General features: G+C 46.4%; 101 protein-coding genes, 1 other RNA gene and 1 pseudogene (1 of these 103 running past the window's edge). 8 read left to right on the top strand and 95 right to left on the bottom strand.

The features are described 5' to 3' along the window. Position 1: 1 nt before the first annotated feature. The 8 genes from carB to lspA all read right to left on the bottom strand — a co-directional run bounded on the left by carB (position 2) and on the right by lspA (position 10,717). Positions 2–3,229: a carbamoyl-phosphate synthase large subunit gene (gene carB, locus H509_RS0110230; protein WP_028545000.1), complete on the bottom strand. Its 3,228-nt coding sequence runs from the start codon at positions 3,227–3,229 to the stop codon at positions 2–4. A 1-nt stretch (position 3,230) separates the two neighbouring features. After that, complete coding sequence (locus H509_RS0110225) at positions 3,231–4,361, bottom strand: carbamoyl phosphate synthase small subunit (RefSeq protein WP_028544999.1); 1,131 nt, start codon at positions 4,359–4,361, stop codon at positions 3,231–3,233. 86 nt (positions 4,362–4,447) lie between these two features. After that, a complete protein-coding gene (locus H509_RS0110220) occupies positions 4,448–5,728 on the bottom strand; it encodes a dihydroorotase (protein ID WP_028544998.1) in 1,281 nt (426 codons plus the stop codon). Between the two features lie 69 nt (positions 5,729–5,797). Further along, complete coding sequence (locus tag H509_RS0110215) at positions 5,798–6,709, bottom strand: aspartate carbamoyltransferase catalytic subunit (protein ID WP_028544997.1); 912 nt, start codon at positions 6,707–6,709, stop codon at positions 5,798–5,800. 5 nt (positions 6,710–6,714) lie between these two features. Beyond that, positions 6,715–7,251, bottom strand: coding sequence for a bifunctional pyr operon transcriptional regulator/uracil phosphoribosyltransferase PyrR (pyrR, locus tag H509_RS0110210; RefSeq protein ID WP_036697187.1), 537 nt, complete (start codon positions 7,249–7,251; stop codon positions 6,715–6,717). A 502-nt stretch (positions 7,252–7,753) separates the two neighbouring features. Then, positions 7,754–9,007, bottom strand: a complete 1,254-nt coding sequence (locus H509_RS0110205) for an LL-diaminopimelate aminotransferase (RefSeq protein WP_028544995.1) — start codon at positions 9,005–9,007, stop codon at positions 7,754–7,756. Between the two features lie 241 nt (positions 9,008–9,248). Further along, positions 9,249–10,211 carry an RluA family pseudouridine synthase gene (locus H509_RS0110200; protein WP_028544994.1) on the bottom strand — a complete coding sequence of 321 codons (963 nt, stop codon included), beginning with the start codon at positions 10,209–10,211 and terminating at the stop codon, positions 9,249–9,251. Beyond that, positions 10,208–10,717, bottom strand: a complete 510-nt coding sequence (gene lspA, locus H509_RS0110195) for a signal peptidase II (RefSeq protein WP_028544993.1) — start codon at positions 10,715–10,717, stop codon at positions 10,208–10,210. The genes H509_RS0110200 and lspA overlap by 4 nt, the downstream gene beginning before the upstream one ends. A 178-nt stretch (positions 10,718–10,895) precedes the next feature. On the opposite strand from lspA, the gene H509_RS0110190 reads away from it, so the two are divergent. Next, positions 10,896–11,651, top strand: a complete 756-nt coding sequence (locus tag H509_RS0110190) for a TraR/DksA C4-type zinc finger protein (RefSeq protein ID WP_028544992.1) — start codon at positions 10,896–10,898, stop codon at positions 11,649–11,651. Here H509_RS0110190 and H509_RS0110185 read toward each other — a convergent pair. The 35 genes and pseudogenes from H509_RS0110185 to H509_RS0110005 form a co-directional block, all read right to left on the bottom strand. Continuing rightward, positions 11,648–11,992 (bottom strand): DUF5665 domain-containing protein, encoded by a 345-nt coding sequence (locus H509_RS0110185; RefSeq protein ID WP_051287106.1) that lies wholly within the window; start codon positions 11,990–11,992, stop codon positions 11,648–11,650. The two genes, H509_RS0110190 and H509_RS0110185, sit on opposite strands and share 4 nt — an antisense overlap. Positions 11,993–12,272: 280 nt before the next feature. Beyond that, complete coding sequence (gene ileS / locus H509_RS0110180) at positions 12,273–15,365, bottom strand: isoleucine--tRNA ligase (protein ID WP_028544990.1); 3,093 nt, start codon at positions 15,363–15,365, stop codon at positions 12,273–12,275. A gap of 440 nt (positions 15,366–15,805) precedes the next feature. Beyond that, entirely contained in the window at positions 15,806–16,288 is a 483-nt protein-coding gene (locus H509_RS0110170) for a DivIVA domain-containing protein (RefSeq protein WP_028544989.1), read from the bottom strand. A gap of 121 nt (positions 16,289–16,409) precedes the next feature. Then, the gene (locus H509_RS0110165; protein WP_028544988.1) at positions 16,410–17,195 is read right to left on the bottom strand and encodes a YlmH family RNA-binding protein; all 786 of its coding nucleotides are present in this window, start codon (positions 17,193–17,195) and stop codon (positions 16,410–16,412) included. A gap of 19 nt (positions 17,196–17,214) precedes the next feature. After that, entirely contained in the window at positions 17,215–17,484 is a 270-nt protein-coding gene (locus H509_RS0110160) for a YggT family protein (RefSeq protein ID WP_028544987.1), read from the bottom strand. Positions 17,485–17,500: 16 nt separating this feature from the next. Beyond that, the gene (locus tag H509_RS0110155; protein WP_028544986.1) at positions 17,501–17,959 is read right to left on the bottom strand and encodes a cell division protein SepF; all 459 of its coding nucleotides are present in this window, start codon (positions 17,957–17,959) and stop codon (positions 17,501–17,503) included. A 1-nt stretch (position 17,960) separates the two neighbouring features. Beyond that, positions 17,961–18,644 carry a YggS family pyridoxal phosphate-dependent enzyme gene (locus H509_RS0110150; RefSeq protein WP_028544985.1) on the bottom strand — a complete coding sequence of 228 codons (684 nt, stop codon included), beginning with the start codon at positions 18,642–18,644 and terminating at the stop codon, positions 17,961–17,963. Continuing rightward, positions 18,641–19,501, bottom strand: a complete 861-nt coding sequence (gene pgeF, locus H509_RS0110145; RefSeq protein ID WP_036696893.1) for a peptidoglycan editing factor PgeF — start codon at positions 19,499–19,501, stop codon at positions 18,641–18,643. The genes H509_RS0110150 and pgeF overlap by 4 nt, the downstream gene beginning before the upstream one ends. Positions 19,502–19,561: 60 nt before the next feature. Continuing rightward, positions 19,562–19,855 carry a YlmC/YmxH family sporulation protein gene (locus tag H509_RS0110140; protein ID WP_028544983.1) on the bottom strand — a complete coding sequence of 98 codons (294 nt, stop codon included), beginning with the start codon at positions 19,853–19,855 and terminating at the stop codon, positions 19,562–19,564. Between the two features lie 261 nt (positions 19,856–20,116). After that, entirely contained in the window at positions 20,117–20,899 is a 783-nt protein-coding gene (sigG, locus tag H509_RS0110135) for an RNA polymerase sporulation sigma factor SigG (protein ID WP_028544982.1), read from the bottom strand. A gap of 71 nt (positions 20,900–20,970) precedes the next feature. Continuing rightward, positions 20,971–21,285 carry a hypothetical protein gene (locus tag H509_RS24895; RefSeq protein WP_036696892.1) on the bottom strand — a complete coding sequence of 105 codons (315 nt, stop codon included), beginning with the start codon at positions 21,283–21,285 and terminating at the stop codon, positions 20,971–20,973. Positions 21,286–22,211: 926 nt separating this feature from the next. Next, on the bottom strand, positions 22,212–22,934 hold the full coding sequence (gene sigE / locus H509_RS0110120; protein WP_028544981.1) for an RNA polymerase sporulation sigma factor SigE: 723 nt from the start codon (positions 22,932–22,934) through the stop codon (positions 22,212–22,214). 67 nt (positions 22,935–23,001) lie between these two features. Beyond that, positions 23,002–23,985: a sigma-E processing peptidase SpoIIGA gene (locus H509_RS0110115; protein WP_028544980.1), complete on the bottom strand. Its 984-nt coding sequence runs from the start codon at positions 23,983–23,985 to the stop codon at positions 23,002–23,004. 232 nt (positions 23,986–24,217) lie between these two features. After that, a complete protein-coding gene (gene ftsZ / locus H509_RS0110110; RefSeq protein ID WP_028544979.1) occupies positions 24,218–25,348 on the bottom strand; it encodes a cell division protein FtsZ in 1,131 nt (376 codons plus the stop codon). A gap of 66 nt (positions 25,349–25,414) precedes the next feature. Further along, complete coding sequence (ftsA, locus tag H509_RS0110105; protein WP_028544978.1) at positions 25,415–26,659, bottom strand: cell division protein FtsA; 1,245 nt, start codon at positions 26,657–26,659, stop codon at positions 25,415–25,417. A gap of 239 nt (positions 26,660–26,898) precedes the next feature. After that, positions 26,899–27,684, bottom strand: a complete 786-nt coding sequence (locus H509_RS0110100; RefSeq protein WP_245596022.1) for a cell division protein FtsQ/DivIB — start codon at positions 27,682–27,684, stop codon at positions 26,899–26,901. Between the two features lie 63 nt (positions 27,685–27,747). Further along, on the bottom strand, positions 27,748–29,031 hold the full coding sequence (gene murA / locus H509_RS0110095; protein WP_028544976.1) for a UDP-N-acetylglucosamine 1-carboxyvinyltransferase: 1,284 nt from the start codon (positions 29,029–29,031) through the stop codon (positions 27,748–27,750). 16 nt (positions 29,032–29,047) lie between these two features. Continuing rightward, a pseudogene (locus H509_RS0110090) lies at positions 29,048–29,437 on the bottom strand (UDP-N-acetylmuramate dehydrogenase); the annotation flags it as partial. Between the two features lie 212 nt (positions 29,438–29,649). Continuing rightward, a complete protein-coding gene (gene murG / locus H509_RS0110085) occupies positions 29,650–30,756 on the bottom strand; it encodes an undecaprenyldiphospho-muramoylpentapeptide beta-N-acetylglucosaminyltransferase (protein WP_028544974.1) in 1,107 nt (368 codons plus the stop codon). A 5-nt stretch (positions 30,757–30,761) separates the two neighbouring features. Then, on the bottom strand, positions 30,762–31,859 hold the full coding sequence (gene spoVE / locus H509_RS0110080) for a stage V sporulation protein E (protein WP_028544973.1): 1,098 nt from the start codon (positions 31,857–31,859) through the stop codon (positions 30,762–30,764). A gap of 42 nt (positions 31,860–31,901) precedes the next feature. Then, positions 31,902–33,332, bottom strand: coding sequence for a UDP-N-acetylmuramoyl-L-alanine--D-glutamate ligase (murD, locus tag H509_RS0110075; RefSeq protein ID WP_028544972.1), 1,431 nt, complete (start codon positions 33,330–33,332; stop codon positions 31,902–31,904). A 4-nt stretch (positions 33,333–33,336) separates the two neighbouring features. Next, positions 33,337–34,299, bottom strand: coding sequence for a phospho-N-acetylmuramoyl-pentapeptide-transferase (gene mraY, locus H509_RS0110070; protein ID WP_028544971.1), 963 nt, complete (start codon positions 34,297–34,299; stop codon positions 33,337–33,339). A gap of 29 nt (positions 34,300–34,328) precedes the next feature. Then, positions 34,329–35,732, bottom strand: a complete 1,404-nt coding sequence (locus H509_RS0110065; protein WP_028544970.1) for a UDP-N-acetylmuramoyl-tripeptide--D-alanyl-D-alanine ligase — start codon at positions 35,730–35,732, stop codon at positions 34,329–34,331. After that, complete coding sequence (locus H509_RS0110060; RefSeq protein WP_028544969.1) at positions 35,729–37,216, bottom strand: UDP-N-acetylmuramoyl-L-alanyl-D-glutamate--2,6-diaminopimelate ligase; 1,488 nt, start codon at positions 37,214–37,216, stop codon at positions 35,729–35,731. The genes H509_RS0110065 and H509_RS0110060 overlap by 4 nt, the downstream gene beginning before the upstream one ends. Before the next feature lie 12 nt (positions 37,217–37,228). Next, complete coding sequence (locus H509_RS0110055) at positions 37,229–39,157, bottom strand: stage V sporulation protein D (RefSeq protein WP_028544968.1); 1,929 nt, start codon at positions 39,155–39,157, stop codon at positions 37,229–37,231. Positions 39,158–39,274: 117 nt separating this feature from the next. Continuing rightward, on the bottom strand, positions 39,275–41,497 hold the full coding sequence (locus H509_RS24890) for a penicillin-binding transpeptidase domain-containing protein (RefSeq protein ID WP_051286944.1): 2,223 nt from the start codon (positions 41,495–41,497) through the stop codon (positions 39,275–39,277). Between the two features lie 12 nt (positions 41,498–41,509). Beyond that, positions 41,510–41,899 carry a cell division protein FtsL gene (ftsL, locus tag H509_RS0110045; protein ID WP_028544967.1) on the bottom strand — a complete coding sequence of 130 codons (390 nt, stop codon included), beginning with the start codon at positions 41,897–41,899 and terminating at the stop codon, positions 41,510–41,512. Further along, positions 41,899–42,867: a 16S rRNA (cytosine(1402)-N(4))-methyltransferase RsmH gene (gene rsmH / locus H509_RS0110040; RefSeq protein WP_028544966.1), complete on the bottom strand. Its 969-nt coding sequence runs from the start codon at positions 42,865–42,867 to the stop codon at positions 41,899–41,901. Before rsmH ends, ftsL begins: the two co-directional genes overlap by 1 nt. Positions 42,868–42,980: 113 nt before the next feature. After that, positions 42,981–43,412 carry a division/cell wall cluster transcriptional repressor MraZ gene (mraZ, locus tag H509_RS0110035; protein WP_028544965.1) on the bottom strand — a complete coding sequence of 144 codons (432 nt, stop codon included), beginning with the start codon at positions 43,410–43,412 and terminating at the stop codon, positions 42,981–42,983. A gap of 153 nt (positions 43,413–43,565) precedes the next feature. Continuing rightward, positions 43,566–44,711 carry a DUF4349 domain-containing protein gene (locus H509_RS24885; protein WP_051286941.1) on the bottom strand — a complete coding sequence of 382 codons (1,146 nt, stop codon included), beginning with the start codon at positions 44,709–44,711 and terminating at the stop codon, positions 43,566–43,568. Positions 44,712–44,890: 179 nt separating this feature from the next. Continuing rightward, positions 44,891–46,159 carry an adenosylhomocysteinase gene (locus H509_RS0110025; protein ID WP_028544964.1) on the bottom strand — a complete coding sequence of 423 codons (1,269 nt, stop codon included), beginning with the start codon at positions 46,157–46,159 and terminating at the stop codon, positions 44,891–44,893. A 78-nt stretch (positions 46,160–46,237) separates the two neighbouring features. Beyond that, a complete protein-coding gene (gene bshC, locus H509_RS0110020) occupies positions 46,238–47,869 on the bottom strand; it encodes a bacillithiol biosynthesis cysteine-adding enzyme BshC (RefSeq protein ID WP_245596021.1) in 1,632 nt (543 codons plus the stop codon). A gap of 126 nt (positions 47,870–47,995) precedes the next feature. Next, positions 47,996–48,382, bottom strand: a complete 387-nt coding sequence (locus H509_RS0110015) for a DUF3397 family protein (protein WP_028544962.1) — start codon at positions 48,380–48,382, stop codon at positions 47,996–47,998. 47 nt (positions 48,383–48,429) lie between these two features. Continuing rightward, positions 48,430–49,392 carry a ketopantoate reductase family protein gene (locus H509_RS0110010; RefSeq protein ID WP_028544961.1) on the bottom strand — a complete coding sequence of 321 codons (963 nt, stop codon included), beginning with the start codon at positions 49,390–49,392 and terminating at the stop codon, positions 48,430–48,432. Between the two features lie 119 nt (positions 49,393–49,511). Further along, positions 49,512–50,153: an RsfA family transcriptional regulator gene (locus H509_RS0110005; protein ID WP_028544960.1), complete on the bottom strand. Its 642-nt coding sequence runs from the start codon at positions 50,151–50,153 to the stop codon at positions 49,512–49,514. A gap of 285 nt (positions 50,154–50,438) precedes the next feature. Here H509_RS0110005 and H509_RS0110000 point away from each other — a divergent pair, with 285 nt between their 5' ends. After that, entirely contained in the window at positions 50,439–50,675 is a 237-nt protein-coding gene (locus H509_RS0110000) for a DUF2626 domain-containing protein (RefSeq protein WP_028544959.1), read from the top strand. 88 nt (positions 50,676–50,763) lie between these two features. Here H509_RS0110000 and H509_RS0109995 read toward each other — a convergent pair whose 3' ends face one another. Continuing rightward, complete coding sequence (locus H509_RS0109995) at positions 50,764–51,894, bottom strand: class I SAM-dependent methyltransferase (protein ID WP_051286939.1); 1,131 nt, start codon at positions 51,892–51,894, stop codon at positions 50,764–50,766. Positions 51,895–51,986: 92 nt separating this feature from the next. Between H509_RS0109995 and H509_RS0109990 the strand changes: the two genes are divergently transcribed. Then, entirely contained in the window at positions 51,987–53,102 is a 1,116-nt protein-coding gene (locus H509_RS0109990) for a hypothetical protein (protein WP_028544957.1), read from the top strand. Between the two features lie 52 nt (positions 53,103–53,154). Here H509_RS0109990 and H509_RS0109985 read toward each other — a convergent pair whose 3' ends face one another. Next, complete coding sequence (locus H509_RS0109985; RefSeq protein WP_028544956.1) at positions 53,155–54,627, bottom strand: extracellular solute-binding protein; 1,473 nt, start codon at positions 54,625–54,627, stop codon at positions 53,155–53,157. Between the two features lie 254 nt (positions 54,628–54,881). After that, a complete protein-coding gene (locus H509_RS0109980; protein ID WP_028544955.1) occupies positions 54,882–56,216 on the bottom strand; it encodes a PhoH family protein in 1,335 nt (444 codons plus the stop codon). 153 nt (positions 56,217–56,369) lie between these two features. Between H509_RS0109980 and H509_RS24880 the strand changes: the two genes are divergently transcribed. Next, complete coding sequence (locus H509_RS24880; protein ID WP_051286937.1) at positions 56,370–56,966, top strand: YhcN/YlaJ family sporulation lipoprotein; 597 nt, start codon at positions 56,370–56,372, stop codon at positions 56,964–56,966. 53 nt (positions 56,967–57,019) lie between these two features. On the opposite strand, the gene H509_RS24875 is transcribed toward H509_RS24880, so the two are convergent. The 12 genes from H509_RS24875 to H509_RS0109915 all read right to left on the bottom strand — a co-directional run bounded on the left by H509_RS24875 (position 57,020) and on the right by H509_RS0109915 (position 66,968). Then, a complete protein-coding gene (locus H509_RS24875) occupies positions 57,020–57,271 on the bottom strand; it encodes a PNPOx family protein (protein WP_051286935.1) in 252 nt (83 codons plus the stop codon). 130 nt (positions 57,272–57,401) lie between these two features. After that, a complete protein-coding gene (locus tag H509_RS24870) occupies positions 57,402–58,538 on the bottom strand; it encodes an LCP family protein (protein ID WP_084159148.1) in 1,137 nt (378 codons plus the stop codon). A gap of 12 nt (positions 58,539–58,550) precedes the next feature. Continuing rightward, complete coding sequence (locus H509_RS0109960; protein WP_028544954.1) at positions 58,551–58,826, bottom strand: hypothetical protein; 276 nt, start codon at positions 58,824–58,826, stop codon at positions 58,551–58,553. Between the two features lie 30 nt (positions 58,827–58,856). Continuing rightward, positions 58,857–59,141, bottom strand: a complete 285-nt coding sequence (locus H509_RS0109955; protein WP_028544953.1) for a YlaH-like family protein — start codon at positions 59,139–59,141, stop codon at positions 58,857–58,859. Between the two features lie 177 nt (positions 59,142–59,318). Beyond that, positions 59,319–61,154, bottom strand: a complete 1,836-nt coding sequence (typA, locus tag H509_RS0109950) for a translational GTPase TypA (protein ID WP_028544952.1) — start codon at positions 61,152–61,154, stop codon at positions 59,319–59,321. Positions 61,155–61,219: 65 nt separating this feature from the next. Beyond that, complete coding sequence (locus tag H509_RS0109945) at positions 61,220–61,714, bottom strand: hypothetical protein (protein ID WP_028544951.1); 495 nt, start codon at positions 61,712–61,714, stop codon at positions 61,220–61,222. A 222-nt stretch (positions 61,715–61,936) separates the two neighbouring features. Continuing rightward, positions 61,937–62,608, bottom strand: a complete 672-nt coding sequence (locus H509_RS0109940) for a TerC family protein (protein ID WP_028544950.1) — start codon at positions 62,606–62,608, stop codon at positions 61,937–61,939. Positions 62,609–62,683: 75 nt separating this feature from the next. Further along, positions 62,684–64,039 (bottom strand): tRNA uracil 4-sulfurtransferase ThiI, encoded by a 1,356-nt coding sequence (thiI, locus tag H509_RS24865; RefSeq protein WP_084159147.1) that lies wholly within the window; start codon positions 64,037–64,039, stop codon positions 62,684–62,686. Positions 64,040–64,051: 12 nt separating this feature from the next. Beyond that, a complete protein-coding gene (locus H509_RS0109930) occupies positions 64,052–65,227 on the bottom strand; it encodes a cysteine desulfurase family protein (protein WP_028544949.1) in 1,176 nt (391 codons plus the stop codon). Positions 65,228–65,711: 484 nt separating this feature from the next. Then, positions 65,712–66,056: a hypothetical protein gene (locus H509_RS26745; protein WP_051286933.1), complete on the bottom strand. Its 345-nt coding sequence runs from the start codon at positions 66,054–66,056 to the stop codon at positions 65,712–65,714. A 39-nt stretch (positions 66,057–66,095) separates the two neighbouring features. Beyond that, positions 66,096–66,317, bottom strand: a complete 222-nt coding sequence (locus H509_RS0109920) for a DUF1540 domain-containing protein (RefSeq protein WP_028544948.1) — start codon at positions 66,315–66,317, stop codon at positions 66,096–66,098. A 150-nt stretch (positions 66,318–66,467) separates the two neighbouring features. Then, positions 66,468–66,968, bottom strand: a complete 501-nt coding sequence (locus H509_RS0109915; RefSeq protein ID WP_028544947.1) for a YpuI family protein — start codon at positions 66,966–66,968, stop codon at positions 66,468–66,470. Positions 66,969–67,190: 222 nt separating this feature from the next. Between H509_RS0109915 and H509_RS0109910 the strand changes: the two genes are divergently transcribed. After that, positions 67,191–69,125 (top strand): S8 family peptidase, encoded by a 1,935-nt coding sequence (locus H509_RS0109910; RefSeq protein WP_028544946.1) that lies wholly within the window; start codon positions 67,191–67,193, stop codon positions 69,123–69,125. 170 nt (positions 69,126–69,295) lie between these two features. On the opposite strand, the gene rnpB is transcribed toward H509_RS0109910, so the two are convergent. The 24 genes from rnpB to H509_RS0109795 all read right to left on the bottom strand — a co-directional run bounded on the left by rnpB (position 69,296) and on the right by H509_RS0109795 (position 92,043). After that, positions 69,296–69,698: RNase P RNA component class A (gene rnpB / locus H509_RS26815), an RNA gene on the bottom strand. A 54-nt stretch (positions 69,699–69,752) separates the two neighbouring features. Further along, a complete protein-coding gene (locus H509_RS0109905) occupies positions 69,753–70,868 on the bottom strand; it encodes a Nif3-like dinuclear metal center hexameric protein (RefSeq protein WP_028544945.1) in 1,116 nt (371 codons plus the stop codon). Continuing rightward, entirely contained in the window at positions 70,844–71,614 is a 771-nt protein-coding gene (locus H509_RS0109900) for a tRNA (adenine(22)-N(1))-methyltransferase (RefSeq protein ID WP_028544944.1), read from the bottom strand. Before H509_RS0109900 ends, H509_RS0109905 begins: the two co-directional genes overlap by 25 nt. Positions 71,615–71,971: 357 nt before the next feature. After that, positions 71,972–73,099, bottom strand: a complete 1,128-nt coding sequence (rpoD, locus tag H509_RS0109895; protein ID WP_028544943.1) for an RNA polymerase sigma factor RpoD — start codon at positions 73,097–73,099, stop codon at positions 71,972–71,974. A 35-nt stretch (positions 73,100–73,134) separates the two neighbouring features. Further along, entirely contained in the window at positions 73,135–74,964 is a 1,830-nt protein-coding gene (gene dnaG, locus H509_RS0109890; protein WP_028544942.1) for a DNA primase, read from the bottom strand. A gap of 46 nt (positions 74,965–75,010) precedes the next feature. Then, a complete protein-coding gene (locus H509_RS0109885) occupies positions 75,011–75,493 on the bottom strand; it encodes a YaiI/YqxD family protein (protein ID WP_028544941.1) in 483 nt (160 codons plus the stop codon). A 296-nt stretch (positions 75,494–75,789) separates the two neighbouring features. Next, positions 75,790–77,856: a glycine--tRNA ligase subunit beta gene (gene glyS, locus H509_RS0109880; RefSeq protein WP_028544940.1), complete on the bottom strand. Its 2,067-nt coding sequence runs from the start codon at positions 77,854–77,856 to the stop codon at positions 75,790–75,792. Continuing rightward, positions 77,849–78,736 carry a glycine--tRNA ligase subunit alpha gene (gene glyQ / locus H509_RS0109875; protein WP_028544939.1) on the bottom strand — a complete coding sequence of 296 codons (888 nt, stop codon included), beginning with the start codon at positions 78,734–78,736 and terminating at the stop codon, positions 77,849–77,851. Before glyQ ends, glyS begins: the two co-directional genes overlap by 8 nt. A gap of 402 nt (positions 78,737–79,138) precedes the next feature. Continuing rightward, positions 79,139–79,933: a DNA repair protein RecO gene (recO, locus tag H509_RS0109870; protein ID WP_028544938.1), complete on the bottom strand. Its 795-nt coding sequence runs from the start codon at positions 79,931–79,933 to the stop codon at positions 79,139–79,141. A 29-nt stretch (positions 79,934–79,962) separates the two neighbouring features. Next, positions 79,963–80,100: a YqzL family protein gene (locus H509_RS27190; protein ID WP_084159146.1), complete on the bottom strand. Its 138-nt coding sequence runs from the start codon at positions 80,098–80,100 to the stop codon at positions 79,963–79,965. Between the two features lie 116 nt (positions 80,101–80,216). Then, the gene (era, locus tag H509_RS0109860; protein ID WP_028544937.1) at positions 80,217–81,122 is read right to left on the bottom strand and encodes a GTPase Era; all 906 of its coding nucleotides are present in this window, start codon (positions 81,120–81,122) and stop codon (positions 80,217–80,219) included. A 129-nt stretch (positions 81,123–81,251) separates the two neighbouring features. Next, entirely contained in the window at positions 81,252–81,686 is a 435-nt protein-coding gene (gene cdd, locus H509_RS0109855; RefSeq protein WP_028544936.1) for a cytidine deaminase, read from the bottom strand. A gap of 15 nt (positions 81,687–81,701) precedes the next feature. Next, a complete protein-coding gene (locus H509_RS0109850; protein WP_036696887.1) occupies positions 81,702–82,076 on the bottom strand; it encodes a diacylglycerol kinase family protein in 375 nt (124 codons plus the stop codon). Then, a complete protein-coding gene (ybeY, locus tag H509_RS0109845; RefSeq protein ID WP_028544934.1) occupies positions 82,076–82,573 on the bottom strand; it encodes an rRNA maturation RNase YbeY in 498 nt (165 codons plus the stop codon). Before ybeY ends, H509_RS0109850 begins: the two co-directional genes overlap by 1 nt. A gap of 1 nt (position 82,574) precedes the next feature. After that, complete coding sequence (locus H509_RS24855; protein ID WP_084159145.1) at positions 82,575–84,989, bottom strand: HD family phosphohydrolase; 2,415 nt, start codon at positions 84,987–84,989, stop codon at positions 82,575–82,577. 15 nt (positions 84,990–85,004) lie between these two features. Beyond that, positions 85,005–86,003: a PhoH family protein gene (locus H509_RS0109835; protein ID WP_211234323.1), complete on the bottom strand. Its 999-nt coding sequence runs from the start codon at positions 86,001–86,003 to the stop codon at positions 85,005–85,007. Positions 86,004–86,007: 4 nt separating this feature from the next. Then, the gene (gene yqfD / locus H509_RS0109830; protein WP_028544932.1) at positions 86,008–87,189 is read right to left on the bottom strand and encodes a sporulation protein YqfD; all 1,182 of its coding nucleotides are present in this window, start codon (positions 87,187–87,189) and stop codon (positions 86,008–86,010) included. Between the two features lie 2 nt (positions 87,190–87,191). Continuing rightward, positions 87,192–87,482, bottom strand: coding sequence for a sporulation protein YqfC (yqfC, locus tag H509_RS0109825; RefSeq protein ID WP_028544931.1), 291 nt, complete (start codon positions 87,480–87,482; stop codon positions 87,192–87,194). A gap of 253 nt (positions 87,483–87,735) precedes the next feature. Continuing rightward, on the bottom strand, positions 87,736–88,215 hold the full coding sequence (locus H509_RS0109820) for a hypothetical protein (protein WP_028544930.1): 480 nt from the start codon (positions 88,213–88,215) through the stop codon (positions 87,736–87,738). Between the two features lie 10 nt (positions 88,216–88,225). Continuing rightward, entirely contained in the window at positions 88,226–89,212 is a 987-nt protein-coding gene (gene floA, locus H509_RS0109815; protein ID WP_028544929.1) for a flotillin-like protein FloA, read from the bottom strand. A gap of 88 nt (positions 89,213–89,300) precedes the next feature. Further along, positions 89,301–90,698, bottom strand: a complete 1,398-nt coding sequence (locus H509_RS0109810; RefSeq protein ID WP_028544928.1) for an NfeD family protein — start codon at positions 90,696–90,698, stop codon at positions 89,301–89,303. Positions 90,699–90,879: 181 nt separating this feature from the next. Continuing rightward, a complete protein-coding gene (locus tag H509_RS0109805) occupies positions 90,880–91,323 on the bottom strand; it encodes a GatB/YqeY domain-containing protein (protein ID WP_028544927.1) in 444 nt (147 codons plus the stop codon). Between the two features lie 15 nt (positions 91,324–91,338). Continuing rightward, a complete protein-coding gene (gene rpsU, locus H509_RS0109800; protein WP_005547957.1) occupies positions 91,339–91,512 on the bottom strand; it encodes a 30S ribosomal protein S21 in 174 nt (57 codons plus the stop codon). A gap of 180 nt (positions 91,513–91,692) precedes the next feature. Beyond that, positions 91,693–92,043 carry a histidine triad nucleotide-binding protein gene (locus H509_RS0109795; RefSeq protein ID WP_028544926.1) on the bottom strand — a complete coding sequence of 117 codons (351 nt, stop codon included), beginning with the start codon at positions 92,041–92,043 and terminating at the stop codon, positions 91,693–91,695. 253 nt (positions 92,044–92,296) lie between these two features. Here H509_RS0109795 and H509_RS28565 point away from each other — a divergent pair, with 253 nt between their 5' ends. Beyond that, complete coding sequence (locus tag H509_RS28565) at positions 92,297–93,049, top strand: molybdenum cofactor biosynthesis protein (protein ID WP_028544925.1); 753 nt, start codon at positions 92,297–92,299, stop codon at positions 93,047–93,049. 60 nt (positions 93,050–93,109) lie between these two features. On the opposite strand, the gene H509_RS0109785 is transcribed toward H509_RS28565, so the two are convergent. Together H509_RS0109785 and H509_RS26740 are read right to left on the bottom strand one after the other, a co-directional pair. Then, positions 93,110–93,577, bottom strand: coding sequence for a hypothetical protein (locus H509_RS0109785; protein ID WP_028544924.1), 468 nt, complete (start codon positions 93,575–93,577; stop codon positions 93,110–93,112). A 351-nt stretch (positions 93,578–93,928) separates the two neighbouring features. Beyond that, positions 93,929–94,642 carry a hypothetical protein gene (locus H509_RS26740; protein ID WP_051286931.1) on the bottom strand — a complete coding sequence of 238 codons (714 nt, stop codon included), beginning with the start codon at positions 94,640–94,642 and terminating at the stop codon, positions 93,929–93,931. An 80-nt stretch (positions 94,643–94,722) separates the two neighbouring features. Here H509_RS26740 and H509_RS27615 point away from each other — a divergent pair, with 80 nt between their 5' ends. After that, positions 94,723–94,866: a hypothetical protein gene (locus tag H509_RS27615; protein ID WP_157277607.1), complete on the top strand. Its 144-nt coding sequence runs from the start codon at positions 94,723–94,725 to the stop codon at positions 94,864–94,866. A gap of 158 nt (positions 94,867–95,024) precedes the next feature. Here the strand turns inward: H509_RS27615 and H509_RS0109770 are convergent, their stop codons facing one another. The 5 genes from H509_RS0109770 to H509_RS0109750 form a co-directional block, all read right to left on the bottom strand. Then, positions 95,025–98,624, bottom strand: coding sequence for an AAA family ATPase (locus H509_RS0109770; protein ID WP_028544923.1), 3,600 nt, complete (start codon positions 98,622–98,624; stop codon positions 95,025–95,027). Continuing rightward, positions 98,621–99,823 (bottom strand): exonuclease SbcCD subunit D, encoded by a 1,203-nt coding sequence (locus H509_RS0109765; RefSeq protein ID WP_028544922.1) that lies wholly within the window; start codon positions 99,821–99,823, stop codon positions 98,621–98,623. The genes H509_RS0109770 and H509_RS0109765 overlap by 4 nt, the downstream gene beginning before the upstream one ends. A gap of 32 nt (positions 99,824–99,855) precedes the next feature. Beyond that, a complete protein-coding gene (addA, locus tag H509_RS0109760) occupies positions 99,856–104,040 on the bottom strand; it encodes a helicase-exonuclease AddAB subunit AddA (RefSeq protein ID WP_084159144.1) in 4,185 nt (1,394 codons plus the stop codon). Next, positions 104,033–107,566: a helicase-exonuclease AddAB subunit AddB gene (gene addB / locus H509_RS0109755; protein ID WP_028544920.1), complete on the bottom strand. Its 3,534-nt coding sequence runs from the start codon at positions 107,564–107,566 to the stop codon at positions 104,033–104,035. The genes addA and addB overlap by 8 nt, the downstream gene beginning before the upstream one ends. A 393-nt stretch (positions 107,567–107,959) precedes the next feature. Continuing rightward, on the bottom strand, positions 107,960–109,348 hold the full coding sequence (locus tag H509_RS0109750) for a class I SAM-dependent rRNA methyltransferase (RefSeq protein WP_036696886.1): 1,389 nt from the start codon (positions 109,346–109,348) through the stop codon (positions 107,960–107,962). Between the two features lie 173 nt (positions 109,349–109,521). Between H509_RS0109750 and H509_RS0109745 the strand changes: the two genes are divergently transcribed. Next, a complete protein-coding gene (locus H509_RS0109745) occupies positions 109,522–110,484 on the top strand; it encodes a Na/Pi cotransporter family protein (protein WP_028544918.1) in 963 nt (320 codons plus the stop codon). An 84-nt stretch (positions 110,485–110,568) separates the two neighbouring features. Here the strand turns inward: H509_RS0109745 and H509_RS0109740 are convergent, their stop codons facing one another. The 6 genes from H509_RS0109740 to H509_RS0109715 form a co-directional block, all read right to left on the bottom strand. Next, entirely contained in the window at positions 110,569–110,994 is a 426-nt protein-coding gene (locus tag H509_RS0109740) for an NUDIX hydrolase (protein ID WP_028544917.1), read from the bottom strand. A 192-nt stretch (positions 110,995–111,186) separates the two neighbouring features. Beyond that, positions 111,187–112,533 carry a tRNA (N(6)-L-threonylcarbamoyladenosine(37)-C(2))-methylthiotransferase MtaB gene (gene mtaB / locus H509_RS0109735; protein WP_028544916.1) on the bottom strand — a complete coding sequence of 449 codons (1,347 nt, stop codon included), beginning with the start codon at positions 112,531–112,533 and terminating at the stop codon, positions 111,187–111,189. A gap of 2 nt (positions 112,534–112,535) precedes the next feature. Next, a complete protein-coding gene (locus H509_RS0109730) occupies positions 112,536–113,303 on the bottom strand; it encodes a 16S rRNA (uracil(1498)-N(3))-methyltransferase (protein WP_028544915.1) in 768 nt (255 codons plus the stop codon). A 106-nt stretch (positions 113,304–113,409) separates the two neighbouring features. Next, the gene (locus tag H509_RS0109725; protein WP_028544914.1) at positions 113,410–114,093 is read right to left on the bottom strand and encodes a site-2 protease family protein; all 684 of its coding nucleotides are present in this window, start codon (positions 114,091–114,093) and stop codon (positions 113,410–113,412) included. 17 nt (positions 114,094–114,110) lie between these two features. Next, a complete protein-coding gene (prmA, locus tag H509_RS0109720) occupies positions 114,111–115,088 on the bottom strand; it encodes a 50S ribosomal protein L11 methyltransferase (protein WP_028544913.1) in 978 nt (325 codons plus the stop codon). Positions 115,089–115,240: 152 nt separating this feature from the next. Then, positions 115,241–115,343, bottom strand: partial view of a hypothetical protein gene (locus tag H509_RS0109715; RefSeq protein ID WP_157277604.1) — the final stretch only. Its footprint extends 125 nt past the window's final position; only the last 103 of its 228 coding nucleotides appear in the window; its start codon lies beyond the right edge, outside the window; the stop codon is at positions 115,241–115,243.

The raw sequence follows: 115,343 nt of genomic DNA, 5'->3' as shown, positions 1-115,343 counted from the left end.
TTTATCTATTTTGCGATTGAATCGTTGGCATAGGGCGTGAAGAGAAATTGATTTGCTCCAACATGCCAAGCAGGGCACCTACCGTGTCCAGTGAAGTCATACAAACGATGCCATTTTCCACTGCCTCACGGCGAATCCGGAAACCATCACGTTCAGGCGTCTTGCCTTTAGTCAGCGTATTTACTACGAAGTGAGCTTCACCGTTACGAATCAAGTCCAATATGTTAGGAGAACCTTCTGTCAACTTTTTCACATGTGTAACATTTAAGCCTGCCTCTTCAAGTGCTACAGCTGTGCCTCCGGTTGCAATAATTTTGTAGCCTAGATTAACGAATCCGCGCATCAATTCGATAGCTTCTTCCTTATCTTTGTCAGCTACCGTACAGATGATCGAGCCTGTTGTTGGAATTTTCATACCTGAACCTACAAGCCCTTTGTACAAAGCCTTGGCATACTGCACGTCACGTCCCATTACCTCGCCCGTCGATTTCATCTCTGGTCCAAGTGTCGGCTCGACACGACGCAGCTTCGCAAAGGAGAACACCGGAACTTTGACAGATACATACTCATCTTCAGGCCACAATCCTTCTTGATAGCCGAGATCATTTAGCTTGCTGCCGAGAATGAGCTTCGTTGCAATATTTGCCATCGGGATGTTCGTTACTTTACTTAGGAAAGGTACTGTTCGGGATGAACGCGGGTTCACCTCGATGACATACACCTCATCTTTATAGATAACAAACTGGATGTTTACAAGACCTATTGTTTTTAATTCTTTAGCGATACGGATCGTAATTTCCACGACCTTTTGTTGTAATTCCGGTTTAAGATGCTGCGGTGGATATACCGCAATCGAGTCACCCGAGTGAACACCTGCACGCTCAACATGCTCCATAATGCCCGGAATCAGCACAGTATCTCCATCACAGATCGCATCAACTTCAACTTCTTTGCCAAGCATATAACGGTCAATCAACACCGGATGATCTGGATTGATTTTGACAGCATGCTCCATGTAGCTTAAAAGCTCGTTATCAGAGTATACAATTTCCATAGCACGACCACCTAGTACATAGGAAGGACGGACAAGCACTGGGTAACCTAGTCCTTGTGCTGTACCAACCGCTTCATCTACTGATGTGACGGTGCTTCCTTTAGGCTGTGCAATGTTGAGACGGGACAGCAGCGCTTCAAAACGTTTCCGATCTTCTGCTTCATCAATGCTCTCAAGGCTTGTTCCCAGAATACGAACACCTTCCTTGGACAGTGGTTCCGCCAAGTTGATCGCTGTCTGACCACCAAACTGTACGATCACACCAATCGGCTTCTCTTGCTCGATTACGTTCATCACATCTTCGAAGAACAAAGGCTCGAAGTAGAGACGATCTGACGTATTAAAGTCTGTTGATACCGTTTCAGGGTTATTATTAATAATTACCGCTTCATAGCCTGCGCTTTGAATTGCCCATACCGCATGTACTGTCGAGTAATCAAATTCTATACCTTGACCGATACGGATTGGACCAGAGCCTAATACGATTACTTTTTCTTTCTTAGAAGGAGTAACCTCATTCTCCGTTTCGTAGGTAGAGTAATAATATGGCGTCGTTGCTTCAAACTCAGCCGCACAAGTATCAACCATTTTATATACAGGAACCAAGCCTTGATCTTTGCGCAGCTTCCGTACTTCTGCTTCCTTAGTCAAGTAGCCCCCAGGGAACGCCTGACTGCGAATTTCTGCGATGGCACGGTCTGTAAAGCCCATTCGTTTTGCTTCATATAATGTTTCATTTGATAGCGTTTCTTCTGCACAAATACGATCCTCGAAGCGAATCATTCGCTCCAGCTTATCCAAGAACCACCAGTCAATGTTAGTTAGGCTTTGAATCTCTTGCAAGGTATACCCTCTGCGATAGGCTTCCGCAATCAAGAACATCCGCTCATCGTCTGGCGCTTTCAGACGTGCATCAAGTGTTTCTTTATCAAGCTCATCCGTCCCTTTTAGGTACAAACGGTGAACACCAATCTCAAGAGAGCGAATCGCTTTATGCATCGACTCCTCAAATGTACGACCGATCGCCATCACTTCGCCGGTCGCTTTCATCTGTGTACCTAGCTTGCGGTTTGCTTGCGTAAACTTGTCAAACGGCCAGCGTGGAATTTTCGATACGATGTAGTCCAGTGTCGGTTCAAAGCAAGCGTATGTTTGACCTGTCACTGGGTTAACGATCTCGTCCAGCGTATATCCGACCGCAATCTTAGCAGCCATTTTGGCAATCGGGTAGCCCGTTGCTTTTGATGCCAGCGCTGAAGATCGACTTACACGAGGATTCACCTCGATAACATAGTACTGGTAACTAAATGGATCGAGAGCAAACTGTACGTTACATCCACCCTCTATATTTAAGGCGCGAATTATTTTGAGCGACGCGGAGCGCAGCATCTGGTATTCACGATCAGACAACGTCTGGCTTGGCGCGACAACAATACTGTCGCCAGTATGAACACCTACCGGATCAAAGTTCTCCATATTACATACCACGATGCAGTTATCGTTCGCATCACGCATAACCTCATACTCGACTTCTTTCATACCCGCGATGCTCTTCTCGATCAAGCATTGACCGATCGGGCTATAGCGAATACCAGATGCTACGATATCACGTAGTTGCACCTCATCATCACAAATGCCGCCGCCCGTGCCGCCAAGCGTATAAGCTGGGCGAACGATAATGGGGTAACCGATCTCATTTGCGAAATCAACCGCTTCTTGAACCGAAGTCACGATAACACTTTCTGGCACAGGCTGTTCCAATTCACGCATGAGCTCACGGAAAAGATCACGGTCCTCAGCACGTTCAATTGCTTCAAGCTGCGTACCGAGCAAACGAACATTTTCTTGCTCCAACACACCTGCACGAGCAAGCTCTACCGCCATGTTAAGCCCGGTTTGCCCACCTAGTGTCGGAAGCAATCCATCAGGACGTTCTTGACGAATAATTTGAGTTACATATTCCAGCGTAATAGGTTCGATATATACTTTATCTGCCATGTTCGTATCTGTCATAATGGTGGCAGGATTGCTGTTAATAAGGACAACTTCCAAGCCCTCTTCTTTCAGAGCTTGACATGCTTGAGTTCCTGCGTAGTCAAATTCCGCAGCTTGCCCAATGACGATTGGACCGGAACCGATAACGAGAATTTTTTTGAGTTCTGTATTTTTAGGCATGTTATTGTTCCCCTTTCAGCTGAGCTGCCAATTCCGCCTGACGCGGAACTTTAGGCAAATTACGTTTGTGTTCGTGGATCATCTCGATGAATTGGTCGAATAAGTAACTGCTATCATGCGGTCCAGGTGCTGCTTCTGGGTGATATTGAACCGTAAAAGCTGGATACTTTTTATGCTTCAGACCTTCGATCGTTTTGTCATTGTTGTTGATATGTGTAACTTCAAGCTCTGTTCCTGCGATGGAGTCCTCAACAACTGTATAACCATGATTCTGGGAAGTGATATAACAACGACCCGTTGCAAGCTCCTTGACGGGATGATTGCCGCCGCGATGGCCGAACTTCAAACGTCCAGTGTCAGCACCGCACGCCAGTGCAAACAATTGATGCCCGAGGCAAATACCGAAGATCGGAATTTCGCCAATTAACTCCTGGAGCATTTTCACCGCATGCGGAACATCTTTCGGATCCCCAGGGCCATTAGAAAGCTGAATGCCGTCAGGACGAAGGCGACGAATCTCATCTGCTGTTGTGTGATGCGGCACCACCACCACGTCACAGCCACGCTGCGTTAATTCGCGCAAAATGCCGCTCTTTGCGCCAAAGTCTACGAGTACAATACGTTCACCATTACCAGGACTAGAGAAAAGTTGTTTAGTAGATGTACGTGCAACTTGGTCTCTAACAATTGGCGTTGCGCCAAGCATCTCTTGCAGTTCTTCCACCGACTTGCTGCCAGTCGCCAGTATCCCTTTCATCGTGCCAAAGTGGCGCAATTTACGAGTAAGCATCCGTGTATCTATACCGCTAATACCAGGAATTCCGTATTCTTTCAGCAAGCGATCTACTGAATATTCAGCGCGCCAGTTGCTAGGAATCTCTTCGTGGCGACGAACGACGAACCCATGCACATAAGGTCGAATCGCTTCGAAATCGTCACGCGTAATACCGTAGTTGCCGATCAAAGGATAGGTCATCGTTACGATTTGGCCACAATATGACGGATCGGACAATACTTCCTGGTAACCAGTAATACCTGTGTTAAATACGACTTCTCCTACTGTTTCACGATCTGCCCCGAATGCCGTACCTGTGAACAGAGTGCCATCTTCCAACAACAATTTTGCTTGCATATACGTCTCTCCTCGCTCTCTCTGGCCTATGTGACTCGTATAAGCCGCATCAATTTCTATCTATATCTGTTTCCTAATACTTTCGTTTACTTGTTATCCGCCCAGACGATTTGACCATCAACAATGGTCATCACGGTCCAACCTTTTAATTTCCAGCCTGAAAATGGTGTGTTACGTCCCTTGCTAAGGAACTGGGCAGGATCAACCTCGCGCTCTGTATCGAGATCGATGACTGCAAGATCGGCTGGTGCTCCCTCTTCCAATTTGCCCGTGTTTAAGCTGAACACTCGTGCCGGATCAGACGTCATTCTTTTGATGAGCAACTGTAGCGGCCAAGCACCTGTCGCCACAAACTTGGTGTACATGAGCGGGAACGCTGTCTCCAAACCGACAATCCCAAACGGTGCTAGCTCCATGCCCTTTGCCTTCTCTTCTTCGCTATGTGGAGCATGATCCGTAACCAAAATGTCAATCGTACCATCTTGGATTGCCTCGATACACGCTTGTACATCACGCGGCGATCGGAGCGGCGGATTCATCTTCCAGTTTGCATCCATAGAAGGGATATCTTCATCTGAGAGAAGCAGATGGTGCGGGCATACTTCCGCTGTTACACGCACACCGACTTGCTTTGCTTGACGAATCAAGCGAATGGATTGTTCTGTACTGACGTGGCACACATGATAATGTACACCCGTAGCTTCAGCAAGCAGTACGTCGCGCCCAACATGAATGGCCTCGGATTCATTCGGAATCCCCTTCAATCCATGCTTGCGGGCAAATTCACCATCCGTAACCGCAGCACCTTTAACGAGAGATTCATCCTCGCAGTGTGCGATTACCGGCATGTCAAGCTTTTTGGCGCGAGCCATTGCATCCTTCATCATCTGGGCTGTCTGCACGCCTACACCGTCATCCGTAAATCCGACGACGCCCGCTTCTTTTAAAGCTTCAAAGTCCGTCAGTTCTCGTCCTAGCTCATTTTTCGTAATCGCACCGTAAGGGAGTACTTTAACGATTCCTTCATGCGCTGCTTTATCCAGCACATACTTTACGGTTTCTGGTGTATCTATAATAGGTCGTGTATTAGGCATACATGCAATTGTTGTATATCCACCTCTTGCCGCCGATCGAGTACCTGTCGCAATCGTTTCTTTATGTTCAAAGCCTGGCTCGCGCAGATGTACGTGCATATCGATAAACCCAGCCGTGACAAACTTTCCATCCACGTCAACCGTCTCGATTTCCCCCGGAATGATTTCCTCTGTAGTTGTTACGCGGCGAATAACACCCTCTTCAACCCAGATATGTGCGCGTACCAGGTCACCTTGCTCGTTCAGAATGCTGGCATTTGTTAGTATATACATCAAATCGTTCTCCTCTCAGCCTGTTCTGCCTTATCGTTAACCTAACCTTATGTCTGAGTTATCTTTACATTAGCTCAATGCACGTTCAACAACAGCCATCCGAATAGGTACACCGTTGCTCATTTGGTCAAAAATCCGTGCCTGCTTGCATTCAACTACCGCATCATCAATCTCAACGTTACGATTAACTGGGGCAGGATGCATTATAATTGCATGCTCTTGCAGTTGGCTTGCTCGCTCAATTGTCATACCATAAGCGGAACGATACTCTTCTGGTGTCGAGAACATGTTGTGTTCATGACGCTCGAGCTGTACGCGCAGCATCATAACCACATCTGACTTGAGCGCTTCATCCATCGTGATGTAGTTAACATCCAATTCATCTGCTCTCATATTGGCTGGTGCACAAAAATGAACCTCAGCCCCAAATTTGCGCAGCGCCCAAAGATTGGATCTAGCCACTCGGCTATGCACTACATCCCCCACAACTGCTACTCTTAATCCTTTTAGCTCACCGAATTGTTTTTTCATGGTGTACATATCAAGTAGAGCTTGCGTTGGATGCTCATTGTTGCCGTCTCCAGCGTTAATTAAAGGCATTTTGACTTGTGCCGCCAATTGCTCGAGCACTCCTGCTGGCTTCAGGCGAATAACACCTGCGTCCATTCCCATCGATTCTAAGGTGCGAACTGTATCATAGACAGATTCACCCTTCTCTACGCTTGATGCTGCTGCCGTGAAGTTGATTACTTCGGCCCCTAGCCGCTTTTGCGCGACTTCAAAGGAGCATCGCGTTCGTGTGCTATTCTCGAAAAACATGTTAGCTATAAATTTATGTTGAAGCTTATCGCTTACTTTTACAGTTTGAGCTTCCCAATAGGCCGCGCGATCCAAAATGGACTCTATTTCACTTCGGTCCATATCTTTTAGTCCTAACAAACTGCGATCCTTTAAGGAACGTTCCATGTGTACTGCTACCATCGACCTTACCCCCTGTTGTGCGCGATTTTAACCTCGTCGATGCCATCAATTTCTTTTAACGCTACTTGTATTTCTTCTGATTTAGAAGTAGGTACATTCTTTCCTACATAGTCTGGTCGAATCGGCAGCTCGCGATGCCCTCGATCGGCCAGTACAGCAAGTTGAATCATTTCCGGTCGGCCGTGATCCATAATGGCGTCCATAGCAGCGCGTATCGTTCTGCCTGTATACAACACGTCGTCGCACAAAATAATTTTTTGGCCATGTATCGGAAAGCCTTCACCAGGTGTCGAACTTGTGTCGATCTCGTTAACCTTACGGTCGTCGCGATACCTTGTTATATCCAGCTCGCCGACGGGAATGCTCATATTTTCGATTACCTGAATCCGCTCTGCAATCCGTTCAGCCAAATAAATGCCTCTGGTGCGAATCCCGACGAGCACGCAATCTTCAATACCTTTGTTGCGCTCAAGAATTTCATGAGCAATCCGAGTTAACGCTCTGCGAATTGCAGCTTCATCCATAATGATGTTGTATTCCATCGTGCTCAATTCGAGCCCTCCCTTCGACTTCTTCTATGTCTTAGCTTCACACGTATTTGAACCTCTATGCGTCACTCGTTCCTTTACCTTTACAGTGCTTCGGGTTCATTCTCCAGCTGTATTTGGATACAAAAAAACACCTTGCCCTAAGGCAAGGTGTTCGTATGCTAAATAACAATGAATGGCTAATTGATAATCGTTGCATACAGATTCAGTCGATGCTGCACACCTCAAAGAATAGGCATGCTTTCCGTTCTCACTGTAATCTATATCCAACTCAGGTAGATGTGTATAGGAAATTATGGCATCTCGTGCACATAGTCATTCCTTGACCTACCCGTTAGCTCATTCGCATGACGAGCGTGACCTTGCCAGTCTCTCGGGACTGAATTAAAGGTTCAATATGCGTTTAATAGGATTATGCCACTGTACCCGCACATTGTCAAGGCCATGTGATGAATGTCTGTTATCGTGCCGTGATAAAAGTCATACTACTTACGACTTAAAATACAAATTGCACGTCTGTCAATCGCCGCTTCAACTCAGCAATGACACGCTTTTCTTCTTCAACGCCGTTAGCTTGGAAAGTAACAGAGAAACGAATAAACCGACCTGCGTCATCCCAAGGTACCGTTGAAATAAGTTTCTCGCGAATTAAATACTGGGAAAATTGTTCCCCCGTTGCAAACTCCGGTCCACCCACTACACTCTTTGGAGCTTCTATATAAAGGAAAAATGAACCTTTTGGTTTTTCGGCATGGAATCCAATCTCATTTAACGCTGCCACCAGCAAATTGTGACGGCGAGAATATTTCTCTGCGATCGCTTCTGTTATTTCCGGATGCTCCAAACCATAAACCGCCGCTTTTTGAATAGCTATAAACTGACCCGAATCACTATTGTCTTTTACATCACCAAAAGCCTTAACGATTAACGGATTACCTGCAATAAATCCAATCCGCCAGCCAGTCATATTATACGACTTCGACAAAGAGTGCAATTCAACACCCACATCTTTTGCACCTGGTACACTAAGGAAACTGAGCGGCTTAACACCGTCATACGTAAGCGCTGAATAAGGAGCATCGTGTACAACGATCACTTCATGCTTTTTGGCCCATGCAACAACTTTCTCAAAAAACTCCACAGTAGCTGCGGCGCCCGTCGGGTTGTTAGGATAGTTCAGATATAACAGCTTCGCACGCTTGCAGATGTCAGCTGGAATGCCGTCCAAATTCGGGAGGAAGTTATTCTCCTTCGTTAATTGAACTGTGAATACCTCGCCGCCCAAATACTTGGTATGCGTACCTAGCACTGGATAACCCGGAACCGTCATAATGGTGACGTCCCCTGGATTAATAAAGCAGGATGGCAGCATGGCAAGAGCTGGCTTCGTGCCGATAGAATGGAGCACATCTGTCTCTCCGTTTATCCCTTCTACCCCAAATACGTCGCGTAAGTAGTTAGCAGCAGCCGCTTGGAACTCACGGATCCCGTTATCTGCGTAACCACGATTTTCAGGTTTACCAGCTTCTTCTGCCAGCTTGGCTACAATTGCTGGGTCTGCCATCTCATCAGGTTCACCCACACCCATATCAATTAATTCAATCTCTGGATGGGCTAGCTTGGCTGCTGCCTTTGCCCGTTTAATTTTTTCAAATTTATAAATATTTGTATCTTTACCGTAATTCGCTCCACCAATACGATTCGCGAACACCTGTTGAATGTACGTTTCCTGATATTGTTCAATCGTCATTCGACAATCTCTCCTTCTTCGACTTTCTTTACGAATTCCGTTGTCCTTGGGCAATGCTATCCCTGTTCGACATCTAAACTTTAGTCTTGCATAGACTATCGTTTAGGATACACGACAAGTGAAGTCATTACTTTTATCAAGTATAAAATAGCAAAGACAGCGATGGGTATGGATGATGTATGCAAACATTTGTACTTGCTTGCATACATCCCATACGCTATCGCTGCCTAGGTATAACGTATTATCGATTTCGAATTCTCATGAGTAATTCATCCATATCCGCTGGAATCGGCGCTTTAAATTCCAGCAATTCTCCCGTTGTTGGATGCACAAATCCAAGTGTCTCCGCGTGCAGTGCTTGTCCTTCCATCGTCAGTCCACGTGTACCGCGACTGTACATAGGATCTCCCACCAGCGGATGACCAATAAATTTCATATGTACCCGAATCTGATGTGTTCTGCCCGTCTCCAACTTAAGTTCCACAAGTGTAGAATCACCAAATCGCTCCAACACTTTAAAATGAGTAACGGCATGCTTGCTATTTCGATCCGTTACTGTATACATTTTACGATCGTGTTCATCACGCCCGATCGGTGCATCAACAGTACCTTGATCGTGCGGCACATTTCCGTGAACTAAAGCAATATACTTACGAATTACCGTGTGCGCCTTCAACTGTGCAGCTAATGAAGCATGTGCACGGTCATTTTTCGCAGCCATAAGCAGGCCGGATGTATCTTTATCGATGCGATGCACAATACCAGGGCGGAGCTCACCGTTAATGCCAGATAAATCTTTACAATGATACATCAAGGCGTTCACAACTGTTCCGGAGCTATGCCCAGGTGCAGGATGAACGACAAGCCCACGAGGTTTGTTGATGACAATTACATCAGCATCCTCGTAATACACGTCAAGCGGAATATCCTCCGCAAGTAGATCAACTGTTTCGGGTTCTGGCATATGCAGTTCAATAACATCATCCAGCATACATTTGTAGTTTGCTTTTACCTGTTTCCCGTTCACTAACACGTGACCCTCTTTGATCCACAACTGCACCTGTGAACGGGACACGTCATGTTCAATAGATTCTGTAATGTATTTATCAATTCGTTCCTTGGCGTACTCAGCTGTAACCGTCCAATTCAAAGTGTCCAGTTCAGTCTCAATCGCGCTTACAATGGGCTGTTCTTCGTTGTTCATGATGTTTCCTCAACCGTTCCTTCCTGCTTGCTTTCCTGCTCTTTCATTTGATTCTCACGGCGCACGGACAAAATCGTATCCAGAAGCACAAGTCCAACCCCAATGCATATGCCCATGTCAGCTACATTAAATATCGGGAACGTATAACTTCCAAAGTTAAACATTAGAAAATCTACGACTTCGCCTGTAAGTGCACGATCCAAAAAGTTTCCGATGGCACCACCTAAAATAAGACCGATTCCTGTAGGCAGCAACAGACCATGCCCACGTTTAATTTTTTGCAAGTACCATATAATACCTGCTACAACTACTACAGTAATCGATAGCAGAAACCAACGTTGGTTCTCCAAAATGCTGAAAGCTGCACCTGTGTTACGATGCGAAGTAATCAGGAAAAAGTCGCCGATAACTGGAATTCTTTCCCCTATCGTCAGGCGTGTTGCTATTAACCACTTGGTGCCCTGGTCAAGGAGAAACACAATTAATGCGAGCACATAATACCACACAGACTTTAGTCACCTCATTTATAAAATACAGTTGTCCATTTTGCCTTAACTCGCTCATTGTAACATATGAACAAAAATAACGTCCAATAGCAGCCAGTCGCTGATTCATTTACCATGTCGGAAAAACCAAATTTCGCACACCCTATAAGCAAGGAAGCACTAGGAAGGAGAACACCACATGTCCCATATCAACGCTGAACAGTTGCAATCACTCAAGCTCCGCTTGCAGCAAATGAAGCAAGATTATGAACAACGTCTTCATCAATCCGATCATTATGGACTAGCCGAATCTTTGCGCGAACAAACAGGTGAATTATCTGGCATTGACAATCATCCCGCCGATCTAGCCACTGAGTTGTATGAACGCGAAAAAGATATTGCGTTAAATGAGCACCATGAAATAGAGCTTGAACGGATCGATACCTCTTTAAAACATATCGACCAAGGTACTTATGGAACATGTGTAGTATGCGGTCAATCTATTCCATACGATCGTTTAGACGCTGTTCCTTCTACGATGTATTGCATCGATCATTGCCCAGAGACGTTTATTTCCAATAGACGCCCCGTAGAAGAACAATTTCTCACCCCGCCATTCGGACGTACAAGTCTCGATGAACATGATGATCAGAACGGCTTTGATGGTGAGGATGCCTGGCAAATCGTCGAAGCGTGGGGCACATCCGATACACCTGCTATGCATGAGCAAACTGACGTTGATAGTTATGACCAACTATACATTGAAGCGTCAGAAGAGCTGGATGGCTGCGTCGAAGCTTTTGAAAGTTTTGTTGCTACCGATATGACGGGCAGACATGTTACTGTTGTAAGAAACCGTCAATATGAACGTTATATTGCAGCCGGTGAAGGCGTGCCTTTACTTGAAGAGGAACGCAGCCTCACAGAGTTGGATGAAGACTGGCGTTCATATTAATACATTTTCGTATCCAGTTGACGCTGTACAATTCGTACAATATCTGCAATATAATCACCAATAATCGGCAAGTTAAGCGCACCTAACCATTGGAACACATACAGCAGCATCGCTGTTATTACAGTCAAGCCAACAGCGATGCCTACACCTTTGGCTGCCCCAGCCATTAGGTTGACCCAGATTAACTTGCGTGGCTTTAATAAAAGCTCCGTATACTCGTACATGCGGGACTTTTCCATTTGCAGCGCAAGCTTCTGTGTTAGAAGATGTACCTGCTCCAATATTTCACGGTCTGATTTATTTTTATTTTGGATGCATTCCGATATTTGCTTGGTTAGCATAGCTGATAATTCTTCTTCACTTTGTTGCTTCTTCTTTTTCATAAAGGAAAGCCCCCTGTTCGGGTCAACGATGGTATGTTGTGAAAAAGAGCGTGACCGCCTGCGACTGTGTGCCGCTTCGGTCGACGCTCTCTTCATATGCCTTGAAGTTGTTCTGTCCCACGTTCACACTTTAGTGTGACCAGAAGAGATCGGTTATATGCTTAACATGGGAACATCCTTACATATATGCGTACACGATGATACATTCCTGAATCACTCCTGCACTACTTTGATCTGCCTATCGAATGACTAGCCCGATCGTTTTGGAGCCTAATTCTATCGTTTCCATGTCTGCCTCTTCACCAAACGACAATGCGGATACAAGAACGTTATCCCGCAGCGTAGCTTCAAATGCTTGAATGGCCGCTTGCAGTTCCGCATCCACATTCAGGACGATGTCCACACGCTTCTCAATTGGTAGATCGTGCTTCTTGCGTGTATCCTGAATAGCACGAACGACCTCGCGCACCCAGCCTTCCTGCTCAAGCTCAGGTGTTATATCCGTATTTAACGCCACCGTCATCTTGTAGCCGGAAGCAGATGCAAACCCTGCCTTCGCAATCTTCTCGATCAAAAGCTCTTCTCCCGTAACGACCAGTTCTTCACCATCAGAGCTTGTAAAGGACCATGAGCCTGCTTCGACGATTTTGCGCGCTGCTTGCGCATTCATAGCGCGGAGCTCATTTTGTAACGGCCCCACATTTTTGCCGTATTTTTTGCCTGCTACTTTCAAGTTAAGCTTCAGGCTAAAGTCTACAAAGCCATTATCGCTATTCTCAATACGAATATGCTTTACGTTAATTTCGTCCTTGATCACTTCCTCGTAACCGCCCAGATCAAATTCACGATCCATCGACACGATTAATTCAGAAAGCGGCTGACGTGTCTTAATACTCGTCTCGTTACGAACATTACGCGCCAACTCAACGATTTGACGAGCCGTCTCCATATCTCGCTCCAGCTCAGCGTCAATCATCGCTGCATCAGCTTGCGGATAATCGGCCAAATGCACGCTCTCACGGTCACCACCCAAATTGCCATACATATCTTCAGCCAACATCGGTGCGTATGGCGCAATTAGCTTGGACAGTGACAACAACACTTGCTGCAACGTCTGGTAAGCAGACAGCTTATCATCTGTCATTTCACTACCCCAGAAACGGTCACGTGAACGACGAATATACCAGTTACTAAGCTCATCTACATACAATTCAATCGCTTTGGCCGGATTTAAGAAGTCATTAGCTTCCAGTCCTTTGCTGACCGTCGTCATTAAAGTATGCAAACGCGACAATATCCAACGGTCCAACTTATTGTTGGATGGCTTCAATGGATATGCGCTTGCGTCATAATTGTCAATCGTTGCATACAGCGCATAAAAAGCGTGCGTATTCACAAGTGTATCTATTACTTTGGACTTGGCTTCGGCTACGATCTGTTTGGAGAATCGCTTTGAGTTCCAAGGTGCGCTATCAGAGAGCAGTGCCCAACGGAATGCGTCTGAGCCGTATTCATTAATAATTTCCCAAGGATCAATAACATTTCCTTTGGATTTGGACATCTTCTGACCATTCTCATCCAAAATATGTCCCGTCGCCATAACCGCTTTATATGGAGCTACTCCTTTAAAGAGCGTAGCGACCGCCAGCAAGCTAAAGAACCAGCCGCGAGTCTGATCGATTCCTTCACAGATCATGTCCGCCGGGAATTGCTCCTCGAACTTTTGCGGATCATCAAACGGATAGTGGTGCTGCGCAAATGGCATCGAACCACTATCAAACCATACGTCGATTACTTCTGATGTCCGCTCCATTACACCACCCTCACAGTGCGGGCAATTCAGGTGTACAGCATCTACATAAGGCTTATGCAATTCCAAATCCTCGGTTACCGGTGTAGTTGCACGCTCACGCAAATCAGCATGACTGTTTGGTGCATATTCTCCGTGACAGGAGTTACATACCCACACGTTAAGCGGCGTACCCCAATAACGATTACGGCTAATGTTCCAGTCCACCAAATCCTCAAGGAAGTTACCGAATCGGCCTTCGCGGATATGACCAGGATACCAGTTGACCTTGCTATTATTTTCTATTAACTGTTCTTTAACCGCTGTCGTCTTAATGAACCAAGATTCAGTTGCATAATATAACAACGGGGATTTGCAGCGCCAGCAAAATGGATAACTGTGCTCATATTTCTCCTTACTGAATAACGTTCCACGCTCAGACAGCATCTTCACGATATCTATATCACAATCTTTCACGAAGCGTCCTGCCAAATCAGTAATTTCGTCTGTGTAACGTCCATGTGTATCTACAACACTCACGAAGCTAAGTCCGTTGTCGCGGCATGACTTATAGTCATCTTCACCATGCGCAGGCGCCATATGCACGATTCCCGTACCACTCGCGTCTGTCACAAAGTCAGCGCCAACGATATAATGCCCCTTCTCTGGCTTCACATAAGTGAACGGAGCCTCGTAAGATTTACCGATATACTCTGCTCCTTTATGCGTAGACAGCACTTCGTAATTCTCTTTCATAACTTCTTTTACAAGATTACTTGCTACGATATATACTTCGTCCCCTTGCTGAACTCGAACATAATCCATAGCTGGATTCATCGCTAACGCTACGTGTGCCGGCAGCGTCCAAGGTGTCGTCGTCCATGCAAGTACATATTCACCACTGTCAGTCAACTTAAACTTGGCTGTTGCAGACAGATCCTTCACCGTCTCGTATCCTTGCGCCACTTCGTGCGAGCTGAGCGTCGTCTGACAGCAAGGGCAATATGGGCTGACACGATGGCCTTTGTACAAGAGACCTTTTTGATGAATCGTGGATAAAATATGCCACACACTCTCGATATATTTGTTATCGAGTGTAATATATGGATCGTCCAAATTAGTCCAGTAGCCGATCGCTTCTGTCAGCTCACGCCATTTGTGCTCGTATACAAAGACGCTGTCTTTACATTTCTTAATAAAAGCCTCGACACCATAATTCTCAATTTCTTGCTTACCCGAGATGCCGAGCTGTTTCTCTACACCGAGTTCTACGGGAAGTCCATGCGTATCCCATCCAGCTTTACGTACAACACGATAACCTGACATCGTTTTGTAACGGCAAATAAAATCTTTGAGCACCCGACCGAGTACATGCCCGATATGAGGCTCGCCATTTGCAGTCGGCGGTCCTTCGTAAAATACAAAGTTCGGCTTGCCTTCCCGGGAGTCGATCGATTTTTTAAAAGTACCTTCACCATTCCATTTTTGTAACACTCGCAGCTCACGGTCTCGTGCACGTTCCTTGACATCTACTTTTCTCACAGCGATCTTCCTTTCAGTCTTAGAAAATAAAAAAAACCCGCCCCTAAAAGGGACGAGGTTAGCTCGCGTTACCACCCTTGTTCCGTCAATCATCATTACGAACACGTCACACTTATACAGGTACAAGAGCGACTGCTGTTCATTCAATCAACGGCACTCAATAGTCCGGATAACGGTCGGAAGCCGATTATACTTACGGTCCAGACATAAAGCCTGCTCTCAGCATAATATCTCGGGGATGATGTCCTCTACGTCATGTTCATCGGTTCTCAGCTTATCCGACTCTCTGGTCGAACGATGTACGTTAAGGTGCGTTCCCGTCCATGAAATTACGATATACAACTAGGCAGCATATGCTGCCACACGTAAATTATAACTATTTATAACGCGTTTCGCAAAAAAAGTCAACGTCGTTCCGCTATCCTCCGACAAATAGAGCATTAGTAAGGCTCTCTTACTTCAGCTCGCTCTAGCGCTTCCCAGCCATCCTGAGTTAACAGTTCAAGCTGTGCCTCTATCAAAGTACGGAAGCGTGCGCGATAGATCGAGGCTTGTTTTTTCAGTTCATCTACTTCCATCGCTATTTTGCGTGACTTCGACAAGGCATCATTCACGATCCGGTCTGCATTTTTCTCAGCTTCTTTCAGGATAAGCTGTGCTTCCTTCTTCGCGTTACCTCTCACTTCGTCAGCAGCTTCCTGTGCAACAATAATCGTTTTACTTAACGTTTCTTCCAAGTTCGCAAAGTGGTTCAGCTTGTCCTGCAAAGACTGCGCATGATTCTGAATTTCTTTATTCTCACGGATCATCGCTTCGTAATCTTTAATAATTTGATCCAGAAATTCATTTACTTCGTCTTCATCATATCCACGCAGCTTGCGCCCGAACTCTTTATTATGTATATCTAATGGTGTCAAAGGCATGGTGTGCACCTCCTCAAATTTACGAACCCTCTAAAACAGTTAGTGGTTACAATCATTCGACAGGAACTGTCATTATTCCTGCCGTTTCTTTAGTCTAATTATTTGTGTTATGGTTGTACGTCTATACATATACGCCGACAGTCACACGGACACGGCCTTTCTTTGTTATGCCTTCTTCCTCTAGCACCTTGAATCTGCCAAACCCTTTTAAAGAGACAACATCCCCCGACCGCAGTTGCGTGGATGGATCTTCCTCCACCCTCCAATTCACCTTGCATCGCCCAGCCTTGATAGGAATGACGATCTTCGTTCGGCTAAGGCGGTACACATCACTTGCAATTCCATCAAGCCGCATCGAGGCAACAGATAGCTGCATCGGTTTAAGTGTAACTGCTACAGGCCGCAGCTTGGCGAGCGGCAAAATCACAGTTGTAACAGGCACACGGTGCACCTGCTGCAAATGTGTATCCAAAAAGGAGGAAATGTCGTCCGTGACAAGCACATGACAACCGTCATCCGCCACGTGGATGTCTCCAATCTTGTCTCGCTTAATGCCAAGTCCGAGCATCGCACCCATAAAATCTCCGTGTTCCAGCTCCAGCCATTTGCGATCAGGCGATTCGATGTCTAACACCTCAATGTTCATCGGCTCCGCATCCAAATATACATAATCAGGAGCAATACAAGCTCGCTGACGTTCTGCACCTGCATATCCGCCATCCACCCGAACCTGAACGTCAGGATGACGATTCACCAACGTTTGTAAAATGAAAACTTGGCGCGGGTCCAAAAAATCGGTTAATCGTACTTCATGATGCTCTGCGGCACGCTTAATCCATTCCAGAGCTCTGTCCACAAATACCCGTTCTTCAGGGTGAAAGTGAACCATTAATTGTTCATTCCCCATCTGCTTTATCCTTCATCTGCTACAAAATAGAGGTAACAACCGTTATTAATCCCATATTTACAAATCGAAGCACAAACAATGCAACGATCGGTGAAATATCGATCATGCCGCCGAGTGGGGGTATAAAGCGACGGAATATCGCCAAGTAAGGCTCTACCAACTTGCCAATCATTTCACCGATAAAACTGGACCTAACGTTCGGCACCCAAGACATGAGCACATAAATAATAATGAGCCACCAATAAACCTCAAATAACACATTTATATACTTAATTATTTGATATTCCAACCCAGTCAAATTAAGTTCACCTCATTTGATTATAATCAAGCTCTTCAGAAAACATTTCTGTAATTGAACCTTGTACTTCAATATGCTCAGGTACGCATAAGAAAATATTACTGCCAATCTTAGAAATATTACCACTTAAAGCATACACCGTTCCGCTCAAAAAATCGATAATACGCAGCGCTTGATCGTTGCGAATACGTTGTAAATTAATAACTACCGAGCGGCGGGAGCGAAGATGATCGGCAATTTCCTGCGCTTCATCGTAAGAGCGTGGCTCATAAAGTACCACTTTGCTAGCCTTTTGTGAATGAATACTCACAATATTAGCTCCCTTCGCAGACTTGCGATGTTGATCAAATACAGGCGCTTCAACCTCCTGCTCATAATCGTCATGAGAAGCCACTTTCTCCCGCTCTGTATATTCTTCTTCTTCCTGCATACCGATAAAATTTAAAAAACGGTTCATTACGCCCATCTTATTCCCCTTCTTTCCCCACCAGGATGGAACCGAGTCGAACCCAGGTTGCTCCTTCTTCGATTGCTACTTCGAAATCGTTTGACATCCCCATGGATAGATGTTGTACAGGTTCCGACAAATGTTGATTGATCTCGTCGCGCAATTGGCGCAAGCCGCGAAACACGGGTCTCGTATCTTCAGGCTCAGCTTCGTATGGCGCCATTGTCATAAACCCGAACGGCACAATATGCGGGTACTCACGCAACTGCTCCAAAAACGGCTTTACTTCTTCAGGAGCCAGCCCTTGCTTGGTCTGTTCACCTGAAATATTCACTTGAATAAAGCAGCGCACTTTCGTCTGAAGTGAACTTGCACGCTTCTCGATTGCTTCCGCCAATGACACACGATCTAAAGAATGGATGTATGGAAACTTACCAACGACATCCTTCGCTTTCTTCGATTGAAGCGACCCGATAAAATGCCATGTCGCATCTGAGTGAAATGCATTCCACTTCTGTTCGGCATCCTGCCAACGGTTCTCTCCAATATGTGTTAATCCGGCTTGAATAGCCGCACCCGTAACGTCAAGCGACACATACTTGGTCACCGCGATCACATGGACGTCTTCGCGACTTCTTCCGCTTCGTGTACACGCGGCTTGTATCCGTGCTTCTACGTTGTCTATTCTATGCTGTAGCGTCATATGGTCATCCCTTCTTCCAGCCATCCGATCCAACTTGCCATACGTCCTGTCTGTCCGCCTTCCATTCGATGCGAATAGAACAGATCTGTTCGACAGCCAGTACACCAATTAGTACATTCGATATTTGTTGTCAAAATTCCTGCTTTGATCAACAATTGTCGATTGATTTCCCGTAGATCTATCATGGCATGCCCATCTGATACAGGTGCCAGCACATCTTCTACGTCTAGTTCCAATTGCTCATATAAGGATTGAACGCGGTGAATAACCCGCTCGTCCACTTCATAACAGCACTTGCCAATCGATGGTCCGATCGCAGCTCGTATATCCGCTCGATGACATCCAAATTGATCTGCCATAGCATCCACCGTTGCAATCGCAATCTGGTCAACAGTCCCCTTCCATCCTGCGTGAGCCAGTCCAACAACACGTGTTGTCGGGTCCACAAATAACAGAGGAACACAATCTGCATAAAATGAAGTTAGCCATACCCCCGACTCCTTGGTTAACAAGGCGTCTGCATTAGCAATCGCATCCTCACGTTCACTTCGACCTTTGCCACGATCATTTGCTGTTACTATATGTACACGGTTACCATGAATTTGTTCTGCACATGTCCAAGCCTCGAATGGAAAGCCGCTTACTTGCGCTAATCGCTGACGATTCGTTATGACCGCTTCCTGATGATCATCGACGTGTAATGCACAGTTCAACGAATGATATTTGCCTGAACTTACGCCACCGTTTCTTGTCGTAAATCCAACCGTCAAACCTGATATTTCTTGCACCCATTTGGTTAATTCCAATACAGTCGGAAAATCACCGTGCTCGGATTGCTTGAGCTCAAAAGGTTCCATTGTCCTCACCTCATCGTACAGTTTACCACAATCCAAGAAGGCAAGACTACCTACAAGCTGTTATGGCTGGACTTTATAAGGAGCGATTGCATGTTCCCCCTCTTCAAGTCGTGGCGGCTTCACTTCTTCCATTTTCACCAAAACAACGTCTGCACCAATCTTGACAATGTGGCGCCACGGGATAATAAGCTCAGCACCTCCACCAAACAAGCCAAGAAACTTGCTGTAGTTAGGAACAACAATAGCCTCAATTCGCCCCTGCTTCAAATCAAGCTCCAGATCACTGATCTGGCCTAGCTTTTTCCCATCCACAATATTAATAACATCTTTTGTTTGAAAATCCGATATTTTCATTCCGCTCACCACACCCTCTGCCATCTTTTAGCTAGTATATGAACGGATCAAGCAAAAAAGAGCAGCGGACAAGTTAAGCGGACACAATTGCTTGCTTCGGCTCGTATGGGGTGCAGCATGAGCATTCATTAGCACATAACAAAAGACGATCCACCTCCTATCAGGAATGCGATCGCCTTTTGTACTCCCTCTTCATTTGCAAACAGAACGGGCTGCATTATGCGTCAGCGGCATTACTCACTGCACGGTTCACATCGTGTTTTAGACGCGGACATGCTTTTGCATCTGGTTGATGGCTGATTTTTCGAGGCGCGAAACCTGAGCCTGTGAAATTCCGATTTCGTCTGCTACCTCCATCTGCGTTTTACCCTCAAAGAAGCGCATGGATAATATCATTTTCTCGCGTTCATTTAACTTACGCATCGCTTCACGAAGTGCGATCTCTTCAATCCATGACACGTCTTTGTTTTTGTCATCACTGATCTGATCCATAACAAATATCGGGTCGCCGCCATCGTGATATATCGGTTCAAATAAAGACACGGGGTCCTGTATCGCATCCAAAGCAAACACAACGTCTTCCTTTGGGACATTTAATGCTTCCGAAATCTCATGAATGGTCGGTTCACGCGAATTTTGATTCGTTAACGCATCCCTAACCTGCAACGCCTTATAAGCGATGTCACGCAGGCTGCGCGATACCCGAATGGGATTGTTATCCCGCAAATAACGCCGGATCTCTCCGATAATCATCGGTACAGCATAAGTTGAAAATTTGACGTTCTGCCCTAGATCAAAATTATCAATTGCCTTCATAAGACCGATGCAGCCGACTTGAAACAAATCATCCACAAACTCACCACGGTTGTTAAACCGTTGTATTACGCTCAGCACAAGCCGTAAATTGCCGTTTACAAGCTTCTCTCGGGCTATAAGTTCGTTTCGTTCCTGTAGAGCCACGAACAATGCACGCATTTCAGCGTTCGTGAGCACGGGCAGCTTAGATGTATCGACACCGCAAATTTCGACTTTATTTCGGGTCATTCGTGATTACCTCCCAAGGAGAAACATTAATGTACATTATCTCCTTGGACCCCCGAATTATTCCTGTTCTGTTATCGAGATGGAGTGCCCCAACCTTCTGCGCAGGGCTCAAAGTCGCATCCCATCAACGTTATTTTCATTTTTGCTCGCTTAAAAAAATTTAAGGTCCCTTGCTGCATACAAAAGCGGCTATCCGAAAAAAAACCAAAATAAAAAAGTTGGGCGGAAAAACGTAATGTTTTCCGTCCAACTTTATTGGCGCTTATGCTTCTGTTGGAAAATGGCGGAACGGATACCGCCACCTGCAACTGGCTTTCGGTCGCCGTCTGCACATCGTAGCCCGGTTTTAATTGACCGTTTTTCATTTGATCTTCCTTCATTCTCATAAATCCGCATAAACGTAGCACTCCAAATCCACAAGCATCTAAGCTTGCTTATTTTCATAGTGCTTAAAGGTTGGTGCGAGCAGGTGTTTGTTAACAGGCTGTTCTTCCAATGCCTCTAAAATGCGCACATTAAAAGCCCCCGTTACAACTTAAGCGCAGAGCGCGCGGATCATCGGTATGATGTTGCGGTAGTGGTCCGGTATACGTAACCGGACGAGAGATCCGGTATCGGGTGGATGTAAGGATTAGTAGGCCGCTTAGCGGACAGGGGGTACGCTAATTGCATATTTCTTCCTCGATTGGCGGTAGTTTAGAGGCAATAGCGGATATCTTGGCCAGTAACTACACCCAAAGCGTGTTTTTACCGCACATAACGGATCGTCTGTCCACCAAAGTCAGCCTATTCCACCAGCTATCATCGCGCTCTGCGCTCTACTCTATCGCTTTGTATTTCTTAATGCGAATGCAGCGCCTACTCGGGCACACGAACCGATCATCGTGCCCTTCCTACGTCCAGTTTGAGGCATGTCGAATGTCCTTTTTGTAACGACGTGTCTTCTCCTTCATATAGCTGCGGTAAGACAGGAGCACATCCGCGGTTCTTTGTCTCCCCTATCTCAAACAAATCATTTTCCTCCCTGCCATAGCCTGCGTCGGCTAGCACAGTCTTGGGCATCGGCAAAAAAGACGCAGTCAGGCGCTTCATAATGGGGGCTGAAGCAGCGCGTATCGGTAGGGCGTTGATGCCTGTGTAGACATACTGTTTAGTTCACTTGATTACGCCTAAAAAATCGACTCTTTTTTGTAGGCTTTGTGTAACTTCCATTCTACAACATTTGGCGATTTTTTTTGCTCCTTTTTAATTGTCAACAAAAACGGGGCGTCCGTAGTCAGTTTAGACTGACTTTCGAGACAACCCCTGCATTTTACACCATCTTATTAAATTCTTTGCGCAACCGCTTAATAATCCGCTTTTCAAGCCGTGATATGTAAGACTGGGATATACCAAGCAGGTCGGCTACGTCCTTTTGGGTCTTTTCTTCACCGTCTGACAAGCCAAAACGCAGCTCCATAATCATACGCTCGCGTTCGCTTAACTTATCAAGCGCCTTGTGCAGCAGCTTGCGGTCCACTTGCTCTTCAATATTTTTGTATATGGTGTCATTTTCAGTACCTAATACATCAGACAACAACAATTCATTCCCATCCCAATCAATGTTTAACGGCTCGTCAAAGGACACCTCTGTTCTTGTTTTACTGTTCCGACGCAAGTACATCAAAATTTCATTTTCTATACAGCGTGAAGCATAAGTAGCTAACTTAATCTTCTTCTCAGGGTCAAACGTATTCACAGCCTTGATCAAGCCGATGGCCCCAATCGATACCAAATCTTCAATGTGTATACCCGTATTTTCAAATTTACGTGCTATATAAACGACAAGTCGTAGATTTCGCTCTATCAGCATAGCTCGTATGGCCGTATCCCCTGAAGACAGCTTGCCTAACAAATACTCTTCTTCTTCTCGAGTGAGCGGCGGCGGCAGTGCTTCACTTCCTCCAATATAATATACATCCGCACGTTTAAGACCTAATAGCAGAAGCATTCTGTACATTTGAATCTGTATAAACATTCTCCATTTCAACCGCATCGCCGTTCCTCCCTATGAACGTAAATAAAATAATGATGATAGGAGTGCCTCTTACGCAACTATCCTATTAAGATGCCTTCGTAGATACCGGTACAGAGGCTTCCGGTTGTTGCAGTGCTGCTGCTATAAGCTCTGGGTGTATAATGGCTTGGAACTGTTCATCTTGCGATAGACGACCACTATCAAGCCCGACAATAACATGTCGACTCCTATAACTAAGGCCTTCATGCTTCACGACTATATAATCCGGCTTAAAACCTAGCATCCACTGTGTCGCCTGATTCACACCACGATAAGGCAAAATACGCAGCTTGGCTTCATCAATCGGACATGTACCTTTGCTCGAGCACTCAGCATCGTATGTGTGAAAACAATCCAGCACTGCTCCTGCTTGAATCGCTTTCAACCATTCTGCAGGCAGTACCCCTTCCCACAGGCTTGCATTCGTAATCATTACCGGAGCACCTGAAATGGGCTCCTTTAAGCTGTTCCCTGTATCAATAAGTCCTTGGCACGTCCTAATCGTATCGCCTATGCCGATCTCTACTTCTGCAATAAAGCTGTTCATCTGCGTCTGATCCTTCTGCTGACGCCAAGCGATTCGATAAATCGCATAGGAAGCTGCAAGGCCGAATACTAGCAGCCCCGCACCGAACTTCAATTGTTCATGCACAGCTGCCGCACTTGTCGTTCCAAATGAGGACCATAAAGTGGCATCCTTTATCATGTACTGAATTCCAAATGCACCACCGGCTATAACAAACGCACTGAAATAAAAAGCTAACAAGTTACGTAAGAAAAATCCAAGTTGGTGAAATCCAAACGCCACTATAAGCATACATATAGATATAAGCACCTTTCCCCCTATAGTCACGAGGAAAGGGATTGTTGGCACAAATAGAACAGCCGCATATACCGTTCCAATTGCTGCTGCACTTGCCATTCGCCCTGTTGACGGCCGAAGTCCACGCAAGCGCGCCGACATTGCAAGCAGTGTCCAGTCGAGAACTGCGTTTAAACCAAAGACAAGATCGGCATAAATGACGGTCAATGCGCCCCCCCCTTTAACAACACCGCCAGTTTCTATTGAGTTCGTTAAGATTAAGACTAGTATAATGAGCGCAAGCTTCGAAGTCTGTCTAATACTGGGTGAGGAATGTCACTTTTTTTGTCGAGGACAGTCAACAATACGATGTACAATAAGTATAATGATGGATAAAATAGCAAAAAGAGGCGCCTGCTCAGTCGATAGACTGAGGGCACCTCTTAATAGGTGGTAACGATTAATCGTTATTCGAGTTGCGTGGACGATTCCGTAAAAAAGTAGGTATGTCCAACTGGTCCGAAGAGGCTTGATTGCCAAATGGACGGAGCGTGGATGTACGTGAATCATGAGGCTCCTGCGCAGCTGAGTTCTGTGTTGCAGATGGACGACGTACGGCAGGCATCGGCGGTGCAGGCTTATGTTCAAAGCCTGTTGCGATTACCGTTACTTTGATATCATCCTTCATGTTTTCATCAATAATAGCACCAAAGATCATATTCACTTCTGGATCAGACGCAGCGGTCACGATCTCAGCAGCTTCATTTACTTCATAAAGCGACAAGTTGGAGCCGCCAGTAATATTCATGATTACACCACGTGCTCCATCAATCGATGTCTCAAGCAGTGGGCTCATGATCGCTTTGCGTGCCGCTTCAGAGGCACGTTCTTCACCATTTGCTATGCCGATACCCATCAACGCAGAGCCACGTTCAGTCATAATGGTCTTCACATCAGCGAAGTCCAAGTTAATCAAGCCTGGCACCGCGATCAGGTCGGAGATGCCTTGAACCGCTTGGCGTAGCACGTTGTCTGCTGCGCGGAACGCTTCAAGCATCGGAGTCTTCTTGTCTACGATTTCAAGCAAACGATCGTTCGGAATGACGATTAAAGTATCTACCTTCTCTTTAAGCGCCTCAATACCCAATTCAGCTTGGGAAAGCCGTTTGCGACCTTCAAATGTAAACGGACGTGTAACAACACCAACAGTTAATGCCCCACACTCACGTGCGATCTCCGCAATAACAGGTGCAGCCCCCGTCCCCGTGCCACCGCCCATACCAGCAGTGACAAATACCATGTCAGCGCCTTTAAGCGTGTTCATGATCATCTCGCGGGATTCTTCAGCTGCTTTCTTGCCTACGTCCGGATTAGCACCTGCACCGAGTCCACGCGTAAGCTTGTCCCCGATCTGTAGCTTATGCTCAGACTTTGCGAAGTGGAGCGCCTGCGCGTCCGTATTCACTGTAATAAATTCAACACCCTGTACGCCGTTATCAATCATCCGGTTAACAGCATTACTACCGCCACCGCCGACCCCGATAACTTTAATCTGGGCTAATTGTTCCATCTCAAATTCAAATTCCAACATGAGTTCTCCATCTCCCCTTCAATGTGCATGGATGGCGCGAGGTCACTTTCGTTCGTAACATTCCATTTAAATAAATTCACTAAACATATTTTTTAACCGCTCAATAAACCCAGGTTTGTTTGATGTCTCCGCAGGAGTCACTTTACGAGGAGCCGTCTTCTTGGCACCACCGCCACCACGCGGACGCACAGAGCGAAGCACGTGGTGAAGCACACCAACACCGCTCACAAATCCTGGATCACGAACACCTATAAAATCAGGTACGGCAATCCGAACAGAAGTCTGTAGCTCCGCCTGAGCAGCACTCAGCACTCCTGGCATCGAGACCGTTCCGCCCGACAATATATAACCGCCTGGTAAATCATTAAAACCTAGGCGCTTCACTTCATTTTTAACGAGATGGAATATTTCTTGCACACGCGGTTCGACAACGTTCGCCAAGAACACTTGATTGAACTCTTTTTCCACATTACTTCCAATTCGTGTCACTTTGAACACAGCATCTTCGGAGGCATCATCTATCCATGCACAACCGAATTTCAGCTTGATCTTCTCCGCTTGATCTGACATCGTACGCAAACCGTACGCAATATCATTCGTAACGAAGTCGCCCCCGATTGGAAGCGTTGAAGTAGCTGTTAATGTGCCGTCTTGGAAGACCGAAATCGTCGTTGCTCCAGCACCAACATCAACCAGAACGGAACCAACCATCTTCTCGTCCTTGGACAATGCAAGCTGACCTCCGGACAGTGGCATCAGCACTAGATCCTTTACATGAAGTCCAGCCTTCTCCACACAGCGCATCAAATTATGAATAGCTGTCTTAGCCCCTGTAATAATTGTAGCATCCACTTCCAGACGAACGCCAATCATGCCGCGAGGGTCATGAATATCATGCAGCCCGTCAACGACATATTGCTTCGCTACAACATCAATAATCTCACGTTCAGGCGGCAGAGCAATCACTTCGGCAGCTTTAAGCACACGAACGATATCCTCTTCGCCAATTTCACGATCTTCATTTGATACGGCCACTACGCCGTGACTTGTTTGCAATCCAATATGGTTACCAGTAATTCCAACATACACTTCCGATATTTCAATACCGACCATGCGCTCAGCATGTTCAACCGCATTACGTATAGATTGCACAGTCTGGTCAATATCTACAATCGCACCTTTGCGAATTCCTTCTGATTCAGCAGAACCAACGCCAATAATTTGCAGCGTTCCGTTGTTTATTTCGCCGATGATAGCGCGCACTTTGGATGTACCGATGTCCAAACTCACAATGATGTCATTGCTGCTCAAGCCGTGGCACCTCCCACTTCCAAGTAAATTGGTATGTTTGTATCCCCCGGACACCTTGTATGTATTCAACAAACGTTAGTCATTCCCTCTTTTTTCTACATTTTTTTTGAATGTAGTCAAGTGAAACGTACAATGACATACATTTTTTAAAAAAACTTGAAGAAAAAAGCAGGTTGTAACGAGAAATACCATAACTATTATTCTAGCATTTTTTCAGATTATTGAGTAGAGTTTTTTTCCTATTCAGCACCGTCGGATTTTTCCTGCTGGCCCTGATTCAGATTCGTATAAGAGATATAAGAATCTGCATTTAACATGGTGATCCGACCCGGCTCCTGCGTCTCTACAACCCCGCTCAAATAAGCAATCTTATCTGGCAGCATCGAAACGGTCGTAATCACTTCAAACCCTGAACGGGTATACATCTTGATTCGATCCTGATAGGAGTCAGAAGGATCGTATCGAATCTCCGAAATATCAGCTAACAATCCATTTGGAATGTTTGCAAGTCGCTTGCACAAGTCTGCCTTGATTGCAAGCGCTCCCTTGTCTGACCACTGCGTCAGTACAGGTTTCTCTAACACAAGCTTCTTTTCCTGCTTCAGTTTCACATCAGAACCATTTTCCAGCGAGGCCATCACCTGCCCGTCCGACGTTAATTCAAAAGCAACTGTTTCATATTCTTGCACATACACGTCGATTTGGCCAGGAAAATGCTTCTCTAGCCGTAAACCTTTAATATAAGGATAACGCTTCTGCACCCGGGATGTAATCGTACTCTCCGAGGTCATAAAGAACGGCTCCCCCACACGCAATCCGCTTACTTCACTTAACTCACTGGAACTAACCAATGTATTGCCAATAAATCGCACGTCTGTAATCTTACTAATGGAAGATCGGAAGAAAAGAACTGCAAGCAGTACGAGAAATAAAACAAAGAGCAACCAAATAAGCTTGGTTCCTTTACGCTTCTTCTTCGGTTGGTCAGGCAGTCGTGGAATCGTTCTCGCTTGCAATCGCTCCAAACCCTTTCTCGTGAATAGTCCCCTCTTGCAAGAGGGGACCTACACCATTTCTGTACCTGTACATCAGCCGTTCGCAAAGTCTAGCTTTGGAACTGGTGTGTAACGTTCAATCTTAGCGCCAAGCTTTCTAAACATATTCTCAATGTGATCATAACCACGATCAATATGATGCACCTGTTCAATAATTGTATGGCCTTGCGAAGCCAGACCTGCAATAACAAGCGCTGCACCAGCACGTAAATCAGTCGCTTCTACAGTCGTACCATACATGCGAGGAACACCTCTTACAAAAGCGCTGCTCAAATCTACACGAATGTCCGCGCCCATTCTGCCAAGCTCGTCAACATGTTTGAACCGTCCTTCGAATATCGTCTCCTTCATCACACTAACCCCATCAGCTAATGACAACAGCACCATCAATTGAGATTGGAGATCCGTAGGAAAGGCAGGATAAGGCGAAGTAACGATACGTTCCACAGCTTTAGGTCGACCAAAGCAAGTCACATTAATTATACCATCACTTGTAGCAATCTGCACCCCAGCTCTGCGCAGAATGTGAATGAGCGCAGTCAAATGTCCTGCATGGGCATTTGTTAGCGTTACCGCTCCTCTCGTGGCCGCTGCGGCAATCATCAACGTCCCCGCTACGATCCGGTCAGGAATAATCTCGTAGCGGCAGCCCTTTAGTTCACGTACACCCTCAATCGTGATCGTATCGGTGCCTGCACCTATTATGTTTGCTCCCATTGCATTCAAAAACCGTTGAAGGTCTACAATTTCCGGTTCACGTGCAGCATTCGTTAATACCGTTGTACCTTCTGCCAGCACAGCTGCCATCATAATATTTTCCGTAGCGCCGACACTTGGAAAATCAAGGTGAACTTCCGTTCCGATCAATTGTTCTGCCTTGCATGTAATCCGATTTCCTTCATGCACAAGTGCAGCTCCTAGCGCCTGCAAACCTCTTAGATGAAGATCAATCTTGCGCTCTCCAATCGCACATCCACCGGGCTGATAAATGTGTACTTCTTTGTATCGTGCTAACAGCGGCCCCATCAAGAAGATGGAGGACCGCATTTGCCGCATCAAATCTTCAGGCACATGAGACGAATGTACACTAGTATTGTCAATAGTGACCGTGTGACCGTCATGTGACGCCCGGCAGCCAAGACGCCTTAAAATGTTCAGCATGACCTCGATGTCAAGCAACTTAGGCACATTATCAAGCTGAACGATACCGTCGGCTAAGATGGCAGCTGCCATAATCGGTAAAGCGGCATTTTTCGCTCCATGGATACGAATGGTTCCCGAAAGTGGCTTCCCGCCCTCAATCACCAATTTGTCCAATGTATCACCTCCGAGATTACCGCTCACCCACCGCCAATACTTCGGGCACCAACTGCACCCCGAAATCCTCCGGGACTATTTGTTGTATGCGTTCTATAAGGGTGAGCACGTTGACGCTGTTGCTTGCCCGGTGTTTACAATGAAATTGAGATGCTGCGTGGAAGCCTCGGCGGCGCTTGCCACGGCCATTTTGTTGCCATGAGTAAGCTCCATTGCGATGCTTCGTCTCCACCACGATAATGTTAGATCGTGCAAAATGGAATGACGGTACGCAAACTGCATTTCCTCCACGCTGAAAATCACCAATCTCCTGTCTCCCGTACAATCTCAGCAGATTCAAATAGCGTGACACATCGTTCCCCTTTGCGCCTTCATTCGTCTACACGGCCCCGCCAACCGTGTCAGGAGTTATCTCCCTAAAGCGATTAAGAAAAGGCGAAATAAACGTCTAAGCTACTGCCAATGGGAGATTGTCACGATTATAGTGTATCTTATGACAATGTCTCAGGTTGTGTGACAGACGCCCACTTTGTCTAAAGCTAACGGGATATGCTTATATTCATTTTAAGAAACATACATCGTTTGTTCAAAAAAGTGCAGCAAAAAAGCGGGCAAATACTACTTGCCCGCTAAGCGTTCGATCTCTGATACGACTCGCATCGCCGCTTCCGGCTGTCCGAGTGCTCTTGAACGATCTCGCATCGTCTGCCGATGTCCATCGTTCTTCAACAATTGCTCGATCTGGCCAAACAGCAGCTCCGCTGTCAGCTGCTTCTCCGTCATCATCACGGCAGCACCAGCCTGCTCCAGTGAGCGTGCGTTTGCTTCCTGATGATTGTTGGTCACATTGGGCGACGGAATTAAGATTGACGGTATTCCGAGCGCCGTAAGTTCTGCAAGTGATGATGCGCCTGCTCTGCTAATGGCAAGCGTTGTCGCTGCAAGCACCTCAGGCATATTGCTGATGTAAGGCAACACATGCAGATGATTACGCACCCCGTCACTGCTCTTGAGCACTTCTTTGCGCGTATGCTCATAATAATGCTGGCCCGTAACGTATACAAAATGAACGTTTGGCAGCCGCTTTAGCATCGGAACCATTTGTACCATCGTATTGTTAATTGCTTTTGCTCCACCACTGCCACCAACAACTAGTACAATTGGGCTGTCTTGTGGAAGTCCAAGCGACGCAAAGCCCCGTTCCCTATTAGCCTCCACTACAGCAGTAGCGCGAGGATTGCCGGTAAACAGCACATGCTTCGCCTTAGCAAAGTACGGCTTTGATTGTTCAAAGCTGACAGCTACCGTATTTACGTAACGACTCAAAAACTTGTTAGTCAAACCAGGAATTACATTTTGCTCATGGATGATTGTTGGAATGCCTAACTTGGCAGCGGCATATACAACGGGCCCGCACACATAACCGCCTGTTCCAATGACAACATCAGGCTTAAAATCTCTTAATAACTGTTTGGCGCGGCTGACACCCTTTAAAAAGCGCAGCACCGTCTTCACGTTTTCCACAGACAATTTACGACGAAAGCCTGTTATTTCTATCGATTCAAACGGTATGCCCTCTTCGCGAACAAGCTTGCTCTCAAGTCCACGTTCTGTTCCAATATATAAAAAAGCGCTGCTGGGATAATGCTTCTCGCATTCCCGTGCGATGGCCAGTGCAGGATAAATGTGTCCTCCCGTGCCACCGCCGCTAAGCACGACGCGCATGACGTTCACCTCGCATAACGTGATATGTTAAGTAGAATTCCTAGTGCGGTAAGCATCAAAGTTAACGATGAACCACCATAACTAATAAGTGGCAGTGTAATTCCTGTAACCGGCATAAGCCCGATCACAACCCCGATATTAATAATAACTTGAACAGCTACAATGCCGACGATGCCTGCACCAAGCAGACTTCCAAAAGAGTCCGGTGCTGTCAAAGCTGCACGCATTCCTCTCCAAACGAGGATCAAAAACAATATAATGACCGTAATACAGCCGATGAATCCGAGTTCTTCCGCTAAAATAGCAAAAATAAAATCGGTCTGCGGTTCGGGAACGTAATTGTATTTTTGTCGGCTAGCACCGAGCCCTAGTCCTGTCAGGCCGCCAGGGCCAATCGCATACAGCGATTGTATAATTTGATAGCCTGTACCAAGCGGATCTTTCCACGGATCAAGAAATCCGGTAATACGATCCATTCGGTACGGGGCAGCTAATATGAGCCCTACTAAGCCCGCGACCCCAACCATAGCCAAGCCTAGCAAATGTTGAATGCGAGCACCTGATATAAAGATGAGAAGTAAGGAGGCTCCCACCATAACAGTTCCTGAACCTAGATCAGGCTGCAACATAATCATACCAAATGCTAGCCCCATAATGCCAAGGGCAGGCAACAGCCCCTTTGTAAAATTCGTAATCGTATGCTGGGATTGTGACAGCAAATACGCAAGAAAAGTTACCATAGCGAGCTTCATAAATTCAGACGGCTGAATGCCAAATGAACCGATGCCAAGCCAACTGCGTGCGCCACCTCGCACATTTCCAATACCCGGGATCAATACAATAATTAACAAGCAAAAACAAACAACGAGCCCGACTTTGGAATATCTCTTCCAGACGTGATAGTCCACATTCATCGTCACAAACATAGCAGCTAGGCCTAATCCGGCAAACAGCAGCTGCCGCTTTACAAAATAAAAGGAGTCCCCATAATCATGAAAGGCGACAACAGCTCCTGCGCTGTACACCATGACGATACCGATCGCGAGAAGCGATACGACAGCAACGATTAGCCACACATCGGGCGCGGTTTTTGCTTTGACCATTCGGTACACCTCATTGGACAATGTAGAGGCTTGAACACCCCTCTACTTAAGACTATGCACCGCTTCTTTAAAAATGCGTCCACGTATCTCATAGGAAGGAAACATGTCCCAACTCGCACATGCAGGTGATAACAGGACGATGTCGCCTGCTGTCGCAAATTGTTCAGCAGCACTTACCGCTTCCTGAATGGCTTCTACGGCGTCTTCTTTATTGTCGACGACGTGAACAGACTTCAAACCCGCATCCAACGCAACGTTTCTTAAAATATGACGCGTCTCGCCTAAAGTAACGATTGCCTTTACCCGCTCGCGCAAATAAGGTACAAGCTCTTTAAAATCAAGTCCGCGATCCAACCCGCCTGCAATTAGTACAATATTACCTGGGAAGGCTTCCAACGCCATCTGTGTTGCAATTGTATTGGTAGCTTTTGAGTTGTTGTAGTATTGGACGCCCTTATGTTCACGCACCGATTCTAAACGGTGCTCCACACCTTTAAAGGAGCGCAGCGATTCCACCAGACTCTCCGGCTTCGCGCCAGCAGCCACAGCGATCGTAACCGCCGCCAAAGCGTTATCTACGTTAAATCGTCCTGGCAGCCCAATCTCATCTACAGCTATAATGTCATGCTTAACACCTTGCTCATCTCGAAATACAATGCGATGCGTGTCCTCGGATGTATCACCGGCATCTGATGGGAAGGCAGGGTCTACATATGCACCTGTCTTCACTTCTTGTCTGGATGAGAAGTTCCAAATGCGCGCCTGAATAGCAGGTGCAAGTGTGATGCAGGTTGGATCGTCCGCATTAAGCACCGCAATATCATTGGTGGTCATATTTGCAAACAGCTTCGCTTTAGAACTGATGTAGTCTTCCATACCACCATGATAGTCCAAATGGGTCTCCGCTATATTCAATAAGCAGGCAACATGCGGGTGAAACTGTTGAATTCCTTTTAATTGGAAGCTGCTTAATTCAAGCACAACACGTTGGTTCTCGCTAGCATCTGCCGCAATACCACTGAACGGTGTTCCAATATTACCTGCAACGATAGGTGAAAGTCCCGCTTCTTCCAGCATACGTCCGACCCATGTCGTAGTAGTTGTCTTACCATTACTGCCCGTAATCCCAATAATAGGCGCCGCACACAAATGATAGCCAACCTCAATCTCAGTGACTATATCAATGCCAAGTTCAATTGCACGCTGTACTGGCGGTGCGCTGTAAGGGATGCCCGGGTTTTTGACAAGCAGTTTCACTTGCTCCGTAATCAGATCATCTGGATGTGTCCCCAATACAACACAAATGCCCAAAGCTTCCAACTCAGAAGCTTCGGGACACTGGTGGCGTTCCTTCTTATCATTGACGGTTACGATCGCACCGCGCTCATGCAAACGCTTGGCTACATCGAACCCACTTTTGGCAAGACCTAAAATAACAATTTGTTCTCCACGATACGTATCTGGATGATTCATAATGTTACAACCCCTTGTTAATCCATAGTCCGAGTCCAGCTAGCAAGATGCCGACCACCCAGAACGTGATGACAACGCGCCACTCCGACCATCCCGATAATTCAAAATGGTGGTGAATAGGGCTCATTTTAAATACTCGCTTGCCTGTTGTCTTAAACGATACAACCTGAATGACAACCGAAAGCATCTCAATGACAAATATACCGCCGATAATGATAAACAGCAACTCTGTCTTGGTCAATATCGCTACCGCCGCAATCGCTCCCCCGATGCCAAGCGATCCGGAGTCCCCCATAAATACCTTGGCAGGATGCGCATTAAAGACCAGAAAACCAAGTACCGCTCCGATCATGGCCGCTGCACAGACAGCAGCTGCAATTTCGGATGCTTGCAGCGCAATAATGGCAAATGCTGCAAACGCAATCGCACTGACGCCAGACAGCAAACCGTCCAAACCATCCGTAAAATTAACCGCATTGCTAATGGCCAGCATCATCAAGATGACAAACACATAGTAGAACCATCCAAGCTCTAATCCAACAGATGTGCCTGGAACACCAACAAAGGTGCTGTGTCCAGACTGTGCGAGCAAGACACATACAATGCCAGAGAACAGCAGCTGACCAAACAGCTTTTGTTTAGCAGTCAATCCAAGTGATCTCTTAAAAATAATTTTAATGTAATCATCCAGGAATCCGACTAAACCGAATCCTAATGTAGCGACCAATAACACGTAAAAGTCCGTATCCATAACTGAAAACTTTAAAAAGGCTAACGTGAATGCAAGCAAAATAATAGCGCCCCCCATTGTGGGGGTACCTGCTTTCTTCAAATGCCCTTTAGGTCCATCTTCTCTAACCTGCTGACCGAATTTCAACCGTCTTAACAACGGTATGCATAACGGGCCTAATATGACAGCTAGTATAAAAGAAACCCCGATTGTCATTAATATCAACTTGAAGTCCAATTCCTTTCACCTCCCGTTACCACAGACCGCTAATGCTTAATCTGAATCCATTGCTTTATAATCTCTTCCATCTTCATACCACGTGACGCCTTAACCAGCACGGTAGCATGCGGCTCTACAAGTTCCAGCATATAGTTTCGAAGCTCATCTTTATTCTGGAACGACCTTACAGCACCTTCAGGCAGATGAGATTTTGCGCCTTCTGCAATCTCATTTCCCAGTTTCCCGTAAGTTAATAGTACGTCCGTCTTGTGAGACGTAATATAAGCACCAACTTCACGATGGAGCTGCACCTCTTGCTCACCTAATTCGAGCATGTCTCCCAAAATCGCAATCCGTTTGCCACCACGCACAGATGCCAATACGTCGATCGCTGCTTTCATCGCAGTAGGACTCGCGTTATAGGCATCATTTAAGATCGTCCATCCTTGTTCGGTGTCGATCTTCTCGATGCGCATGCCCGAGATTTGAACACTCTCCAAAGCCGCCCCTATCATCTGTTCGGGAACGTGGAGTAAACGACCAATCGCAATGGCGGCCATCGCATTTAACACATTATGCTGACCCAAAATCGGAATGCTGTAGACTGATCGTTCACCTAGAGCCGTTATGACGGAGAACGTCATGCCATCTTCCATTTGCATGATCGAATCCGGTCTGTAGTCGTTAAGCGGACCCATCCCGTATGTAACTACGTTCATACTAGCTGGTTGGGTCGTCTCCGGCTCGCCAATAACTTGCTCCAGCAGCGGCTCGTCACCAAGACAAATGAGCACACCCTCTTCTTTTAACCCGCTAATAATTTCCAATTTAGCACGTGCAATTTCTGTTCGGGAACCAAGCTGCAACAAATGCGCTTCGCCAATATTGGTAATGACGGCAATGTCAGGATGAACAAGCTTCGTGAGCAGTTCAATTTCCCCTCGTCCACTCATCCCCATCTCTAGCACCACAACATCTGTATCAGCTGGCATTCGTAATACAGTAAGCGGCAGACCAATATGATTGTTGAAATTGCCTTCCGTCTTATGAACGCGATAGGAGCGGGACAGTACTGCTGTGATCAGATCCTTCGTTGTTGTCTTGCCGTTACTGCCCGTTACGGCAATAACCTTGACATCAAGCTGCTTAATATAATGAGTTGCCATACGCTGCAAAGCAAGCAGCGTGTCATCTACGATTACTAGCGGCAGCCTCGCTTCTGGCAGCGGGTGATCCGCCTGCCAGAACGCGGCGGCTGCACCAGCCGCTAGAGCTTGTTCGACGTAGCTATGACCGTCGAAACGATCTCCGGCAAGCGGGACAAACAGCGCGCCTTGCTCTACTTGGCGCGAATCAGTAAATACGCCCCGCACAGCAATCTGTTCTTGTGCAGCATCAAGCAATGTGCCCCCGCACATCGCTGCTATTGATGTTAAATTCGTTTCAATCACCGGTTTAATCCCCTTATCGCTTCTTCCGCAACCTTACGGTCGTCGAAATCATGAATTTGTTTGCCGATCAACTGATACGTTTCATGGCCCTTCCCCGCAATCAATACTACATCGCGAGGGCTTGCCTTTTCAATAGCTTTCGTAATAGCGGCTCGACGATCTACAATTAATTCATAACGCTCCTTGGATACCCCATCCGCCTTCAAGCCTGCTTCAATATCAAGTAATATAAGGTCTGGATCTTCCGTACGCGGATTATCAGACGTTACATAAATATAATCTGCATACTTCGCTGCAATTTGCCCCATAATCGGCCGTTTTTTCTTATCACGGTCACCACCGCAGCCAAATACGCAATACACATGACCTTCTGCAAACTCTTTGACGGTAGCTAACACGTTCTCAAGGCCATCAGGTGTATGTGCATAGTCAACAATTACAGAAAATGACTGCCCCGCCTGCACCGCTTCTACGCGGCCCGCAACACCTTCGACTGCCTCCAAGCTTTTAACCAGATCGGCCAATTCAATATGTTCCAACAAACCTACTGCGATCGCAGCTAGTGCGTTGTACACGTTAAATTTCCCAACCATCTTCAAGTGGACATTTGCAGAGCCTTTGAACGAATGAACCGTAAAGCTCGTTCCCTGCGCTGTAATATGAATATTTTCCGCTCTGACATCTGCCGACTTGTGAAGTCCATACGTAACCGTCTCAGCCGTAGTGATCGACTTGAAGTACGCAGTAGCCCCATCATCCGCGTTCAGAACCGCATAGGAACGATCTTGTTCCTTCTCAGCAAATGTATTGCCCAAACGAGAGAAGAACAAACCTTTTGCTTCACGATATGCTTCCATCGTTCCGTGATAATCCAGATGGTCCTGCGTTAAGTTTGTAAACACAGCCGTACGGAAGCGGCAGCCTTTTACCCGCCCCTGCTCCAACGCATGCGAGGATACTTCCATCACACACGCCTGAACATCTTTGTCGGCCATATCACGCAGCGCATGCTGTAGCTCATAGGCATTTGGTGTCGTTCCAGACATCGGGTGCGTCTCATTGGCATAACGCATCTCAATCGTTCCGATAACCCCTGTGCTTGTGCATGCGTCCGTTAATATTTTTTCGATCAAATACGTGATCGTTGTTTTGCCATTAGTTCCCGTAACTCCGATTAGGCGAAGATCCTGACTGGGCTGCTTGTAATACGTATTAGACAAAACAGCTAATGCATGTCTTGCGTCCTTGACCATTAATTGAGGGATATTGACGTCGAGCTCACGCTCAACGACCAGTGCTGCTGCACCGGCTTCAATGGCTTGCTTGGCGTAACGATGCCCATCATCAGCTGTTCCAGAAATACAGAAAAACAAATCCCCCTTCTGTACGCGTCGTGAATCAACAGCGAGACCACTAAATACGGTGTTACCGTCTCCAATTAATGACGCTGTTACGATTTGAGAAGTTGCTACTGCTAAGTTCATCTGCTGCATCAGTTATTCCTCCGTATTCTCACCCATATAAATGCGAATGGTGGTTCCTTTTTCTACTCTTGTACCAGGCTTAGGCGCCTGATGAATAACAGTAAGTCCTGCACCGGACTTGGCCAGCTGAAAATTCATATTCATATCTTCGTAAATATCAGACAGCGTCTTCCCTACGAGATTTGGAACCGTCACTAATGGCTGCTCATCAAAACGATATTCTCGCTTCACCTGATCTTGCCTCGGCTTGACTCCAAGCACATGCAGCGCGTCCTCCATAATCCGTTTTACGATTGGTGCTGCAATCAATCCACCGAATTGAATCCCTTGAGGATCATCTACGGCTGTATAAATTACAATTTTTGGATCGTCAGCGGGCGCAAAGCCAATAAAAGATACAATATGTTCATCTGGTGAATATTTTCCATTAATAACTTTTTGGGCCGTTCCGGTCTTGCCGCCTACCCGATAACCATCGATAAATGCGTTACGACCAGTACCCTGTGCCACAACATGTTCAAGGGCATCCCGCACCTTTTTAGAGGTTTCTGCCGAAATGACTTGACGAACCATCTCAGCCTTAACTTCATCCACTACTAGTCCAGTTTCTGGCTGGATAAAAGCTTTGGCCACATGCGGCCTATACCACTTTCCACCGTTAATAGCCGCTGACACCGCTGCAATCTGCTGAATCGGCGTCACCGATACACCTTGACCGAATGCGGTTGTAGCTAACTCAACAGGTCCAACCTTATCAAGTCTAAACATAATACCGTTCTCTTCACCGCTCATATCGATACCCGTCTTCTTGCCGAAGCCAAAGTTGCGTATGTACTCAAACAGCTTCTCTTTGCCCAAGCGTTGACCGAGCGCTACGAAGCCAGGATTACATGAATTTTCGACAACTTCCAAAAACGTTTGGCTGCCATGTCCGCCTTTCTTCCAGCAGCGAAGCTTGGCACCGCCAACTTCAACTCGACCAGGATCGAAGAAATGCTCATTATACAAGTTCACCTTGCCTTCTTCAAGTGCAGCGGCTAATGTAATAATTTTGAAGGTAGATCCTGGCTCGTATGTCATCCATACAGGTAAATTACGGTTGTACACCTCTGTAGGATAATCCCGATAATGTTCTGGACTATAATTCGGCCGGCTTGCCATCGCTAAAATTTCGCCACTATTCGGGTCCATCGCTATGGAAACGATATGTTTTGGATTCAAATCAAGCATCGCCTGATCCAATTCCCGCTCCATTATTGTCTGTATATCTTTGTCAATCGTCAATTGCAAATTTAACCCATCTCGTGGCTGCTCAAACTTTTCCGTTGAATTGGGCATTAACCGTCCCTTGGCATCAGCCAAAAAAGTGATACTTCCTCGCAAGCCGCTTAATGCCGTATCGTATTTGGCCTCGATACCTGTTAATCCTTGGTTGTCAATCCCTGTAAATCCTAGTATGTGTGACGCCAAGTCCTTGTTCGGATAGAAACGCTTATTATCTTCCGCAACTACAATTCCTGACAGCTTTAATGCTCGAATTTGAGTTGCCAAGTCAAGCGGTATTTTGCGCCCGCCTGGTTTCAGACGAACAATTAAAGCTCGTTTCGTAATTTCCTTGTGCACTTTGTCTACAGACATGCCAAGCAACGGAGCAAGCTGCTCCGCTGTTTGTTGCGCATCCTTAATTTGTGCGGGCACCGCCATAACCGAAGGAGAACTAATATTGTAGGCTAATCGTTCTCCATTACGGTCTACTATTTCCCCTCGCTTTGCGACAACAGGAATGTTGCGTCGCCAAGACTCCTCCGCTTTGGCACTTAATTCACTGCCTTGCCACAGCTGTACGTATGCAAGACGGACGACAAGCGCCATAAAGCCAACCGCCATTAGTGCAAATCCAATGATAAGGCGTTTACGGACAGTTACACCAGATATTTTCACGGCAATTCCTCCCTTGTCCGACAATGGTTATAATCAACCTATTCCGAACAAGCAGGGGTTAGAACAAGCTCCTAAAAGCGATGTCGCGCTTTTAAGAGCTTGTTAGGAGAATAACGGTCACTCCGTCTTCTCTTCTTCCGCTTTGGCTGCTTCTAGTGCTAATGTTGGCTCAAGTTTCACATGAACGATACGTTGGCCATTTTCCGTGGACTTCGTGTACTCCTTCACATAACCTTCACCTTCCATCGTAAGTTTCCACTCCAGCAAAGATGTAATCTCCAGCACGTCACGTAATGATTTGCCTTTCAACTCTGGCAGCGGCATCTTTGCAGGTTCATCGGTGAGCAAATAAATACGCTGCCCCACCGCTAATTCTGTGCCTGGCTCAGGGTACTGCCGCTTTACTTCAACACCTGCTCCCACTGTCTCAAACACAATCCCCTTCTCTGCAAGCCGTTTCTTCGCTTCAAACGGCTTCAGCCCTTGAATATTAGGAGCTTTTACAAGGGTAGTCATCGTCTGCTTTTTCTCCTGGACTGACGTTTGTGATTCCGTTGTAGTAGGCACACCCAAGTAACGGAGTGATTTGCTTACAATCTCCTTAAATAAAGGCGCCGCCACAAATCCTCCACCTGCATAAAAGTCACTCGGATCATCGACTACAACGATTAGAGCTATCTTCGGATTGTCAACAGGCGCATATCCAATAAAGGATACAACGGATCTCACATCGTCATATTTCCCATTAATAACTTTAAGCGCCGTTCCCGTCTTACCCGCTACACGATACCCTTCAATATACGCATTTTTCCCTGTACCAATCTTCTGATCGGAAACGACCTGCTCCAAGTATTCGCTAACTTGTTTGGATATGTCTGGCTTCAACACTTGACGCAGCACTTCAGGCTCACGAATTTCCACCTTGCCTGTCATCGGATCTACGATCTTCTTCACGATGTGCGGCGTCATCAGCTTGCCACCGTTTGCAACAGCAGATACCGCCATAATTTGTTGCAGCGGCGTCACCACGAGCTGCCCATGTCCATAAGAGGCAGCTGCAACGTCAGCTGGATATTGAAAATGTATTTTCCCGCCAATTTCACCTGGCAGCTCAATACCAGTCATTTTACCAAATCCAAATTGATCGATATACGATTTAAACTGTGTCTCACCAAGCTTTTCAAAGCCTAGCTTAACGAAGGCTACGTTACTTGAGCGCTTCAACCCTTCCAGATAAGGGATAGTTCCCCATCCCACCTTGTTATGGTCATGAATTCTTCTGCCTCCGGCTACGATACTGCCAGATTGGAAATAATCATTTGGATTAAATAAGTTCTCTTGTACGGACGCCGCTAGCGTTACAATTTTGAAGGTGGACCCCGGTTCATATCCGCCGCTTACTGCCAAATTGTTAAAGGAACGCAAATCCTTTGCGGACTCCCAATATTTATTTGGGTCAAAAGTTGGCAGGTTGGCCATCCCTAGAATATCCCCCGTGCTAGGATCAGCCGCAATAACCGTTATACTCTGGGGGCTGTACTGATTGTACACCTTCTTCATCGCTTCTTCGATGTACTGTTGGATTGTACGGTCGATCGTCAAGTAAATGTTGCTGCCATCTTGTGCAGGCGCATACAGCTCATTCGCGGAAGGCAGTTTGTTCCCTTGCCGATCCTTCTGATAATTAAGCTTTCCGTCCGTCCCATTCAGTAATTGATTAAATTGGGACTCGATCCCGCCCACAGGCTTACCCTCTTTGTTCATATAGCCTAGCACATGAGATGCAAGTGTATTTTTGGCATAATACCGTTTGGAGTCTTTAAGCACATATAAGCCGATGTCCGCTTGTTCCGTCTGTTTTTGCAAATCGGAAATAAACGTAGTCAGCTTATCTGCAGGCTCTTGATTAATTTTCCAACCTTCGCTTCTTACTTCACGATAAACATGGTATTTTCCCTTATCATTTTGCTTGCGCACCAACTCGAACAATTCTTCTTCTGGCTTGCCCAGCACTTCATGTAGTTTCTCTACGATGAGACGCTCCACGTCAATACGTTCCTTGACCAACTTGTCGTTAGTCCTCAGTTCCTGAATAATTCTCGGATTTACAACGACATCATAAGCAGGAGCGTCCATCGCCAACACTTCACCGTTCTGGTCATAGATGGTGCCGCGTTTTGCAGAAATATTTTTCTCAACAGACCATGTTGCTTCTGCCTTACTTAGCCAAAAATCCTGATTCCACACCTGATACCAAAACAAACGGCTAACGATAATCGCAAAAAAAAGTAAAAATAAGCCCCCAATAATTAACGTCCGTATCTTTATTCGTTTAATCATATCGTTGCCCCATTACTCATTGCCGCTATCGACTTTGAAGGAGTGAATTTCTGCCGGCTGGTCTGGCAAACGTAAGCCATTTGCCTCTGCGACTTGCCTAATCCGATCCCAATCCGATAACTGCTGCTGCTTCACTTTCAGTACACCCATCTCGGTAGCCATCTTGTCCACTTCACGCTTGGAGCTTTGAATTTCTCGATTCAGCGTATAGATGTCTGCGTATCTGGCAATAAGCATAAACGCAACTGCTGAGCAGAATACAATCGTGAGCAAATACAGCACCTTTTCACGCATAGGTAAACTGGCCTTGCGTACAACTTTCTTCGTTGTTTCCTTATATCGTTCTTGTACCTGTGGACGCCGCTCAGGACGAACAGCTAAATTACCTCTCACATATCCCATTACCTGTTCCCCTCTCCATTCAACTTCTCGGCAATACGCAGTTTGGCGGAACGCGAGCGAGGATTGTGTTCGAGTTCTTCCTCACTTGGAAGAATCGGCTTGCGATTCACTAAGGTAAGAGTGCCCGTACTGTTACAGCCGCACACTGGCAAGCCTGGCGGACACGTGCATCTGCCGACGTAAGAGGTAAACGTCTGCTTACATATCCGATCCTCCAGCGAGTGGAACGTAATAACAGCTACCCGACCACCTGGATTTAAGCATCTAACTGCCTGGTGTAGTGAATCCTCAAATGCCCCCAGTTCGTCATTGACTGCTATCCGCAACGCCTGAAAGCTTCGCTTCGCAGGATGGCCGCCTGTTCGACGAGCAGCTGCTGGTATGCCCTTCTTCACCAATTCTGCCAGTTGACCTGTCGTTTCGATCGGTTCTTGCGACCGCGCCTCAACGATTACTTTGGCAATCCGCCGAGAGAACTTTTCCTCCCCGTACTCAAACAAAATCTTCGCTATTTCCGCCTCTGACCACTCATTTACAATATCATGGGCTGTCAAAAGTCCTAATTGGTCCATGCGCATATCAAGCGGCGCATCATGGTTATAACTGAACCCGCGGTCTCCTTCATCCAACTGGGGAGAGGACACTCCTAAATCAAACAAAATGCCGTCAACTTGCGGCACGCCATTCAACTGCGGCACACCTGCTTCAAGCAGCGCCTCTTCCAAATGACGAAAATTCGTGCGTACAAGTGTAACTCGATCCATATAAGCAGCCAAACGCTGCTTCGCATTATCATGAGCCCAATCATCTTGATCAAGGGCAATCAATCTTCCTTCTGGTGACAGCTTGGACGCGATCAATTCGCTATGCCCTGCACCACCAAGCGTGCAATCCACATATATGCCATCAGGACGAACGGCCAAACCGTCAACTGATTGTTCCCGTAATACTGTTATATGATGAAACATTTCCATTCCTCCTGCATTCCGATTCCCTCTTAGTTGTATGCCAATATTTGCTGTTTTATAGACCTCAATCAACGTACCTTATACCGCGTATATGTCTGCTGAAAGCTGCTGCATTAAAAATTAAAATCCACCAATGTCTCCGCGATCTCATTAAAGGTTGACGCAGAAGCATTAAAATAGTGTTCCCAAGCACCTTTGCTCCACACTTCCACACGGTTCTGTACCCCTATAACCATACATTCTTTCTCAAGCTTGGCATACTCTCGCAGATGGTTCGGAATGTTAATCCGGCCTTGCTTATCCCACTCGCATTCAGAGGCGCCTGAGAAGAAAAACCGCGAGAACGCACGCGCATCCGCCTTCATAAGAGGCAGCGCCTGCAGTTTCTGCTCCAGCAAGCTCCACTGATCCAGGGGATATACAAATAAGCATTGGTCTAATCCTCTTGTAATAATAAAAGTCGTGCCGAGATTGTCGCGAAGCTTGGCAGGGATGATCAGACGGCCTTTGTCATCGATGCTGTGTTGATATTCACCCATGAACATACGCCACCACTCCCCTCCCTATTCCCACCACAACTCACCACTTTTCACCACAACGGTTAACTTATTCGCCATACAAGCAAAAAATCCTGCTTGGAGGGCAGGATTTTTATATATCCGATATTTGGTTATAATTCCATCATTCCAAAATCCACTTTACTTGTTGTCATCGAGAAGCTGGTTATCGTTGCTGCAATCCGATGTGGAGCCGGCTTCCTGCTTCAAAGGCTGATCCTGTTTATCGTCTGTTTTAATTGTTTGTTCAGCTAATCGTCGGTTACGCTCGGCATATAGATTATGGCTGCTCTCACTTCTGCTGCGCTTGATGCGGACCACCCACCAGACCGGAAGGAGAAGCAAAATAATAACAATCAAGAACGGTAATACCGCAACGATAAACAATACAATGTTCTTACACAACTCGGTAAGCGCGTAAATGCTGCTTGAGAGTGTACTGCCAATACGCTCTCCAAACGGAGCCGTTAGCGCCGCCTTCGTATGATCTATCTTGATTGTCTCGTATAGGCGGAGTTCAATTGTAGACATAGATACATTGTTGTTTAAATATCGCATACGACCCACTATTCTTTCAATCTCCTCTTGAACTTTGTCCAGCTCATTTGAAAATTTCAACAGATCGCTAGAAGTGACCGCCTTCTCCATATACCCCAACAATCGTGATTCAACTACACGTCGAGCTTTCAATCGCGCACTCAAATCTACATATTCTTCTGTGACGTCGGTTGCAGAATAGCTGCGCTGAAACCGCAAATTAGGCAGCTTGTTTATGTGCTCAAGAAGAGATTGGAACCCATCAGCAGGCACTTTCATAACATATACACCTGCTCGTTCATATTCCGAATATTGATCTTCGAATGATAAAATGTATCCTCGAGCCAAGTGAATAATATTGTTTATTTGTTGCTTTGCTTTATCATAACTCTCCACTTCCATCGTAAGGTTTGCCTTATAAATTAGCTTACGTTCTGTTTGTGCTTGTGCCTCTGACAGCCCTTTTCCTGCGGAACTCCCTTTAGCTTCGATTGATTTAGAATCGGTCTCCTGTTCTGCACTACTGACTTCACTGTTTGCGGCCGAGGAATCAGCCGAGGAATCAGCCGTGGATTGCAGGCGGGCCAGCTCATTGCCTTCAGAGCTAGAACAACCTGCAGCTAGTAAAGCTAGTGCAAACCATAAACATATACTCATCCATACAAGAGAATGTCTGTGCATACCTCCTAGCCTGCTCAAAATAAATCTTTCTTGCTTGCTGTTTCTTTCAGTCAAGTTTTTAGTTTCCATGTTACTTCGCCCCCTTCTTTATCTATTTATGAAGTCTGTTGTGTAGAGTAGTTGAACTGCACATCTCCTCAGATCCTGTACATCAAAATGTGCATTCCCACTTGGTATTAATATCCAAACGCAAACAAGCATCGGATTGTTGCACCCGATGCTTGTAAAATATTTGAATGATACTGTTATTAATGCTCTTGCCAACTATCCAAATAGGATTTCTGCTCGTCGCTTAATTCATCAATATGAATGCCAAGCGACTCAAGCTTCACGCGCGCAACCTGCTCATCCAACTCATAAGGAACGGCAATTACATGTTTGCCTAATTGCTCATACTGCTCATTCACATATTTAAGCGACATCGCTTGCAGCGCAAACGTCATATCCATAATTTCCGCCGGATGGCCGTCACCCGCAGCAAGGTTCACTAATCGACCTTCCGCTAATACGTAAATACTGCGTCCATCAACAAGACGATATTCTTCAATATTGCGACGAACCGTACGCACACTGCTTGAACGTGATTCCAGTTCTGGCTTGTTTACTTCAACGTCAAAGTGGCCCGCATTAGACAGAATAGCTCCATCCTTCATGACATCAAAGTGTTCTCCACGAATAACGTCCTTATTACCAGTCACCGTTACGAAGAAATCACCGACTTTAGCTGCTTCACTCATCGGCAGCACTGTAAATCCGTCCATGTAAGCTTCTACGCCTTTAATCGCATCTATTTCCGTTACTACGACGTTAGCCCCCAATCCTTTGGCACGCATCGCAACCCCTTTGCCGCACCAGCCGTATCCAACTACTACGACCGTCTTGCCCGCTACGACAAGATTAGTTGTCCGATTGATGCCATCCCATACGGATTGCCCCGTCCCATAACGGTTATCAAACAAATATTTGCAAAAGGCGTCATTAACGGCCACCATAGGGAACTCCAGCTTGTTTTCCTTTTCCATCGCTTTCAGTCGTAAAATACCTGTTGTAGTCTCTTCCGCTCCGCCACGCACCTGCGCACGCAGATCAGGACGCTCAGAATGTAAAATGGAAATGAGATCGCCGCCATCATCAATAATCAAATCTGGCTTTGTCTCCAACGCCTTGATCAAGAGTTGCTTATACTCTTCAGGGTCAGGATTGTATTTGGCGTACACTTTAATGCCATCTTCGACAAGAGCTGCGCAGACGTCATCTTGGGTAGACAGTGGATTACTTCCTGTAATAGTCACTTCCGCACCACCTGCCTGAACAACCTTCGCTAAGTATGCAGTCTTTGCTTCGAGGTGAAGTGATATAGTTACCTTTAGCCCTTTAAAAGGCTGTTCCGCTTCAAACTGCTCGCGAATACGGTTTAATACTGGCATATGTGCTCTTACCCAATCAATCTTCAAGTGCCCTTCCGGCGCTAGGCCGATATCACGAATAATGCTGTCTTGCAAAGCCTTTGTCGACATCTACAATCCCTCCACATATATTCTATGCTAGCGTCAATCATTGGTATGCTGCCCACCCTGCACATATAACCAGAATGATTATAATGACACTAAGCGGTGTTCCCCATTCCATACAACCGGTGCTTCCATAATCGGTGCAAACCAATCCTGCCCGTAGCGACACTCATATACGAGCGGATTCAGCACACGCTCCTGCGGACGATCCAGCGGCCAAATAGCCAGCTTCAAACGTTCCCACTGGCGCAATCCCGTTTCGTGTTGCTTGGACAGGGCATCTTGCGCACGCTGATGAAGAAAGTCAATCTGTTCTAGCACTTTAAGGTGATTTGTCTGCCCCAGCTTGCCTAGCGAGGGCAGTGCTCCTGTAATCACATGGAGCAGTTCTTTATATTGGGAATCTACATTTTCTTTTAAGGCGCCAAATCGCTCATCCAAATGGATTTGGTCTTGAAGAGCTAACCAGGCATCACGCTTCTCCTCATACCGGAAACAAATATCTGCTGCCTCAAGCTCATACTTCTGCAACAGCTTCTGGAGAGTCCCTTCTACGCACGTGAAGCCCATGCGAGGCCATAGAATAGGCATCTTCATGCCACACACATGAAAGGAATGCTTCGTCTGTGCCCAGTAAGAAATCTCGCCTGGACCAAGTACCGTCCCTAATACGGGGAACAAATAATCTTGCATCAACGGGCGCGTCAGCACGTTATTGCTGAACTGCTCTGGATGTGCCTCTAGTCGCTGCAACAGTTCAGTCTGCGTAAGACTGACACGACCTTGACGATCTGTGTACACCTCTTTGTCTCTCAACAGCAGCAACCGTTCGCCATCCTCAATCAAGAACAGATTAGCGCTGTTAGCTGCGTGCACTGCCTGCAGCGTATAGCCGCTTTCCGTTATAGCACGCTCACTACGCTCCACTGCGTCATGCAGTTCGGCTTGCTTCAGAATAAGCTGTTCGAACATCGGCTGTTCCAGCCTGCGAAGCGATGGATCAGCCGAATCAAGCAGCACCAGACCGTAACGGCCGAACAGATGCCCAAGCAAAAGAGCGCACGCTTCCGTCAGAGAGCGACCAGCACTGCAAATATGTTGCAGGCGATCCATCATAATCGGCTTAAATTCACTTTGCGGCAGCGACGTCTCAAGCTCGTGCAAGACGGCCTGCCACGCCTCTTCAGACAGGTGCAGCTGACTGACTGGCGTGCGCTTATCTGTCTCTTTATCCATTCTAATTCGTTGAATAGCCGGTTCAGTTGTCAACACATACGTATGATTTACCTCATCATAGTCGTGATCTTCTCCAGCCAGCCAAAATACAGGCACTACAGGGCGCCCAAGACGCTGCTCGGCCTCCTGTGACATACGGATGATGGAAATAGCCTTGTATATCATAAGCAGTGGTCCCATAAACAGACCACCTTGCTGTCCGCCTACGATTACTAGTGCTGCTTCATCTTTAAGCCGAGAAAGCGAATGCATAGCTTCCGGCGCGGGATTCACCCGCTTTTGATAACTCTCTATAACGTCAACCAACTCGGATCTGTCTGCACGCAGAGCATGTGATTCATCAATCCATTTCACACGTTTGTCCCAATCTTCATCAGGATGATACTCGTACAGTTTATGTATGATCTCACCATTACGTTCTATGTAATGTCGGGATAAATCTTGTTGCATTGGAATTGGCATTGTAGGCCAAGACATCATGTGAAGCCGCCTCCCTCTTTTGACTTGATTGTACACAAATACATTCCTGTCCGTCAAAGTGGACGACTGTTCAAATTTAGTCTATTACCCATACCAAATGCCCCTCATATTGCTGAGTACGATGTCTTAGACATGCGTCCAATACACAATAATACCAATGAGCAACAACAGCACGTACACAACACTCAATAAAAAAAAGGATAACCGCCAAATCGTTCTAATTAATCGCCTAATATTAACCTTGCCATGCTTGCGGTGCTTCATATTGCCAAGCAAGCCAGCAGCCAAAAGAAGAAACATAATAAGTCCATACAAACCAAAAGAAGAATGAAACAACACATTAAACAAGCCGGAGACAGAAGCGATTAGAAATAACGTTGTGACATCCATTGCCAGCATAAGGCGCTTCTTCCTATCCTCTATCCAGAGGGACGATAAGAAAAAGACTGCTGCAAATGGAAAAAACGGTAAAACTGCCAGTAGACCAAAAGAGTTAGCTATAAGGCTTATCATGTTGGTTAAGGCCCGCTCCTTTCTTTAAGGGGGTATGAAACTCACTTTCAAAGTAAAGGGTTCATCGGGTCCAAAGCTTGTATAAATTGATAGAGCGCACGCTGTACAGGTACATTTAAAGCATAAGCATCCGCTTTGCGGAGCAATTCTCCCGTAATAGAATCGATCTCCGTGGATCGGTCTTGCAGTACGTCTGCAAGCATAGATGAGGTGTTATGGGCCGTGCTGCGGCAGACCAACAGAACATTGTCCCAAGCATCATCAGCAACCGGAATACCTGCTTCCCGATAAATAGACGTCACTTCCTCATACACTTCACGCATAAGTCGAATACGTCGTTCCGTTAATAGCAGTTCGCCATTCGGAACACGAAGTATCGCCGTAATCGGATTAATAACAGCATTTATGAGAAGTTTATGATAAATCATATTATCGATGTTGTTCGACAGATTTGCCTGAAATCCTGCCTGATTCAACAAGTTGTTTACTACTTTTATATTGTTTTGTAGTCGTTCGCAGTTTCTTACATCTTGTCCGAGCCAGGTCATACCTGATCCTGCATGTAGAATATGGTTAGCGGCAACGCGTGTTGCCGCCTCTGTTGTGACCGCTTTAACCAGTTGTTCTCCTGCGATAACAGACTCCAACCGCTCTATATGGCCAATGCCATTTTGAAAGCAGACAAATAGACTGTCTGTCGCTCTTGGCAGTGCACCTAACCGCTCTATAAAGGGATTGGTCAAATGTGTCTGCTTTACAAATAGTCCTAACACCTCTATTTGCTTGCCACTGTCTTGTATGATGTGATCGGCAGCCTGAAACGGGTACGCTTCAATTGGACGTATTTTTGTGACACTACCGTCTCGTTCCGTTACCACCAGCCCTTCTGTTCGAAGTATGTCTGCCTGCTTCTCCGTTCGTGTCCACAAACGTACGTGAATTCCTGCACGAATGAAGCGAGACGTATATAGCAAACCAACCGCCCCTGCACCAACAATATCAATTAACAAGTTTATGCACCTTTCTTTCTTGCTTATATGCTAAGTTAGTTATATCAAAGCTGTGCACAAAATACAAAAAAAGCGCATTACAGGAAGACTAATCCTCCGTAATTCGCTTTTCATAACGTCTATTCGATTCTTTCTAAATTCCCATTTGCATCCATTCTAAATCTAGTCTTGTTGTCCTCTTCATCATCACTTAGAATAGCAAGACGCCGTGCACGATCCATAATTTGAATAAGCGCCTTATAATCATCATTTACGGTACGATAATCGGTTTGAACCTCATTTACCTGTTTGGACAAATAATCATTTTCTTGACGTAGGCGCAGCATAATTTCGTCTTTATCCTGTAGTTCTTTTTCTAACTGCTTTAACTGGCGGGTTGCATCCTGATGATTGTTGCGCCATTGACGTAAGAAGCGAATGACCATATCGATAGACAAGGAGTCTTCCGATAGATCCGCTTTCATATTCAGTTCCTCATGATCTGTTAGTGCGATGGAGGCCACTTGTGCGCCGATTGGTTGTTTCTTGAAATAATTCCGTTTTTGCCGCTGCGCTTTGGCCAGTTGGATTGCAGCTTCATATTTTTTACGAACGCAACTGTTCCACCGGAACCCGCACGCAGCCGATGTCCGCCCTATTTTTTCTCCTACTTCTTCAAAGGCCGCTAATTGGGTGCTTCCTTCCCGAATATGCCGAAGCGTTACCTCTGCCAAAATTAAATCATCGTCTGCAGTCCATGCATCCTGTCTTATTGCTGTCATGCCATACCCTCCTAACGACATCCATCATTATTGCTCTCGGTATTTCACCGCTTATTCATCTCTATGCCCATGGTAGAGTTCATAGAATCTATCGGATACTAAAATGTATAACCAATTTCTCTACGAAACATACGTAGGCTTTGTCCATGCGGAATATCACATTCAGAAGGTCGTACACAAAATGTTCTCCATTTCGTCATCATTTACAGTTTACACCAGATTACAAGAAGGCTATAATGTCAATTAGTAAATGTTGGGCCGATTGTAATGAGAGGGGGATGAATCGTGGCACGGATGTTTCGCGTACTCGGTTTCTGGACATTGGTCATCGGTCTGATGGCATTTGCTGGGGACATGATCGAAATGGCTTTGCTGTTCTTTATGCAAACGGCATTTTTTGTGTTGCTTGGTTATTTGAAGTTGTCCGAACGTACATACATCTTAACGTTTTGGGCGTACATGATCGTATGCTTTACCGGTTTTTCATACTGGTCTGTATTCGTCATGGGCAAGCCTTTTTAATCCTGTCACTTTTATTCATACCAACAAATACGACCGGGGCAGCTTGTGCTCCGGTCGTTTTATTTCGTCACACATAAGCTTATTCAGCTTATAATGCGCCTTTGCTTATTTGCATCACTTTAAATCGTTCACTCATTTGATCCGATAACAACAATTGACGAATCGCTCGATTTTGTCTCGCCACTTCGCTGAAGGGATTCAAATCAGTATGCGATTGAAGTAAATCCATAATCCCATACTCCAATAGAAATTGCTGCTGATGAATCAAAGGATGTACGGTGCACGCTCCTGTTCCAGCATGAAGCACAGCACGCTTACATACGTCAAAATCGACAAATGAAGTCAAATCTTGTTCTCCTGGCGCTGCAAACGGGTCATCGCTTGCGATATGGTTACGGTAACACATCAAACTGCCATTCATCCGGTGACTTGCTATTAATTCTTCCGTTATATCACCATAATCTACAAAAAGCATCTCAGCATCGACCATTGACCGTATAACCTCACCTATCCAATCGCTCGCCTGTATATGGGCCTCATAAATCTGTTCATTTCGTAGGTCGATCTGGTGCTGCTTCATCCATTGCTTCACGTCACTGGTAGCAGACCCCCATGTCCACTCAAACCTGTTCTTCTGGTCGCCCCAGCATACAAAGGCTTGTTCCAAGTGAGATGTCCCCCCTCGAACACGTTCAATAGGAAACGCATCAAGCAATTCATTTGCTATAAAAATAATAGGGCTCTGCGCAGCGTAGCGCTGAAACTCAGACATGTCCCACCATTCGATTTTGGTATGTGCCGTTAATAGAGGCGCTAAAGTCTGTTCGGCCCGTTCTCGGTGGTAAGCACTCGCTTCAATCATTGTATAAGAAAGCGGAGCGAAGTCAATTGCATGGAGTACACGTAGCAACTGTGAAGCTAATCGGCCTGGACCTGCTCCCCACTCCACAATTCGAACTTGCTCGGGCTGCCAACCTCTTGCCTCGGCCCGTTGAACGATGTAACGACCAATCATCTGAGCCATAAGATCGCCAACATATACACTTGTGTAAAAATCACCGTCCCGCCCTACTTTGGGGCGATGGCTCATATAGTAACCATACTCCACATCATATAAACAGCTTGACATATAGATAGAAAACGGCATACGATTATCGGGAAATTGTGTTAATTGTTTCCGCAGGCGGGCAATCAACTGCTGTGAGCCATTAAGGTTCATTGATTTGTCACGTCCATTTCCAGAAGATAGGTAATGACCTGGTTCTGCCTATCATATGATGATAATGCGCACTATGTACAAGGGGGTACCTGATGATAGATGGCAGACGTGCCGCCAAGCACTGCCTCAGGTTATGTTTATTTATCCTGTTTGCGGCTGCTGTACCTTACAGCACACACGCAGAGCCTATGCAGCCCATCCCATGGGGGGCGGCCGAACAATCGACAGAAATGCAGCATTTGTTGCAGCAAAGCTTGTCCATTCAAGAACTAGATCAAGAGATTCGTCGCATTACAGCACGCCAGGAGGCAGCAGCAACTCGCCGTCAACAACTTGAAGACGAACTACAGTCTCAGGAATCCGCGCTGCTTGACAAGCAGGATCAAGCCGGTAGAGTGCTAAGAGCTTACTACATAGGTGAGCGGGATACACTGCTTGCCGCTGCCTTATCCGCAGAACGATGGTCTGATATGTTTAAATTACTGGACTATTACCAATTTTTAATTGAAACGGACCAACATACGCTTACATCCTATCGCAACAATGTCAAGCAAATTGATCGTCTGCATAAAGAGCAGACTGCACTTGAGCAAGATTTATTACAAGTCAGAACACAGCTTATGGCACAAAGAGATCGTCTTATCCGGATGAAAAGTCAGTTGGACAGCGATGTAGCAGACAGCACGGATCCAGCAGCGATGCAGCAGCTTATTGCCGAGTTCAACAAATACTGGCAAAGTGTTGGCCTTTTCGAAGTCAAACATTATTTCAAAGCGATTGCCCAGTCTATGCAAAAGCTTCCCGATTTCATTCAAAAAAACGGAAATTTAACTGCCGACGGCTTAAATTACACGGTTGCTATCAAAGACGCGGAATTAAATGAATTTCTGCGCAAGCAAGATCCGCTGTTCAAAGATTTTAGCTTTGAGTTTCGTAAAGGTGTAATTGCCGCTATTGGCGAGCGCGAAGGGATAAAAGTTGTTGTGGAAGGCACATATACACTTGAAAATGAGCCTGAAAATGCTATCCGATTTCATGTTGGGCGCTTACAGTTTAATGGGCTCGAATTGCCAGAGTCTACCCATAAGCAGTTGGAGGAGCAATTTGATCTCAATTTCTATCCTCAACAATTAATACAGTTTATTGAAGCTAAAGAAGTAATTGTTGAGCCTCATGTATTAACAGTTAAGCTCTCCGTCAAATGGTAAGTAAGATGGAGCCTCAACTTCTTCGGCGAACACGACCTGAAGGTTGAGGCTCTTATTTGTTTACGTTCCACACTTCTTTCCATCCTGTTCGTACTTCTGCCAACGATGCTTCACCGTACAGCCATTGCTTAACCTTAGGAAGCCAAGTCTCAATATATGTAGTTCGTTGCAGCGCAAGCTTTAGGCTTGGATTGTTCTGATCAAACATCCGTGGCATACGTCTACTCATTAACGGCCATACTTGTTCGACCGCTTTACGGTCAGCAGGCAGCAGCGAAACTGACTCCAATATATCCTGCTGAATCGATACTTGTGTCATAAAAGCAATCCACTTTTTAGCCTCTTCAGACAGTTCACTATGCGCCGAAATGACATAACTGCTGCTTCGTACCCAATGACTGTATGGTGCTGCAATACGCTCCGAATCCTCAATGGCAAACGGCTCTTTTAGCTGAAGCATAGCCGTAGAATAAGGTACGATGGCAAACAAGTAGTTGCCTGCTTCAAGCTCATCCCAAAGCGTCAATTTCTGTTGTGCTGTCACTTCATGGAACAGCTGCTTATAAACATTCCATTCTTCAAATCGAGCTTGCCAGCCTGCTTGAACTTGCTCTTTGTCGGCTGTAATCGAATTCGTATTCGTCTTGATTAGCGGTCCCTTATTATTTTTCTCGCTGCCAGTCGACAAACTCGAATCTAGCCGTGCTCCATCCACTTTCTGCTGTGCTTCCTCTCTGGAAATAGCAGTTCTGTCACCGGTATCTGGGAATACTATCCCTAATCTCCATAATAAAGACAATAAGGCATAATCATCATCACCTGGCCATGCAAACATATAAGGTGATGGCTGAGCACCCTTACCTCCCTCTGCTTTGGTCATATTTATACGATGGCCGTTATCCCCTTTTGCTGCATGTAATACACCAGTGTCTGCATAAGCGTCTAACACTTTGTGCCACTCCTTCAGCGAAGACGGAGGTGTGGCAAGACCTGTCGCAGCTCGCAGCTGGTCTTTGTTCCAAACTAGCACATAAGGGTCCACATAAGCAGGAAAGCCCCACATCAAGCCATTCCAGCGTGTATACACACCGATCCATTCAGGCCCCGCCTCCATCCAACTGGTGTCCGAATCGTTGGGCAGCAGCCAACCTTTAACTGCATAACGGTTAACCCGTTCACTGTCCACCAGCACAACATCGGCGCTTTGCTGCTTTTGGAACTCGTCTGGCAAAGCAGCTCGAATTTGTGCCGGATCACGATTAACTAAATCCACTAGAATGCCATGTTCGGTCATAAATGCCTCGTTAAGCTTACGGAGCTTAGTAAACGCAAGCGGTGACATCCCCACTTCCACCCGCAATGGCCTAGGTGACATCGTCGAATCGGGGACAACTTGCTCTAACTGACGAGCTTCTTTCTTTGGCAGCGTATTCATAAAAATAGGATTGCTGCCAAACTCACTCATTAGTAATAAAGTAATAAATATAAGAATAACAACGATCAGCGTATTTTTCGTACTGGGCATCTATCTGGAACTCCTTTCTGAGCTCTTTATCGAACCACAGCGACCTACATATACGCCACTTTTGCAGCTAATAGGCTAAGTTATAGGCGTCATCCTATTCTAACACTTTCAACTTTGCTAGTCTGCATCAAAAAGAAGCAGCCTCCAAAATTAGCGGCGGCTGCTTCTCCAAACTTAACATTCCGTTAGTATGCGAATCGCATCTTTAAGTCATTATCGCTGCTTAATAGCTGTGATAATGACACCACTTTACTTTACAACAAGTCTGCCGCAAGCTGCGCCAGCTTCGAGCGCTCCCCTTTCTCTAGGGTAATATGGCCACTGATGCCTTGCGTTTTAAATCGTTCTACCAAATAAGTTAGGCCATTGCTAGCAGAGTCCAAATAAGGATGATCGATCTGTTCAGGATCGCCCATCAACACAATTTTACTACCTTCTCCAACACGGGAAACAATCGTTTTCACTTCATGTTTGGATAAGTTCTGGGCTTCATCAATAATAATAAATTGCCCTGGGATCGAACGCCCGCGGATATACGTTAACGCCTCAACCTGTATATTACTCATCCCGACCAAAATTTTCTCAATGTCGCCCGCTTTCTTGGTATCAAATAAAAATTCCAAATTATCATAAATGGGCTGCATCCACGGTCGCAACTTTTCTTCCTTCTCACCTGGCAAATACCCAATATCTTTTCCCATCGGTACGACAGGTCTCCCGATCAACAGTTTTTTATACTTGCGTTCATCCTCTACTTTTAACAAGCCAGAAGCAAGAGCTACCAGCGTCTTGCCTGTACCTGCCTTGCCCGACATCGTTACTAGAGGTATGTCATCATTTAACAGCAACTCCAGTGCCATTCGCTGCTGTGCATTGCGCGCAGTAATTCCCCATACCGGATCATTGCTTAAATATAGTGGCTCTAGCTTCGTACCCTCCGCATTTACTTTTAGAAGCGCCGATTTGCTCGTACCCATTTCATCTTTTAGAATCACAAATTCATGTGGATTTAACTGCACTTTAATTGTCAAATGCTTAATTAATAAATATCTGTACGTGTAAAACTCGTCAATGACAGCCGGGTGAACAAACAACGTCACATGTCCGGAGTACAACTCATCTCCTGAACGGACGGTATGATCTGACAAATAGTCTTCCGTCAACAAACCTAGCACGTCTGCTTTTACTCTGACTAGCACATCCTTGCTTACAAGCACCGTTGTTTTCGGATGCTCTTGATCCTGCTGTTCCAAACTATAATTAAGCGCTACCGCAATAATCCTATTATCATTAGACATATCTCCAAACATTTCTTGAACTTTCGCGAAGCTGCGATGATTTAATTCTACTTTAAGCGTTCCACCAGTCGGCAAGGGGACGCCGCTATGCAAATGACCCTGTTCTCTTAAGCCATCCAAGAGCCGTGACACAGAACGCGCATTGCGGCCAATCTCGTCTGCATTCCGCTTCTTGGAGTCAATTTCCTCCAGAACAACAGCCGGAATGACCACTTCATTGTCAGCAAACGCAAACAGCGCATTTGGATCGTGCAACAGCACATTGGTGTCCAATACAAAAATCTTGTTCATAGCTTCCCCTCCGCGTGGGCAGCATTACTTTTTGCACCAGCCTTGCGACATATCTCTCGAGGCTACATAAAAATTGTGGACGTCGCTCACACTATTAGCAGTAGCAATGCCGCAATGTTGTTCCATGAATAGATGTGAAAGGATCGATGATACATGCGCAGAACTTTAATCGCTGTAGTCATGTTGTGTGTGTTTATTGCAGGTTGCGACACGTTGAAGAAACAATCCGTTGGAGACGCCCACTCTTACACGACAGACTCAAGCGTACAAATTCGTTCTAACATGAAGCAGCAAGCACCGGCCAAGGAGCCGATTCGTGATCGCGAGGCAGTAAAACAGCATCTCGTTGAACTCACCCAGCGTGTTCCAGGAGTGAAACATGTAAATTGCGTTGTGTTGGGTAATACAGCCGTCGTTGGAATTGATGTGGATAGCAAACTGGACCGTTCACGTGTCGGCACTATCAAATACTCTGTAGCTGAAGCATTAAGCAAGGATAAATACGGAGTGAACGCATACGTTACAGCAGACATTGATCTAAACCAACGATTACAGGAAATGTCTGCCGATATAAAGCGAGGTCGCCCGATAGCTGGCATCACAGAGGAATTATCCGACATTATCGGACGTATGGTGCCGCAAATTCCTAAAGATGTGAAGAATATGAAGTCTGAAGCCGAAACAGGCATCCCTAAAGCACAATCAAGGTCCAATCCAGCTACTAAATCATCCCGTAATTATGCAAAATAAAGCGAAACAAGGACAAGCTCGTGTAATGTACAGAAAGCCTAGCGGCAATCCCGCTAGGCTTTCTTCATAAAAGCATACACTTGTTCGCCCAGCTTCTTAGCCGCACGCTTCTCATTCATATTCGCCACAAATCGAGATCGACCAGGAAACGCCACTCGAACTGTATTTGGTCCCTTTTTGTATACACCTGAATATACGTTGGTTATAGGTCTAACCGAGTCGATACTAGTCATATGCAACACAAACATGTCCCGCTGTAATTGTGCGTACATAGCCTCTTGCAGAGCAGCATCATTATCGGACATCTTCAGACCTCCCATATCGCTTCACGGCTTATACATATTGTATTATAACATAAGGAAAAACTTGCATCCACTTTTGCAACTTGGCTCAAAAACGGGTGAATGTCCAAACGGCACACTACTTATTGCCCTTTCAGTTATCTCCCTTAGCTCCTGTTGAACCGTCTAAAGATGTTCCATTGGAGTTTCCACTTGTGGAGCTTCCAGCCGACGTCGTCAAAGATTTGCCTGCAAGCACATCATTAAGCGCCTGCTTTGCTTCTTGCAGCTTCGTATCATTAATATATATATAAGGACTCTTCCATTCACCATCTACCGAAATATAATGAATATTTTTGCGATTAATATCAAGATAAGTCATAATAGAGCTTCGCATCTGATCAGGTGTCATATCCATTTTAAAGTTGTCAGCTAATGCATCAATAATGGATGTTACTTTCGTAATCCCCCCAAGAGATTGCATCTTGCCAACCAATTCCTGAAGCACTGCGTTCTGACGCATGTTGCGGTCGAAGTCAGTCGTTCCTTTGGTCATAGGTCTGCAATTTGACTTTCTATAGCGTACAAAGTCAAGCGCCTGTTGTCCATCTATTTCCTGGAATCCTGCTTTCAGATTAATATTAGTCCCATCGGCACGGTCGCGATAACACATGTTCTGGTCTACATTTACTTCAATGCCGCCCAGTGCATTTACAACATCTACGAACCCTTGGAAATTGATTACAGCTGCATGATCCAGTTTCATCCCTAAATACTGGCCAAGCATAATTTTCATCTCGTCCTCCGGAGAGGCGCTTTCTAATGTATTATGCTTTTTCATCTCATGGAACTTAGGATAGAAATGATTTAATTTATCTGCACGATATTCCCCTACTTGAAAATACGTATCACGCGGCAAAGATACAAGCACCGCTTCCTTTGTTTTGGGATGCAATGCACCGACCATCACAACGTCCGTACGTAGCCCTGGAAGCTCTTTACGGTAATCAATACCCATCAAAATAAATGAAAACGGTTCCGTTTGTGGGGACAATGTTTCCGTTACAGTGGAACTCCCTCCGCCCTTATTGGTTACCGTCGAGATCGTATCAAGCTTGCTGTTGCCGTATAACAATATGTACGTCGCATAACCAATAATAACGATCAGAACAATCATAATTATCGTCAATAACCACTTCAACCATGTCGGCATGCCTTTTCTTTTCTTAACTGCCGGTTTAGTTTGCTTGCGCGCTATTTGTCGAGGTGGCAATGGTGTTTTTGAACTCATACTGTACCTCACTTACTCGTTGTATTTCGGATTCGATTCTATATCATGCCATAACTGCTCTGCATGCTGCCGATCAAAGCTAGCTTGAGCTTGCTGTCCATCTAGCTCATACGTAATCACATATGATTCTTCGTTTGACAACAATGCTTTGACTTCCCGAAGCTGATGGTCTTCATACAGAATAACCGCAAAGAAATCAAGCGTTTCTTTTGCGGCTACATCATAGGGTCGCATACGGGATACAATTTCCATTTGCAGCCAATTAAATAGTGCATCGCTAAGCTTCATACAACGCCCTCCCCCAAATACTGCACGTTCTTACCCCTGCTTCTGTTCCTGCTTCTTGCGGCGTTCCTCCACAAAATAACGAATCCGGACCATAAACATAAGCACAACCGCTACAAACAAGCACTGTATAATAGGCAGCTTGTCAATCTGGAAGATAAGCAGCATAAAGCAGCCGATCGCCATCAATATATAGATGGCGATTTCCTTTAGGATCGGCAGCTTCTTTACGCGAAACACTCTATTAAATACATACGCTACAAATGCAAAGATAAGCAAATAACTGACTATCGGATGAGTCGCTAACCAGTGCTGCATGAACAGACACTCCTTTTGTGGAAGATATGTCCAATCCTAAACATCTGTCTTGCCTGCATGTAAATGTACGTTGGCATAAACTTGTGCAAACATCAAACATTAGCAACTTGCACCATATCGATGTAATCCTATACACCGGTGCAGCTATTCGAAGACGAAGGTCGAAGCTAAAGTAAATTATACTTCAGACGACTTGCGCTGCTTCTCTGCACGTTCACGCTCACTTTTATTTAATATTTTTTTGCGCAAACGAATCGAAGTTGGTGTAATTTCACAATACTCGTCATCATTTAGGTATTCAAGCGCACCTTCCAACGAGTAGATACGCGGAGTCTTCATCCGTACTGTATCTTCCTTCGTCGCTGAACGTACGTTCGTCAAAGCTTTCTCCTTACAGATGTTAACGACGATATCATTGTCGCGAGTATGCTCGCCTACAATCATACCTTCGTATACTTCTGTGCTCGGATGAACAAACAAAATACCGCGATCTTCAACGGACATAATGCCGTACAAAGTAGAAGTACCTGTCTCAGTAGATACCAGCACGCCTTGGTGACGTCCGCCAACTTGGCTGCCCGCATAAGGACCGTAATGGTCAAAGGCATGGTTCATAATGCCGTAGCCGCGTGTTAGCGTAAGGAAATGTGTACGATAGCCGATCAAACCACGTGCTGGAATAATAAACTCCAAGCGCACTTGGCCATTGCCGTGGTTAATCATGTTCACCATTTCCGCTTTGCGTGTGCCCAAGCTTTCCATAACTGCACCCATAGATTCCTCTGGAACATCAATCATCAAACGCTCCATTGGTTCCATTCGCTTACCTTCAATATGTCGAATAATAACTTCCGGCTTCGACACTTGCATCTCGAATCCTTCACGACGCATGTTCTCGATCAGAATACCAAGATGAAGCTCTCCGCGGCCAGCCACAACAAAAGCATCTGGACTATCCGTCTCTTCTACTCGCAATGAAACGTCCGTCTCCAATTCCTTGAACAGACGCTCACGGATTTTACGGGACGTTACCCATTTGCCTTCACGTCCTGCGAATGGACTGTTGTTCACGAGGAACGTCATTTGCAGTGTAGGCTCATCAATATGAAGAACTGGCAACGGTTCAGGTGTAGCAGGATCTGTCATCGTTTCTCCGATGTTGATTTCCTTAATACCCGCGATCGCTACAATATCACCCGCACCCGCAATCTCACGTTCCACACGCTTCAAGCCTTGGAAGCCAAACAACTTCTCAATACGAGCTTGCTTCACTTTACCTTCACGGTCGATAACAGCAATAGATTGCCCTTGACGAACAGTACCACGGTTAATGCGTCCGATCGCTATTCGACCAAGATACTCGTTATAATCAAGTAATGTAACGAGGAACTGGAATGGCTCTTCCGGATTCTCTTGCGGCGCAGGGATGTGCTCCACAATGGTGTTGTACAACGCCTGCATGTTATCATCCTGCTGCTCCGGGTCCAAGCTAGATGTGCCGTTTAATGCGGAAGCGTAAACGACAGGGAACTCAAGCTGATCATCATTCGCTTCTAGCTCGATGAACAGGTCCAACACTTCGTCAATTACTTCACTTGGACGCGCGTTAGGACGGTCAATCTTGTTCACGACAACGATTGGTGTCAAGTTATGAGCCAATGCTTTACGAAGTACGAATTTGGTTTGTGGCATACAGCCTTCAAACGCGTCCACCACTAGCAACACGCCGTCAACCATTTTCATAATACGTTCTACTTCGCCGCCAAAGTCAGCATGTCCTGGGGTATCGACAATATTAATAAGATTGTCTTTATACGTAATTGCTGTATTTTTAGCCAAAATGGTGATACCGCGTTCACGTTCCAAATCGTTGGAATCCATCGCACGCTCTTGAACCGCCTCGTTGTCACGGTATGTTCCTGACTGTTGAAGCAACTTATCTACTAGGGTTGTCTTGCCGTGGTCAACGTGCGCAATAATAGCGATGTTACGAATATGTTCTCTTTGATGCATACAATCGATCTTTCCCTTCTCTTATACCAAAAATGAATGGGGCTTCCAACTACTAACTAGGACCGTTATCGGCGCCGCCAAAGGCCTGTCCGGCTTCCAAAAACCAGTGCTGCTCCAACAACAATCAAGGCTGCCGCAATCAAATAAATGCCGATGCTTACGAAAACTGTAAACAGCAGCATAATGATGCCGATCGCACCTAATCCCATTGCACCGACCCATGCGCTGCGAGACGCATATGGATCAAGCTGGCAGTACCCGAATAAGCCGAATGACAAACCAAGAAGCAAGAACGGCCATAAATAACCGAACAGCCCCCAGCTGATCCAATGGCTTAACATAAATAACAATCCATACACCAATAACGCGCCGGCAGGAACAAAAGCAATCGGAGGCAGCATACGCGCCCGAATGAGGCCAAACAGGACTACGCCTGCTAAAAAAATAAACAACGGCCACATTGTTCCTCCCAGGAAGGAGAAGAACCCCCATTTTCCTAACAAAATAAACAATCCTGCTGCCAAAATAACTATACCGATAATCGGCTCTTTTTTGGACATGACACTCTCACCTCTTGCATCCATTATACATTGGACAGGGATGAAGGACACGGAACGACGTTTTTCGCGCCCATTTTACTTTTTCTAGTTTACTTGATACGTGGTAAAAATACTACCTTCCACGCAAAAAACTTCCTGCATACATCGCTGCCGCGACTTTTTGCAAGAAGTTAAGCACTAGACAAGTGCAGTGCCCCGCACTACACACCCTATTCATTCGGCTTAATCTGAAACGGTGGTGCGCGTCTGACGTTTAATCCAATAACCTGCAAGTAATACCATCACAGTGAGCACCCACGGCAACAGCACATGCAAGTTGAGCCACAATTCTGGCATCCATAACCTTAGCCTCATGTCACTTGCAATCATTTCACCGGACGTATAACCAAGTATTCCTGCTCCAGCATAAATTAATATCGGAAAGCGTGTCAGCCAGTGGCTAATTAATGTACTGCCCCATACGACGATTGGAATGCTGATCGCGATCCCTGCGATCAAATAAGGCAAATGTCCTTTGGACACGGCTGCTATTGCCAGTACATTGTCCAAGCTCATTACGACATCAGCAACCAATATCGTACGGATTGCGCTCGCAAGTGATACGATACCCTCCTTGCGGCCCAAGTGGGAGCCGCTGTCTGCGAGCAGTTGAATCGCGATGGCAAACAGCATCACACCTCCGGCAGCCTGCAGCAAAGGGATGCCCATAAGCCACATCGCCGCAATAGTAAGCAGGAGGCGAAGAATGACGGCGCCTGCTGCCCCCCACCAGACGGCAAGTTTACGTTCCCTTTCCGGCAAATGCTGCGTCGACATTGCAATAACAACTGCGTTATCTCCACTAAGCACGAGATTAATCACTAATATTTCCAACAGCAACCAAATCGAATCCACGGCTAGTCCCTCCCTTGTACAGTTTTATGTTGTACAAGCGGGAGGTATGCCCGTTAATTAGAATGGAATATATATTTAGAACCAGTCGCCGTGATCAGGCTTGCTTGGCGATTGCACCGAAGCGGTGGCTGCTGGCGCTGCTATTGGAGCACCATCTGGACGTGGTACGGTTATGTCACTAGAACTTGACGGATACCCTAATAGATGTCCATCTTCATCAGCAGACACTTGCTGAGTTGTTAAATGTATCGCACCACCCGCACGGAGCGTTACAACCTCCGTACCTTCAATCGCAGCTTGTATCATTTCATCCAGCTCTGGAATTGATCTTTCTGTACGTTCAAGAATATTAATATTCGGGTTTGTTGCCGGAGATTTCGGTACAAACAAGGTGCAGCAGTCCTCATACGGCAAAATGGATAACTCAAACGTACCGATATGCTGAGCAATCCGGATAATTTCTTCCTTATCCATCATAACAAGCGGACGCAGTAACGGAATGTTGGTCACACGTCCAATTGCATTCATGCTGCCCAGCGTCTGGCTCGCAACTTGCCCCAGGCTGTCACCTGTTACTAGTGCATGTGCCTTCTGCTTATCTGCAAGGCCAGTAGCAATACGCAGCATCGCTCTTCTCATCATCGTTATAAGCAAATGCTCTTGCCCTGCTTGGTGCAGTCTTGTCTGAATATCCGTAAATGGCACCATATGGACCCGAATTTTTCCAGCATAATTTGCCAACACTTGTGCGAGATCAACGACCTTTTGCTTGGCGCGCTCACTTGTGAAGGGCATACTGTGAAAATGGATAGCCTCAATATCAAGCCCTTTGCGTAAGGCCTGATATCCCGCTACCGGACTGTCAATACCACCGGACAGCAGCAGCATTGCTTTACCATTGGAAGCAAGCGGGAAACCACCAGTTGCCGGTACGACTTTGTGGAAAATATAGGTTCCTTCCTCCCGAACCTCAACTCGCAAATTTACTTGCGGATTGCGAACGTCAACTGATAGCTGCGGGAATTGTCGCAAAATAGGTGAACCTACCAGATGATTCATTTCCTGTGAGGTATGAGGGAATTTCTTCCACGCCCTGCGAGCGCTAACTTTAAATGTTGTTCCTTGCTCAGGGGCATATTCTTTCATCATCTCAATAGCTGTCTTAACGATAGCTTCAAATTCAGATGGAGCCTTCTTGACGGGACTGACAGATACAATGCCGAAAACATGACGAAGCACTCCAATTACTTGTTCAAACGGTTCTCCATTCAGTTCAACATACAGCCTGCCGAATTCTTTAATAATTCGTGTATTCGGGAAAGGTGCTAATACTGCCTTTACATGACGGTACGCTGCTTTTTCAAATCTGCCGCGGTTGCGCCCTTTAATTGCAATTTCACCAAAGCGAAGTAATATCATATCATAATCCATTCCGTTAACTACCTACCTTTCAAGTTGTACAAGCGGCCGAAGCTGGTTAACCGCACCGTGTAAAGCTTGGCCGATCCGATCGATGTCATCCATCGACATTTCAGCATCCAGACTGATACGAATTCCGCTGGAGGCCACCCGATCATTGTTTGTCATGGCAAGCAGCACGCGACTAGGCTTGTGCAGCTTCGACGAGCAAGCCGACTGGGTAGATGCGATCACACCTCTTTCCTCAAGCGCATGGACAACAACCTCAGACTTCATACCTGGAAACGACATGTTTACGATATGCGGCGCCCCCTGCGCATTGGTTGGGCTATTCAGCACCAGTTCGGGAATATCGCTTACATATCGAATTAATTGCCGCTGCAACTGTTCAAGCTTAACCTTGTTGTCTGCTTGGCCCTCTACAGCCATTCGCACGGCTTTAGCAAGTGCAACAATACCTGGGACGTTTAACGTGCCTGCTCGCAAGCCCTGCTCTTGACTGCCACCATGAAGCAAGGGCTCTAATGGAACGCGTCCCCGTCGAATCAGGACACCGACACCTTTTGGTCCTCTAATCTTATGACCAGACAAGCTGAATAATCTTGTATTCCAGCGATCAAGGTCAACTTCCAGTTTGCCTAAACCTTGAACTCCATCGACGTGAAGCACAGCTTTGGGATGCTGCTTCATTAAAGTGCCAATCTGCTCCAACGGCTGAATAGCTCCCATCTCATTATTAACATGCATTACGCTAACGATAATCGTCTCTGGAAGAAGAGCCTGCGCTACATCCTCTGGACGTACACACCCATTAGAATCAACGGGTAATATCGTGACTTCCACACCTTCTCGCTTTAACTGCTCATAGCATGCATATACCGAAGCATGTTCGATGGCGGATACGATCGCATGAGCAGGCTTTTTAGAATATCGTGAAGCCCGTACCGCCCCAAGCACAGCCATATTGTTGCTTTCTGTAGCACCTGATGTAAAAAGTACCTCCGTAGGATTCACCTTTAACGCGTCAGCAATGACGCCTCGTGCTCGTGTAACCAGCTGTTCTGCTTGACCTCCAAATTGATGTATGGACGATGGGTTAGCATAAATCTGTTCCATCACTTCCGACATGGTTCGGATAACTTCTGGATGTGGCGGGGTTGAGGCGCTATAGTCCGCATATATAACTTTGTCTTGTACCATGCATGGTGTGCCTCCTTGTCAATTCGTCTTATACTGGCATCACATCTATAGTAAAGCACTATGACAACAAAAAAGATCAAAATAGCGTTGATCGATCTACTACGCCATTGTTGATCCTGCAGATCCTAATTAGTTCTACTCCAAAAAAGAAACAGCCATTATGCTTTCAGCCCCGCGTGATCTGATCCATATCGACAGCCAAGCATGACAATCGGCTGAAAATGACCCTCAGACCTTGTATTATTGTACACGCTTTTATGTAAAATCTCCATCTTTTTTCAACCTTGGGATGGGCCCAATAAGATGCCAGCTTGTTCCGTTCACGCCCTCGGCTCATATACCAATGTAAATAAAAAAACCTTCATACCACTTAATAAGCAGTCATGAAGGTCACTTTTGCTTGTTTCAAGTATTCCTTTTGGAAGCAAATCTGCGAATACACTACAGGAGCTTCGTGTTTTTCCCGTTCGTCGTTTGTTGTTTCTTATGCGACCATAAGCAGCCTGAACGTAAAGGCAGTCAAGCCGATAACTGCCGCTGTTATGCCAGCCGTACGACTACCTTGCATATAGGCGATAAGCCCTAATACAAAGCTGGTTATGCCCATAATAACAGGGAAAATAAACAACGATACGAGGGCAAACACGATAGCTGCATAACCCAATCCAGAATTACGATCAACCTTCGTAACATCTCCGAATCTGGATACATCTCTTGTAATGGAAGGAGCAGTTAGCTCCTGCGCTGCCTCGGCATCATACGTGTGATCCCATGATGTACGAACTCGGTGGCGTTTAATACGACGGTGCGGATGTTGTTCCTTGTTCATTTAGCTCACTCCTTACACCTCAGAGGTGAGAAGCAAATGTTAGTTACGCTTCGGTTTAAATGTGTGACAACAAGTGACTGAGGAAGTCGCAGCCTGATCTTGGTGAAGCTCTCCTAAATCGGCCGCATACTCTTCGCTGATACGTTTCGTTGCATGTGCATCAATGTCAATTTGAATGGATTCAGCTTGGCACAGGTTGCCCTGACCCCAGAAATGACAATTGGCTACACTGCATCGTACTAATGGTTTATCGCTCGACATTCGATCACCTCCAGTAACAGGTTGTCCTCAGGCATAACAACATACTCGAACCAAGAGGTGCCAAAGCTACCAGTAGCATGAGGAAAATAAATCATTTCAGCGTAAAAAAACGTCCCGCCATTAAGCGGAACGTTTCGTCTATTGAATCGTTTATTTTTGACTTTGCATCTTACGCTGGGTTAAATAGTCGCTCTCGTAGTAACCTAGCTCATCACGGAGCTCTTCAAATGCTTTCGTGATGTCTAATATAATATCCCGTGCTGCCCGAACAGGCTTCTTGCGGAAGCGAATGGCATCTTGGCCTGTATAAGCATAACGGCCATCTTCAGAATAACATTCATTTTTCGGATAAAAGAAAGCATTCACACTGTTATGATACACTTCATACAAAGCACGTTCAGCAAAGTCCGCATCAAAATGGGCACGACGCAACGTAACCCCAAGCTTCTCATAGGCTACTTCTGAGAAAACAAGCAAGTGGCGCAAATCTGCCAAGTATCCTTTATAGAAGCTAACCGTCTCTTCATCCTGTTGGTCGGCAACAAGCTGCGGCAGCGTGTATTCATTCAAAAAAGACTCCAATTTCTCAATTGTAAACTTTAACTTCTCTCTTGACACTTCGCAAAGCTGCTTCACATTGGATGCTGGCATTTCTGCTCCCCCTTAACAAGATCCTGTTCGATTATTCACTCATGAAGACTGTTCATTTGGTAGTCAACAACATCCTATCACAAATTGTATGGAAAAGGTATCCCTTTCCACCCATAGTTTGTCTCACCTCTTTCTTCGAATAAAATTTCCCTGTTCACCTCACCCTATGGGTAAGCATAAAAGGCTTCATTAAGCTTATCGAATTGAGTGGAGGGATAAAAGATGCGGCGTGGAACCGTAGTTGGAATAACCGCATTAGGTGTCGCTGTACTTGCTGTGCCGCTGTTATGGGGCAACAATCACCAGCATGAGCAGCAGCGTCAAATCAAAACGGCATCGGAAGAGAAATATGCCAAGCAGCACATTTTAAATGCAGACGTACAGAGCACTGTAAATATGTCCTTACTGGATATAAAACAAGATATGGAAGCTGCAATCACCAAATACAACCAGCTTACACCTGAACAAATTAAGGCTAAACTTCAGGAGTTCGTGCGGGAGCATCCCCATTATGAATACGTATGCTGGACCAACGCAGCAAAGAAGCAAACGATTGCGAATGGCACTGTTCCTCATCCCGACGATGCTGCGCAATATAAACAGCTGAAAAGCTTGGTCCGCAGCGGCGAAATTCATGTAGGACGTCATGATGATTATCGTTCGGATACGATTCTCATTAACGGCAAACCACACGTTGTCATAGGCTTGGCAAGCAAACAGCTAAATGGGGGCATTGTGGCGATCGTCAATCAACATATCGTAAACAACGTGCGCAGCCACCAGCAGCGCAATTTACGGCTTATTCCATATCCGCGGGAAAGCAAATATCAAGTCAAATCTGTAGATACGAATACAATGGAAGATATACCAGTTAATGATGGTGAGGACAACCAAGGAACAAGTCATTATTACAAAGACGAGATCGTTGTCCGTTTCCGCAAACCCCCATCAGACGCACAGCTTGCTCAAATCCGCAATGATATTAACTGTCGCTCTGTTCGCAAAACAGGCTACACACATATTTTTAAATCCAAATCGATGAGTGCTGTGCAGTTAAAGCAATATTTTGCACAATACAACCCGATCTATATCGAACCACATTATTTATATATGACAAATGACTTGAAGCGAGCAGATGGAACGCCTACAAGCCTGAGAGCACCTGTCTTCCAGCCATCCAGCTTAAGCAGCAACGATAATTCTAAATCAAGCGCAGTTGAACCTAATGATGCGCTTTACAAGCCCTATCAATGGAACCTTCCACTGATTCATGCGAATCAGGGCTGGAACTTAAGCAAAGGGAAAAAAAGTGTTATTATTGCGGTGGTCGATACAGGTGTAGATATGAACCATCGGGATTTAAAGGATAAGCTGTTAAAAGGGTATAACGTGTTTGCCCCTGACAAACCTCCACAAGACGATGTTGGCCACGGCACACATGTGGCTGGTATTATTGGAGCACAGGTAAACAATCAGGAGGGCATTGCAGGTATGACCTGGCACAATCCAATTATGCCGATCAAAGTATTGGACGGCTCTGGATCAGGCACTTCCTACTCTGTAGCGGAAGGTATCATTTGGGCAGCCGATCATGGAGCTAAGGTGATTAATCTAAGCCTGGGTAATTATGCACAGGGAGCCTTTCTCCACGATGCCATTAAATACGCCTATAACAAGGATGTCGTATTAATCGCTGCGACTGGAAATGACAACACAGGACAGCCTGGCTATCCAGCCGCATATTCAGAGGTGTTCGCGGTCTCGGCGACAAATCAGGACAAAACTAAAGCGGAGTACTCCAACTATGGAGATTACGTTGACGTCGTTGCGCCTGGAACAACGATCGCCAGCACCTATCCTCAAAATCAGTACGCCGCCTTGTCCGGAACGTCTATGGCTAGCCCGCACGTCACAGCGCTTGCCGGGCTGATCCGTTCGATTAATCCGTCCCTAAAAAATACGGAAGTGTATGATATTATGCGTAAAAGTGTGGCGGATATAGGTTCTTCGGGCAAAGATATTTACTTTGGATACGGGCTGATTGACGTGGAGCGTTCGTTAAGTCTTGCCTCGCAAAGCAATCAATCGTTATCGCTGTATCCGCAAAATGTCGATCGGATGTTAAATCGTATCGTTGCTTCATTTCTTGCAAAGTAATTCGTTTAAAAACCGTGTAACGGCATATGGACAACGCCAGCTCCCGCAAGAGCGGTAACCAAAGATAACCGCCATAACGGCGCAAAAAGACCCGCATAGCTGAATCCATCAGCCGTGCGGGTCTATCTATGCTATATAGAGCCTATCTACGCCATATAAAGTGTTGTGCGATGGAAAGCTTGCCATAAGCCGGGTTCTGTACTGATCGTGGTATTACGGGAGCAACCCTTCCACTACAAAGTGACAATCATCTATCTAGGCTGTACATTGCTGCACAGCTCCAGCGACCAACCCAGACGCACCTCGGGTAAGGCTGCCCACAAGGGGCATGCGTCTCATTAGGTCTTGCTCCAGATGGGGTTTACCAGGAACGAAGTCACCAGCGTTCCTCGTGGTCTCTTACACCACGGTTCCACCCTTGCCTGTGCTGCTGATACCAACAGCCATCGGCGGTCCATTTCTGTGGCACTATCCTTCAACTTGCGCTGACTGGACGTTATCCAGCATCCTACCCTGTGGAGCCCGGACTTTCCTCTCGTGGCCAAGGCCACCAGCGATTGTCTGTCAAACTTTCCGACAACATTCGTTAGTATACTAGGTTCTGCCGATAAACTCAACACACAACTTTTACAACATTTGAAATACTTCGGTAGCAATGCCGGAACTATGGAATTTGGTGCCGCTTCTTTGCTCGTCTGCAATAGCCTGTAGCCGCGCTGCCACACTGTCCTTCATCATCTTCTCAGCGTTGTGACCAGGATCTATAATGCAAAGCCCAGCGGCAAGTGCATCATGTGCCGTATGATAATCGATATCTCCCGTAACGAGCACATCTGCGCCATGAAATAGCGCATGTTTGACGTAACGTGCGCCTGAACCGCCAAGCACAGCTACTTTACTTACTATCCGATCTAAAGGACCTACAACACGTACAAACGGAACGTTAAACTGCGTTTTGACCTGTTCCGCCAGTTGTGATAACGTAACGGTCTCAGACAGTTTGCCTACACGACCAAGTCCATAAGCTTTTCCTTCCAGGTCTACCGGATAAAGATCATATGCGACTTCTTCATAAGGGTGAGCCTTAAGCATCGCTCGAAGCACTCTGCTCTTGACCGAACTTGGAATAATCGTCTCCAAGCGAACTTCTTCTACTTCCTCCACTTTACCAGTAGTACCGATAAATGGGCTAGTTCCCTCCAACGGCTTAAAAGTTCCGACGCCTTCAACATTAAAGCTGCAATGGCTGTAATCCCCGATCCAGCCTGCACCCGTGTCCAGAATTGCTGTTCTAACTTGCTCCACATGGGATTTAGGCACAAATACGACGAGTTTTTGCAATTTCTCTTGCTGAAGTTTCTCCAGAACTTTTACCTGATGTAGCTGAAGTGCATCCGCCATCAGGTCGTTCATGCCGCCCTCTGCAATATCATAATTTGTATGACTGATATACACTGCAATATCATGTTTTATCAGCTTTTCGTATAAGCGTCCAGCAGGCGTATCCGTTTGCAAATCTTTAAGGGGTCGGAAAATGATGGCATGGTGTGCTATAATAAGCTTGGCTCCGATTTGAATCGCTTCCTCCACGACAGCTTCCGTGACATCAAGGGTAACGAGTACATCACTAATTTCACGCTGTAATGAACCCAATTGAAGGCCAATACGATCATCTGGCACAGCTAGTGATTTGGGTGCCAACTGTTCCATCCATTGAATTATTGTTTGTCCTTTTGCCAACATGCCAGCATCGCCTCCAACTGCGCTTTATGTGTAACGAATTTCCGTCGACGCTCCACCGCATCTTCTGTCTCGGCATTCGCCATCGTTTGAATAATACGCTCTTGTTTTTTTAATTCCAACTGCCACTTCTTAATATACACCGCACTAGGACTCTTTACGAGATGTGGGCCCATCAGCTTCAGCCAGGCCTCATCAAGCATAATGCCACAAGAAAGCGTATAAGGAGCGTACAACTGTTGTTCATGTGCAGCAAACTGCTCTTGAGAAAGACGTTCTGCGTACATGATCTCATATATTTTACCGTCTTCCTCTATAATCTGTTCTTTTATGAGCGACCAGCCGTTGTTGGTGAGCCAGCCACGAACAAATTCCTCACCCACGTTAGGCTGAAGTATCAGATAGCGGACACCCTCCAGTTTTAAGGGCTCTGCACTGAGAATGCTGACGATGAGGCTGCCGCCCATCCCTGCGATCGTGATGCAATCCACTTCCCCCGGCTTCAGCACCGCAAGCCCGTCTCCTCGCCGAACTTGAACGATATGTTCGAGTCGCGAAGAAGCTACTTGCTTAGTTGCCGCATCAAATGGACCGGGATTTACTTCCCCCGCGATCGCATGTACAATACGACCTGACTTCGCTAAATAGGTTGGAAGCAGCGCATGGTCTGAACCGATGTCGGCCAGTCGACTGCCTACGGGTACCCAATCGGCAATATGCTGTAGTCGTTTAGATAACTTGATTGTCATGTATGGATTCCACCTACTGTTTACAATAATATGTACTTGCTATACTTTATACCATTGTCATCGTGGCTGCGCTGTAATAATATGGTGTAGTAATCGGTGCAGCCATGATGACATTAGATCCAGTTCATATGGATGTTAGCCTTGTTTGCAACCTATTTGCATTGCCGAAGGAAAAGCGTTAAAATGAATTTCAACAACACAAATGAAGGTAAATATGATAAAAACAGTAAAGATTGCTACTTACCTTTACTTTATCATAAGCTTGGGTCATCTGACATGAACAGTATATAAATGGAAGAACAGACCTTACTGTGCGCATATAATGAGCGCAGCAGAAGGTCTGTCCATCAGCCAGCATTATTCAAGGAAATCTTTCAGACGTTTGCTTCGGCTTGGATGACGGAGCTTACGTAGAGCTTTGGCCTCAATCTGGCGAATACGTTCCCGTGTTACTCCGAACACTTTGCCTACTTCTTCCAACGTGCGTGTACGACCGTCATCCAGACCGAATCGCAGACGAAGTACATTCTCTTCACGCTCTGTGAGCGTGTCAAGTACATCTTCCAATTGCTCCTTCAACAACTCATAAGCAGCGGCATCAGCAGGCGCCAACGCTTCCTGATCTTCGATGAAGTCTCCCAGATGAGAGTCGTCCTCTTCCCCGATTGGTGTTTCCAGAGATACAGGCTCTTGAGCAATCTTCATAATTTCCCGTACTTTTTCGACGCTTAATTCCATCTCTGCTGCAATTTCTTCAGGTGTCGGTTCGCGACCAAGCTCTTGTAGCAATTGACGAGATACCCGAATTAGCTTATTAATCGTTTCAACCATATGAACAGGAATCCGAATCGTACGAGCTTGGTCCGCAATCGCACGAGTAATCGCCTGACGAATCCACCATGTCGCGTACGTACTGAATTTGAATCCTTTACTGTGGTCAAATTTCTCAACCGCTTTAATAAGACCCATGTTCCCTTCTTGGATAAGGTCCAAGAACAACATGCCACGCCCCACATATCTCTTCGCAATACTAACTACAAGTCGCAAGTTAGCTTCGGCAAGCCGTTTTTTTGCTTCTTCATCACTAAGCAGAATACGTTTTGCGAGTTCTATCTCTTCTTCAGCCGACAGTAGTGGAACACGGCCGATTTCTTTCAAATACATACGAACAGGATCATTTATTTTGATGCCTGGTGGTAAAGACAGGTCATCCTCAAAGTGAAAGTCATCATGCTCATCCTGATCACGATCCGTGTTAGGACGTACCATCTCATCGTCATTTTCGTTAACGATCTCAATTCCAAGGTCGCTTAATTGTTCGTAGAACTCGTCCATTTGATCCGCATCTTGTTCAAATGTCGACAACTTCTCCGCTATCTCTTTATAACTAAGCGTCCCCCGCTTCTTGCCGACTTCAATCAACTGATCCTTGACTTGATCCAGAACTGCTTCAGTTTCAAGGCCAGTATGTTGATCATTCGCCATATTCCGACTCCCTCCTCCCTAGAATCTTCAGACTGTTAACGCCTCAGTTGTTGGTCTAGGGCAATAAATTCTGATGCAATTTGCGCAGCTCGTGATGAATCTCCAGCACGTTCAGCCTTTACCATTTCTTCCTTCATACGTTCGATCTCGCGTTGCATGGGTACTTTCTTAATTTGCGAAATGTAATCATTCAACAGGTCGTTATCGAAACGCAGGGGCACTTCTGCCAATGAAATCGAGGCTGCCGTCTGCTCTAATCGATCATCACGCAGCGTGGCAAGAAATCGGCTGAAATCCGGCTCTTTGCCTTGCGCGTAATAGGCATATAGATAAGCAGCTAAAGCTGCATGATCATCTACATTAAACTGTTCTCCAAGATGTTTTTCGACATAAACGGCTACTTCAGCATCTTGGAACATTAAGGCTAACAAGCTTCGCTCGGCGTACACATAGGCAGGTCTTAACGTAGGAGTGTCCATATTACGTTTATCATTCCTAACATTATTCCACCAATTGTCTTGATTATCCCCCGCCTGGTGCTTTTTTTGCAGCTTCTGACGGACTTCAAAGCATTCCTGCTTTAAGGTTTCCAGTGAAATATCAACTTGATTAGACAGTTCCTTCAAGTGCATTTCGCGTTCAGCAGGTGAATGTATGGGAGCAATAATTCGCATAGCTTCCTCTATAAACCTGCGCTTGCCGTCATCTTCTAGCAGTATATGATTACGCCGCAAAGTGAGTAGCTGGAATTTAACTGGTGTGACGGCTGCAGCAATAATTGCATGTCTAAACCGTTCCCCACCGTTAGCCTTGATGTAATCGTCTGGGTCCATTCGGTCTGGGAGCATCGCAACGGATACATGTAGCCCAGCGTCTTCCAGCATTGGAATCGCTTTTAGCGCTGCCGCCTGACCTGCATCATCACCATCATAACAGATAACAACACGCTCGGCGCTTCGCCGTAACAATGCAACATGATCACTAGTTAATGCAGTACCCATCGTGGCAACCCCATTAAGGACTTCAACTTCCCAAGCCTGTATCACATCAGCAAAACCTTCAAACAACACCACTTGACCGGTTCGTTTAAAATGCGGTCTTGCATGGTGTAAGTTATACATTAGCTTCGACTTGTTAAACAGCATCGTCTCAGGCGAGTTTAAATATTTGGGCTGACCTTCGCCAAGTATACGACCTGAGAACCCAACGACTTTCCCGTTCTTGTCCCAGATCGGAAACATCACACGATCTCGAAACCTGTCTACATAACCAGCTTGCTGCTGCCTTGCCGAAACGAGCCCACCCTGCTCCATTAAAGAGAGTGAGAATTCACGTTTGCTTAACAGCTGTACTAAAGTGTCCCACTGGGGCGGAGCATAACCGATCTGGAAGTGCTCGATCAGTTTGTCATGAATACCTCGTTCGCGCAAATACGCTAATGCGTCCTGTCCGTGTGCCGTATTCATCAAAATGTAATGATACAGCTTAGCGGCTAATTCGTGCGCTTGAATAAGGAGTTCTTTCGCTTCACTCTTCGGACTGCGTTCCATGGGCTGATTGCCCCAGTGAAACGTCAGACCAACTTGCTCCGCTAAATGCTTGACGGCCTCCGGGAAGGAATACCCTTCAACACCCATTACAAAATGAATCACATTCCCGCTCGCTTTGCAGCCATAGCAATGATAAATCTGCTTCTCCGGCGTAACCGTAAACGAAGGCGTCTTCTCGGAATGAAAAGGACATAAACCTTTTAAATACTTGCCTTGCTTCGTAAGGTGGACATATTTGCCAACAACATCAACTACGTCGTTATGCTTCAACACCTCGTCTACGAATTCATCAGGTATCGGTCCGTTACCACTCATATCCCATCACCTTCATTTCGAACACGTATTACTTTAATTCGCGATATTACGAAGTTCTCCTGCCCATTTGCAAAAGTTTTGTCAGTTTATGTTGGAAATGCTCGCGGTCCAGTGCTGTCATTGCACGAGGCCCTTTAGTTCGCTGCCCAGCACGTCTCGCCTTGCTGGATACATGACGTTGTGCCAACAGTTCGTCCATATTATGCCCATCAAGTTCTTTTCCTCGCGGTGTGAGCACCCATGCCCCTCGCGGCAGACATAGCGCGGCCAATCCATAATCGTTAGTGACGACTATATCTCCTGACCGCGCTGTGTTCGCTATATACATATCCGCTAATTGAAATCCTTGATCGACATAAATAAATCGAACGAGATCTGTCTGCTCCGCCTCATTCTGATATGCCGCAAATGAAGCTATAAACAGAACAGGCACCTTGAACTCCGTAGCTACTTGTACAATTTCAGTCTTTACTGGACAAGCGTCCGCATCAACGATAATTCGACTTTCGTGAGGCAATCGGTTCACCATTTTCCCTCTACAGAATATAAATCATCACCCTACAGGTGCACCAATGGTGTAAACCCGGTGATTCTCCGTTTATATTATATACGCTGTGTGCGTTTAAATTCCTGCTTGTGAAAATACGATTTTCATAACCAAGTTCTCACAAAATGTCGACCTGACCGCAAAAAGCGCGGAACATGTCGAGATTTCATTACTTCTCGCATGCTCCGCGACGGACTTTACAGCCTGATATTAAAACAATTACCCCAGTTGCCAATGCTGCTAAACATATACGTAGCAATATTAAGCTTTAATTGCCGTTACGCCCACACGAGCTTGGAGAAGTCAGCAAACTGCTTCAAATCATGTGCGATCAGCTTCAGCAGCGCCAAGCGATTTTGTTTTACAGCTTCATCTTTAGCCATTACCATGACATGATCGAAAAATGCCGTAATTGGCTCCTCCAAACTACTGAGCGCCGCCAGTGCACTCGCAGGATCTGCCGCCGCTTTGTACTTAGCGTGTGCTTCAAGATAACGAGCATAAAGTGCACGTTCTTCGTCCTGTTCAAAGCGTGTGGTGCTTACTTCACTGTCATCGGCTTTCGATGCCAAATTACATGCGCGATTAAACGATTCCACCGTAGCTTTGAACGCTTCATGACGAACCGCTTCCATCAACGTCTCGCCACGCGAAATCGTTAACTTCACGTCGTCATAACCCGCTGCAAGCACCGCGTCCACCACATCGTAGCGCACTTGCTCAGACAGTACGTTTTTGACACGAAGACCAAAGAACTCGTACAAGTCTTGACGAACTTCTGTACGCTCACGTTTCAACAGACCTGCACGGTCTAATACGTCAAGCGCAATATCAAACACTTGAGTAAGCGTCAATGGCAAGCTGCGTTCCAACAGCATTTGAACGATGCCTGTTGCTTGTCGACGAAGCGCATACGGATCTTGTGATCCAGTTGGAATGATCCCGATCGCAAAACAGCCCACCATCGTGTCAAGTTTATCCGCCATGCTGACCAATTGACCTGGCAATGTCTCAGGTGAAGGGTCACCCGAATAACGCGGCTTATAATGCTCATTTATAGCATGTGCTACTGTAGCATCTTCCCCAAATTTAAGCGCATAATCTTCCCCCATAACACCTTGCAATTCAGGGAATTCATATACCATTTGAGTAACAAGGTCAAATTTGCAAATGTGTGCAGCGCGATTTACTTGCTTCGCTGTAGACTGATCCGCTTGTACCGCTTGGGCGAGCAAATCAGCTATGCTAACAAGGCGTCGAACCTTATCCCCAAGCGTACCCAGTTCCTCGTGGAACACGATCGAGTTAAGTTTATTTACGCAAGCTTCGATATTAAGCTTCTGATCTTCTGCGTAGAAAAATTTAGCATCAGACAACCGCGCCCGTAACACCTTCTCGTTACCTTTGGCGACCGTCTCGATACCTTTTTGATCTCCATTTCGCACTGTCACAAAAAATGGGAGTAGTTGCCCTGCTGCATCAAGCACAGGGAAGTAACGTTGATGCTCACGCATCGATGTAATTAGCACTTCCTGCGGAATATTCAAGAAAGACGTGTCAAACGTCCCAAACAAAGTCGTAGGGTACTCGACCAAGAAGAGGACCTCTTCCAATAAATCGTCCTTAATTGCAATGTTCCATTGTTGCTTTTGCGCCAATGCTTCAATTTGTTGCACGATCAGTTGTTCGCGTTCTGCTACATCTACAATGACGTGTTGTTCACGCAAGCGTTCCACATATTGGCCTGGCTCTGGAATAACAGTGTCCTGACCAAGGAAGCGATGCCCGCGAGATACGTTGCTTGCCTGCACACCAGTAAATTCAAGTGGAATAACACGTTCGCCTTGCAGTGCTACTACCCAGCGAATAGGACGGACAAAGCGCATTTCATATGCGCCCCAACGCATATTTTTAGGGAATGTCATCGCGTGTACAATCGAGCTGAATCCTTCAGCAAGCACTTCGGACGTATCCATTCCGACACTACTCTTGTTAGCATATACGTATTCTACACCGTTTAATTCTTTAAAGAAAAACTGGTCAGGCTCTACCCCTTGACTGCGAGCAAAACCAAGCGCAGCTTTGGACCATTCGCCACCTTCACTCAAGGCGATCTTACGAGCAGGTCCTTTCACTTCCTCATGAACATCTGTTTGCTTATCAGCCGCATGTTGGACGAGCACTGCGAGACGGCGTGGTGTCGCATAAGCTTGAACGCCTTCATGACTTATACGTGCTGCTTCCAGCCAACGCTCCGTCCGTTCCTTTAACTGCTCCATAGCCGCACGCATAAAACGAGCAGGCACTTCTTCCAAACCTAATTCCAAGAGCAAATGTTTAGGCATCGTGCTCATCTCCTTTCTTCAACAGCGGGAATCCTAGCTTCTCGCGTTCCTCATAGTAAGTAGCCGCTACTTGACGCGCCAAATTACGAACACGCGTAATAAAGCCCGTACGTTCTGTTACACTGATTGCTCCACGAGCATCCAAAAGATTAAAGGCATGCGAACATTTTAATACATAGTCATACGCAGGGAACACAAGGTGTTCGTCCATAGCGCGTTTTGCTTCTTGTTCGTACGTATTAAACAAATTAAACAGCATCGCTGCATCACTAACTTCAAATGTATATTTGGAATGCTCAAACTCCGGTTGGTGGAATACATCACCATATGTGATTCCTTCAACCCATTCCAAATCAAACACATTTTCTTTGTCTTGAATATAAGAGGCAAGACGTTCCAGTCCATACGTAATTTCTACCGCCACTGGATTCGCGTCGATACCACCCACTTGCTGGAAGTACGTGAACTGTGTCACTTCCATTCCATCAAGCCATACTTCCCAACCAAGTCCCCAAGCGCCTAGTGTCGGGGATTCCCAGTTATCTTCAACAAAACGAATATCATGCAGAGCTGGATCAATACCTAGACGATTCAAGCTTTCCAAATAAAGCTCCTGAATATTATCTGGGGACGGCTTCATAATAACTTGGAATTGATGATGTTGGTAAAGCCGATTCGGGTTCTCACCATAACGTCCATCGCCAGGACGTCTTGAAGGCTCCACATAAGCAACATTCCAAGGCTCAGGTCCGATCGAACGAAGAAATGTCATCGGATTCATCGTTCCGGCACCCTTCTCTACGTCATAGGGCTGGACAATAATACATTTCTGCTCCGCCCAGAAATTTTGCAGCGTTAAAATCATTTGTTGAAAATTCATGTGCCTATCACTCCTTTGTCCCTCAAATTGACGGCGTCTGGCGTCTGAAGTTGTCTATACATGCTCACAGATCGATATACATGCAAAAAACTCCCGTCCATACGCCTGATGCCAGACGTAGGGACGAGAGTATATTCTCCCGCGGTTCCACCCTACTTGACCGCCGCATGCCCTTGGCAAAATGCCAATCCAATACGGTCGCGATCCACTTTCATAGGTATTTGCTCCGAAGTGCCTGTTCATTCGGCTGTTCGTCCGGGCTCTCACCGTCCCCGAATCGCTTGCTCTCGAACTGATCGTCGAATTACTTTCTTCATCCTTGCAAATATGTTTATTTTATAATAGTCAATATCATATCTAACTTAGAACGATTCGTCAAGTATAGCACACACCCAACTATACTTATTCCTCTTGAGGTTCTTCGCGCTGTACTTGCTCTTGAATCGCGGCAAGATCATACTTTTCCATTTGCTCAATAAAATTCAAAGACTTGCATCGGACTCCCACATGAGTGTCCATGTAACCGCGCATACATGCCCTTAAATGTACCTTTGTTTCCGGCTTAACGGTAATGTTGCCAACTCTGCGCAAGTCTGTTCTGGCAAACAGCGTCAACAGCTTTAATATGGACACTGGAGCCATATATTTAGTATGCTCACGCACACGACACTTGGCGCATATCGCCCCGCCCAGCCGCCACCCAAAGGCAACAAGTCCCTCAGCTTGTCCGCAAATAACACAAGTGTCCAGCACTGGCGCTACCCCCACGGATTGACATAATTTCATTTCAAACAAATGGGTTAGTACCTGCTCGTCCTTCCCTTCTTTTAAGGCATGTAAATAAGCAAGCAACTGCTCAAACATATAGCCGCCTGCTTCTTCCTCCTGCAAGCCGCGATCAACAAGTTCTACCACATAAGATGCGTATGCAGCCAGATGCAGCTGCTCGCGCAGTGGATGATGGGACTCCAAAATTTCACAACCGTTTAAGGTGCCAATGTGCCCCATCCCTTTAAAATAAATATATTCGCCATATGTAAACAACTGTGTAGCCGCAGCATGGCGACTGCGCACCTTTTTCGCACCTCTTACCATGACACCGGTCTTGCCGTGCGTTTTGGTGCACAGTGTAATAATCTTGTTTCCTTCCCCATAATCCATGCTGCGTATAACAATACCTTCCACCCTATATAACACCGTTGTCCTCCCCTATGACAACTGACTTATCACTCCACGATCTGCTCAGACAACTCGGGCTCTGCTACCTCTTCTTCTCCATCTGAGATCTGTCCTATATGCTTATACAGCAAGTAGGCATCCACATCCCCCGTCATTGCAAACACATTCCACGAGAAATCACGCATTCGTAAATCCCCCTTCATCGGAAATGATTCTGTCCTATCCATTATCATGTGCTGAGAGGTAGGGAATATCCGATGCAATAATTGGCTTATAGGAGATGCAGTTGCTTATGCCGCCGTTACTTATCGTTTCTAAAGCCCAGATCACGCAACACGCGATCATGATTTCGCCAGTCCTTTTTCACCTTTACCCAAAGTTCCAAGAACGATTTTGATCCTAACAATGTTTCAATATCTTTGCGGGCAAGTTTGCCAACCTCTTTAAGCAGTGCGCCCTGCTTCCCAATAACGATTCCTTTTTGTGAATCCCGTTCGACGAAGATAACCGCAGAAATGTGCACCACACCATTGTCTTGCACCTTCATATCTTCAATCATAACCGCTATTGAATGGGGAATTTCCTCGCGAGTTGCATGTAATATTTTCTCCCGAATCAGCTCCGCCACTACGAACTGTTCAGGATGATCTGTAATTTGATCCTCTGGATAGTATTGTGGACCCTCTGGCAAATAACCAGACAGCACTTGCAGCAAACGATCCACATTGTTACCTTGTAATGCAGAAATCGGAATAATCTCTGCAAATTGATGCAGTTCGTTATACGTTTTGATCATGCCAAGCAGTTCTTCTGGCTGCACTTGATCAATTTTGTTCATGACCAAAATTACAGGCGTGTTTACTCGCTTCAGCTGCTCAATGACATAGCGATCACCGCCCCCAAGACCTGCCGATACATCAACCAAAAACAACACAGCTTCGACTTCGTTTAATGTTGTAAGTGCCACTTGATTCATGTAGTCGCCTAGCTTGGATTGGCGCTTATGAATGCCTGGTGTATCAAGAAACACAATTTGCGAACCTTCTGTTGTGTATACACCATGAATTTTGTTACGAGTAGTCTGGGGCTTATCAGACATAATGGCAATTTTTTGACCGATAATGTGGTTCATTAATGTGGACTTACCTACATTAGGTCGCCCGATTATGGCTACAAAACCTGATTTATACGATTTGGATTGCTTCATCAATTTAACTTCTCCTCTGGCTCTTAGTCATTCTTGTTATAAACTTATATTTCATCTGTGCTGACTTGCTCTAATATATATAAACGGCTCCGCATCGTCTATAGACTGGAGCGGAACCGCTTCGATTGTCTAATCTTTTAATTCAGCTTGACGTGTCGCTGAGCTTTCCAGACTGTTCACGTCAAACGCGCCTGGTAACAGCGCCCCTACCGTAGTAGTCGTAACCTCGCCATTCAAATTGCCCATATACACGGGCATATCCGGCGGACATAACTCCAATAAGACTTGGCGACATACCCCGCATGGTGTAATTGGGTCGCTCGTATCTCCAACGACAGCAATCGCTTTAAAGGAACGTGGCTTGCATCCATCCGCTATTGCTCTAAATAATGCGGTTCGCTCTGCACAGTTCGTAGGGCCATAAGCGGCATTTTCCACATTGCATCCCGCGTGTACGTGTCCATCCCCATCCAACAATGCTGCCCCGACTTTAAAATGTGAATAAGGTGTATACGCTTTTTCGCGGGCAAGTTTTGCTTGTTCCATCAGTTGTGTAGCATTCATCTGACGTTCCTCCTTCTAGTTGACCAACAGCTTCCATAGCGGAATACCTAATAGAATTACACCAACAATGACGGCAAACACTGCCGCAACCAGTACAGCACCTGCGGCAGTGTCTTTTGCAATCTTGGCAAGCGGATGTAGATCAGGCATCACCAGATCTACTACGGTTTCTACAGCAGTGTTAAACAGTTCCGCCATAATAACCAACGTGATGCACAACCCAATCCATAACCAATCTGTCCGCTTCAGCTCAAGCGCGAAGCCCAATCCGGTCACCGCAAACATGATAGCTATGTGCACCTGCATGTTACGCTGCGTACGCAGCGTGTACCATATACCTTCTATCGCGACTTGAAATGTGTGCCTCCAAGGCCGCTTACTCTGTCTCATTAGCGTGTCAATCCAACCTTAGCAAGCACAGCTTCCTGCTTGTCCATCATAACACGTTCTGATGCCTCATCTTGATGGTCATACCCTAGCAAATGCAAAAAGCCATGTACGAACAAAAATCCAATTTCCCGCTCCAGCGAATGTCCGTATTCTTCTGCCTGTGCCTGAGCACGTTCCGTAGAAATAATAATATCGCCTAACATATCACCTATAGTTAACAGCTCTGACTCATCCTCTACCTCATAAAGGATATCCAACTCCTCATCAGTAGATTCGTTCAGTGCAAATGACAGTACATCTGTAGGACGATCAATGCCACGGTAATCACGGTTTAACTCGTGAATTCGCTCATCATCTACAAATGTAAGGGCAACTTCCCCATCTGTAACCCCTTCCATTTGCGCAGCTTCCGCTAGAATTAACTCCAACTGCTCTACTAATACAGTGGAGATTGGATACCGTTCCTGTTCATCGCTCCACGCTAATGTTACCTTCATACTATTCTCCTTCTTTTGGGCCTGCTAGTCCTTTAGAGGACCCTGCTGCTTCCAAACGCTCCTCCACGCTAGCTTGCTCAACGCTTGCGTCTACTCCATCCGCTTGTACGGATGGCTTGTCGACGTGAGTGTGAACAATTGATGGAGCATCTTCTTTAGCAGGCAGCTTGTGCTGTACTTTCTCATCGGACTTGTCTGACACTTTAGAGGTGTCCGGATATTCAATTCGTGAATGGAATATCCCCATTACCGTTTCTTTTAACGAGTTTGCCACGATGTCAAGCTCACGCATAGTCAAATCACAATCATTAAACTGATTGTCATCAAGCCGGTCCTTAATGATCTTGTGAATCATCGTCTCGATCTGCTCGACCGTCGGATGGCGTAATGATCGAACAGCAGCTTCAACACAGTCTGCTATCCCTACAACAGCGGCCTCCTTGGACTGTGCCTTCGGCCCTGGATACCGGAAGTCATCCGCTGTAAAATCAGGCTCAACCCCCTGTTCCTCTGCCAGTTTGATCGCCTTGTAATAGAAAAATTTAAGAAAAGTGGTGCCATGATGTTGCTCCGCAATATCCCGTATCGGCTTAGGAAGCTTGTAATCTTTTAGCATTTCAGCACCATCACGTGCGTGTGCCGTAATGATCGAAGTGCTTAGCTTCGGATCTATAAAATCATGCGGATTATCCATATTTGTCTGATTTTCAATAAAGTAGCTTGGTCGTTTGGTCTTGCCGATATCGTGATAAAACGCACCAACTCGGCATAACAGCCCATTCGCCCCGATTGATTCGGCAGCTTGTTCAGCCAGATTGCCTACCATGACGCTGTGATGATAAGTACCCGGCGTCTCCGTTAACAGCTTGCGTAGTAACGGATGGTTAGGGTTGGACAACTCGACAAGCTTCAGTGCTGATAATATGCCGAATGTAACTTCAAAGAACGGCATCAAACCAATGACAAGCACTGCTGTCACTAACCCGCTGCTGAAAGCAAGACCTGCTGCAAGAAGTGTATCTCTGCTATTTAACGGATCGCCGTTCATCATAGCAAGCGAAATCACAGTTAAGCTGCCAAAAATACAAATCATAATGCCGGCCTTCAAAATCGTTGACCGCTGGCTTGCCCGGTGAATCGCAAATATAGCGGCGTAAGATACAACTAAGGCCAAGAAGCCAAAATTAAAATCAAACAGTTCACCTTGCTGCGTGTTCAGTACAATACTCGCCATCACACTAAATACGACGGCGCTTATGTAGGCCAATGAAACATCCAGCAGCAGTGTGATCAGCATAACACCCAAAGCCACAGGCGCCACATAGCCGATATACGTAGACGTCTCCGTCTGAGCGTAGGCGACAATGTGAAGTGCCAATACGTTAATCGTAAATATGATCGCCAGCATCAAAAGCTGTGCGTTGTTATATTTAAAGTGCGTGCTGCTGCTTTGTCTCATAAACATAAACAATACGCCGACAAACATAAAGGAGAGCAACAATAAGCCTAGCTGTGGCCACAAATTTACCTCCGACTTCAGCAGTTCATTTTCCTTTAGCAGATCATACATATCTTGCGAGATCACTTGTCCACGCTTGACGATGATGTCGCCCTGCTTAATGAACACTTGCGGTGTATTTTCCCGTGCTTGCACTTTAGCTTCCTTCGTTGCTTCTTCATCATAAAATTTGTTCGGTGTAATCGATAAACGCACAAGTTCTTGAATAACTTCACGCGTAGAGCGTTTAGTTAAGGAACTGGCATTTACGTATTCCGCCACTTTGGCGCGTGCCACCGTTGCATCAGCGATCGAGTCACTCATCAACTTGCTGACGATATCACGACCAACAGGCTTCATGTCCGTAATGTCATCCTTGGACAAACGCGCGATCTTAATAAATGTTTCCTCAGGAACACGATACTTTTGTTCCTCGATACGCTTCGACATTTCGTCCAATAACTTGTTTGAATATGTACTACGGTTGTCCATCTTAAACGAATTCATATAGTCGTCAAACATTTGCGGAATGACTCTGCGATACAGATCTACCTTCTCAGAGAAGGAGATCAACTCGTCAACATTAACCGTTTCAATGCGATTTAACACAATATCCATCAGCTTCTCATTCTTAAAAGAAACGATGGGATAACTAGGCGCCACTCGCTCTGCCGCCTCTTCCTGTGCTTTTAGCGTTGCCTTTTTGTCTGGTATTTGCTTGGGTGCCACGATGTTTTTCTCATTCACATTACCAACGACGATATCAAATTTCTCTGGCAGTATGTTTGGTGCCAAACTGAAATAAAACAATACCGTCATAAAACAAAATAAGACAATACGTACCCCTAAACTGTATTTCCATCCTGCCATTGTAACAGGGCGAGCTTTGTTGCCACTACCTTGATGTGCTTGTAGCATAGAGAACAGTCCTCTCTATCCCTGGTTTTCGTTTTCCTTCTGATAAGCCACAATAATTTTCTGTACTAAGGAATGACGAACGACATCCTGCTCAGCAAAATGTACGATTCCGATCTCCTCAATATCTTGTAAGATGCGTTCCGCTTCAACCAGACCAGACTTTTTGCCGCGCGGCAAGTCAATCTGTGTGACGTCGCCCGTAATGACCATCTTGGAGCCGAATCCGAGGCGCGTCAAAAACATCTTCATCTGTTCAGGAGTCGTATTTTGTGCTTCATCCAAAATAATAAAGGCGTCATCCAACGTCCGTCCGCGCATATACGCGAGTGGAGCAATCTCAATCAGTCCTCTTTCTAACGCCTTAGCCGTCTGATCTGGTCCCATGACGTCGTACAACGCATCATACAGCGGACGCAAGTATGGATCTACCTTCTCCTGCAAATCCCCTGGGAGAAATCCCAGATTCTCGCCCGCCTCTACTGCTGGACGTGTTAATACAATTCGTTTGACGGCGCCTTCTTTTAACGCACTAACAGCCAGAACGACCGCTAAATAGGTCTTTCCTGTCCCTGCTGGTCCTACACCAAATACAATATCACGCTTCTTGATCGTAGACACGTAATGACGCTGACCTATTGTTTTTACCCGTATCGGCTTACCTCTAAACGTCGTGGTGATCTCACCTTTAAATAGATCAAGCAGCTCATCAACTTTCCATTCCTGAGCTAGATCAAGCGCATACATGAAGTCGCGTTCGGACAATGTAATATTGTTGCGGATTAATTGCAGCAACACTTCGAACAACCGTTTAAATTTCTCAACTTCTTCCATACCGCCAGAAATAACAATTTCTGCTTCTCTTGAGGTGATCTGAGCACCCGTACGGCTTTGAATCAGCCGCAAATACTTGTCCTGCGGTCCAAGCAAGGCTAAGCCTTCGGCGGCATTCTGTAATGAAAGTTTGACAGTCTGTAGTTGCGACAAAAACCTCAGTCTCCTTGCCTTCAGTCTCATTAGCTTAATGGATAATCGGCTGCTCGACAGCAATCGATTGCTCGACTTCAAATAATACTTTCAGTTTCACTTTACCATTCTCCGACTTCTGATGCAAAATTTTTTCCGTTTTAACGCGGGCATCAGGCCCATTTTTAGCCACTATATCAAATCTTGCTTGTTTTAAACCTTCTTGCATCGCAGCTTGCTCGCTTCGTTCTTCCGCCACTAGCTGGACTTCTGCTATTTTTTCAGTAATCCACCCGAAAGGAAGCGATACACGCCCCCAGGAAGTGGCTGCCACGTCAGTAGTTACCTCATACTGAGCATACGGTATATCTCCAAATCCGGACACCTGCAATCGGCGTTCTCCGAGCTGTACGTAATGACGTTCTGTAAACTCTCCTGTAAGCACCTTTTGCTTGCTAATCAGCGGAGAACTAATTTCATATTCATGCCATACCAACCCTCGTACTACTCCCTTCGCAGGTACAGCCTGCTGCGCCTGTGCGGAGCCAACGATGCCAGAAATGAGCACACTTCCCTTCTTCACTCTTGTGTTAGGCCGCACAACAGCACGCCCTGCTTTCGCAATGATTTCAGTAACGACCGCATCCGTCCGTGCGATCAGATGGCTTGGATTACGCAGCGTCCGATTCTCCGCCACTGTAGACTCCACAACGTGAATCACAACCTTTGTCCCCTGTCTCGTCACCCCAATCCATGAAGTGGATGGCAGGCGGGCATTTAGCTCCTTAGAGAGCGTGTCCAGCTTTTTCATACGGAAAGTCCATTGAAACGGATAAATCCCTTCTTCCCGCGCGGCAGCAAGCACATCATCGGTAGAGATTCGTTCATTTCCTTTCACATCAATGGTCCAAATTAACGACGACAGCATGTACATACCTAGCAGAAACAGAAATAAGCCAGATATAAAAAACGTGCGCTTACGCACCTGTTTAACTGAAAATGGCAGACCAAATCGTGCCTCTACATGGACTCGGCAGCCTGTCTCTTTTAACAGCGGACGAAGACGGAAGAAATCCGGCAGCATCATAAAGAAGCTGACCTGATTGTCTTCCTCACGCGCCACGTCCCATATTAGCATTTGCTTGGCTGATAACTTGTTTAACAATTGTTCCGCATATTGTCCCCTAATACGAACGCGTACGTAACCGCGCCAATTTGCAAGTGCAGGTGGTTTCATGACTACGTATCCTCCATTCCGTGAACCTTGACTTCAATAATGCTGCCCTCAATAAAAACTTCCTCGGTCCATATTCCACGTATGACCAAGTTGCGGCCGAACACTTCAAGCTCGCCGGTAACTAGTGACAAACGCATATGCTCACTTGAAAAATGAACAACGCCGCGATGATTCTCCACGAACAGTTGTCGATTGCCGATCATCGTAAATCGGGGCACATTAGATAGCATATCTTGCGGCAGATCGAACAAGTGTGCCGTCCATTGGCGCAGTTTGCGGGTGAAGCGGCTCATGTACGATAGGCCCCCTTCCTGTACTTTACAATTTATGCGACAACCGTACGGTTTATGAAGGTGAAAGTAGGCGCTGTGGCTAATTTAGGCTACAATCTACGAATTAGCCGTCCTTTCGTACCTAAATGGAGAGGACAACAAGCACCTCGCTCCACAAAATGCTCGTTTTCGCCCAAAACAAAACACACATACTCCGATCAAATGGCTCATCGCCACTTCCACGATCAAAGTATGTGTGTTCTTATATTGCTATTTAGCGCTGCCCGTGCGGTCGTTTCGAACGTGGCGGGCCAATGATTTCAGCCCAAATCACTCCACGCCGCGCATCTTCGACAGAGACACCTGCCTGCTGCCAATCATCTTGAATTTCATTCATTTCAATCGGATTAGGCACATGTATCGCATCACGAGTCGCTACTGCTCTATGACTCATCGTCTGACGTTCTTGGTAGCTAGCGGATGTCCGCGAAGCTGCGCTTGAAGCATTGGATGAGGGCTGCTCCGTCATCATCGTCTGTGATGGCACTACAGGCTCTTCAAACAACGACTCATCCTCGTCATCATGCTCGTCATGCGTGCGCTGCCCAGATGAATCTCCCGCTCTCTGGTCTCCGCCAAAGCTTGGCATACGGTTCGTTTGTTTCTTCCCCTTACCTAGCAAGGAAAACAAAAAACCTAATATGGCAATGGCAATAATCGGATTGCTAAATACGAGATCAATTATTTTCTCCATGGCTTATCGCCTAGCCTTCTGATTTAGGATCGGTACCTTTACCGCCGATCGAACCACGCATATGCGTATCCGCTTCAATATTTTTCAGATTCATGTAATCCATTACTCCGAGTTTGCCAGATCGTAATGCTTCTGCCATTGCAAGTGGAACTTGTGATTCAGATTCCACAACTCGCGCACGCATCTCTACGACACGAGCACGCATCTCCTGCTCAAGCGCAACCGCCATTGCACGACGTTCTTCCGCCTTCGCTTGGGCGATACGTTTATCGGCCTCTGCCTGTTCTGTTTGCAGGTTCGCACCGATATTTTTACCTACATCCACATCCGCAATATCAATGGACAAGATCTCAAACGCCGTTCCTGCGTCCAAACCTTTGCCTAACACAGTACGAGAAATCATATCTGGATTTTCCAACACATCTTTATGTGTGTTCGCACTACCAACCGTTGTAACGATACCCTCACCTACACGAGCAATAATTGTCTCCTCACCAGCACCACCGACGAGGCGATCAATGTTGGCACGAACAGTAACACGAGCGCGGACGCGGACTTCAATACCATCCTTCGCCATTGCAGCTACAATTGGTGTCTCAATGACACGAGGGTTAACGCTCATTTGAACAGCTTGCAGGACGTCACGACCAGCAAGATCGATAGCTGCTGCACGTTCGAATTCAAGGTTAATGTTTGCGCGCTGTGCAGCGATTAATGCATTTACAACACGGTCAACGTTACCACCAGCCAAATAGTGACTTTCCAACTGATTAAGGGTTAAGCCAAGACCTGCTTTGGAAGCCTTGATTAACGGATTAACGATACGGCTAGGCGTTACACGACGAAGGCGCATTGCCACAAGCGTAATGATGCCTACACGCACTCCCGATGCAATGGCACTGATCCAGAGCATAACGGGGAAGAAGCTAAGAAATACGCTCAATACGATAACAACAACTACCGCAATAAGCAAAATACTGATGATTGATGGGTCCATGTGTGTACCTCCACTTAATCTTTTTTCATCTATCCCAATCCTTTAAATGGTAAAAAGGAAGAAGGAACTACATTTGTTTACCCCTTACTTATTTCTGTTCGTGGTGATTCACAGCTTCACGGACTACTACACGTACACCTTCCACTTGTATAACTTCCACCGACTTATCTTTGTCAATAAAAGTTCCATCCGTAACTACGTCTACTTTTCGTTCACCAAACATCGCTGTTCCCGCAGGCCGTAGCGCAGTTAATGCAACTCCTATCTGATGCAGCAGTGTCTCTTCATTCAAATGGGACACATAACCCGCCTCAGTCGTTAGTTTATCTTTTAGAATAAACTTGTTCCAAATCCCTTTATGCTTAAATATCCTTGCAACTACAATAACAACAGCTATTGCCGCTACAAATGCAATTCCAAGCGACAACAAGGCATTAGACGTATCGTATGCTGCACGTACGACCCCAGTAATCAAACTGGCCCCACCCAATATACCAAGTATACCAAAGCTCGGCACAAATAGTTCTAACGCCAGCAACAAAAGACCTATAATAAATAACACGATTGTCTCCATTCCCGCCAGGCCAGCAACGTATGCACCAAAGAAATAAAGTGCAAATCCAGCTATTCCTAAAATGCCAGGGACTCCAAAGCCTGGTACGATAAGTTCGATGGCTACACCTGCTATACCAATAAACAACAAAATCGTGGCAATGATCGGGTTTGTTAAATATATCGCCAATTGTTCCGATACTTGCATATCAATCGGCATGATTTGAGGATTATTAATTTGCGCTTGCTGCAACACATGATCAACTGAGGATGCTTCATACTCCGCATAACCAGCTTTAAGCGCTTCCTTTGTGTTCATGGACAACACTTCGCCAGATTGCTTCGTCTTGTTGATGCTCGGTAATTCGATCTTATTCTTCACGTCAACCATTGCTTTAGCAATCAGACCATCACGACCGTTCTTCTCAGCAGCTCCTTGCATCAAGCTAATCCACATCGCAATTAATTTAGGGTCTTCTACCAACTCATGGTTTCCGTTAACAATCGCTGCTGAGCCGATAGCGCTACCAGGCGCCATCGCAATCTCATCTGCGTTAAGTGCAATATAACTGCCCGCAGACGCTGCCTTCCCGTGTACAAATACGATCGTACGTAGCGGACTGTCTGCAATGAGCTGTCCGATCTTAGAGGCGCTATCTAATCTTCCCCCTGGCGTATCCATCTCAATGACTACTGCTTCTGCTTGAAGCGCTTCCGCTTCCTGGAATGCTCGTTTCATGAAGGTGTGCATGACCGAATCAACGGTTCCGTGAAGTGGAATAACAACTACTTGGCCCGAGCCTGTTGATGTAACTTTGGTCTGGACTGACGTCTTCGCCTCAGCTTGCGGCACCATGCCTAATCCAGCCACCCCTGCTACGATAAGCAGCAACAGCGCACCTGCACATAAGCGTCTTATAAACTGCCCACGCAAATGTATCACCTCTCGACCTCCCCCTTGCATTGCATATCTAAACGTAATCTTTTTGATCATACGATGTAATACGTAAAAAACGGCCGCGGCGTTTCAGGTTTACACGGCGCTCACAAAAAAGAAAAAACACTCCTTGTAACAAGGAGTGTTTCTGTCTCATCGAAAAGTTGTCTTAATTCGCTTATTGCAGATGTTGTTGCACAATGGCATTGACAAGCTTGCCGTCAGCACGCCCCTTCACCTTAGGCATGAGGGCAGCCATTACTTTCCCCATTTCCGCCTTCGAAGAAGCACCGCTCTCTTGGATGGTCTCTTGTACAATGACTTGTAATTCCTCTTCGGACAGTTGTGCGGGAAGGTATACCGACAATATGTCAATTTCTGCTTTAACGTTATCCACAAGGTCGAACCGACTTGCTTTCTCGAACTCTTGGAGGGCATCTTTCCGCTGTTTGATTTCACGACTCAGAATCTCAAGCACTTCATCGTCATTCAAAGTTCTCTTTACATCTATCTCAACATTCTTGATCGCCGAACGAATCATCCGGATGGTGGAGAGTTTGAACTTGTCTTGACTCTTCATCGCTTGCTTCATATCTTCGTTCAATCTTTGGCTCAGATCCATTATTACATGTTCCTCCTAAAACTTTCTCTTACGAGCAGCCTCGGACTTCTTCTTGCGCTTGACGCTTGGCTTTTCATAGTGCTTACGCTTTTTAACTTCAGCCAACACGCCATCTTTGGCGATGGAGCGCTTAAAGCGACGGAGTGCAGCATCGATTGTCTCGTTTTTGCGAACTTTAGTTTCAGACACCAGTTTTCCCTCCCTCCGACCAGACCGTTCCAAGAACAAATCACGGTTCATCAAACTACATTATATGTGAAACAGAAATATAGTGTCAACCTCGCGAATACCAACTGTAAACAATTACGTATTTAACGCATTTTTTTACAGTCGTTTCGCAACCTTGAACGGTATCTGGTTACTCCTTTATTATGCCTTTGGGCCGACCAAATCTCCCAGAGATTCGCCGCCTAACAAATGATAATGAATGTGGAACACAAGCTGTCCACTATCTTTGCCACAATTGTTAACTAAGCGGTATCCTGTCTCAGCTACGCCCGTCTCACGAGCAATCTGTTGGGCTGCCTTATGCATTTCTCCGATCAAAGCGAAATCTTCGCCTTCCACATCATTCATAGTAGCGATATGTTTCTTCGGAATAATGAGAATATGTACGGGAGCCTTAGGACCAATATCATGGAACGCAACAACATGTTCATTTTCAAATACCTTCTTGGAAGGAATAGAACCTTCGATAATTTTGCAAAAAATGCAATCCATTCTAACATAACCTCCCTTTATATATAGCATACCTGTTCCACGAGTATGTAGATCAAAACGAGTGTCAAAGATCATTGCACATAAGCTTGTCTTCTTATAATACCGAAAAACGTTAACAACGTCCAATATTTGCGAAAATGGGTTAGGATAACGTTATCTGGATTACTCAGCATCTACGTGGACGCTCCTATATTTCCCCTCTATAATAAGGAATAACGCTCGCCCCAATACGGTTAAAACAAGGAGGTGGATTATGCTTTACAAAATACAGCTATTTGCTGGATTGGCTGATCTGATTGGAAATACAGAAGTCTTATTCGCTAGTGAGTTGCCTTCACTTACTGTCGCACAGCTTAAGGAGGAGCTTAGTATCCTTTATCCTCAGGCAAAGCATGCGATCCAGCAATCTTTTATGGCTGTTGATCAACGCTATGCTACAGACAGTCAATCTGTGACTGAAGGGCAAGAACTCGCTCTTATTCCACCTGTATCTGGCGGAGATGGGAACGCGCCTCACACGGAGCCAGATGCGGTTTCTATGCGCACAGAGGACGGTCGCTATGAACTGACATACAACCCCATCGAGGTAGAGGTAGTTGCAGGAAAAATATCACACACGGATCACGGGGCTTCGCTTGTATTTATCGGCACTACACGTGAGCATACGGATGGTAAACGGACCTTGCAGCTCAACTATGAAGCTTATATCCCGATGGCACTGCAAATGTTACGTTCTCTCGGTGATGAAATAGCTTCACGCTGGCCAGGGGCCAAAACAGCGATTACCCACCGGCTAGGAGCAGTCCATATCGGTGAGTCCAGTGTAGTAATCGCCGTATCGACCCCACGTCGGGCTGATTGCTACGAAGCAAGCCGATACGCCATTGAACGGCTAAAGCAAGTTGTCCCCATCTGGAAACAGGAGATATGGGAAGATGGTTCGGCGTGGATTGGACATCAACTCGGACCTGAACTTTGGAATCCCCTTGATGGAGACATGCCCTAACACAACTAACGGCATCCCGTGGCAAGGAATGCCGTTAGTCAGTTGGCGCTTAAATGTTGATTATATCCATTTAATAAAAAAGCTATGTCGAAGCTTCACTTGATGGCGCTCCGCCCAATCTCGCATCGCATTAATCCCATCCTGTTCACCTTCCGTGAAATTAAAGCATAGATTCATTGGTACAAAGCTTTTGCCTACCAACTTTACTCCAATGGATGGCTTGTGACGTCCCATTATAATGACATCCCGAATGTCACTAGCTTTATATGCGATTCCTTCCACCCATAACACATCTTCTTGCAACGATAAGCTGCTCGGTTTCCGTTTCATCTTGTGAATGACAAAACCCAGATAAGAAAGACACACTAACTCCCATGCGGCAAGCGCCCATATCACCTCAGCTACATAATTCGTTCTTAACAACGGAAGTGCATTAAATAAGCTCGCAATCATTAATATAACGACCGCCACCGCCTGTATGTTAGAAGTCGGGTACTGGATCTTAAACGGCTTGTTAGCTGCTGGCATGTCAACCGCCCCTTTCGTTATTTAGTCATTTGTAAGCGTTGTCAATCTCAAACAGTAAAAATAGGTTGGAATTCAAAGCATAAAATGCTTAAAGGAGGTGCATATGGACATATGATGTAGAAAATGAATGTTGTGGGATTTAGGAGTAAGCGACTGCAATCCATTACTATGTTCACATTTTCGCCTTATTTATATCCATTATACTCCAATGTTCAAACAACTGTCGATATTTTTTCATAAAAAAGACACCTATTTTACTTTACACACAAAAAAACCTGATTTCGCATCAGGTATACCCCCTCTGCAATCATCAGGCTCAGGTGTGAATCATGTATTGTTCATAAGTTGATGTTAAGGTATCAAACTTAACGCAACTAGAGTTGCCAACGGGAGTATGATGGGATTGTAACCGTACCCGTAGCCATACCCATATGGATTGTAGCCTGGGTAGTAACCTGGATAATAGCCTCCTCCGTGGCCATAATATGGAGGACGAGCATACGGTGAACCATAATTGTGATAAGGGTAATAGCCATATGGTGGTCTGTAGGATGGATCCCGGAACATATAAGGTGAGTACTCCGAAGGTTGACAGCCGCATATCGGCTGACAAGGTACAGGTTCTGAATATCCCATTGGCAGCCCTGCTGGAGCCTGTTGAACATGCCAATTTGGGGTTGCAAGATGAACAAAGTGATCATCTACGTGTGTAATAATGCCTGTGTAAGTATTGTTATCCATCGTAGTCAATTGCACGTTTTTGTTCATATGCATTTTACATAAATGAAACATGGATGGTGCAGCCGCAGCAGACTCCATTTGATAATTAACTTTGGTGGCTGGTGACGCTGATTGTAAGGAAACTGACCCTTGATTGTTTAGGGGGCTAGACGGCGATACAGGTCCTTGATTCTTCACTGAATTCGAGGCTGGCACTAGATTATTTCCTTGGTTTGCTCCTTGACTTGTTCCATGATTCCCGCCTGAACTCGCCCCTGCCTTAACTCCGCTTCCGGCGCCAGTGGGTTTTTCAATGATTGGGCCTGTCGGTTTCTTCTTTTCCATAGTAACCTCCTCTTGATGCACGCAAATGTATCTGACTAATGCAGGATATTCGCCTATGCTAAAAGGGGTGACAATTATTCATGTTAGCTCGACATCAAAACAAAAAAAAGACACCTCGTATCCTGCAAAGGCAGGCAGCGCTTGTACGCTGTGAGCGTATTGCTTCTGCAAACGAATCCATCCTGTTTGCACAAGCAATACGATCTCGAGGTGTCATTCAATAAAGATGTCGGCTAACTGTATTATAACAGCAGCTTGAAACTGTAACTGTGACAAACTTCACATTTTCATCGTGTTTATATCCATTTCATTACAGAAATTACTTGCTCCCGATATAGTACCGACACATTTTACGCTTCTATTCACGTTTCTATTTTACCCGCTACATACTCTCCAGCATAATACGAGATCCTCTACCCGCTTGCTCCGCAGGCTGTACGACCAGCTTGCGTGGGAGTCGAGCTCTTAGCTCTGGCACATGGCTAATCACACCTACAGATAGTCGATCTGTATGCAGCTTCTCCAATGCCGTCACAACCGTATCAAGCAATTCAGGGTCCAACGTGCCAAATCCCTCGTCCAAAAAGAAAAATTCCAGTGGATACATGCCTCTAAGCTGAATCTGTGCGGATAAAGCAAGGGCCAGCGCCAATGATGTCAAAAACGTCTCTCCACCTGACAGCGTGGATACAGGGCGTCTTATTCCACCATTGGCATCGTCACGAATAACAAAGCCGCCACCCGAATCCACTTCAAGTGAATATCGCTGCTTCGTTAACGTTTTTAGTCTTTCCGAGGCCGCCCGACTCACTTGAAGAAGCTGCTCCTCCGCAACGTACTCTACAAATGCATTGCCCCGAAATACAGTTTGCAGCTGCTGTAGCCCATTCAATAGCGTCTGACCGGCAGCGCGCCGTTGCTCCAACACCATCCAACGACTATGCTTGCTCCGCAGTTGCTCCACATCTCGCTCGGCCTTTGCACGGCTTGAGAACGCTGCTTCATCCTTGAGTTGCGCGGACTCAAAGCTTTGAACACATGCCTGCCAGTCAGCCTCGCTGATTTGTTTGCCCTGCAATCGCTCGTCGAGTCTGCGCAACTGGTTCGACAGATCTTGACATCGTTCATGATACTGTTTCACCTGCTGCTGCAACTCATCTCTCTGTTGGACAGGCAGCAGTGAAGCTTCTGCTTCGTCAGCCGTACTAAAACCTGTCTTGCCTAATTGCAGCTTCAACTTGGCTGACGCTTGCTCCGCACGTTCCACAGCCGATTGATACGCTTGTCTCGCAAGTGCAAGCTGCTCCTTCGTGTTAACCTCGGCCAACCGAGCCACTTCAACGGCAGCTGTAAGCTGTACTGCATTAGCACGGACGCTAGCTAAGCGACGCTCTGCTTGTAATATCTGGTCTGCTATTGGCTCGGGCACGAGCCACGGCTCCAGACGTTTTTCAAGATCTTCCATTATTCTGAGCACACTTTGAAGCTCTGCCTTACTTTGAATCACTTGCATCTCTGCTTGGCGATGTTTAAGATCACATGCACGATATTGAGTCTGCGTCTCTTCCAGATAAGTTACACTGCGCTCAATACGCTGACGACAATCTTCCGCCTCCTGATCACGGAGCAGCCATTGAGCACGCAATTCATCCATCTGTTCATACGGCCATTGCACGTAATGCTCCGCGTGTACCCCTTTTAAATCAGATAGTCGTGAAAGTAGGACTGACAACTGCCCCTTCGTCTCTGCGTGTACAGCCCGTGCAGCATCTCTTTTCGAGGCGAATTGCTGTAACTGCCACAAATGTGCATCAAATTGACGAATGAGTGAGTCTTTCATCGTAACGGCCGATTCCAAATTACTTGTGAATTGCTCATGAAGTAACCGGATCACTTCATACCGCTCAATCATTTTCTCATATCGTTGCCAACTAGCAGCAACTGTTGTCCCCTCGTCCGTCCATTCTGATTCCTCATTGGAGCAGACTCGTTTAACTGTATCCAATGCAACAGCTGTATCGGGATGTATGCGGGATATATCGTCCATCCCTCCGGCAATTCCTGCGTCCTCGTTATAGCTGTGCTCCAGTCCTGCAGCCACCTGTTCAGCCAGCTTGCCCCCAAGCAGCGACGCACTTCTCGTACCTACATTCGCCAACCGCTCTCGCAACTCTTGACGTAGGGAAATGCAACGCTCAGACGCGGCCGTAGATTCGGATAATAGTAATTTGACCTGTTCACGGAGTTGCTGACACTGCTCAAGCAACTGCTCACCAGTGGTACGCTGACGACGATAGCTCTCCATGTCAGCAGCAGGAACTTTATGTGCTCGATCAGATGGATGATCCACTGATCCACATACAGGACAAGGTTCGCCAGTAATTAAGCTGCCCGCAAGCTCAGCAGCCAACAAATTTCTCGTGCTGGACTGTACATGCTGCGCTGCCCAAGCAGACAGATGATTCAAATGATCTGTCAGCAGCAGCAGTCTCTTATCGTTCTCGTGCCATTGCTGTTGTAACCAAAGCATGGATTGAAGCCACGCTGGCATGTGGTGACTCTGTTCTACAACGTTCTGAATTTCATGCCCAAGGTCCTGCTCAATAGTATTTACTACGTTAGCCTGCTGATCAGCATGCGCTTCTAGCTGAACAATTCGAGCTTGCAACTCGTCCAAGCGCTCCTTTGAAAGCCACGCAGACTGAAATGCTTCTCGTTCAGCCAATGGCCGCTCAAGCGTCTTTAATTGTTGCTTCAATTCAGTTTGGCGGATGCCCGCCTTATCAATAAGCTGTGTAAAGCGTTCGATTTCAGCACCCGACTGCTTACTCGTCTCCGTCGCCTGTGTCAGCACAAGTCGTGTTCGATCAGCATCTTGACGCAGGCGCACAAATTCCTCATGCCATTCCGCCGCCTGCTTTAACTGCTCGATACGATGAAGCAATACAGGTTCTTGCTGCTCTTTTGCATGCAACGCCTCGTTTGCAGCATGCTCTGCTGCCCTGCGGTCCTCTTCTCTTGCTACAGCACCAAACTCCGTTTGTTTAAGTTTGGCCTCATCCTGTAGCAATTGGAGCTGCGACTGCCCTGCTTCTTGGGTATATGGCGCCAGCAGTTCAGCTTCCGCTGCTCTTTTAATTTGTAATTCAACAGTCGTTATGACGTCTGCTTGCTGCTCCAATTGAGCCAGTTGACTTGCAATGCTGACGCGATCTGCCTGACGATCCCTTTGCTCAGCGAACTGTTGATACTGTAAAGCAGCGGCCTCTTTAGCAGCACGCGCCGCTTCAGCAATCGCCGTAGCTGCTGTCAGCTCAGACTCTACAGCAGCTAGCGCCTCTGCGGACGCATCCCCCAAGCCCTGCTGTTCTGCTGCACAAGCGCTTACTTCTGCCTCCGTTGCTTTCAATCGACGAGACAGCTTGCTTGTCAGTTCATCACCATACTGTTCAAGTGAAAACAGACGCTGCAACATTTGACGGCGATCACTGCCTTTTAACGAAAGAAATTCTGCAAACTTCCCTTGCGGCAATACGACTGCACGAGTAAAGTCATCCATTTTTAAACCGATATGGTGTTCTACCATCCGTGTCACGTCTGCAAGCTTGTCTGCTAGTACCGTTTCAGAACTAGACGTGATCTCAATGAATCGACTTACTGTATTGCTGACCGTAGCCTCACCTGTCCGCTTGAACCGGCGCTCTACACGAAACATATGTGAACCCTGGACACCGTTTAATTGAAACGTAAACGATACAGACAGCTGGTCCTCCGCCTGATTCATAATGCCCTGCGTTCCGTTTGTTGCCCGCTCCACCTTGCCATACAGCGCTAATGTAATGGCATCTAAAATGGTCGATTTCCCACTGCCTGTAGGACCAAATATACCAAAAATCCCATTTTCACATAACGTTCGAAAATCGATTCGTTGTTCTTCCCGATAACTTTGAAGTCCTGCCAGTGACAGTTCTATCGGCCTCATGCGTCTACCTCCTCCGCATGTTCTCTTTCACCTACAAGCTCTAGGAATAGCTTAATAAGTGCATCATCAGGCACTGCTCCGCCTGTCTGACGTTCGTAAAAACGACAAAACAACTCTTGTACCGGCAAGTCGCTGCGTCGTCCTGCCTCAGCCTGAATCTCTTGCATTTCGGGGTATACCGGGCGAATATGAACAATACCAGCATGTGCTTTGCGAATATGCTGAATCTGTTCCATCGTCAGCGCTTCCTGCAAATGTAAATTCACATCCAGCCATGCATGACGATCTCGCCCCTCTTCCAACCAAGCGCATAACTCGCTGTAGCCACCTTTAACCTGCCAACTAGCTAACGGTTTTCCTGCGCTCAAATAATGCTCTACAGGCTCGACAGTCGTAGTTCCCGGGCTAATATCCACAATCGTTACCGACTTGGTCTGTCCTGCCTCTGAGAAGCTGTACCCTATCGGTGACCCGCTGTATCGGATAACACCAGGTCCTTTTACGCGCTGCGGTCGATGAAGATGCCCCAAAGCAACGTATTGGGCTTTACAGCCTGATTCCCCACATACGTCAAAAGCACTGGGATCAACCGTGTAAGCTCCGCCAACCTGAATGGGACGTTCAGATTCACTCTCTTTGCCGCCAAGTACATACAGATGACTCATCATCAAATTTACATGATCCTTACGATAGGCTTGTGCCTGCTTGGCGAGCAACTGACCTACTCTGGCACTATATGCCGATCGAAGGGACTCTTCATCGTTGTCCACCGACAACAGCTGCTTCAGTCTTGATTCTGATGGATAAGACAACGCCGCGATTACCGCCTGCTCATCCGTTCGTTCTATCGGCACCACTAAAGGCTGCTCCGTTGGTTGCCCAACAATTAGAATGCCTTGATGCCGCAGCAGCGGTGCAGATGCTGCCAGTCTCTCCGGGTGGTCATGATTGCCTGATATAATAACAATCGGACGTGAGCCCCGCTTAGACAGTCTTTCAATTGCTTCATAAAACAATAGCTCGGCGGCAGCAGGCGGGTTAACCGAATCGTATACGTCCCCCGCCAGTAAAATGAGGTCTACTTTCTCTTCATCTGCCAAGGCAACCAGTTCGTCTACAAATGCTGCCTGCTCTTCCAGACGGCTTCTCCCTTCAAGGGTTCGACCGAAGTGCCAATCTGCCGTATGCAATATCCGCATGTTTGCTTGCCTCCTTTCTGTTATGTTCTTTGTTAAAGGATGTGTGCTTCTTTGGTATCAAAAAAGTAAAGCACCTGTATATCCACCGAACGTTTCCATATCTTCTCAATTGCCCGTGCATACAGACCAAGTTGGAAGCGATAATGGTCAACCAAAGCTTGAACTCCCCCACTTGCAGCACGCACACGATCTGTCTTGTAATCTAGTAAAATAAGCTTTCCTTCATGCTCAAACAAGCAATCAATGACACCTTGTACCAGAACGGTCTCATCATCTAGCAAGCCTGCATCATCACGTGCGGCAAAGGTAGACGTCGCAACAAAACGAAGTTTTTCACCGATATCTGTTTCTACCTGGTTCATCTCAATTGCGTAGGCCTCCGTTGCCGTCAACCCGTAACTGAACGGCATTTCACGATAAACCAGCTTACTATCCAGCAATTTGCGACCCATATCATGCTCAAAGAAGGCTTGTACTGCATCGGCATCTATCGCATCTGCTTGTGGTTGTGACATCAAGTCTCGATCCACCATGCCCGCAATTGTCGCCTTTACAATATCTGTTGTCATCCCTGCTTGAAGGTCCAGTGGCAAATGCTGCATCAAGAAATGATACGCCGTCCCTCTCTCCGCAGCCGTAAGCCGCATCTTCTCCATAAAGCGCGGCCGCCTTAAATGCAGCGTATATCCGGCCATTGTATCTTTATCATCCTGTTCGTCTTCACCGGCAGCCTGTATCCATGAGGATTCTGCCCAGTCCTCTTGTGTAAACAGACGCTTCATTTCGGTAACTGACGTTTTAGCAGGTAACAGCTCCGCAATACGATAAGGGTTGCGCCACCCTAAGCGCTCCTCTATGAAAGGCCGGTATGATGGGTTGGATGGGTCCTCGGCTTCCGCCCACTCATCCAACTGCACGAGTCGCTGCAATTGCTCCGTCATTGCTTGCGGCAGCGTATCCTCGGCGCCGGAATCAAGCTGTAGAGCCAGCACAGAAGCTGAGACGATAGACAATTTCCATTGTGCCGTCTCTTCCAGCATACATTCACCGTTCCGATTCGGAAGTCCAGCATAGTTGCGCCAATCTGCTGCCGCAGCATGTCGAATAATCGCTGGACCAATCCAATCCAAGTAGGATCTGGCTCGTGCAATCATATAATCTGGCAGCAGCATCTCATCAATATCAAGCGCTTCTCCCCACTGGCGTATATCTTTTGCGGCATCACTAACCGTACCCACAAGTATCAGCTTCTCTTTAGGTCTCGTTAAAGCCACATAAAGGACACGCTGCTCCTCCGCAAGCAATTCTAGCTTCATCTGTCTGCGTATGGCCAAATTAGCCAGTGTAGGATAAGTAACTCGTGTCGCCTCATCCACGTACTTCGGTCCAAAGCCAAGCTGCTTGTGCATCAAGAAGGAAGCATTCAAATCCTGTTGGTTAAACATTTTGGCAAGCCCCGCTACAAATACGACAGGGAATTCCAGCCCCTTACTTTTATGGATAGTCATCAAACGAACAACATCCTCCTGCTCGCCTAACGCTCTCGCTGTGCCAAGATCACCACCCGTGCCGCGCATCCGGTCGATGAAGCGCAAAAAACGAAACAGCCCTCTTACAGATGAAGCCTCATATTGTCGTGCCCGATCATATAAAGCACGCAAATTAGCTTGTCTCTGCGTACCACCAGCCAACCCGCCAATCCACTCAAAATAGCCTGTCTCGCGGTAAATTCGCCAAATCAACTCTGACAATGAGCCTTGACGCGATTCATTCCGCCAGTTATCCAACTGCTGCAAGAAGGAGCGAATTCGAGTTCTAGTGCCGTCACTAAGATGTGGCTGCCCCCGCGTATGACCTGTTTCGTCTTGTGGAGGTGAGTAATCAGCAGCCATAGTCTCATTTGGCTCCTCAGCAGCCAACTGGAGTGCGTCCGCATAAGGCATATTTGATCCATACAGACGTACCTGAGCCAATTCTTCTGCGCTCAGGCCAACGATGGGAGAACGAAGCACACCAGCAAGCGGAATATCTTGATAAGGGTTGTCAATTACACGAAGCAATGACACCATCACTTCAACTTCAGTTGCCTGAAAATAGCCTGTACTAAATTCTGCATACGCCGGAATTCCTTCAAGGCGTAGTTCTTCTACCATAAGAGGCGCCCAAGCGGATGTAGCCCTTAACAAGATGACGATATCCCGGTAAGTGACTGGACGCATCCGCTGCTGTTTGCCGTCAAAGATAAGATAAGGCGACTCGCCCTCATCACCTAACAGCCGACGAATTCGCGCCGCAATTGCACGTGCTTCTAAGCGCGCCGTTTCCAGTTCAGCGGCGTCTATAGTTGGACCTGTCGAATGATCACCAGTCAACTCTTCAATTGCCGCATCGTCATCCTCATCATGAACAGCTTCTACCCGACTGCCCTTCTCAATTAGCAGCAGCTCGGCTGCTACGCTTTGTGATTGTCCTGCGCTCGCAGACACTTCTGGATAATAGGCTGCGCCAAATTGTAATTCAGCGGCTTGATCATACTCAAGCTCTGCCACCTGCTTGTTCATCACCTGTTTGAACAGCATGTTAACGGCATCTACCACCTGTTTGCGACTTCTGAAATTGCGCGCCAGATCGATCCGCGCACCTTCACCTTCATCCCCTGGACGATACAATTCATATTTGGACAAGAACAACCCTGGCTCCGCAAGCCGGAATCGATAAATACTTTGCTTAACATCCCCAACCATAAATCGATTTCCTACACCTTCACGTGTAATCAAGTTAACGATCGCTTCCTGAACCATGTTCGTATCTTGATATTCATCCAACAAAATTTCTACAAACTGATCCCGGTACTGCACTGCCGCATCAGAAGGATACGTATGAGCTGCCGTTGAATCCTTGGTACGTAAAATTCGTAAGCAATAGTGCTCCAAGTCAGAAAAATCAAGCAGCCCTTTAGCCCGCTTAGCAAGCTCGTAACGTTCGCCAAATGCCTGAACGACACTAGCCATCTTGTCCATCAGTGGAGCCATATCATGCAGCTCATGAAGAAATTGAGTCGGCGTTCGCCTATACAATTCCTCACGAAGCTGCTGGTATCGTGCTTTTGCCTGATCGCGAAGCCGCTTCGTCTGTTCCTGCAACGATTTGTCATACTTATCTCCACGACAGGCCGCCAATCTGCCGAATTCAAGCTGCTCTATACTGCTGCTCATCTCGTGCCAAGGAAGACGTTCAGCAGCTTCCATTATGGTGCGAGCAGCCTGTAATTCAGGCTGCAACGCCGCTTGATAAGGTTCTGGTCCGCCAGGCGCTGTCGTCAGCTGCAAGGCTTGACGAAGCAGTTCTACAACTGCATTCAAACCTAGCCTTGTGTCCTTCATTACACTTTCCGCCCACGGTGTATGCGATAATTGTTCTACTGACGTCGCATTAAAGGAAGACACCATATCGCTAATCCATTCATTCGGCCAAGGATGACTGCGTGAAAAGTCATACAGTCGCTGAATCAAGCGGAAAGCTGCTTCATCGTTTCGTTCTCCACTAAACCAATCCACAAATTTGCGGAACCATTCATCTTCATCTGCATACAGTTCTTCAAACAAATCTTGCAGCACATCTTGACGTATCACTTCCGTTTCGGTAGCGTTCGCGACACGAAAAGCAGGGTCCAAACCTATCGTTTGGAAGTACCGTTGAATCACTTCCAGACAGAAGGAGTGCAGCGTTGTAATCGCAGCACGGTTCAATAGCGCTAGCTGCCTTTGCAAATGCTCTGATTCGGGATTTAGCTCCAGCGCCCCTTCGAGCGCAAGACGAATACGTTCCCTCATCTCCGCCGCAGCCGCCTTGGTGAATGTTGCCACCAACAGCTGATCGACATGTACTGGGTTGCTCTCATTGCTAATTTTACGAATAATACGCTCTACAAGCACTGCTGTCTTACCTGAACCTGCCGCAGCTGCTACGAGAATATGGCGACCCCCGTCAACGACAGCACGCCACTGTTCATCCGTCCATTTGGAGCCAATCGGCTTAGGAGGAAGGCTGACCGCTATTTGCTCGTCAACTGGTTGATGGACGGCATGATCAGGAAATTCCACCTCCGGAATGATCAACTCCTGCGCAGTTCCGACCGGATTGCCGCCTTGTGCTGCTGCATCATCCAAGCGATCACTTGACAAAGCTGCATGCCCTTGTTTATCTGTATCACTCATGTTCCCTTCCTCCTTCCTGCAGTTTGATCCACGCCTCTTCCTTACTTAACCTCGGAAGCTGATTATATTGATTCCCTTCTACCAATTCATCGAATTGGCATACGGGCTTAAAGTCACAAAAATCACACGCTTTATGTGTACCCATCCGATAAGGCTCGATCTGCACATCACCTTCGGTAATTTGCGTACCGATACGCTGAATGACGTTGCGTGCCGTATGACGAAGCAAATCCCACTGCTCTGTCGTCGCAACGCTTGCATTGCTATAAAAGGAGCCGTCCTGCTTGACGGCTACCGGAATTACATCCGAATACCCCTTCTCTAACGAAGCATCCATCTTGGATACAACCTCGCGCTCGGCCAGCACAAGACCTTTAAGCTTGAACTTCTTCAGCAGTTGTTCATGCGCTTGCTCTTCGTCCATACCATTGGATGATACAAGCAAAGGATTATGCACATGAAAATATAACGCTCCTGCCGGAAGTGCGGTCTGCCCGATCCATTCTTCGGCGTTTGTGAGCAGCACATCCAAGTAAGTCAGCATTTGCAGAGACAGTCCATAATACACCTCATGCAGCTTGAGATCTGTCGCACTAGACTTATAATCTACTAGGCGCAATAAGATCCCCTTCTCACTATCGGCACAGTCCACACGGTCAATTCGACCGACAACCTCCATCGTACAACCGTTTGCTAACGTAAAATGAAGCGGGGGCAGCGGCTTATCAGGGCCGAAGTCCATTTCCAGCGCCAATGGTTCAAATTCTCCGCGCTTGGAGTGTTCGCCAATTACGGATGCGGCCCGACTAACAATCTGCTTTAGTTTACGAGAAATATGCTGATAACGCTTCGTGCTGAGCAGAATTTCCCCTTGCAGGCGTGGTGCCAGTATGTCTACGATACGATCTGCCTCAGCCCGACACTCAGCAGGTGTTAACGCCGCCCAAGTACGTCCCTCTGACTTTAAGTCGGTTGCAAAACGGCTTAGTGCCGCATGGAACAATTGACCTATATCAGGCGCCTCTAAACGATATAACTGCCGCTCCTTTAGCTTCAACCCGTGCGAAGCAAAGTGGGAAAATGGACAAGCCACAAAACGTTCCATACGTGACACGCTCGTCCGCAGCTTCTTGCCATACAGCATCCGACTGGTTGATGGTTCTAAAGGCTGCACCTGATTTCGGTACACAAGCGAGCCCACGAGCGTACTTAGCCGGTCATGCCAGTTAGGATGAGATTGAAACCAACGATAAACTTCCCACCAGACAGGCGCAACCTCTCGCCCGCGCCTCCATTCACGCAACTGAGCTATCAAATGCCGTAGGGCAGTTTCCGGATGTGATATATAGGCTAATTGCTCTAACTCTGACATAAATTCGTTAGGCTCAGTCAGTAGTAGTTGCTCTTGTACATGCGGAAACATCGTCCGTAACATGCGGATCACTTCTGACGGGATAAGCGATTTGCCCTCCTCATCAGCAAGTGCGTAACTCACCCACAAACTTCGGCAAGGTGCAGACAACGCATTATAGATCAGAAATCGCTCGTCAAGCAGCTTGCGGCGTATGCCAGGAGCTAGTTCCATTCCCATGTCCAGTAATACGTCACGCTCATGTTCTGTCAATACGCCTTCTTCGAGTGGGCGAGCCGGAATAACACCATCATTAACACCTAACATATACAGATGATGAATCTGACCGGATCTCGTACGATCCATCGTTGCTATCAGCACTTGATCAAGTGCCGGTGGCACAAGTGCAAGCTTCACGCTCTCGAATCCGGTCTCCAGCATCCCCGCGAAGCTTTCGATCGTCATCTTTTCATCCCCGACCATCTCCACCATCTGATCCAGAATATCCAATATCGCCCCCCACATTTGGCGATGCTCGCGTGAGCGCTGCACGTCGCCGTTTAGCAGCGCTTCTGTGCTCATACGTTCCAGTTGCTGCGGAACGTGCAATTTCATCCAGAACTGATATAAGCCCTCGCACATGCCGCGCACATGCTGCGCGCGAGCCAGCGTTTGCTGTAGGTCAGCAATCGGCTCAGCGATCAATTGCCGACACTGCTCCACCCAAGCCGGAGCCTGTGTTGCGGATGCATCAAGCATGTCCACGTGTTCTTCCAAAGACAGAGAAGGAACCGCGGGCCACGGTCGGCCATTTGTCCAACGTGATCCTTCAATACCAGTCGCCAGTACATAATTCTCAAATCGATCCAGATTGGCTCTAGTAATGGAGCCATCCTCCGGAAGGATAAACTCTGTCTTTACAAATCGAAACACAGCATCTGCACGCCAATAGCCAAGCATAATATCAAGTGCAGCTCGAGTCATCTCCACGAACGGATGATGCAACACACCACGCTTTTGATCCATAAAGAAAGGAATGTCCGCATCCGTAAAAACAGTCTGGATCAGTTCAGCATAGTCCCCAATACTACGCACCATGACCGCTATATCCCGCCATCTGGTTTCGCCGCTGCGAACACGACGCAGCATGTCCCGCGCCACTGCTTCAACTTCCGTGCGACGGTTTACGGCCGCATGAACCGATATCGCTTCTTGTTCATCGGGTTGGGATGCTGCGGATGCCGCCCCTTGCCACGGCTTACGGCGTTCAAAGCTGCGTTCCAAATGCGCAAGCATCGGCTCAGCATTAAAGCGTGGCAGCTGCCTGCCCTCTGTCTCCCGCAGCCATATTACCTCGTTAATGGGCACACTTAAAGTGTCAGCCATCTCCTGCAACTTGCAATAAGTCGTTGCTGTCGGGTGGAACAAATTAAGCTCTTGAGGCAGTTCTCCCCGTTCATAAGGGCGATCCAGCGTTAAGGTCAGATGAACTTGCTTCGCATGAAGTAAAAGTGCCGCTAATACAGACAGCTCTTGGGGGGTAAAACCATGAAAACCGTCTATCCATATTTCTGCTTCACGGATATAAGCGGACTGAGGCACGTTCTCCGCAAGGCGCATTAATACATCTTCCCCATCCAAATAGTGATGAGCCAATTCCGATTCAAATTGATGCATTACCCCTGCAATATCGTGCAGCTTAGAGGACAGTAGCGGATGCCCGCTCGTCCCGCTCATCAAAGACCATTGTTCCTCAACGTCCGCAGCTTGAATACGGTAACGTTTCATCTCATCAAATAACGAGTTTAGTTTATCAATAAAACCAAACTGCTCAGCAGCTCCCGCAAACAAGGGCAGGTCTTGTTTATGCCGCTGCAATATTTTATACAGCAGCATTTTCTTGCCTTCCTCATTAATCGGGGTTAATGAAGCGCCTCCTGTTTCCTGCATGACACGATAAGCTAACCGCCGAAAGCTAAACACTTGCGCACGCAGTAAGCCACTTAGCTCTTCGGACTTCACAAGCGTATGCTCCATTTGAAAAGTTCCTTGCTCAGGTACTAACAGAATGAGCGGTGTTCCTTCTGGAGATGCGATCAATCGCTCGCGCAGCCGATTCAGCACGGTCGTTGTTTTGCCACTGCCTGATCTGCCGATCATAAATGTTAACGCCATAGCCATCTCCCCTCCATTTTCCTCTATATTTAAAACATAAATAGTGCATCATTAATAGTTTGATTGCATTCAGCACCTCTCACTAACACGCTTGCTGAGGCCCCTACGTCATCTACCTGCTAGGTTCCATTATAGCATGACCGTTATAAGAACACTCGTTTGTAAAGTTTGCCGCAGCATGCAAGATTAGAGAACAAGTAGAGCACATATGTAGTATGTCAAAATGAAAATCTCTGTCCTTGTTAACCATGATTGCATACGCACCACAAAAAAAAACCATCCATAGGGTAGTGAAACCCTCTACCCTTGGATGGCGTTCAGACGCATATGCTGTTGCTTAGCAGCCCCACATGATCAATCTAGTTTGTTCACTCCTGTTATCTCTACCTAGATCTATTTAGATCGCACTTCAAATACAGCAAACTTCAAATAATGTCCTTCGTCAACACCTGCAATCTGCGGATGATCCTTGCCGGCTGTACGCCACTCTATTAAACGCAGCACTTTCCCTGCATCCTGAGCCGCATCCAGAACTGCGTTCATAAATAAATCTGGGCGCATATGATATGAACAGCTAGCTGTAACGAGATAGCCGCCCTCATTTACAAGCTTTAAGCCTTGCAAATTAATATCTTTGTAGCCACGGTATGCACCTTCTACCGCTCCTTTAGTCTTGGCAAAGGCTGGCGGGTCTAAAATAACGACATCCCAAGTTCTGCCGCCGCTCGCGGTAATCGGCTTTGACGTATCCATTTTTTTCTTTCCCGTGGGAGATGCTGCACTTGCCCGCTCAAGCCGCTCCTCTTGACCACGCACCTGCATACGCAAGTATTCAAAAGCGTCAGCCACTACGAACTCCACTCGCTCAGTAAAACCGTTCAGTTCCACGTTCCGTTTAGCGCTTTGAATCGCATGATCCGAGATGTCTAGGCAGGTCACCGACTTGGCGCCGTACTTGCAGGCATGAAGCGTAAAGCTGCCTGTGTGCGCGAAGCATTCCAGCACCGTAGCGCCATCCCACCAAGGGAACGTCACAGGCTTGCCCTTCGCGTTAACAGGCAGTGTCTGATTCCCTTGTTCGGTATCCACTTCCTGCATACGAATGCCGCTTCGCTCGCCCCAACCCGTCATTAACGGCTCAATAGATGCTCGATTTTCACGCTGATCGAAAAAATAACCCGTCTTCTGACCTTCTACGATGTCCACTTCGATCGTTAATCCATTCTCCTGCACTTGCACATGACGCGGGCATTCGCCAAACAACAGTCCTGTCCGTTGTTCAAGTCCTTCTCGTTCACGAATGGGTACATCGCTGCGTTCATATATGCCCGCTGGTTCAAGCACCTGCACCAGCGCTTCAATGATCGCTTCTCTTCTAACATCCATACCAAGTGTCACGATTTGAACGACCAAGATGTCATCAAATCGGTCTACAACTAGACCTGGTAAAAAGTCAGCCTCACCATACACAAAACGATATGCTGTTGCTCCTGACAAAAATCGCTGCCGATGTTTGAGCGCATCACGAAAACGTGCTGCAAAATAAGCGGTGTCCATTTGCACCGCAGGTTCATAAGACACAATTCGGACTGTAATTTGTGAGGCCGCATTATAGTAACCGGTCGCCAAATATTTTCCTTTATCCGTAACAACATCTACTAGTGCCCCAGGCTCTGGCTGCCCAACGATTCGTTCGATTTCGGATTGATATACCCAAGGATGGGAACGTTCCGTACGCTTCTTACGTGAACGTGTCAGTACTACCTGTGGTCGTGGGTGAATGACTGCTGCTTCGATATAAATTCTCCTCCGTATGATGTGCTCATTACACCGCCAGAAGCCATCAGCTTGTCATGGTTGTCTGCGGACGAGCATACATATTGATTATGGTAAGGCATAAACTTCTTCTATTTTAAAATGGTTGTGCCATTTCGTTTTTCAAAAGGAGCTTACTTATGTTTAATGAACTGATACTGCCATTAGTCGCTGGCTTGGCATTATTTTTATTTGGCATGAAAACGATGGAATTCGCCCTCCATTTATGGGCAGGACCTTACATGCAGCGCATGCTGCATTCCTCCACCAAGACACCTCTTCACGGAATGATGTTCAGTTCACTAATGACTGCTGTTATGCAGAGCAGTACAGCCATTACAGTAATCTCGATTGGGCTTGTAAATGCACGACTGATGGCATTTTCCCGCACATTAGGCATTATACTCGGCACTAATATAGGCACCTGTCTGACAACTGAGCTTATTGGATTAAATATTAATCAATATGCCATGCCACTACTCTTGTTATCCCTGACAGCCTGGATGTGGGGCGTAATTGCCGATGATATTGTCCCCCATCTTCTCCCACGCATTCAACATTGGTGGCGTCCGCTTCAATTTGCATCAATAGCTTCTGCTGGCTTCGCCTTTATACTGCTTGGCATCGAATGGATGAAGTCAATTGGCGAGCCGCTGCAACAGCGCGGTCTGTTTAGCTGGTTTCTTGAACGCTCGCAAGACAGCTTGCTCTGGGCGCTTGTAGCCGGCATGGTCATTACCGCGCTCGTACATAGCAGCGCTGCCATTATTGCGATGGCTATGGGTTTGTCCGCGACGGGAGCTTTGCCCGTCGAGGTAGGCATTGCTATCGTGATCGGTTCGAATGTTGGCACATGCTTTACTGCGCTTATCGCCTCCATCGGGGGAAGCCGCAGTGGTCAGTATGTAGCCTGGAGCCACGTTGCGTTAAATGTAGGTGGGGCGCTGCTGTTTTTTCCGCTGCTGCATCAGTTGTATGCCGTATCCGCGATGTTAACACCAGAAGCAGCCGCACAAATTGCACGCGCCCAAACGATATTTAATATCGGCAGCTCACTTCTCGCGCTCCCTTTCTGTTATTTACCAGTGTGGAAGCGTATATAACCCAATTACGTTCGTCGCTCATTGTAACCTTATATTTTCACCAGCAATCAAGCATCAGCAATCTACATACATGCCGCTAAACCGTTAGATGTGAATACCCAAAAGGGAAAGCGCTGCTTTTACAATATGATCATTGTTGTCATAACCAGACTTTTGCTGAAGCTGCCATGCCTCATCCGGCTTATACCAGTTCACACCACGAATTTCTTCTACTTGCGCCTGAAGTTCGCCAGCTTCAGCCTCAACCAAATAATAATGGACTTCTTTGTCCACCAATCCGTGTTCCGCGTGTTCATACTGATAATAAATTACGTCGATTGGCGCTACGATTCGACCGCCGATTCCGGTTTCCTCTACAATTTCACGAAGTGCGGTTTGTTCAACGGTTTCACCGGGCTCCATTTTACCTTTGGCAAGCGACACTTTACCGTATCGGTCTTGTATCAGTTGTATTTCCAACTGCTCGCCACGTGTGCGGTATACTACACCACCAGCAGATATCTCTTTCATACAGTGGAATCCTCCCGTAAGTGATAAGATATAGTTATCCTTTATTATGTGCACATTGGTACTAAACACAAGCTATTTGGCCGATATGTATCCATGAATGCATTCTAGCTCCCCTGCTCGACCATAAGAAGGAGGATTTCATCCTTTCCCTGAGCAGGGAACTGAAATCCTCCATAACTTACCTATTCAAGGTTACATGTTAGCTGCTTGACCCATGTGCTCATCTAATACACGAACGAGTACCCCGTGGCATTCATTTACACCTGGTTCCGTAATCTTGACACGGCAAAGCTTGCCAATCAAAGATTCATCCCCTTCAAACACCACCTGCAAGTAATTATCCGAATAACCCATTACTTTGCCCTGCCCTGATGCGCCTTTGGAATCCCGCTCTGGAATGACGTCAACCACTTGGCCTACAAATTGCTGTGCGTATTCGAGCTGCATTTTTTCCGACAAATCAATCAGTTCATGAACACGTGCATGCTTGATTTCTTCGTCTACTTGATCTTCCATTCTGGCGGCAGGTGTACCCGTACGCTTCGAATACGGAAATACATGCATTTCCGAAAATCCGACCTGCTTCATAAATTCATACCCTTCACGGAATTGCTCGTCCGTCTCCCCAGGGAAGCCAACGATTACGTCAGTCGTAATCGCTACGTCAGGCATCGCTTGTCGAATGCGGGCAATCTTATCCGCAAATTCTTCTGTCGTATACTTCCGGCGCATACGCTTTAATACTTCTGTATTGCCTGCTTGCAGCGGAATATGAAGATGACGACACATCTTAGTAGATTTGTTTAACACTTCAATCATACCGTCGTCAATCTGACTGGCTTCAATGGAGCTGATGCGAATTCGCTCCAATCCTTCCACCTTGTCCAGATCCTTTAACAGATCAGTTAACGTGTAATTTTCCATATCATCGCCGTAACCGCCAGTATGAATCCCTGTAAGCACAATTTCCTTGTAGCCTGCGGCCACTAGCTGATGAGCCTGCTTGAGCACACTTTCAGCTTCCCGACTACGGGACAAGCCACGTGACCACGGAATAATACAAAACGTGCAGAAGTTATTACATCCTTCTTGAATCTTCAAAAACGCACGCGTGCGCTCAGCAAAGTCAGGCACATCCAACTCTTCAAATGCACGTGTCTTCATAATGTTACGTACCGCATTAATTGGCTTCCGATCGGCATGAAGCTGATTTACATACTCCATCAGCTTTTCGCGATCCTGCGTTCCGATAACTAAATCGACGCCAGGAATGTCCATTATCTCCGCAGGCGATGTTTGCGCATAACAGCCAGTTACCGCAATAATCGCATCCGGGTTGCGGCGAACTGCACGACGAATAATTTGCCGACTTTTTTTGTCACCTGTATTCGTAACTGTACAAGTATTAATTAAATACACGTCAGCGGTCTGTTCGAAATCGACCTGCTCATACCCTTCTGACTTAAACAACTGCCAGATAGCTTCGGTATCATAGAAGTTAACTTTGCAGCCTAATGTGTAAAATGCTACCGATGGCATGTTCACACTCCCCCCATCTCACCAGTCTCGTACAGCAAGCATGCGAGTGCTAGCATACCTGCTGTCTCCGCACGTAATATGCGGCGTCCCAACCCAACACAATGAGCACCTGCGCTGGTGATCTCCTCCACCTCGCGCGGTGCGAATCCGCCTTCCGGACCTACAACAATCATCACTTTGGCATTCCCTTTATGTTCGCGGCGTTCCATTACAAATGGATGTACGATATCTCGTAATTGAGTGCCACGCTCGTCCTCATAACAGAACAACACCAGCTCGTAGCTGGACACGTGCTGAAGCAGCTGCTTCCAGCTCATGCATGGAGCTATCGATGGTACACGATTGCGGTGAGACTGCTCTGCCGCCTCTTTAGCAATCTTGCTCCAACGCTCGATACGCTTCGCTTCTTTCTTTGCATCGTACTGCACGACGGTGCGTTCCGATACAAAAGGAACAAATGAAGCCGCCCCAATTTCTGTGCATTTCTGAATAATGAGTTCCATCTTGTCGCCTTTCGGCAAACTTTGCGCAATGACGATATCGTAATGCGGCTCACGATCAAGTTCCCTCATTTCGACGATACGTGCTTTGACCGTACCCGCCTCAACAGAGGTGTACTCTACTAGTGCTTCGCGAGCTTCCCCATCGCTTACGATAAATAAATCGCCTTCCTTTGTACGCATTACATGCGTCACATGATGGGCGTCCTGCCCGCTAATCTCAATATAATGCTCCCCGAATTGCTCGGGAGCAACAAAATACTTTTGCATCGTGGTCAACATCCCTCATCATACACGTTTTGTAGCCGGATCGCCACCGTTTACAACATTTTGTAATCAAGGCAAATCCGGCACGTTGTACTCATTGCACTAAAGACTAAACACCAATTAGGAAGTAAGCTGCCCGTGAAAACAGCATATATATCGGCTGAATTAGCTCAAACAACGGATCTAGTGTCACACGTCGTAACGGCGGTAAAAAAACAATGAGCAAAAAGATAAAGACGGACCACTGCTCGAACTTCATTAATTTAAGTCGCATGCTGCGCGGTGCAAGGTCCTCTAATATCCGGTACCCATCAAGCGGCGGCAACGGAATCAAGTTAAACAAGAATAACAAAATATTGTACATAATCAAGTAATGGAAAAAGATTTTCAGCGCCAACTGGACACGATCTGCGGCATTAAAGTCAAGCCAGCCAAACTTTGCGCACAAATGAAACACCAGCATGCTGACAAAAGCAAGCAGCAAATTGCTAATTGGGCCAGCAGCGGACACAATGATGCCCATCAAACGCGGATTTTTGAAATTGTCACGATTGACCGGTACTGGCTTGGCCCAACCAAATCCTGCAATAACAAACAATAACGTACCTAACACATCCAGATGTTTAGCTGGGTTTAACGAAACACGGCCCAGCATTTTGGCTGTCGGGTCACCAAATTTCCATGCAAAGAAGGCATGAGAAAACTCATGAACAGTAAATGCAATCATGAGGACCAACAGCAGAAAAGGCAACGTGTCTAATGGCACTGCAAAAAATTTATCCCAATCTCCCATGAACGCTCCGCCTTCCCCTATGCTTTACGAGCAACAAATGCGACCCAATCATCATCACGATTTGTTGCTTCTATACTAAATCCACTTTTCTCTAACGCCTCTTTAACCAACTGCTCTTTGTTCTTGTAAATACCTGAAGCAATGTACAGACCACCAGAAGCTAATGCTTCATAAACATCATCTACAAACAGCAAAATAATTTCCGCTAAAATGTTAGCGACGATGATTTGGACTGGCAGTTGCACACCAAGGTGAGTAGAATCAGCTTGTTCACTCGTTTTGATTACTTGCAGCAAGTCGCCCTCTCGAACCGTAACTTGTTCACTTAAACCGTTCAGTGTCACATTCGCAGCCGCGATGCCAACCGCAACCGGATCCAAGTCGATAGCTAGAACATGACGTGCTCCGAGCTTTAAGGCACCAATCGCAAGTATGCCAGAGCCTGTGCCAACATCAATTATATCTTCCCCACCCTGAATAACATGTTCAAGTGTGCGCAGACACAATGAAGTCGTTGGATGCGTTCCTGTGCCAAAAGCCATCCCAGGATCTATTTCAATAATACGCTCGTCTGCATGAACCGGCTCATAAGTTTCCCATGTCGGCTTAATCGTTAAACGATCAGATACACGCTGCGGCTTGAAGTATTGCTTCCACGCATCAGCCCAATCGTCCTCATGCACCCGTCTCCAGCTAAGCGCAGCAGTTCCTGGATCGATGTCATACGTTCGAAGCTCCTCAATTCGGTTGTAAACCTCCTCGTAAATAGCCTCTAAATCAGAGCCATCTGCAAAATAACCTTTCATGACCGCTTGACCTTCAGGTATATCGTTAAGCGGCCTGTCGTACAACTCGCCGTAAGAAGTGTCCCGCACTTTATTTAACGTACCGGACTCTTCAATACTAACCCCACCTGCACCCGCTTCATGCAAAAAGTTAGAAATCATTTCTGTCGCTTCTTCTGTTGTATGTATCGTTAATTCATGCCAATGCACGGGTGGATATCCCCCTTTAACCAGCTCATTATAAATTGGAATTTTTCCAATCTGCTTATCCACATCCTTATTATTTTACACAAAAAGCAAACTCCTTACAACGATAGCAGCTTTTATGCACGCTGACGTGTAAGGAGTTTGCTAGTGCTTTATTATATGAATCGTGTTCCACGGGAAAAGCCGCTATGGTCTTGAATAATGACCTGCACCTTTTCCCACATCTGTTGCGGCACTTCTGCTTGCAGCAAGTAAGCG

Source organism: Paenibacillus taiwanensis DSM 18679 (assembly GCF_000425125.1).
GTDB classification, from domain to species: Bacteria; Bacillota; Bacilli; order Paenibacillales; family Paenibacillaceae; genus Paenibacillus_B; species Paenibacillus_B taiwanensis.
This window is presented reverse-complemented; position numbering and strand designations above follow the sequence as displayed.

Excerpts from the sequence above, each read along its gene's own strand:
- carB (WP_028545000.1), bottom strand. The coding sequence starts at position 3,229 with ATGCCTAAAAATACAGAACTCAAAAAAATTCTCGTTATCGGTTCCGGT.
- H509_RS0110225 (WP_028544999.1), bottom strand. The coding sequence starts at position 4,361 with ATGCAAGCAAAATTGTTGTTGGAAGATGGCACTCTGTTCACAGGTACG.
- H509_RS0110220 (WP_028544998.1), bottom strand. The coding sequence starts at position 5,728 with ATGTATATACTAACAAATGCCAGCATTCTGAACGAGCAAGGTGACCTG.
- H509_RS0110215 (WP_028544997.1), bottom strand. The coding sequence starts at position 6,709 with ATGGTAGCAGTACACATGGAACGTTCCTTAAAGGATCGCAGTTTGTTA.
- pyrR (WP_036697187.1), bottom strand. The coding sequence starts at position 7,251 with ATGGAATACAACATCATTATGGATGAAGCTGCAATTCGCAGAGCGTTA.
- H509_RS0110205 (WP_028544995.1), bottom strand. The coding sequence starts at position 9,007 with ATGACGATTGAACAATATCAGGAAACGTACATTCAACAGGTGTTCGCG.
- H509_RS0110200 (WP_028544994.1), bottom strand. The coding sequence starts at position 10,211 with ATGAACAACGAAGAACAGCCCATTGTAAGCGCGATTGAGACTGAACTG.
- H509_RS0110190 (WP_028544992.1), top strand. The coding sequence starts at position 10,896 with ATGTCCCATATCAACGCTGAACAGTTGCAATCACTCAAGCTCCGCTTG.
- H509_RS0110185 (WP_051287106.1), bottom strand. The coding sequence starts at position 11,992 with ATGCTAACCAAGCAAATATCGGAATGCATCCAAAATAAAAATAAATCA.
- H509_RS0110170 (WP_028544989.1), bottom strand. The coding sequence starts at position 16,288 with ATGCCTTTGACACCATTAGATATACATAATAAAGAGTTCGGGCGCAAG.
- H509_RS0110165 (WP_028544988.1), bottom strand. The coding sequence starts at position 17,195 with ATGGGGAATGAACAATTAATGGTTCACTTTCACCCTGAAGAACGGGTA.
- H509_RS0110155 (WP_028544986.1), bottom strand. The coding sequence starts at position 17,959 with ATGGGCGTAATGAACCGTTTTTTAAATTTTATCGGTATGCAGGAAGAA.
- H509_RS0110150 (WP_028544985.1), bottom strand. The coding sequence starts at position 18,644 with ATGACGCTACAGCATAGAATAGACAACGTAGAAGCACGGATACAAGCC.
- pgeF (WP_036696893.1), bottom strand. The coding sequence starts at position 19,501 with ATGGAACCTTTTGAGCTCAAGCAATCCGAGCACGGTGATTTTCCGACT.
- H509_RS0110140 (WP_028544983.1), bottom strand. The coding sequence starts at position 19,855 with ATGAAAATATCGGATTTTCAAACAAAAGATGTTATTAATATTGTGGAT.
- sigG (WP_028544982.1), bottom strand. The coding sequence starts at position 20,899 with ATGACCCGAAATAAAGTCGAAATTTGCGGTGTCGATACATCTAAGCTG.
- H509_RS24895 (WP_036696892.1), bottom strand. The coding sequence starts at position 21,285 with ATGAGAATGAAGGAAGATCAAATGAAAAACGGTCAATTAAAACCGGGC.
- sigE (WP_028544981.1), bottom strand. The coding sequence starts at position 22,934 with ATGCGGTTGAAATGGAGAATGTTTATACAGATTCAAATGTACAGAATG.
- ftsZ (WP_028544979.1), bottom strand. The coding sequence starts at position 25,348 with ATGTTGGAATTTGAATTTGAGATGGAACAATTAGCCCAGATTAAAGTT.
- murG (WP_028544974.1), bottom strand. The coding sequence starts at position 30,756 with ATGCGCGTCGTGCTTAGCGGCGGTGGCACGGGAGGACACATTTATCCT.
- spoVE (WP_028544973.1), bottom strand. The coding sequence starts at position 31,859 with ATGGTCAAAGCAAAAACCGCGCCCGATGTGTGGCTAATCGTTGCTGTC.
- murD (WP_028544972.1), bottom strand. The coding sequence starts at position 33,332 with ATGAATCATCCAGATACGTATCGTGGAGAACAAATTGTTATTTTAGGT.
- H509_RS0110060 (WP_028544969.1), bottom strand. The coding sequence starts at position 37,216 with ATGAACTTAGCAGTAGCAACTTCTCAAATCGTAACAGCGTCATTAATT.
- H509_RS24890 (WP_051286944.1), bottom strand. The coding sequence starts at position 41,497 with ATGATTAAACGAATAAAGATACGGACGTTAATTATTGGGGGCTTATTT.
- ftsL (WP_028544967.1), bottom strand. The coding sequence starts at position 41,899 with ATGGGATATGTGAGAGGTAATTTAGCTGTTCGTCCTGAGCGGCGTCCA.
- rsmH (WP_028544966.1), bottom strand. The coding sequence starts at position 42,867 with ATGTTTCATCATATAACAGTATTACGGGAACAATCAGTTGACGGTTTG.
- mraZ (WP_028544965.1), bottom strand. The coding sequence starts at position 43,412 with ATGTTCATGGGTGAATATCAACACAGCATCGATGACAAAGGCCGTCTG.
- H509_RS24885 (WP_051286941.1), bottom strand. The coding sequence starts at position 44,711 with ATGGAAACTAAAAACTTGACTGAAAGAAACAGCAAGCAAGAAAGATTT.
- H509_RS0110025 (WP_028544964.1), bottom strand. The coding sequence starts at position 46,159 with ATGTCGACAAAGGCTTTGCAAGACAGCATTATTCGTGATATCGGCCTA.
- bshC (WP_245596021.1), bottom strand. The coding sequence starts at position 47,869 with ATGATGTCTTGGCCTACAATGCCAATTCCAATGCAACAAGATTTATCC.
- H509_RS0110015 (WP_028544962.1), bottom strand. The coding sequence starts at position 48,382 with ATGATAAGCCTTATAGCTAACTCTTTTGGTCTACTGGCAGTTTTACCG.
- H509_RS0110005 (WP_028544960.1), bottom strand. The coding sequence starts at position 50,153 with ATGACAGCAATAAGACAGGATGCATGGACTGCAGACGATGATTTAATT.
- H509_RS0109995 (WP_051286939.1), bottom strand. The coding sequence starts at position 51,894 with ATGAACCTTAATGGCTCACAGCAGTTGATTGCCCGCCTGCGGAAACAA.
- H509_RS0109990 (WP_028544957.1), top strand. The coding sequence starts at position 51,987 with ATGATAGATGGCAGACGTGCCGCCAAGCACTGCCTCAGGTTATGTTTA.
- H509_RS0109985 (WP_028544956.1), bottom strand. The coding sequence starts at position 54,627 with ATGCCCAGTACGAAAAATACGCTGATCGTTGTTATTCTTATATTTATT.
- H509_RS0109980 (WP_028544955.1), bottom strand. The coding sequence starts at position 56,216 with ATGAACAAGATTTTTGTATTGGACACCAATGTGCTGTTGCACGATCCA.
- H509_RS24880 (WP_051286937.1), top strand. The coding sequence starts at position 56,370 with ATGCGCAGAACTTTAATCGCTGTAGTCATGTTGTGTGTGTTTATTGCA.
- H509_RS24875 (WP_051286935.1), bottom strand. The coding sequence starts at position 57,271 with ATGTCCGATAATGATGCTGCTCTGCAAGAGGCTATGTACGCACAATTA.
- H509_RS24870 (WP_084159148.1), bottom strand. The coding sequence starts at position 58,538 with ATGAGTTCAAAAACACCATTGCCACCTCGACAAATAGCGCGCAAGCAA.
- H509_RS0109960 (WP_028544954.1), bottom strand. The coding sequence starts at position 58,826 with ATGAAGCTTAGCGATGCACTATTTAATTGGCTGCAAATGGAAATTGTA.
- H509_RS0109955 (WP_028544953.1), bottom strand. The coding sequence starts at position 59,141 with ATGCAGCACTGGTTAGCGACTCATCCGATAGTCAGTTATTTGCTTATC.
- typA (WP_028544952.1), bottom strand. The coding sequence starts at position 61,154 with ATGCATCAAAGAGAACATATTCGTAACATCGCTATTATTGCGCACGTT.
- H509_RS0109945 (WP_028544951.1), bottom strand. The coding sequence starts at position 61,714 with ATGTCCAAAAAAGAGCCGATTATCGGTATAGTTATTTTGGCAGCAGGA.
- thiI (WP_084159147.1), bottom strand. The coding sequence starts at position 64,039 with ATGGATTATGATATGATATTACTTCGCTTTGGTGAAATTGCAATTAAA.
- H509_RS0109930 (WP_028544949.1), bottom strand. The coding sequence starts at position 65,227 with ATGGTACAAGACAAAGTTATATATGCGGACTATAGCGCCTCAACCCCG.
- H509_RS26745 (WP_051286933.1), bottom strand. The coding sequence starts at position 66,056 with ATGAACAAGGAACAACATCCGCACCGTCGTATTAAACGCCACCGAGTT.
- H509_RS0109920 (WP_028544948.1), bottom strand. The coding sequence starts at position 66,317 with ATGTCGAGCGATAAACCATTAGTACGATGCAGTGTAGCCAATTGTCAT.
- H509_RS0109915 (WP_028544947.1), bottom strand. The coding sequence starts at position 66,968 with ATGCCAGCATCCAATGTGAAGCAGCTTTGCGAAGTGTCAAGAGAGAAG.
- H509_RS0109910 (WP_028544946.1), top strand. The coding sequence starts at position 67,191 with ATGCGGCGTGGAACCGTAGTTGGAATAACCGCATTAGGTGTCGCTGTA.
- H509_RS0109905 (WP_028544945.1), bottom strand. The coding sequence starts at position 70,868 with ATGTTGGCAAAAGGACAAACAATAATTCAATGGATGGAACAGTTGGCA.
- H509_RS0109900 (WP_028544944.1), bottom strand. The coding sequence starts at position 71,614 with ATGACAATCAAGTTATCTAAACGACTACAGCATATTGCCGATTGGGTA.
- rpoD (WP_028544943.1), bottom strand. The coding sequence starts at position 73,099 with ATGGCGAATGATCAACATACTGGCCTTGAAACTGAAGCAGTTCTGGAT.
- dnaG (WP_028544942.1), bottom strand. The coding sequence starts at position 74,964 with ATGAGTGGTAACGGACCGATACCTGATGAATTCGTAGACGAGGTGTTG.
- H509_RS0109885 (WP_028544941.1), bottom strand. The coding sequence starts at position 75,493 with ATGGTGAACCGATTGCCTCACGAAAGTCGAATTATCGTTGATGCGGAC.
- glyS (WP_028544940.1), bottom strand. The coding sequence starts at position 77,856 with ATGCCTAAACATTTGCTCTTGGAATTAGGTTTGGAAGAAGTGCCTGCT.
- glyQ (WP_028544939.1), bottom strand. The coding sequence starts at position 78,736 with ATGAATTTTCAACAAATGATTTTAACGCTGCAAAATTTCTGGGCGGAG.
- H509_RS27190 (WP_084159146.1), bottom strand. The coding sequence starts at position 80,100 with ATGCGTGATTTCTCGTGGAATGTGTTTGCAATGACGGGGGATGTGGAT.
- era (WP_028544937.1), bottom strand. The coding sequence starts at position 81,122 with ATGAAGCAATCCAAATCGTATAAATCAGGTTTTGTAGCCATAATCGGG.
- cdd (WP_028544936.1), bottom strand. The coding sequence starts at position 81,686 with ATGAATGCTACACAACTGATGGAACAAGCAAAACTTGCCCGCGAAAAA.
- H509_RS0109850 (WP_036696887.1), bottom strand. The coding sequence starts at position 82,076 with ATGAGACAGAGTAAGCGGCCTTGGAGGCACACATTTCAAGTCGCGATA.
- ybeY (WP_028544934.1), bottom strand. The coding sequence starts at position 82,573 with ATGAAGGTAACATTAGCGTGGAGCGATGAACAGGAACGGTATCCAATC.
- H509_RS24855 (WP_084159145.1), bottom strand. The coding sequence starts at position 84,989 with ATGCTACAAGCACATCAAGGTAGTGGCAACAAAGCTCGCCCTGTTACA.
- H509_RS0109835 (WP_211234323.1), bottom strand. The coding sequence starts at position 86,003 with ATGAGACTGAAGGCAAGGAGACTGAGGTTTTTGTCGCAACTACAGACT.
- yqfD (WP_028544932.1), bottom strand. The coding sequence starts at position 87,189 with ATGAAACCACCTGCACTTGCAAATTGGCGCGGTTACGTACGCGTTCGT.
- yqfC (WP_028544931.1), bottom strand. The coding sequence starts at position 87,482 with ATGAGCCGCTTCACCCGCAAACTGCGCCAATGGACGGCACACTTGTTC.
- H509_RS0109820 (WP_028544930.1), bottom strand. The coding sequence starts at position 88,215 with ATGGAGAAAATAATTGATCTCGTATTTAGCAATCCGATTATTGCCATT.
- floA (WP_028544929.1), bottom strand. The coding sequence starts at position 89,212 with ATGGACCCATCAATCATCAGTATTTTGCTTATTGCGGTAGTTGTTGTT.
- H509_RS0109805 (WP_028544927.1), bottom strand. The coding sequence starts at position 91,323 with ATGGATCTGAGCCAAAGATTGAACGAAGATATGAAGCAAGCGATGAAG.
- H509_RS0109795 (WP_028544926.1), bottom strand. The coding sequence starts at position 92,043 with ATGGATTGCATTTTTTGCAAAATTATCGAAGGTTCTATTCCTTCCAAG.
- H509_RS28565 (WP_028544925.1), top strand. The coding sequence starts at position 92,297 with ATGCTTTACAAAATACAGCTATTTGCTGGATTGGCTGATCTGATTGGA.
- H509_RS0109785 (WP_028544924.1), bottom strand. The coding sequence starts at position 93,577 with ATGCCAGCAGCTAACAAGCCGTTTAAGATCCAGTACCCGACTTCTAAC.
- H509_RS26740 (WP_051286931.1), bottom strand. The coding sequence starts at position 94,642 with ATGGAAAAGAAGAAACCGACAGGCCCAATCATTGAAAAACCCACTGGC.
- H509_RS27615 (WP_157277607.1), top strand. The coding sequence starts at position 94,723 with ATGTTAGCTCGACATCAAAACAAAAAAAAGACACCTCGTATCCTGCAA.
- H509_RS0109770 (WP_028544923.1), bottom strand. The coding sequence starts at position 98,624 with ATGAGGCCGATAGAACTGTCACTGGCAGGACTTCAAAGTTATCGGGAA.
- H509_RS0109765 (WP_028544922.1), bottom strand. The coding sequence starts at position 99,823 with ATGCGGATATTGCATACGGCAGATTGGCACTTCGGTCGAACCCTTGAA.
- addA (WP_084159144.1), bottom strand. The coding sequence starts at position 104,040 with ATGAGTGATACAGATAAACAAGGGCATGCAGCTTTGTCAAGTGATCGC.
- addB (WP_028544920.1), bottom strand. The coding sequence starts at position 107,566 with ATGGCGTTAACATTTATGATCGGCAGATCAGGCAGTGGCAAAACAACG.
- H509_RS0109745 (WP_028544918.1), top strand. The coding sequence starts at position 109,522 with ATGTTTAATGAACTGATACTGCCATTAGTCGCTGGCTTGGCATTATTT.
- H509_RS0109740 (WP_028544917.1), bottom strand. The coding sequence starts at position 110,994 with ATGAAAGAGATATCTGCTGGTGGTGTAGTATACCGCACACGTGGCGAG.
- mtaB (WP_028544916.1), bottom strand. The coding sequence starts at position 112,533 with ATGCCATCGGTAGCATTTTACACATTAGGCTGCAAAGTTAACTTCTAT.
- H509_RS0109730 (WP_028544915.1), bottom strand. The coding sequence starts at position 113,303 with ATGCAAAAGTATTTTGTTGCTCCCGAGCAATTCGGGGAGCATTATATT.
- H509_RS0109725 (WP_028544914.1), bottom strand. The coding sequence starts at position 114,093 with ATGGGAGATTGGGATAAATTTTTTGCAGTGCCATTAGACACGTTGCCT.